Annotated in this window: 107 protein-coding genes, 1 tRNA gene, 2 pseudogenes and 1 riboswitch (1 of these 111 cut by a window edge); of the genes and pseudogenes, 50 read left to right on the top strand and 60 right to left on the bottom strand. The window is 70.6% G+C overall.

Annotated elements, in window-relative coordinates; translation table 11 throughout:
• Positions 1–845, top strand: the 3' portion of a protein-coding gene (locus ACIBVN_RS39295; protein ID WP_397145373.1) for an alpha/beta hydrolase. 16 nt of this gene lie to the left of the window's left edge; 845 of the gene's 861 nt are visible here — the last part of the coding sequence; its start codon lies beyond the left edge, outside the window; it ends in the stop codon at positions 843–845.
• A 115-nt stretch (positions 846–960) separates the two neighbouring features.
• On the opposite strand, the gene ACIBVN_RS39290 is transcribed toward ACIBVN_RS39295, so the two are convergent.
• A complete protein-coding gene (locus tag ACIBVN_RS39290; protein ID WP_397145372.1) occupies positions 961–1,674 on the bottom strand; it encodes a PaaI family thioesterase in 714 nt (237 codons plus the stop codon).
• A 480-nt stretch (positions 1,675–2,154) separates the two neighbouring features.
• Between ACIBVN_RS39290 and ACIBVN_RS39285 the strand changes: the two genes are divergently transcribed.
• Positions 2,155–2,724: an AAA family ATPase gene (locus ACIBVN_RS39285; RefSeq protein WP_397145371.1), complete on the top strand. Its 570-nt coding sequence runs from the start codon at positions 2,155–2,157 to the stop codon at positions 2,722–2,724.
• Here the strand turns inward: ACIBVN_RS39285 and glnA are convergent.
• On the bottom strand, positions 2,706–4,067 hold the full coding sequence (glnA, locus tag ACIBVN_RS39280; RefSeq protein ID WP_397145370.1) for a type I glutamate--ammonia ligase: 1,362 nt from the start codon (positions 4,065–4,067) through the stop codon (positions 2,706–2,708). The genes ACIBVN_RS39285 and glnA overlap by 19 nt on opposite strands.
• Before the next feature lie 153 nt (positions 4,068–4,220).
• On the opposite strand from glnA, the gene ACIBVN_RS39275 reads away from it, so the two are divergent.
• Together ACIBVN_RS39275 and ACIBVN_RS39270 are read left to right on the top strand one after the other, a co-directional pair.
• A complete protein-coding gene (locus tag ACIBVN_RS39275; RefSeq protein WP_397145369.1) occupies positions 4,221–4,766 on the top strand; it encodes an EF-hand domain-containing protein in 546 nt (181 codons plus the stop codon).
• Between the two features lie 32 nt (positions 4,767–4,798).
• The gene (locus ACIBVN_RS39270; protein WP_397145368.1) at positions 4,799–5,821 is read left to right on the top strand and encodes a terpene synthase family protein; all 1,023 of its coding nucleotides are present in this window, start codon (positions 4,799–4,801) and stop codon (positions 5,819–5,821) included.
• Here ACIBVN_RS39270 and ACIBVN_RS39265 read toward each other — a convergent pair.
• Positions 5,812–6,774: a DUF5937 family protein gene (locus ACIBVN_RS39265; protein WP_397145367.1), complete on the bottom strand. Its 963-nt coding sequence runs from the start codon at positions 6,772–6,774 to the stop codon at positions 5,812–5,814. The two genes, ACIBVN_RS39270 and ACIBVN_RS39265, sit on opposite strands and share 10 nt — an antisense overlap.
• Positions 6,775–6,834: 60 nt before the next feature.
• Between ACIBVN_RS39265 and ACIBVN_RS39260 the strand changes: the two genes are divergently transcribed.
• The 4 genes from ACIBVN_RS39260 (at position 6,835) to ACIBVN_RS39245 (ending at position 12,544) form a co-directional block, all read left to right on the top strand.
• Positions 6,835–8,028 (top strand): MDR family MFS transporter, encoded by a 1,194-nt coding sequence (locus tag ACIBVN_RS39260; RefSeq protein WP_397145366.1) that lies wholly within the window; start codon positions 6,835–6,837, stop codon positions 8,026–8,028.
• A 72-nt stretch (positions 8,029–8,100) separates the two neighbouring features.
• Positions 8,101–9,624, top strand: a complete 1,524-nt coding sequence (locus ACIBVN_RS39255) for a BTAD domain-containing putative transcriptional regulator (RefSeq protein ID WP_397145365.1) — start codon at positions 8,101–8,103, stop codon at positions 9,622–9,624.
• Positions 9,625–9,657: 33 nt separating this feature from the next.
• Positions 9,658–11,436 (top strand): NAD+ synthase, encoded by a 1,779-nt coding sequence (locus ACIBVN_RS39250; protein ID WP_397145364.1) that lies wholly within the window; start codon positions 9,658–9,660, stop codon positions 11,434–11,436.
• 37 nt (positions 11,437–11,473) lie between these two features.
• On the top strand, positions 11,474–12,544 hold the full coding sequence (locus tag ACIBVN_RS39245; protein WP_397145363.1) for a DNA alkylation repair protein: 1,071 nt from the start codon (positions 11,474–11,476) through the stop codon (positions 12,542–12,544).
• Between the two features lie 293 nt (positions 12,545–12,837).
• Here the strand turns inward: ACIBVN_RS39245 and ACIBVN_RS39240 are convergent, their stop codons facing one another.
• On the bottom strand, positions 12,838–13,476 hold the full coding sequence (locus ACIBVN_RS39240; protein WP_397145362.1) for an SDR family NAD(P)-dependent oxidoreductase: 639 nt from the start codon (positions 13,474–13,476) through the stop codon (positions 12,838–12,840).
• Between the two features lie 84 nt (positions 13,477–13,560).
• Here ACIBVN_RS39240 and ACIBVN_RS39235 point away from each other — a divergent pair, with 84 nt between their 5' ends.
• Entirely contained in the window at positions 13,561–13,923 is a 363-nt protein-coding gene (locus ACIBVN_RS39235) for a MerR family transcriptional regulator (RefSeq protein WP_397145361.1), read from the top strand.
• 1 nt (position 13,924) lies between these two features.
• On the opposite strand, the gene ACIBVN_RS39230 is transcribed toward ACIBVN_RS39235, so the two are convergent.
• Together ACIBVN_RS39230 and ACIBVN_RS39225 are read right to left on the bottom strand one after the other, a co-directional pair.
• Entirely contained in the window at positions 13,925–14,221 is a 297-nt protein-coding gene (locus ACIBVN_RS39230; RefSeq protein WP_397145360.1) for a YybH family protein, read from the bottom strand.
• Positions 14,222–14,444: 223 nt separating this feature from the next.
• Positions 14,445–15,122, bottom strand: a complete 678-nt coding sequence (locus ACIBVN_RS39225) for a TetR/AcrR family transcriptional regulator (RefSeq protein ID WP_397145359.1) — start codon at positions 15,120–15,122, stop codon at positions 14,445–14,447.
• 55 nt (positions 15,123–15,177) lie between these two features.
• Between ACIBVN_RS39225 and ACIBVN_RS39220 the strand changes: the two genes are divergently transcribed.
• The gene (locus tag ACIBVN_RS39220) at positions 15,178–16,371 is read left to right on the top strand and encodes a hypothetical protein (protein ID WP_397145358.1); all 1,194 of its coding nucleotides are present in this window, start codon (positions 15,178–15,180) and stop codon (positions 16,369–16,371) included.
• Here the strand turns inward: ACIBVN_RS39220 and ACIBVN_RS39215 are convergent.
• From ACIBVN_RS39215 to ACIBVN_RS39205, 3 genes are all read right to left on the bottom strand, one after another.
• Positions 16,368–16,970 carry a TetR/AcrR family transcriptional regulator gene (locus ACIBVN_RS39215; protein ID WP_397145357.1) on the bottom strand — a complete coding sequence of 201 codons (603 nt, stop codon included), beginning with the start codon at positions 16,968–16,970 and terminating at the stop codon, positions 16,368–16,370. The genes ACIBVN_RS39220 and ACIBVN_RS39215 overlap by 4 nt on opposite strands.
• An 8-nt stretch (positions 16,971–16,978) precedes the next feature.
• Entirely contained in the window at positions 16,979–18,544 is a 1,566-nt protein-coding gene (locus ACIBVN_RS39210; RefSeq protein WP_397145356.1) for an MFS transporter, read from the bottom strand.
• 107 nt (positions 18,545–18,651) lie between these two features.
• Positions 18,652–19,893, bottom strand: a complete 1,242-nt coding sequence (locus ACIBVN_RS39205) for an MFS transporter (RefSeq protein WP_397145355.1) — start codon at positions 19,891–19,893, stop codon at positions 18,652–18,654.
• Between the two features lie 149 nt (positions 19,894–20,042).
• Between ACIBVN_RS39205 and panB the strand changes: the two genes are divergently transcribed.
• Positions 20,043–20,873 carry a 3-methyl-2-oxobutanoate hydroxymethyltransferase gene (panB, locus tag ACIBVN_RS39200; protein WP_397145354.1) on the top strand — a complete coding sequence of 277 codons (831 nt, stop codon included), beginning with the start codon at positions 20,043–20,045 and terminating at the stop codon, positions 20,871–20,873.
• A gap of 37 nt (positions 20,874–20,910) precedes the next feature.
• On the opposite strand, the gene ACIBVN_RS39195 is transcribed toward panB, so the two are convergent.
• The gene (locus ACIBVN_RS39195; RefSeq protein WP_397145353.1) at positions 20,911–21,900 is read right to left on the bottom strand and encodes a pyridoxal-phosphate dependent enzyme; all 990 of its coding nucleotides are present in this window, start codon (positions 21,898–21,900) and stop codon (positions 20,911–20,913) included.
• An 8-nt stretch (positions 21,901–21,908) separates the two neighbouring features.
• Complete coding sequence (locus ACIBVN_RS39190) at positions 21,909–23,096, bottom strand: trans-sulfuration enzyme family protein (protein WP_397145352.1); 1,188 nt, start codon at positions 23,094–23,096, stop codon at positions 21,909–21,911.
• A 59-nt stretch (positions 23,097–23,155) separates the two neighbouring features.
• On the opposite strand from ACIBVN_RS39190, the gene ACIBVN_RS39185 reads away from it, so the two are divergent.
• The 6 genes from ACIBVN_RS39185 to ACIBVN_RS39160 all read left to right on the top strand — a co-directional run bounded on the left by ACIBVN_RS39185 (position 23,156) and on the right by ACIBVN_RS39160 (position 28,725).
• Entirely contained in the window at positions 23,156–24,574 is a 1,419-nt protein-coding gene (locus tag ACIBVN_RS39185) for a PLP-dependent aminotransferase family protein (RefSeq protein ID WP_397145351.1), read from the top strand.
• Positions 24,575–24,587: 13 nt separating this feature from the next.
• On the top strand, positions 24,588–25,274 hold the full coding sequence (locus tag ACIBVN_RS39180; RefSeq protein WP_349448199.1) for an alpha/beta hydrolase: 687 nt from the start codon (positions 24,588–24,590) through the stop codon (positions 25,272–25,274).
• Between the two features lie 45 nt (positions 25,275–25,319).
• Complete coding sequence (locus tag ACIBVN_RS39175; protein ID WP_397145350.1) at positions 25,320–26,207, top strand: ABC transporter ATP-binding protein; 888 nt, start codon at positions 25,320–25,322, stop codon at positions 26,205–26,207.
• Positions 26,204–26,917 carry an ABC transporter permease gene (locus ACIBVN_RS39170; RefSeq protein WP_397145349.1) on the top strand — a complete coding sequence of 238 codons (714 nt, stop codon included), beginning with the start codon at positions 26,204–26,206 and terminating at the stop codon, positions 26,915–26,917. Before ACIBVN_RS39175 ends, ACIBVN_RS39170 begins: the two co-directional genes overlap by 4 nt.
• A 120-nt stretch (positions 26,918–27,037) precedes the next feature.
• Entirely contained in the window at positions 27,038–28,123 is a 1,086-nt protein-coding gene (locus tag ACIBVN_RS39165; protein ID WP_397145348.1) for a sensor histidine kinase, read from the top strand.
• A complete protein-coding gene (locus ACIBVN_RS39160) occupies positions 28,120–28,725 on the top strand; it encodes a DNA-binding response regulator (protein WP_397145347.1) in 606 nt (201 codons plus the stop codon). Before ACIBVN_RS39165 ends, ACIBVN_RS39160 begins: the two co-directional genes overlap by 4 nt.
• 67 nt (positions 28,726–28,792) lie before the next feature.
• Here the strand turns inward: ACIBVN_RS39160 and npdG are convergent, their stop codons facing one another.
• The gene (gene npdG, locus ACIBVN_RS39155) at positions 28,793–29,446 is read right to left on the bottom strand and encodes an NADPH-dependent F420 reductase (RefSeq protein WP_397145346.1); all 654 of its coding nucleotides are present in this window, start codon (positions 29,444–29,446) and stop codon (positions 28,793–28,795) included.
• 208 nt (positions 29,447–29,654) lie between these two features.
• On the bottom strand, positions 29,655–30,797 hold the full coding sequence (locus ACIBVN_RS39150; protein ID WP_397145345.1) for a lipase family protein: 1,143 nt from the start codon (positions 30,795–30,797) through the stop codon (positions 29,655–29,657).
• A gap of 174 nt (positions 30,798–30,971) precedes the next feature.
• Here ACIBVN_RS39150 and ACIBVN_RS39145 point away from each other — a divergent pair, with 174 nt between their 5' ends.
• Entirely contained in the window at positions 30,972–31,550 is a 579-nt protein-coding gene (locus tag ACIBVN_RS39145) for a hypothetical protein (RefSeq protein WP_397145344.1), read from the top strand.
• On the opposite strand, the gene ACIBVN_RS39140 is transcribed toward ACIBVN_RS39145, so the two are convergent.
• Positions 31,525–32,532: a LysR family transcriptional regulator gene (locus ACIBVN_RS39140; RefSeq protein WP_397145343.1), complete on the bottom strand. Its 1,008-nt coding sequence runs from the start codon at positions 32,530–32,532 to the stop codon at positions 31,525–31,527. The genes ACIBVN_RS39145 and ACIBVN_RS39140 overlap by 26 nt on opposite strands.
• Positions 32,533–32,605: 73 nt before the next feature.
• Here ACIBVN_RS39140 and ACIBVN_RS39135 point away from each other — a divergent pair, with 73 nt between their 5' ends.
• Both ACIBVN_RS39135 and ACIBVN_RS39130 read left to right on the top strand, forming a co-directional pair.
• Positions 32,606–32,857, top strand: a complete 252-nt coding sequence (locus tag ACIBVN_RS39135) for a hypothetical protein (protein ID WP_397145342.1) — start codon at positions 32,606–32,608, stop codon at positions 32,855–32,857.
• A pseudogene (locus tag ACIBVN_RS39130) lies at positions 32,854–33,303 on the top strand (cyclase family protein); the annotation flags it as partial. The gene ACIBVN_RS39135 and the pseudogene ACIBVN_RS39130, both read left to right, overlap by 4 nt.
• Before the next feature lie 187 nt (positions 33,304–33,490).
• Here the strand turns inward: ACIBVN_RS39130 and ACIBVN_RS39125 are convergent.
• Complete coding sequence (locus ACIBVN_RS39125; protein WP_397145341.1) at positions 33,491–33,691, bottom strand: hypothetical protein; 201 nt, start codon at positions 33,689–33,691, stop codon at positions 33,491–33,493.
• A 5-nt stretch (positions 33,692–33,696) separates the two neighbouring features.
• Between ACIBVN_RS39125 and map the strand changes: the two genes are divergently transcribed.
• Positions 33,697–34,545, top strand: a complete 849-nt coding sequence (gene map / locus ACIBVN_RS39120; RefSeq protein WP_397145340.1) for a type I methionyl aminopeptidase — start codon at positions 33,697–33,699, stop codon at positions 34,543–34,545.
• 13 nt (positions 34,546–34,558) lie between these two features.
• Here the strand turns inward: map and ACIBVN_RS39115 are convergent, their stop codons facing one another.
• From ACIBVN_RS39115 to ACIBVN_RS39100, 4 genes are all read right to left on the bottom strand, one after another.
• Positions 34,559–34,966 (bottom strand): sensor histidine kinase, encoded by a 408-nt coding sequence (locus ACIBVN_RS39115; RefSeq protein WP_397145339.1) that lies wholly within the window; start codon positions 34,964–34,966, stop codon positions 34,559–34,561.
• Positions 34,967–35,184: 218 nt separating this feature from the next.
• A complete protein-coding gene (locus ACIBVN_RS39110) occupies positions 35,185–37,161 on the bottom strand; it encodes a cytochrome c oxidase assembly protein (protein ID WP_397145338.1) in 1,977 nt (658 codons plus the stop codon).
• On the bottom strand, positions 37,158–37,742 hold the full coding sequence (locus ACIBVN_RS39105; RefSeq protein WP_397145337.1) for a copper resistance protein CopC: 585 nt from the start codon (positions 37,740–37,742) through the stop codon (positions 37,158–37,160). Before ACIBVN_RS39105 ends, ACIBVN_RS39110 begins: the two co-directional genes overlap by 4 nt.
• Positions 37,743–37,786: 44 nt before the next feature.
• Positions 37,787–39,070 carry a helix-turn-helix domain-containing protein gene (locus tag ACIBVN_RS39100; RefSeq protein ID WP_397145336.1) on the bottom strand — a complete coding sequence of 428 codons (1,284 nt, stop codon included), beginning with the start codon at positions 39,068–39,070 and terminating at the stop codon, positions 37,787–37,789.
• Between the two features lie 799 nt (positions 39,071–39,869).
• Here ACIBVN_RS39100 and ACIBVN_RS39095 point away from each other — a divergent pair.
• Positions 39,870–42,695: a BTAD domain-containing putative transcriptional regulator gene (locus ACIBVN_RS39095; protein ID WP_397145335.1), complete on the top strand. Its 2,826-nt coding sequence runs from the start codon at positions 39,870–39,872 to the stop codon at positions 42,693–42,695.
• A gap of 660 nt (positions 42,696–43,355) precedes the next feature.
• On the opposite strand, the gene ACIBVN_RS39090 is transcribed toward ACIBVN_RS39095, so the two are convergent.
• Positions 43,356–43,895: an ATP-binding protein gene (locus ACIBVN_RS39090; RefSeq protein ID WP_397145334.1), complete on the bottom strand. Its 540-nt coding sequence runs from the start codon at positions 43,893–43,895 to the stop codon at positions 43,356–43,358.
• Positions 43,896–44,077: 182 nt separating this feature from the next.
• Between ACIBVN_RS39090 and ACIBVN_RS39085 the strand changes: the two genes are divergently transcribed.
• Both ACIBVN_RS39085 and ACIBVN_RS39080 read left to right on the top strand, forming a co-directional pair.
• Positions 44,078–44,935 carry a helix-turn-helix domain-containing protein gene (locus tag ACIBVN_RS39085; protein WP_397145333.1) on the top strand — a complete coding sequence of 286 codons (858 nt, stop codon included), beginning with the start codon at positions 44,078–44,080 and terminating at the stop codon, positions 44,933–44,935.
• 18 nt (positions 44,936–44,953) lie between these two features.
• The gene (locus ACIBVN_RS39080; protein ID WP_397145332.1) at positions 44,954–45,163 is read left to right on the top strand and encodes a DUF397 domain-containing protein; all 210 of its coding nucleotides are present in this window, start codon (positions 44,954–44,956) and stop codon (positions 45,161–45,163) included.
• A 762-nt stretch (positions 45,164–45,925) separates the two neighbouring features.
• Here ACIBVN_RS39080 and ACIBVN_RS39075 read toward each other — a convergent pair.
• Both ACIBVN_RS39075 and ACIBVN_RS39070 read right to left on the bottom strand, forming a co-directional pair.
• Positions 45,926–49,639: a LamG-like jellyroll fold domain-containing protein gene (locus ACIBVN_RS39075; protein WP_397145331.1), complete on the bottom strand. Its 3,714-nt coding sequence runs from the start codon at positions 49,637–49,639 to the stop codon at positions 45,926–45,928.
• Positions 49,615–50,787 (bottom strand): hypothetical protein, encoded by a 1,173-nt coding sequence (locus tag ACIBVN_RS39070; protein WP_397145330.1) that lies wholly within the window; start codon positions 50,785–50,787, stop codon positions 49,615–49,617. The genes ACIBVN_RS39075 and ACIBVN_RS39070 overlap by 25 nt, the downstream gene beginning before the upstream one ends.
• Positions 50,788–51,261: 474 nt before the next feature.
• On the opposite strand from ACIBVN_RS39070, the gene ACIBVN_RS39065 reads away from it, so the two are divergent.
• Positions 51,262–51,474 carry a hypothetical protein gene (locus ACIBVN_RS39065; RefSeq protein WP_397145394.1) on the top strand — a complete coding sequence of 71 codons (213 nt, stop codon included), beginning with the start codon at positions 51,262–51,264 and terminating at the stop codon, positions 51,472–51,474.
• Here ACIBVN_RS39065 and ACIBVN_RS39060 read toward each other — a convergent pair.
• The 3 genes from ACIBVN_RS39060 to ACIBVN_RS39050 all read right to left on the bottom strand — a co-directional run bounded on the left by ACIBVN_RS39060 (position 51,409) and on the right by ACIBVN_RS39050 (position 54,332).
• Positions 51,409–51,681, bottom strand: coding sequence for a helix-turn-helix domain-containing protein (locus tag ACIBVN_RS39060; RefSeq protein ID WP_397145329.1), 273 nt, complete (start codon positions 51,679–51,681; stop codon positions 51,409–51,411). The two genes, ACIBVN_RS39065 and ACIBVN_RS39060, sit on opposite strands and share 66 nt — an antisense overlap.
• A gap of 150 nt (positions 51,682–51,831) precedes the next feature.
• Positions 51,832–52,779 carry a hypothetical protein gene (locus tag ACIBVN_RS39055; protein ID WP_397145328.1) on the bottom strand — a complete coding sequence of 316 codons (948 nt, stop codon included), beginning with the start codon at positions 52,777–52,779 and terminating at the stop codon, positions 51,832–51,834.
• 59 nt (positions 52,780–52,838) lie between these two features.
• Positions 52,839–54,332 (bottom strand): PucR family transcriptional regulator, encoded by a 1,494-nt coding sequence (locus tag ACIBVN_RS39050; RefSeq protein WP_397145327.1) that lies wholly within the window; start codon positions 54,330–54,332, stop codon positions 52,839–52,841.
• A gap of 95 nt (positions 54,333–54,427) precedes the next feature.
• Here ACIBVN_RS39050 and ACIBVN_RS39045 point away from each other — a divergent pair, with 95 nt between their 5' ends.
• The 3 genes from ACIBVN_RS39045 to ACIBVN_RS39035 all read left to right on the top strand — a co-directional run bounded on the left by ACIBVN_RS39045 (position 54,428) and on the right by ACIBVN_RS39035 (position 58,303).
• Complete coding sequence (locus tag ACIBVN_RS39045) at positions 54,428–56,638, top strand: xanthine dehydrogenase family protein molybdopterin-binding subunit (protein ID WP_397145326.1); 2,211 nt, start codon at positions 54,428–54,430, stop codon at positions 56,636–56,638.
• Entirely contained in the window at positions 56,622–56,855 is a 234-nt protein-coding gene (locus tag ACIBVN_RS39040) for an EF-hand domain-containing protein (RefSeq protein WP_397145325.1), read from the top strand. Before ACIBVN_RS39045 ends, ACIBVN_RS39040 begins: the two co-directional genes overlap by 17 nt.
• Positions 56,856–56,917: 62 nt before the next feature.
• Positions 56,918–58,303 carry an NCS2 family permease gene (locus ACIBVN_RS39035; protein ID WP_397145324.1) on the top strand — a complete coding sequence of 462 codons (1,386 nt, stop codon included), beginning with the start codon at positions 56,918–56,920 and terminating at the stop codon, positions 58,301–58,303.
• A gap of 24 nt (positions 58,304–58,327) precedes the next feature.
• On the opposite strand, the gene ACIBVN_RS39030 is transcribed toward ACIBVN_RS39035, so the two are convergent.
• Positions 58,328–59,308, bottom strand: coding sequence for an excalibur calcium-binding domain-containing protein (locus ACIBVN_RS39030; protein WP_397145323.1), 981 nt, complete (start codon positions 59,306–59,308; stop codon positions 58,328–58,330).
• A gap of 148 nt (positions 59,309–59,456) precedes the next feature.
• On the opposite strand from ACIBVN_RS39030, the gene ald reads away from it, so the two are divergent.
• The gene (ald, locus tag ACIBVN_RS39025; protein WP_397145322.1) at positions 59,457–60,575 is read left to right on the top strand and encodes an alanine dehydrogenase; all 1,119 of its coding nucleotides are present in this window, start codon (positions 59,457–59,459) and stop codon (positions 60,573–60,575) included.
• A gap of 74 nt (positions 60,576–60,649) precedes the next feature.
• Here the strand turns inward: ald and ACIBVN_RS39020 are convergent, their stop codons facing one another.
• Positions 60,650–61,360 carry a DUF3105 domain-containing protein gene (locus tag ACIBVN_RS39020; RefSeq protein WP_397145321.1) on the bottom strand — a complete coding sequence of 237 codons (711 nt, stop codon included), beginning with the start codon at positions 61,358–61,360 and terminating at the stop codon, positions 60,650–60,652.
• 120 nt (positions 61,361–61,480) lie between these two features.
• On the opposite strand from ACIBVN_RS39020, the gene ACIBVN_RS39015 reads away from it, so the two are divergent.
• Together ACIBVN_RS39015 and ACIBVN_RS39010 are read left to right on the top strand one after the other, a co-directional pair.
• Positions 61,481–62,128, top strand: coding sequence for a DUF305 domain-containing protein (locus tag ACIBVN_RS39015; protein WP_397145320.1), 648 nt, complete (start codon positions 61,481–61,483; stop codon positions 62,126–62,128).
• 7 nt (positions 62,129–62,135) lie between these two features.
• Positions 62,136–63,548 (top strand): phytoene desaturase family protein, encoded by a 1,413-nt coding sequence (locus tag ACIBVN_RS39010; protein WP_397145319.1) that lies wholly within the window; start codon positions 62,136–62,138, stop codon positions 63,546–63,548.
• 22 nt (positions 63,549–63,570) lie between these two features.
• On the opposite strand, the gene ACIBVN_RS39005 is transcribed toward ACIBVN_RS39010, so the two are convergent.
• The 6 genes from ACIBVN_RS39005 to ACIBVN_RS38980 all read right to left on the bottom strand — a co-directional run bounded on the left by ACIBVN_RS39005 (position 63,571) and on the right by ACIBVN_RS38980 (position 71,337).
• Positions 63,571–64,629 carry a threonine aldolase family protein gene (locus tag ACIBVN_RS39005; RefSeq protein WP_397145318.1) on the bottom strand — a complete coding sequence of 353 codons (1,059 nt, stop codon included), beginning with the start codon at positions 64,627–64,629 and terminating at the stop codon, positions 63,571–63,573.
• Positions 64,626–65,255 carry an SDR family NAD(P)-dependent oxidoreductase gene (locus ACIBVN_RS39000; protein ID WP_397145317.1) on the bottom strand — a complete coding sequence of 210 codons (630 nt, stop codon included), beginning with the start codon at positions 65,253–65,255 and terminating at the stop codon, positions 64,626–64,628. The genes ACIBVN_RS39005 and ACIBVN_RS39000 overlap by 4 nt, the downstream gene beginning before the upstream one ends.
• Positions 65,252–67,315, bottom strand: coding sequence for a DUF6421 family protein (locus tag ACIBVN_RS38995; RefSeq protein WP_397145316.1), 2,064 nt, complete (start codon positions 67,313–67,315; stop codon positions 65,252–65,254). The genes ACIBVN_RS39000 and ACIBVN_RS38995 overlap by 4 nt, the downstream gene beginning before the upstream one ends.
• Before the next feature lie 62 nt (positions 67,316–67,377).
• Positions 67,378–68,040, bottom strand: coding sequence for a response regulator (locus ACIBVN_RS38990; RefSeq protein WP_397145315.1), 663 nt, complete (start codon positions 68,038–68,040; stop codon positions 67,378–67,380).
• Between the two features lie 70 nt (positions 68,041–68,110).
• Positions 68,111–69,862, bottom strand: coding sequence for a serine/threonine protein kinase (locus ACIBVN_RS38985; protein ID WP_397145314.1), 1,752 nt, complete (start codon positions 69,860–69,862; stop codon positions 68,111–68,113).
• Positions 69,862–71,337 (bottom strand): hypothetical protein, encoded by a 1,476-nt coding sequence (locus tag ACIBVN_RS38980; RefSeq protein WP_397145313.1) that lies wholly within the window; start codon positions 71,335–71,337, stop codon positions 69,862–69,864. Before ACIBVN_RS38980 ends, ACIBVN_RS38985 begins: the two co-directional genes overlap by 1 nt.
• Positions 71,338–71,441: 104 nt before the next feature.
• Between ACIBVN_RS38980 and ACIBVN_RS38975 the strand changes: the two genes are divergently transcribed.
• Positions 71,442–73,463, top strand: coding sequence for a hydantoinase/oxoprolinase family protein (locus ACIBVN_RS38975; RefSeq protein WP_397145312.1), 2,022 nt, complete (start codon positions 71,442–71,444; stop codon positions 73,461–73,463).
• The gene (locus tag ACIBVN_RS38970) at positions 73,448–75,142 is read left to right on the top strand and encodes a hydantoinase B/oxoprolinase family protein (RefSeq protein ID WP_397145311.1); all 1,695 of its coding nucleotides are present in this window, start codon (positions 73,448–73,450) and stop codon (positions 75,140–75,142) included. The genes ACIBVN_RS38975 and ACIBVN_RS38970 overlap by 16 nt, the downstream gene beginning before the upstream one ends.
• Here the strand turns inward: ACIBVN_RS38970 and ACIBVN_RS38965 are convergent.
• The 10 genes from ACIBVN_RS38965 to ACIBVN_RS38920 form a co-directional block, all read right to left on the bottom strand.
• Complete coding sequence (locus ACIBVN_RS38965) at positions 75,100–75,675, bottom strand: Uma2 family endonuclease (RefSeq protein ID WP_397145310.1); 576 nt, start codon at positions 75,673–75,675, stop codon at positions 75,100–75,102. The genes ACIBVN_RS38970 and ACIBVN_RS38965 overlap by 43 nt on opposite strands.
• A gap of 63 nt (positions 75,676–75,738) precedes the next feature.
• Positions 75,739–76,377, bottom strand: a complete 639-nt coding sequence (locus tag ACIBVN_RS38960) for an adenosylcobinamide amidohydrolase (protein WP_397145309.1) — start codon at positions 76,375–76,377, stop codon at positions 75,739–75,741.
• On the bottom strand, positions 76,374–77,147 hold the full coding sequence (locus ACIBVN_RS38955) for an ABC transporter ATP-binding protein (protein ID WP_397145308.1): 774 nt from the start codon (positions 77,145–77,147) through the stop codon (positions 76,374–76,376). The genes ACIBVN_RS38960 and ACIBVN_RS38955 overlap by 4 nt, the downstream gene beginning before the upstream one ends.
• Positions 77,144–78,178: a FecCD family ABC transporter permease gene (locus tag ACIBVN_RS38950; RefSeq protein ID WP_397145307.1), complete on the bottom strand. Its 1,035-nt coding sequence runs from the start codon at positions 78,176–78,178 to the stop codon at positions 77,144–77,146. Before ACIBVN_RS38950 ends, ACIBVN_RS38955 begins: the two co-directional genes overlap by 4 nt.
• A 2-nt stretch (positions 78,179–78,180) precedes the next feature.
• Positions 78,181–79,134 carry an ABC transporter substrate-binding protein gene (locus ACIBVN_RS38945; RefSeq protein ID WP_397145306.1) on the bottom strand — a complete coding sequence of 318 codons (954 nt, stop codon included), beginning with the start codon at positions 79,132–79,134 and terminating at the stop codon, positions 78,181–78,183.
• A gap of 71 nt (positions 79,135–79,205) precedes the next feature.
• Positions 79,206–79,326, bottom strand: a riboswitch (cobalamin riboswitch).
• 7 nt (positions 79,327–79,333) lie between these two features.
• Positions 79,334–80,191, bottom strand: a complete 858-nt coding sequence (locus ACIBVN_RS38940) for a Gfo/Idh/MocA family protein (protein WP_397145305.1) — start codon at positions 80,189–80,191, stop codon at positions 79,334–79,336.
• 101 nt (positions 80,192–80,292) lie between these two features.
• Positions 80,293–81,108, bottom strand: coding sequence for an SDR family NAD(P)-dependent oxidoreductase (locus ACIBVN_RS38935; RefSeq protein WP_397145304.1), 816 nt, complete (start codon positions 81,106–81,108; stop codon positions 80,293–80,295).
• Positions 81,105–82,298: a cytochrome P450 gene (locus ACIBVN_RS38930; protein ID WP_397145302.1), complete on the bottom strand. Its 1,194-nt coding sequence runs from the start codon at positions 82,296–82,298 to the stop codon at positions 81,105–81,107. The genes ACIBVN_RS38935 and ACIBVN_RS38930 overlap by 4 nt, the downstream gene beginning before the upstream one ends.
• Positions 82,295–83,251 (bottom strand): phosphotriesterase, encoded by a 957-nt coding sequence (locus tag ACIBVN_RS38925; protein ID WP_397145300.1) that lies wholly within the window; start codon positions 83,249–83,251, stop codon positions 82,295–82,297. Before ACIBVN_RS38925 ends, ACIBVN_RS38930 begins: the two co-directional genes overlap by 4 nt.
• On the bottom strand, positions 83,236–84,003 hold the full coding sequence (locus tag ACIBVN_RS38920) for a phytanoyl-CoA dioxygenase family protein (protein WP_397145298.1): 768 nt from the start codon (positions 84,001–84,003) through the stop codon (positions 83,236–83,238). Before ACIBVN_RS38920 ends, ACIBVN_RS38925 begins: the two co-directional genes overlap by 16 nt.
• Before the next feature lie 97 nt (positions 84,004–84,100).
• Between ACIBVN_RS38920 and ACIBVN_RS38915 the strand changes: the two genes are divergently transcribed.
• Both ACIBVN_RS38915 and ACIBVN_RS38910 read left to right on the top strand, forming a co-directional pair.
• Complete coding sequence (locus ACIBVN_RS38915) at positions 84,101–85,009, top strand: TIGR03621 family F420-dependent LLM class oxidoreductase (RefSeq protein ID WP_397145296.1); 909 nt, start codon at positions 84,101–84,103, stop codon at positions 85,007–85,009.
• Between the two features lie 38 nt (positions 85,010–85,047).
• Positions 85,048–85,632, top strand: coding sequence for a histidine phosphatase family protein (locus tag ACIBVN_RS38910; RefSeq protein WP_397145294.1), 585 nt, complete (start codon positions 85,048–85,050; stop codon positions 85,630–85,632).
• A gap of 25 nt (positions 85,633–85,657) precedes the next feature.
• Here the strand turns inward: ACIBVN_RS38910 and ACIBVN_RS38905 are convergent, their stop codons facing one another.
• The 6 genes from ACIBVN_RS38905 to ACIBVN_RS38880 form a co-directional block, all read right to left on the bottom strand.
• Positions 85,658–85,924, bottom strand: a complete 267-nt coding sequence (locus ACIBVN_RS38905; protein WP_397145292.1) for an RNA polymerase sigma factor — start codon at positions 85,922–85,924, stop codon at positions 85,658–85,660.
• A 106-nt stretch (positions 85,925–86,030) separates the two neighbouring features.
• Positions 86,031–86,912 (bottom strand): maleylpyruvate isomerase family mycothiol-dependent enzyme, encoded by an 882-nt coding sequence (locus ACIBVN_RS38900; protein ID WP_397145290.1) that lies wholly within the window; start codon positions 86,910–86,912, stop codon positions 86,031–86,033.
• Positions 86,913–86,932: 20 nt separating this feature from the next.
• Positions 86,933–87,691, bottom strand: a complete 759-nt coding sequence (locus tag ACIBVN_RS38895; protein ID WP_349453418.1) for a hypothetical protein — start codon at positions 87,689–87,691, stop codon at positions 86,933–86,935.
• 43 nt (positions 87,692–87,734) lie between these two features.
• A complete protein-coding gene (locus ACIBVN_RS38890; RefSeq protein ID WP_349453419.1) occupies positions 87,735–87,992 on the bottom strand; it encodes a hypothetical protein in 258 nt (85 codons plus the stop codon).
• 87 nt (positions 87,993–88,079) lie between these two features.
• Positions 88,080–88,316, bottom strand: a complete 237-nt coding sequence (locus ACIBVN_RS38885; protein WP_043632079.1) for a DUF397 domain-containing protein — start codon at positions 88,314–88,316, stop codon at positions 88,080–88,082.
• Complete coding sequence (locus tag ACIBVN_RS38880) at positions 88,317–89,138, bottom strand: helix-turn-helix domain-containing protein (RefSeq protein ID WP_397145393.1); 822 nt, start codon at positions 89,136–89,138, stop codon at positions 88,317–88,319.
• Between the two features lie 275 nt (positions 89,139–89,413).
• Between ACIBVN_RS38880 and ACIBVN_RS38875 the strand changes: the two genes are divergently transcribed.
• Entirely contained in the window at positions 89,414–89,917 is a 504-nt protein-coding gene (locus ACIBVN_RS38875) for an ATP-binding protein (RefSeq protein ID WP_397145288.1), read from the top strand.
• Between the two features lie 78 nt (positions 89,918–89,995).
• Complete coding sequence (locus ACIBVN_RS38870) at positions 89,996–92,416, top strand: helicase-associated domain-containing protein (RefSeq protein ID WP_397145286.1); 2,421 nt, start codon at positions 89,996–89,998, stop codon at positions 92,414–92,416.
• Here ACIBVN_RS38870 and ACIBVN_RS38865 read toward each other — a convergent pair.
• Positions 92,400–93,419, bottom strand: a complete 1,020-nt coding sequence (locus tag ACIBVN_RS38865) for an ABC transporter substrate-binding protein (RefSeq protein ID WP_397145284.1) — start codon at positions 93,417–93,419, stop codon at positions 92,400–92,402. The two genes, ACIBVN_RS38870 and ACIBVN_RS38865, sit on opposite strands and share 17 nt — an antisense overlap.
• An 85-nt stretch (positions 93,420–93,504) precedes the next feature.
• On the opposite strand from ACIBVN_RS38865, the gene ACIBVN_RS38860 reads away from it, so the two are divergent.
• From ACIBVN_RS38860 to ACIBVN_RS38850, 3 genes are read left to right on the top strand one after another with little or no spacing between them, the layout of a single operon-like run.
• Positions 93,505–94,584, top strand: a complete 1,080-nt coding sequence (locus ACIBVN_RS38860) for a FecCD family ABC transporter permease (protein ID WP_397145282.1) — start codon at positions 93,505–93,507, stop codon at positions 94,582–94,584.
• Positions 94,581–95,588, top strand: coding sequence for a FecCD family ABC transporter permease (locus ACIBVN_RS38855; protein ID WP_397145280.1), 1,008 nt, complete (start codon positions 94,581–94,583; stop codon positions 95,586–95,588). The genes ACIBVN_RS38860 and ACIBVN_RS38855 overlap by 4 nt, the downstream gene beginning before the upstream one ends.
• A gap of 40 nt (positions 95,589–95,628) precedes the next feature.
• Positions 95,629–96,432 (top strand): ABC transporter ATP-binding protein, encoded by an 804-nt coding sequence (locus ACIBVN_RS38850; protein WP_397145278.1) that lies wholly within the window; start codon positions 95,629–95,631, stop codon positions 96,430–96,432.
• A 25-nt stretch (positions 96,433–96,457) separates the two neighbouring features.
• On the opposite strand, the gene ACIBVN_RS38845 is transcribed toward ACIBVN_RS38850, so the two are convergent.
• Together ACIBVN_RS38845 and ACIBVN_RS38840 are read right to left on the bottom strand one after the other, a co-directional pair.
• Positions 96,458–97,057, bottom strand: coding sequence for a TetR/AcrR family transcriptional regulator (locus ACIBVN_RS38845; RefSeq protein WP_397145276.1), 600 nt, complete (start codon positions 97,055–97,057; stop codon positions 96,458–96,460).
• A gap of 22 nt (positions 97,058–97,079) precedes the next feature.
• Positions 97,080–98,333, bottom strand: a complete 1,254-nt coding sequence (locus tag ACIBVN_RS38840; RefSeq protein WP_397145274.1) for an ArgE/DapE family deacylase — start codon at positions 98,331–98,333, stop codon at positions 97,080–97,082.
• Between the two features lie 50 nt (positions 98,334–98,383).
• On the opposite strand from ACIBVN_RS38840, the gene ACIBVN_RS38835 reads away from it, so the two are divergent.
• Together ACIBVN_RS38835 and ACIBVN_RS38830 are read left to right on the top strand one after the other, a co-directional pair.
• A complete protein-coding gene (locus ACIBVN_RS38835) occupies positions 98,384–99,316 on the top strand; it encodes an endonuclease/exonuclease/phosphatase family protein (protein WP_397145272.1) in 933 nt (310 codons plus the stop codon).
• Between the two features lie 49 nt (positions 99,317–99,365).
• Positions 99,366–99,686, top strand: a complete 321-nt coding sequence (locus tag ACIBVN_RS38830; RefSeq protein WP_139632895.1) for a co-chaperone GroES — start codon at positions 99,366–99,368, stop codon at positions 99,684–99,686.
• Here ACIBVN_RS38830 and ACIBVN_RS38825 read toward each other — a convergent pair.
• Together ACIBVN_RS38825 and ACIBVN_RS38820 are read right to left on the bottom strand one after the other, a co-directional pair.
• Positions 99,681–100,628 (bottom strand): hypothetical protein, encoded by a 948-nt coding sequence (locus ACIBVN_RS38825; RefSeq protein ID WP_397145270.1) that lies wholly within the window; start codon positions 100,626–100,628, stop codon positions 99,681–99,683. The genes ACIBVN_RS38830 and ACIBVN_RS38825 overlap by 6 nt on opposite strands.
• A gap of 53 nt (positions 100,629–100,681) precedes the next feature.
• The gene (locus tag ACIBVN_RS38820; RefSeq protein ID WP_397145268.1) at positions 100,682–101,137 is read right to left on the bottom strand and encodes a TIGR02611 family protein; all 456 of its coding nucleotides are present in this window, start codon (positions 101,135–101,137) and stop codon (positions 100,682–100,684) included.
• A gap of 149 nt (positions 101,138–101,286) precedes the next feature.
• Here ACIBVN_RS38820 and ACIBVN_RS38815 point away from each other — a divergent pair, with 149 nt between their 5' ends.
• The 4 genes from ACIBVN_RS38815 (at position 101,287) to ACIBVN_RS38800 (ending at position 104,696) form a co-directional block, all read left to right on the top strand.
• Complete coding sequence (locus ACIBVN_RS38815) at positions 101,287–102,195, top strand: phosphotriesterase (protein ID WP_397145266.1); 909 nt, start codon at positions 101,287–101,289, stop codon at positions 102,193–102,195.
• A gap of 34 nt (positions 102,196–102,229) precedes the next feature.
• Entirely contained in the window at positions 102,230–102,619 is a 390-nt protein-coding gene (locus ACIBVN_RS38810; protein WP_397145264.1) for a PPOX class F420-dependent oxidoreductase, read from the top strand.
• 47 nt (positions 102,620–102,666) lie between these two features.
• Complete coding sequence (locus ACIBVN_RS38805; protein WP_397145262.1) at positions 102,667–103,869, top strand: sensor histidine kinase; 1,203 nt, start codon at positions 102,667–102,669, stop codon at positions 103,867–103,869.
• Positions 103,870–104,045: 176 nt separating this feature from the next.
• Entirely contained in the window at positions 104,046–104,696 is a 651-nt protein-coding gene (locus tag ACIBVN_RS38800; RefSeq protein ID WP_397145392.1) for a response regulator, read from the top strand.
• A gap of 73 nt (positions 104,697–104,769) precedes the next feature.
• Here ACIBVN_RS38800 and secY read toward each other — a convergent pair whose 3' ends face one another.
• Complete coding sequence (secY, locus tag ACIBVN_RS38795; RefSeq protein WP_397145391.1) at positions 104,770–106,059, bottom strand: preprotein translocase subunit SecY; 1,290 nt, start codon at positions 106,057–106,059, stop codon at positions 104,770–104,772.
• Positions 106,060–106,162: 103 nt separating this feature from the next.
• The gene (locus ACIBVN_RS38790; RefSeq protein ID WP_397145260.1) at positions 106,163–106,939 is read right to left on the bottom strand and encodes a putative hydro-lyase; all 777 of its coding nucleotides are present in this window, start codon (positions 106,937–106,939) and stop codon (positions 106,163–106,165) included.
• 175 nt (positions 106,940–107,114) lie between these two features.
• Between ACIBVN_RS38790 and ACIBVN_RS38785 the strand changes: the two genes are divergently transcribed.
• Both ACIBVN_RS38785 and ACIBVN_RS38780 read left to right on the top strand, forming a co-directional pair.
• Positions 107,115–108,746, top strand: coding sequence for a sodium:solute symporter family protein (locus ACIBVN_RS38785; RefSeq protein WP_397145258.1), 1,632 nt, complete (start codon positions 107,115–107,117; stop codon positions 108,744–108,746).
• Positions 108,743–108,904 (top strand): hypothetical protein, encoded by a 162-nt coding sequence (locus ACIBVN_RS38780; protein WP_397145256.1) that lies wholly within the window; start codon positions 108,743–108,745, stop codon positions 108,902–108,904. The genes ACIBVN_RS38785 and ACIBVN_RS38780 overlap by 4 nt, the downstream gene beginning before the upstream one ends.
• A gap of 35 nt (positions 108,905–108,939) precedes the next feature.
• On the opposite strand, the gene ACIBVN_RS38775 is transcribed toward ACIBVN_RS38780, so the two are convergent.
• Together ACIBVN_RS38775 and ACIBVN_RS38770 are read right to left on the bottom strand one after the other, a co-directional pair.
• Positions 108,940–109,176, bottom strand: coding sequence for a hypothetical protein (locus tag ACIBVN_RS38775; RefSeq protein WP_397145254.1), 237 nt, complete (start codon positions 109,174–109,176; stop codon positions 108,940–108,942).
• Positions 109,173–109,400 carry a DUF6158 family protein gene (locus tag ACIBVN_RS38770; protein WP_397145252.1) on the bottom strand — a complete coding sequence of 76 codons (228 nt, stop codon included), beginning with the start codon at positions 109,398–109,400 and terminating at the stop codon, positions 109,173–109,175. Before ACIBVN_RS38770 ends, ACIBVN_RS38775 begins: the two co-directional genes overlap by 4 nt.
• Before the next feature lie 94 nt (positions 109,401–109,494).
• On the opposite strand from ACIBVN_RS38770, the gene ACIBVN_RS38765 reads away from it, so the two are divergent.
• Positions 109,495–110,430 (top strand): LysR family transcriptional regulator, encoded by a 936-nt coding sequence (locus tag ACIBVN_RS38765; RefSeq protein WP_349453438.1) that lies wholly within the window; start codon positions 109,495–109,497, stop codon positions 110,428–110,430.
• A 36-nt stretch (positions 110,431–110,466) separates the two neighbouring features.
• Here ACIBVN_RS38765 and ACIBVN_RS38760 read toward each other — a convergent pair whose 3' ends face one another.
• A complete protein-coding gene (locus ACIBVN_RS38760; protein ID WP_397145250.1) occupies positions 110,467–111,030 on the bottom strand; it encodes a histidine phosphatase family protein in 564 nt (187 codons plus the stop codon).
• Positions 111,031–111,258: 228 nt separating this feature from the next.
• Here ACIBVN_RS38760 and ACIBVN_RS38755 point away from each other — a divergent pair.
• Positions 111,259–111,332: transfer RNA gene (locus tag ACIBVN_RS38755), tRNA-Ile, on the top strand.
• 200 nt (positions 111,333–111,532) lie between these two features.
• Here the strand turns inward: ACIBVN_RS38755 and ACIBVN_RS38750 are convergent.
• Positions 111,533–111,772: pseudogene (locus ACIBVN_RS38750) on the bottom strand (integrase core domain-containing protein); the annotation flags it as partial.
• Positions 111,773–111,877 lie beyond the last annotated feature (105 nt).

Genomic DNA, 111,877 nt, shown 5'->3' with positions numbered 1-111,877 from the left:
ACGAAGTCGCCGGTCAGCGCATCGCAACGTTCGGAACGGGCCCGCGCACGATCATCGCGGTGCACGGGATCACGGCCTCGCTGATGGCGTGGGGCGCGGTGGGGCGGCGGCTGCCCGAGGGATGGCGCCTGGTCGCGATGGACCTGCGCGGTCGCGGGCACAGCGCCGCAATGCCCGGCCCGTACGGGCTGCCGAGGCACGCCGAGGACGTCCTGCGCGTCGCCGACCACGTCGGGGCGGGTCCTGACGCGGTGCTGACCGGGCACTCGATGGGCGCGTACGTCGCCGCCCTGGCCGCCGCGGAGCGCGACTTCGCACGGGTGGTGCTGGTGGACGGCGGCCTCCCGCTGCCGCCGCTGCCGCAGGACGCGGATGTCGACGAGGTCATGGAGGCCACGCTCGGACCCGCGATCGCCCGGCTGCGCCAGACGTTCCCCACCGCCGACGCTTACGTCGACTTCTTCAAGGCACATCCGGCCTTCGCCGGCCACTGGAACGCCGACGTGGAGGCGTACGTCCGCTACGACCTGACGGGCCCCGACGGGGCGCTGCGGTCGCGGGCGGTCGAGGAGGCGGTGCTGCAGGACGGGCGCTGGTTGCGGCTGGAGCCGGAGGCCATCGCGGCCGCACTCGAATCCGTCCGGTCACCGCTCTCCCTGCTCAGAGCGCCCCGCGGACTGCTCAACCAGGACGCCGGCTTCCTCCCCGACGATCTGGCCCGCCCTTGGTCCGCCCGCCTCCCGGGGCTGCGGGACGAGGTGATCCCGGACTGCAACCACTACACGATCCTGTTCGACGACCGCTGCGCGTCGGCCGTCGTCACCCACCTCACCTCACCGGCCTGACCCCCGCCATCTCCGAGCGCGGGCGCATGGGCGGGCGTCCCGGTGCCGCGGCCTGAGCGCGGAACGGCCCCTGAGCTGCTTGTCAGCTGCTCAGGGGCCGTTTCGTTGTCGCAGGTCAGCGTGGAGCGATCCAGGTCGCGCGGGCGGCGGCGACGAGCGTGCCGTCCATCTCGTAGATGGCGCTCTGGCCGTACATCTTGCGCCCGTCGCGGCCGGTCGGGCGGGCCACCACGGAGTAGCGGCCGCCGGGGTTGACCGGGCGGTGGATCTGCACTGCGAGCCGCCCGAGCAGCGCGGACTCGCCGGGGCCGAAGTGGGCCCAGCCGGTGATGCAGTCGAGCACCGCGCCCACGATCGACGCGGGCACCCCGTCCTCGCCCGTCACCGTGAACGGCACCCGCCAGCCGGCCGCCACCAGGTCCGTGCCCTCCACCGGGCCGGGGAAGATGCGCAGGCCGTCACCGGGCTCGCGCAGGCCGCAGGCGAAGCACTCGGCGAACGGGTGCGCCTTCAGGCCCACGAACCCCGCCTCGGCGCGGGCGGCGTCGTTGAACGGCACGAACCCGGGGCCCTCCAGGTCCTCGGCCACGGGGATGGCCTCGACCAGCAGCTTGTCGCCGTCCGAGAGGGCCACGGAGTTTGCGACGTGCTCCAGGCGCAGCTCGGTCTCCAGGGGCGTGGGCGCGTGCAAGGTGACCTCGACGGCTGATCGACCACCGTTCAGCGCCTCCGCCATGGTGCCCGCTATCCAGCCGCCGTTGGCGACTCCCGCGGGGCCCCGGAAACGCTCCGGAACGGTCAACACGGTCTGCAGGGCAGCCGTCGTCATGCCACATCCTCCAATATCGCCACATATGGCGAGAAGTCCGGAAATGCCAAAAGGAGTAGGCCGATTTTACTGGACTCCCGGTTTCGCCAGATCTCGGGGGTCCTGAGGCTGATCGGCACCACTACATAACGCCTCGACGGGGCCCGAAACTTCCCCACCCATCCCGACCGGCCTGCCACCAGGTGTATCGAGACGCTATGCGCCGCACATCGCCGGGATGTGACTCGGGGGTCAGAAGCAACGAAAATCGGCCTCACTCCGGACTTGCACCTAGAGTGAGGCCGATCAAGGCGTTGGGAGTACCTTATCCCGGCTTCCCCTCGCCCCGCGACCAATCCGCCGATACGGCCGGTGCCCGATGGGGTGCGCATCTTCGGCCGGCCTCGGGGAGGCTGTAGGGGCACGGCAATACGAGAGAAAGCGGGGGGTGGGCCTGTGCAGGGGGCGCGGTTGCGGTATCCGTCAGGATCCCTGGTCATCTTGACGGGGCTTCCGGGTGCGGGCAAGACCACCCTGTTGCGACGCCTGTACGGGTTGCACGGCGCCGAGCGCCGGCCCGTCACCATGGGCACGGTCGCGGTGATCGACTCGTTCCAGTCCAAACGGCACTGGTACGGGCGGCTCGGCTGGGCCCCCCACCCGCTGCGCCGTGCCGTGGTCTTCGTCACCCACCTGAGGCGCATCCGCCAGGCTCTGACCCGCGGCCAGTCGGTCATCGCGCACAACCGGGGCTGCGGCCCGTACGTGCTGCGGGGCTTCGCCTGGCTGGCCCGAAGGCACCGCGCGAGCTTCCACCTGCTCCTGCTGGACGCGCCGCCGGAGGTGGCGCTGGCAGGACAGCGGGCCAGGGGCCGGGTGGTGGCGCCGAAGACGTTCGCCCGCCATCAGCGCAGGTGGGAGAGCCTGGTGAGCAGGGTGAAGAGCGGCGACCCCGCACCCGCCATCGGCGCGCACATCATGGACCGGGCGGGGGCGGACCTGCTCCAGGAGATCGTGTTCGACGAGACGCGCGCGAGCGAGCAGCGGGACGCTCAGAGCACCGGCAGGTAGCGCCCCAGCTCGAACTCGGTGACGTGGCGCCGGTATTCGCGCCACTCCGACCGCTTGTTGCGCAGGAAGAAGTCGAAGACGTGCTCCCCCAGCGTCTCGGCCACCAGCTCGCTCTGCTCCATGACCGCGATCGCGTCGTTGAGCGAGCCGGGCAGCGGCTGGATGCCGAGGGCCCGGCGCTCGGCGCTGGTCAGCGTCCACACGTTGTCCTCGGCCGCGGCGGGCAGCTCGTAGCCCTCCTCGATGCCCTTCAGCCCGGCCGCCAGGATCAGCGCGAAGGCGAGGTAGGGGTTGCACGCCGAGTCGAGCGACCTGAACTCGATGCGGGTCGAGCCGCCCTTGTGCGGCTTGTACATCGGCACCCTGACCAGGGCGGAGCGGTTGTTGTGGCCCCAGCACACGTAGGAAGGCGCCTCGCCGCCCTGGCCCGCGATGGCCTCGGCGCCGCCCCAGAGCCGCTTGTAGGAGTTGACCCACTGGTTGGTGATGGCGGTGATCTCGGCGGCGTGCTTGAGCAGCCCGGCGATGAACGACCGGCCGATCTTGGAGAGCTGGTATTCGGCCCCGGCCTCGTAGAAGGCGTTCCTGTCGCCCTCGAACAGCGACATGTGCGTGTGCATGCCGGAGCCCGGGTGCTCGGTGAACGGCTTGGGCATGAACGAGGCCCAGATGCCCTGCTCGAGCGCGACCTCCTTCATGACCAGGCGGAAGGTCATGATGTTGTCGGCCGTCGTGAGCGCGTCGGCGTAACGCAGGTCGATCTCCTGCTGCCCGGGCGCGCCCTCGTGGTGGCTGAACTCGACGGAGATGCCCATCGACTCCAGCATCATGATCGCCTGTCGGCGGAAGTCGTGGCCCGCGCTGTGGGGCGTGTGGTCGAAGTAGCCGCCGGAGTCGATCGGCTCGGGCCGCTCGCCGGGCTCGGGCCGGCTCTTCAGCAGGAAGAACTCGATCTCCGGGTGGGTGTAGAACGTGAAGCCCATGTCGGCGCACTTGGCCAGCGTGCGCTTGAGCACCCAGCGCGGGTCGGCGTGGGACGGCGAGCCGTCCGGCATGAGGATGTCGCAGAAGATGCGCGCCGCGCCCGGCGTCTCGCTGCGCCAGGGCAGGATCTGGAACGTCGCCGGGTCGGGCTTGGCGAGCATGTCCGACTCGTAGACGCGGGCGAAGCCCTCGATGGCCGAGCCGTCGAACCCGATGCCCTCCGCGAACGCGCCCTCCAGCTCGGCCGGGGCGATCGCGACTGACTTGAGGAAGCCGAGCACGTCAGTGAACCACAGCCGGATGAACCGGATGTCGCGTTCCTCGAGCGTGCGGAGCACGAACTCCTGCTGGCGGTCCACGGCGTCCCCTCTATCTGACAGTACGGGTCTAACTACCAGCATGCCGTGTCCGTGTTTCACACACGTTACGGGGGGTGCCGGTGCGAGCCTCACTGACAAAGCCCCCCGCCCCGACTTAATGTGATCACGCAGTCAGTCTCGGGGGAGGCATTGGTGGCCATCGACCTGCTCAATCACAAGCTCGATCGGGCATTCGACCACATCGACGCGGGCGGCAACGGCGTCGTCGAGCGTGAGGACTTGCTTGGGCTGGGCGCCCGCATCCTGGTGGGCTTCGGGGAGTCCCCCACCTCGCTCACCGGGGCCAGCCTGGTCGACAGCTTCGACGGGATCTGGTCCACGCTGTCGCAGACGCTCGAGCGCGACCCCGACTTCGCCATCGCGCGCCCGGACTTCCGTACCGGGATGATCGCGGCGTTCGTCACGGGCGACCGGTATGACGCGGTGTTCCGGCCGGCCACGGTGGCGGTGGCGGAGCTGTGCGACGCCGACCGGGACGGGGAGATCGGCCCCGGCGAGTTCCGCACGATGCTGAGCGCGTTCGGCGTCGCCTACGACGACGTGGACGAGGCGTTCGACCGGCTCGACCGGACGGGCAGGGGCGTGCTCACCGTGGACGAGCTGGTCCTGGCCGCCTCCGACTACTACCTCAGCGACGACCCCAACGCCGCGGGCAACTGGCTTTTCGGCCCCCTGTGAAGAGCCCCGTGAAGACGTCCGAGAAAACCTCCGTGAAGACCTCTGTGAAGACCTCCGTGAACACCACCACGAGCACCACCGTGTTCGCCACCATGTTCGCCAGCGCGCGCACCGCGCTGCGTTCGGCCCTGACCTCGATGCTGCCGCTGCCGCGCAGGGGCGGCTCGGCGGCGCTGGCGCTGCTGCCGCTCACCGAGCGGGTGCCCGCGATGGCGGCCCCGTGCAGGATGCACCCGGCCGTGTACGCGATCGAGGCCGCGGTCATCGACTGGGCCAGGAGGACCGGGCTGCGAGCCGCGCCCGGCGTCGGCTACCACCGGATGGCGGGCCGGGCGTTCGCCGAGTTCGACGCGGCCGCGGCGGCGCTGTTCGCGCAGTGGCTGACGTGGCTGTTCCACCTGGACGACGAGCTGGACGAGGGGTCGTGCCCGCTGGACATCTTCGACGGCATGCTCAGGGGCGCGGCGCGGCATCCGCTCGAGGCGGCGTTCGCGGACCTGTGGCGGGTGACGAGCGCGCGGATGAGCGACCGGTGGCGGGCCAGGTTCGCGGTCGGGCTGCAGCGCCAGCACGACGCCTGCCGTACCGAGGCCGACAACAGGGCGGCTGGCCGGATGCCGACGCTGGAGGAGTACCCGGCGCTGCGCAGGGGCACGGTGGGGCCGTACCTCTATGACCTGGTCGAGCCGTGCCTGCGGGTGGAGGTGCCGGCGTGGGTGCATGAGGGCGAGCCGTGGCAGCAGCTCGTGAGCGCGTGCAGCGACGTCACGGCGTGGTGCAACGACGTGGCCTCGCGGCCGAAGGAGCGCGGCGACGTGCACAACTTCGTCGTGCTCGCGATGCGCCAGCTCGGGCTGGGCGAGCGGGAGGCGACCGCCTGGGTGCTCGACCGGATCGCCGCGCGCTGCCAGGACATGCACAAGGCGGCCAGGCGGCTGCCGCTGGAGGACCTGGAGCCGAAGCAGGCGCGGGACGTCAGCAAGGTCGCCTGCGCGTACCTGGCGGCGCCGCGCGCCCACCTCGACTGGCTCCTGGAGTCCAAGCGCTACGCCTGACCCGCCAGGGTGTCGCCCGTGGGGGTGCGGCGGTAGACGACCTGCTTGCCGACCCGCATCCCCACCGCGAGACCGCCGCCGCTGAGCACGCCGAGGTGCTGGCTGACCGCGCCGGGCGTGAGCGCCATGCGCGCGGCCAGGGCGGAGGTGGTGGCGGGCTCGGCCAGCGCGAGCAGGATCTGCGCCCTGCTCTTGCCGATCAGCGCGGCGAGCGCGCCGGGCGCGGGCGGCGGCCCCTGCTCCCACAGCGTGCCCACGCCGAGCACGGGATAGACCAGCATCGACTGGTACGGCGCCGTCATCACCGCCACGGCGGGCGCCCAGAACGCGCTGGGCACCAGCACCAGCCCGTCGCCGTGCAGGCCGCCCGCCTCGCACCACGGCCGGTCGATGATCAGCCGCTCCCCCGTCCACACCACGGCCGGATCGAGCGCGGCGAACAACTCGTGCGCCCCGCCCTGGGCGAGCTGCCGCGAGCGGCGCAGCACGTCCCGCTCCAGCACCCCGTAGACGCGCGGCCAGAACTCCGCGAAGCCCCTCTCCCAGTACGCCTCCAGCGTGCCGGCCACCCTGGCCACGCCCGCCTCCGGGTCGGCCATGAACCGCTCGAGCAGCGCCCGGTCGGTGCCCACGATCTTCGCCGCCTCCTGGCGGGCCAGCTCGGGCGGCGTGCGCCTGACCCGGTCGAGCTCGGCGGCGAACTCCGGCATCGGCGTGTCGGGGGGCGGCGTGATGAAGTCGGCGATGTAGCCGGTCAGGGGCACGAGCGCGAACAGCTCGGCCAGGTCGAGCCCCGCCAGGCGGGGGCGCACGGCCTTGAGCCAGGGCAGGTGGATCGAGTGCCGGGCCGGCTTCTGGAGCGTGCGCAGGCTGGCGACCAGCTCCCACATCGGCGAGAACGCGAACCGGATCCGGGCCACGTCCTCCGGCTTCATCACCCACGAGACGGACATGCTTTTAGCGTGCACTAAATCGTTCGCCGCAGACAAACCCGGAACATCAAGCTTTGTCGCGTGACAAGCGCAACTGTTGACCGTGCATCCTTCCTCCGTTCCAAGCTCGGCGGGCTGCCCCGCCCGTTCTGGGCTCTGTGGGGCGGCACGCTGGTGAACCGGCTGGGCACCATGGTCATGCCCTTCACCGGCGTCTACCTGACGCAGAGCCGCGGCCTGTCGGTGACGGCGGCCGGCCTGGTGATGGGCTTGTTCGGAGCGGGCTCGCTGCTGTCGCAGTTACTCGCGGGGGTGCTCACGGACCGGATCGGGCGCCGGGCCACGTTGTCGGGCGGCATGCTGGCCACGGCCGTGACCATGCTGGCGCTCGGCTACAGCACCTCGCTGCCCGCCATCCTGGCCTCGATGTTCGTGCTCGGGCTGGTGATCGACATCTACCGGCCCGCCTCGAACGCCCTGGTGGCGGACCTGGTCTCGCCCGAGGAGCGGCCCCGGGCGTACGGGCTGCTGTTCTGGGCGATCAACCTCGGCTACGCGGTCGGCATGACGGCTGGGGGCTGGCTCGCGGGGCTCGGGTTCGTCTGGCTGTTCTGGATCGACGCCCTGTCGAGCGTGGCCTTCGCCGTGCTGGTGTGGCGGGCCGTCCCGGAGACCAGGCCGTCGGCCGAGAAGTCCGCCGGCGGGTTCGGCGTGGTGCTGCGGGACCGGGTGATGGTGAGCTTCACGCTGGTGACGATGGCCATGGCGCTGGTCTACTCGCAGACGATGACCATGCTGCCGGTGGCGATGACGGAGGTCGTGGGACTGTCGCCGGGCCAGTACGGGCTGGCCATGGCGCTGAACGGGGTGCTGATCGTCGTCGTCCAGCCGCTGGTGTCGGGGTGGCTGGGACGCAGGGACGCCTCACGCACCTTCGCGCTGGGGGTCGCGGTGATGGCGCTCGGGTTCGCCATGACCGCGTTCGTCCACGACACCTTCGGGCTGGCGGTGACGATCGCGGTGTGGACGATAGGCGAGATCATCCAGGCGGGCATCGCCGGCACGATCGTGGCCGCGCTCGCCCCGGCCGAGCTGCGGGGGCGGTATTCGGGCCTGTTCGGGTTCGCCTGGTCGCTGGCGGCGGTGCTGGCGCCGCTGATCGGCGGGCCGCTGCTGGAGATCGGGACGTGGGCGCTGTGGTTCACGATCGGCGGGGTGGGGATGGTGTCGGCGGCGGGCATGCTCCTGCTCGGGCCGGCCATCAGACGCCGCTGACCAGAGTCAGCCGGATATTGGGAGAATTCGCCATATACCCACACACCTTCTCCCTCTACAGTTACGCCTGACATGCTGACAATCACCGCGCTCGGACCGTTCCAGGCCTGGTCCGGCGGCACCCTTCTCGACCTCGGCGGCCAGCGGCAACGGGCGGTGCTCGCGCGCCTGCTCGTGGCCGGCGGCCGCGCCGTGCCCGTGGGCACCCTCATCGACGAGCTCTGGCCGGGCGAGCCGCCGGCGCAGGCCCTGTCCACGATCCAGGGGTACGTCTCGCGCCTGCGCCGGGCGCTCGAGCCCGATCGCGCACCCCGCGAGGAGGCCCGCGTGCTGATCTCCGCGCCGCCCGGTTACGCCCTCCGGGCCGGGACGGAGCAGGTGGACATGTGGCGGTTCGAGAGCCTGGTGAAGTCGGACGGGACTCCGGCGCAGGTGTGGGCGGCCATGGACACCGCGCTGGGGCTGTGGCGGGGGCCCGCGCTGGCCGAGTTCGGGGAGCTGGGCTGGGCCACGACGGAGGCGGGCAGGCTGGAGGAGCTGCGGCTGATCGCCGTCGAGCGCCGGGCCGACGCCGGTCTCGCGCTGGGCAGGGCGACGTCGCTGGTGGCCGACCTGGAGGCGCACGCGTCGGCGTACCCGCTGCGCGAGGAGGCGTGGCGGCTGCTGGCGGTGGCGCTGTACCGGCTGGGACGCCAGGGCGACGCGCTGTCGGCGTTGCGCAGGGCGCGCGCGGCGTGGCGCGACGAGCTGGGCCTGGACCTGTCGGACGGGCTGAAACGCCTGGAGGCCGACATGCTCGCCCAGCGCCTGGAGGTCCCGCGCAGCGCGCAGACCGCCGGCGAACCCGCGGCGGCGTCCGCGCGCCTGGAGGTCCCGGGCAGCGCGCAGACCGCCGGCGAGCCCGCGGCGACGTCGGCCACCGCGCCGCTGCGCGTGCTGGTGGCCGACGACCAGGCGCTCGTGCGGACCGGGGTGCGGGCGATGCTGGCCGGCGAGCCCGGGGTGACGCTGGCCGGCGAGGCGGCCGACGGCGAGGAGGCGATCGCGCGGGTGGCCGAGACCCGCCCGGACGTGGTCCTGCTGGACATCCAGATGCCGCGGCTCGACGGGCTGGCCGCCGCCCGCAGGATCCTCGCGGAGGACCGGCCGCCGAAGGTGATCATGATGACCACGTTCGGCAGCGACGAGAACCTGCATGCGGCGTTGCGCGCGGGAGTGAGCGGATTCCTGCTGAAGACGTCGGCTCCCGAGCAGTTCCTGGCCGCGATCAGGGCGGCGGCGGCAGGGGACGCGCTCATCGACCCGACGATCACCACCCGGCTGATCGCGTCGTTCGCCGGGCGCAGCGACCCGGCCGCTCCCCCGGCGCTGGCCGGGCTCGCCGATTCCCAGCTCGACGTGCTGAAACTCGTCGCGCGCGGCCTGACGAACCACCAGATCGGACAGGCGCTCTCCTGGCCCGAGCAGGAGGTGGCCGTCATGGTCAAGTCGCTCTTGGAACACCTCGGGCTGTTCGACCGGGCGCAGCTGGTCATGGCGGCGTACGAGTCAGGTTTAGTGACACCCGGGGAAAAGCCTTACTTTTCGTCGCTTTGACGATAAAAATCCCACCGTACTAGGCTTGGCGACGTGGCCCAACTCCGTATTGCCCTGGCACAGACGAATCCGACCGTCGGCGACCTTGACACGAACGCCGACCGGCTGATCACGTGGACGCGTGACGCCGCCGAGCGCGGGGCTCATCTCGTGGTCTTCACCGAGATGTTCCTCACCGGTTATCCCGTGGAGGACCTCGTACTGCGTACGTCCTTCGTGGACGCCAGCATCCGGGCGCTGGAGGAGGTGGCGCGGAGGCTGGAGCGGGAGGGCCTGGGAGACCTGCCCGTGGTCGTCGGCTACGTCGACCGCGCGGGGCTGGCGCCCCGGGCGGGCCAGCCGAAGGGCGCCCCGCTGGACGCGGCGGCGCTGCTCCACAAGGGCGAGGTGGTCACCAGGACGGCCAAGCACCACCTGCCCAACTACGGGGTGTTCGACGAATACCGCTATTTCGTGCGCGGCGACCGGATGCCGATCTTCCGGCTGCACGGGGTGGACGTGGCGATCGCGGTGTGCGAGGACCTCTGGCAGGAGGGCGGTCCCGTGTCCGTCGTGGGCGAGGCGGGCGCCGGGCTGCTGATCGCGCCGAACGCGTCGCCGTACGAGAAGGAGAAGGACGACGTACGCCTGGAGCTGTGCGCGCGGCGGGCGCGTGAGGCGGGATGCGCGCTCGTCTACGTGAACCAGGTCGGCGGGCAGGACGAGCTGGTCTTCGACGGCGACTCGATCGTGGTGGACGCCTCGGGCTCGCTCGTGGCGCGGGCGGGGCAGTTCACGGAGGAGCTGCTGGTCGTGGACCTGGAGCTGCCGGTCTCGGAGGCGGAGACAGGTTCGTTCCCGTACGACGCGGGCGACGGCACGACCATCACGGTGGACCGCATGGTGCTGTCCGCCACCCCCGTGGAGCCCTACGAGCCCGCCCCCGCGACGATCTCGGAGCGCCTGGACCTGCCCGCCGAGGTCTACTCGGCCCTAGTCCTCGCCGTGCGGGACTATGTGGCCAAGAACGGCTTCGAGTCGGTCATCCTCGGCCTGTCCGGCGGCATCGACTCGGCGCTGACGGCCACCATCGCCTCCGACGCCATCGGCCCGTCGCGCGTCAATGTGGTGCTCATGCCGTCCCGCTACTCCTCGGACCACTCGCTGGCCGACGCGGAAGAGCTGGTCCGCAGGCAGGGCGTGACCGCGCAGACCGTCCCGATCGCCGACATCGTCAGCGCCTTCGAGAAGGAGATCGACCTGTCGGGACTGGCCGCGGAGAACCTCCAGGCGAGGGTACGCGGCATGATCCTCATGGGCCTGTCGAACGAGCACGGCCACCTGGTGCTGACCACGGGCAACAAGAGCGAGCTCGCGACCGGCTATTCGACGTTGTACGGCGACTCGGCCGGCGGCTTCGCCCCCATCAAGGACGTGCCGAAGACCATGGTGTGGGACCTGGCGAGGTGGCGCAACGCCAACTCGCTGCCCCAGTTCCTGCTCGAGGCGAAGACCCCCATCCCGGAGAACTCCGTCACCAAGGAGCCCAGCGCCGAGCTCCGCCCCGACCAGCGGGACACGGACTCGCTCCCGCCGTACGAGATCCTCGACCGCCTGCTGGACGACTACGTGGAGAAGGACATGGGCTCGCAGGAGCTCATCGCGGCGGGCCACGACCCGGCGCTGGTCACGAGGATCATCAGGCTGGTGGACCTGGCCGAGTACAAGCGGCGCCAGTATCCGCCAGGCCCCAAGATCACGCCGAAGAACTTCGGCCGCGACCGCCGCCTCCCCATCACCAACAGGTGGCGCGAGACCACCGGCCAGGCCTGACAGGGAACTGTCGGTGGCGGCTGGCAGAGTGGCCGCCGTGGCTCAACCCCTGAAAGACCTGATCAACGCCGGATCCATCGCCGTGCTGGCCGACGGGCTCGCCGCCGCGTGGGCGCCGTTCCCGCGGGCCCGCTTCACCGAGCGGGCCCTGGCCGGGCTCGCCGGGCTGGAGCTGAAGGACCGGGTCAGGCACGTGGCCGCGGCCCTCCACGACGCGCTGCCGCTGCCCTACCCGCAGGCCGCCGAGGTGGTCCGCGAGTGCGCCTCGCGGGCGGCGCTCGACATGTGGAGCGGCTGGCCCGCCACCGACCACACGGCCACCCAGGGGGTCGGCCATCTGGAGGCGGGGATGGCCACGCTGGCCGTGCTCACGCCGTTCGCGACGGGTGAGTTCGCCGTACGGCCCTACCTGGAGCGGCACCGGGAGGACGCACTCAAGATCATGTACGACTGGGCCGAGTCCCCCGACGAGCACCTGCGCCGCCTGGCCTCGGAGGGGTCGCGCCCGCGGCTGCCGTGGGGCTCGCAGGTGCGCTGGCTGATGGCGCCGGGGCCGACCCTGCCCCTGCTCGACCGGCTGCGCGACGACCCGAGCGAATACGTCCGCCGCTCGGTCGCCAACCACGTCAACGACCTGGCCAAGGACCATCCGGAGGCGGCGCTCGACCTGCTGGCCCGGTGGCGCTCCGACGGCGGGTCGCATGTGGAGAAGGTGCTGCGCCACGCGGTCCGCGGGCTGCTGCGCGCCGGCCATCCGAGGGCGCTGGCCCTGGTGGGAGCCACTCCGGGCAGCGGCGCGGTCGACGTGCTGGCACTGGAGTCCGACACGGTGACCGTCGGCGGGAGGCTGGCCTTCGCCGTCACGGTCACGGCGGGGGCGCCAGGGCCGGTGCTGCTGAAGTACGCGATCCGGCGGGCGGGCTCGCGGCGGGTGTTCCATCTGGCCCAGCGCGAGGCGGCGGAGGCGGGGGCGACGTTCACCGCGCGCAAGAGCCACTCCTTCCGCCCGGTCACCACCCGCGACGAGCCGCCGGGCGCGAGGGAGCTCGAAGTGATCGTCAACGGCCGGGTCGCGGCGAGCGCGGCATTCACGCTGGTGGCGTCGTGAGCGTGGGCCTTCTCCGCAAAGTCGCGGCATTCACAGCGGAGGCGCCGTGATGGACACTCCGCGAATAGGACGCGCTCCTCGGCGGCCGTGAGGGGGCGCCGTGGGCGATGATCGTTGAGGACGGGCAGGTCGCCGCCGTCTGCCACAGCGCCCGCCTGACGGCCGCCACCACCGCCGTGTGGGCCGGCCTCCTGCCGGACATCCCCCTCTTCTACAGCACCGGCGCCGACACCACTCCTCCCAGCGGGTGGCCGGACGGCTCGGGCTCCCCACCGTCGGCTGGCTCTGGAAGCTCACGCCCTGACGCCACCGCCGGCGTGGAGGACCTCCCGCTCCCATCCGTCGCGGGGCTGGGTGTGCAGGCGCCAGTAGTGCTCGGCGATGTCGTTCGGGTCGAAGTCCGTGCCCGGCGCGACCGGCCCGGCCACGGTGACGCTCGCCACGTGCACTCCGGACGGCCCGTACTCCTGGTCGAGCAGCTCCACCAGCGTCCGCACGCCCGCCTTGCCGAGCGACAGGCTGACGTACCCGGCCTTGGGCTCGGGCATGCCGCCGGTGATGAGGAACGACCCGCTGCCGCGCCGGGCCATCGCGGGCGCCACGTGCGCGGCCGCGACCAGCGCGCCCACCACGTTCACCGCCCAGGCCTCCAGCTGGGGCCGCGCGCTCGCCTCGCCGGGCGTGTCGGGCCGGATGATCGCGGCGTTGTAGACCACGACGTCCGGCGTGCCCAGGTCGGCGGAGGCCGCGTCGAGGGCCTCGCGGAGCCGGTCCTCGTCGGCGACGTCGACCTTGTACGTGAGCACCCCGTCCAGATCGAGTGCCGTGCCGGTACGCGAGACGAGGGCGACGGGCAGCCCCTCCCGCGCGAACCGGCGGGCGACGGACCGGCCGATCCCCGGCCCCGCTCCGATGATCACAGCTCCAGGCATTATCGGCTCCTTTCCGTTGTTGTGATCAGAAGCTGTTGCGATCAGAAGCTAAGGCGTCACATCGATGTGAGGGTCAAGGAGCACATGAGGATCGGAGACCTCGCCCACCGGACCGGGGTGAGCAGGCGGTTGCTGCGTTACTACGAGGAACAGGGGCTGCTGCGGCCGGTGCGGATGCCCAACGGCTACCGCGAGTACGGCGAGCCGGACGTCGCCGCGGTCCGCCACATCCGCACGATGCTCGCCGCCGGTCTGCCCACGGCGGTCATCGCCCGCCTGCTGGACTGCGTCCACGACGACGGCGACCGGATGGTGCCGACGGCCTGCCCGGGCATGGTGAGCAACCTGCGCAGGGAGCGGGAGCGCATCAGCGCCACGATCGAGCAGCTCCAGACGTCCCAGCGCGCCCTCGACACCATGCTCGCCTCGGTCCGGCCGGACCCCTGACTCAGGGGCGCAGGTCGGTCCGGGCCTCACCCGTGTGCAGATCGTACGGATAGGAGACGTGCTGGTGGATCATCACCCATGCCCCGTTCCGCCGCTCGAACACCCTGGTCCCGCGTGACCAGCTCTCGGCGGTCCCGCCCACGCGGACCCGGTTGAGCCCCCACGCGACCGCGAGGTCCTCCCTGGCCACAATCTTCAGGTCGGGAACGTCGAAGCGGACGTCCGGCCCCTCGTCCAGGCCGCGCGCGCAGCTCGTCCCGCAACGGGCCGACCAGCCGCCCGAACGACTCCTGGTCACCCTCCCGCGCCGCGGCCAGCAACTCCGCCGCCGCCTCGCCGCTGTCCGCCATCGCCCCACGCTACAACGGGTGGTCGCCGCGCCGGACGACTCCGTTCTCGTACGCCACGACCTGCATGCGGCCGCGCAGGCCGAGCTTGGCGAGGATGCGTCCGATACGGCTCTTGACGGTCGCCAAGGACGGCTCGTGTATGGCGGTGACGCCGCCGTACCGCCTCGGGGCTCAGCCCTGCGCCGGAAGCCGGGCCTGGATGCCGTCGAGGATCATGTCGAGCCCGAGCAGGAAGCTGCTGTCGAAGTCGCCGTTGTCCACCTGGGTGAGCGAGGCCAGCTCGGCCACGTGGTCGTTCAGGTGCTGGACCACTCGCGCGCGGATCTCGGCGTCGGCCGCGGGGGTGCGGACGGTGGCCCACCAGGTGTTCTCGCTGGCGACGTACCCGTTCACGTACGACGTCAGCGCGCCGACGGCTGCCGTGAGGGCGGGGCCGCTGAGCCCGGCGCGGGCCAGGGCGGAGAAGAGGAGGCGGGAGCGGGCCAGCGCGTTCGGGCCGAGCAGGGGCCGGGTGCTCATGAGCGCGGTCAGCCAGGGATGGCGCCGCATCACGTCGCGGCTCTGCGTGAGCTGGCCCACCAAGACCTCCCGCCACGAGCCCTCCTCCACCGGCTCGATCTCGCCGATCACCTCGTCCAGGGCCAGGTCCAGCACGTCCTCCTTGCTCTGGACGTACTCGTAGAGCGACATGGTGCCCGCCCGCAGCCGCGCGGCCAGCGCCCGCATGGAGAACCCGGCCACGCCCTCGGCGTCGAGCAGGGCGACCGCGGCCTCGACGATGCGTTCGCGGGACAGCCGTGGCTTGCGCTCGGGCGCGCCGCCGCCCGCCTCACGGAACCAGATGGACATGCCTCACCCCTTGGCCGTGCACTGTACGGAAAACCGTACAGCTAGCTTGACGCGCATGACGGAGTGGCACAAGGACTACGAAATGCTGGCCTTGGGGATCAACCGCCTCGGGGGTGGCGTGCTGATCTACCGCGGGAGCGTGCGGGCCGACACCCCCTCGACGGCCGGGGAGCTGGCCGAGCAGGCCGACCGGCTGCTGGAGAGCGCCCCCTCCCCCTACCTGGCCGCCCAGGTACGCGCGATGCGCGCCGTCGCCCGGCGGCTGGACGGCGAGCGGCTGCCGCTGGCCGAGTACGCGCGGGAATGCCTGGGCCTGGAGCCGCGGTGGCTGCCGGAGTCGGTGTTCGAGGAGGCGCACGCGGAGCTGGACGCGGCGCTGCCGAGGACCTCCGGATCGCTGGCCGACCGGCTGCAGGCGTGGCAGGCGGCGCACACCCTGCAGCCGATCGAGCGGCTACCCGATCTGGTGGCCAGGGCGGTGGCCGAGACTCGGGCGCGTACCGGCGCCATCATCCCGCTGCCCGACGAGGTCGTGGAGTGCCGGCTCGTGGAGGGCGTGCCGTTCCATGCGGCGGGCGACTACGAGGGCGGCCTGAAGTCCACGATCCACATCAACAAGGCGATCCCGTTCAACCTGGCTGACCTGCTGTACGTGGTCGCCCATGAGGGTCATCCCAGGCACATCGTCGAATCGTTGTTCAAGGAGGATCTGCGGGTGCGGTTCATGCCGTCGCCGCCGTTCGTGCTCAGCGAAGGGCTGGGGCTGCTGGCCGAGGAGATCCTCTTTCCCGGCGACGAGGCCCAGGTGTGGCTGAACCGGCACATCTTTCCCGAGTTCGGCATCCGGCCCGACGGGAGCGATTTCGCCGCGATCCACCACGCCAAGAACGTGTTGTGGGGTGTCTGGGGCAACGCGGCGTTCCTGGCGGACGAGGGCGCGGGCGATGTGGAGCTGGCCGGGTACCTGATGCGGTGGGCGCTCTACAGCGAGGAGGAGGCCGCGCTGGCGCTCGGCGGCATCCTCAGCCCGTCACCGATGCGCCCGTACATATTCGGATATTTCCACGGATGGGACCTTTTGCGGCCCTGGGTCACCGGCCCCGACCGGGTCCGCCGCCTGCTCACCGAGCAACTCCTACCCGCCGACGTGGCCATGCCCGCAGCCTCGCAAACCTCGGGGGGCGTGAAGGCCGTGAGCGGGCCATGCCCCACGGCCCCGCAAACCTCGAGGGCCGTGAAGCGCCGTTAGGGGGCCATGCCCGCGAGTGCCGCGTCCACGACACGTTCGGCGAGATCCGGGGCGAGGTCTCCGGCCGGGGCCCACTTGGTGTGCCACATCATGGCGCCGGTGAGAATGGCCATGCCCATGGAGACATCCAGGTCGGCGCGGAGTTCGCCGTTCGCGATGCCGCGCTCGATCACGGCGCGCATCGCCTCCCTGCGGGGCTCGACGGCGCGCTTCATGAAGCGCGCCTTCAACTGCGGGTAACGGTCGGACTCGTTCATCGCGATGTTCATCACGCAGCGGCTGCGGGTGTCGCCCGACTCCCGGCGCATGAGGTCGAGCAGGGAGATCAGGTCGTCACGCACCGACGTGCCGGCGAGCGGCGGCAGCGGCGCCTTGAGCGTGGCGAGAGCGTCGACGACCAGGTCCTCCTTGTTGGACCAGCGCCGGTAGATGGTCGTCTTGCCGACGCCCGCCCTCGACGCGATGGCCTCGATGGACAGCTCGGAGATGCCCATGCCCTCGCCGATCAGATCGAGGGTGGCCTCGATGATCGCCTTTTCGGCCTTCTCGCTACGTGGACGCCCCGCCGGGCGGGCAGTCCCCGATTCCTGGATCGTCATCGCGGGCCTCACACTACCGCTGGCTTTTTCTGCTCCGCCTGCTGCACCGGGCGTGCCTTGCCCGGCATCCACTTCGCCACGACCGCGACGCCGACCAACGCGATCACTGCCGACACTAGCGCCGTGACGTGCATGCCGTCGATGAACGCGGTGTACGCCGGCTTGATCAGCGCCTGCCCCCTGTCACCGAGCCCCTGGATGACGCCCATCGTCTGGACGAGCGACTCGCCCGCGGTGTGCTGGACGTCAGCGGGCAGCCCGGCCAGCGAGGGGCTGATCTCGCTGCGGTAGTTGGACGACAGGACCGAGCCCAGCACGGCCACGCCGAGCGCGCCGGCCACCTGGCGGACGGTGTTGCTCATGGCCGAGCCGACACCGGCCTTCTCCCTGGGCAGCGACTCCATGATGGCGGTGGTGGCGGGCGGCATGATGTTGGCCATCGCGGCGCCCTGGACGAAGAAGACGAGCTCGATCAGCACGATCGGCGTGTCCTGGTCCATGAGCGCGTAGCTGGCCAGGGCGGCGGTCACCACGATCATGCTCACGGTGGCCGACAGCTTGGCGCCGAACCGCTCGTTCACGCGCTGGCTGAGCGGCGCGAAGATGAGCTGCGCGGCGGCGAAGGGGATCATCAGCGCCCCCGCCTGCACCGGCGAGAACCCCAGCACGATCTGCAGGTAGAAGGTCAGGAAGAACATCCCGCCCATCATCGCGAAGAAGACCATGCCCATCATGCCGATGGCCGAGCTGAAGCGGACGTTGCCGAAGTTGCGCACGTCGAAGATGGGGTGGTCGATACGCCGTTCCCACCACACGAACACGCCCAGCACCACCAGGCCGATCAGCGTGGGCACCAGCACCTCGGCGCTCGCCACGGTGCCCAGGTAGCCGCCGCGGATGATGCCGTAGACCACGGCCACCAGCCCGATGATGGACAGCACCACGCCGACCGGGTCGAGCTTGGACGGCTTCGGGTCACGCGACTCGGGCACGAAGGTGGCGATGAGGATCATGGCGATGATCACGATCGGCACGTTGATCAGGAAGACCGAGCCCCACCAGAAGTGCTCGATCAGCAGGCCGCCCGTGATCGGTCCGATCGCCACCGCGAGGCCCACGCCACCGGCCCAGATGCCGATCGCCTTGCCCCGCTCGCCGGGCGGGAAGATGTTGGAGATGATCGCCAGCGTCGCAGGCATGATCGCCGCGCCGCCGATGCCCATCGCCGCCCTCGCCAGGATCAGCTGCATCGGATCCTGGGAGTAGGCGCTGGCAAGTGAGGCCAGCCCGAACAGCGCCATGCCGATGAACAACATCCGCTTTCGCCCTGTTCGGTCGCCGATCACGCCGAACGTGAACAACAAACCGGCGAACACGAGCGTGTAGGAGTTGATCGCCCACTCCAGCTCGCTCTGCGTCGCCCCCAAACCGACCGTCTTGTCGGCGATGGTCTTCATCGCCACGTTGAGGATGGTGTTGTCCAGCACGACGGCCAGCAGGCTGAACACCAGCACACCGAGGATCCCCCAGCGGCGTGGATGGCCCGTCCTCGGGTCCACGACTGTGTCGTTCATGGCAGCATTCCTTAATTTCGATACGCCTGAGTTTCGCAACGACACCGTATCGCAAGCTATTCCGATACGCAACGGTCCCGTTTCGTAAACCCTGGGTAAACTCCGCCTCACCTCCCGGAGGAGGAAGTCGTCGCCGATAGGCCCGACGCCGCCTCTTCCTCCGCAAGCGGCGGCGTGGGCTTCTCAGGAGGGCGGCGGGACCAGAACGGGACGGCGGCGAGCACCATGGCCACACCCACCACGCCCGCCACCACGAACCCCCACGCCGGTCCGCTCCCGTCGATCACCGCGCCCACGATGGGGGCCGCGGCCGCGCCGCCGATCAGCAGGGCCGTGGCGTGCAAGCCCATCGCCTCGCCTCGCGCCCCGGTGGGCACCCACCGCGAGAGCAGGTCGACCGTGGCCGACAGCGACGGCGCGCAGAGCAACCCGGCCGGGACGAGCGCCAGGACCAGCCACTGCCAGCCGCCGCTCACCAGCCCCACCGGGATGGTGAGCAGGCCCATGGAGGCGATGAGCGTCAGGGGCGAGAAGCCACGTGACAGGCCGCCGTACACGAAGCCGCCGACGAGGGAGTAAACACACCAGACCGCCACGGCGAGGCCCACCCACTCGGTCTGGCCTGCCTGGTTCATGGTCGCGACCAGCGACAGCTCGGTCGCCATGAGCACGAACGTGGCCGCCGCGGTGGTGCCGAGCAGCGCCGCGAACCCGGGCGTGATCCACTGCCGCCTGGGCACCTTCACCGCCTGCTCCGCCAGCTCGTCGGCCGATCGGGTGGGCGGGTTGAGCACGATGAGGCCCAGGCCGGCGGCCGTCGTGCCGACCCCGATGACGATCATCGTGACCCCGCTGCCGAACGCCGTCAGCCCGGCCACCGCGAGGGCGGGACCCGCCATGTAAGACAGCTCGACCAGCATCGAGTCGAGCGCGAACGCGCTGCGCCGCTGGGGCACCGGCACCAGCGCGGCCAGGCACTGCCGGGTCACGCTGAAGACCGGCAGCGCCAGCAGCCCGGCCAGCGCCGCCGCCCCGATCAGGACGGGGTAGGGCAGCGCCCACGCGCACGCCCAGAACGCCGCCTGCGCCACGGTCGCGACGATGAGCACGGGACGCAGGCCGTGCTTGTCGACGAACCTTCCCGACAGCGGTGACCCGATCGCCATGCCGATCGTGTTGGCCATGGTGATCAGACCGGCCTTGCCGTATCCCAGGTCGAGCGCCACGGCGACGTGCAGGGTCAGCGTCATGCCCATCGCCGTGGACGGAATCCGCGCCAGCAGCCCCACCAGCAGTAACGCGGGGACGCCCGGGAGCTTGAGCAGTCGTCGGTAAGGGTCGAGAGCCATGTTGTTTGAAACCTCCTCGCCGATTCTGGCAACAGGCACCGACAGTTTCGCCACAGGTTTTCGGCCGCGTGAGGCCGCGTGACATCATCGGAAGAAGTCCGGGGACGCCGCTGGGGCGCCTCGAGACGTTTCTGGAGGGTTCAACACTCATGTCCTCTTCAACCACGCTGTACGGGGGCGCCTCCGGGCGCCGGGTCACCGTTCGCGACCTCACCGCCGCCAAGGAGCGCGGAGAGCGGTGGCCCATGGTCACCGCCTACGACGCGATGACGGCCAGGGTGTTCGACGACGCGGGCATCCCCGTCCTGCTGGTGGGCGACTCGGCGGCCATGGTCGTCTACGGGTACGACTCCACGCTCCCCGTGACGGTCGACGACCTGCTGCCCCTCACGGCGGCCGTCGTGCGCGGCTCGTCACGTGCCCTCGTGGTCGCGGACCTGCCGTTCGGGTCCTACCAGTCCTCGCCGCAGCAGGCGCTGGAGTCGGCGGCGCGCTTCATGAAGGAGGCGGGCGCCCACGCGGTCAAGCTGGAGGGCGGCCGTCGCGTCCTGCCCCAGGTGGAGGCGCTGGTCTCGGCCGGGGTCCCGGTCATGGCCCACCTCGGGCTCACCCCGCAGTCGGTGAACGTCCTGGGCGGCTACCGCGTCCAGGGCCGCGGGCAGTCGGGCGACGAGCTCATGGCGGACGCGAAGGACCTGGAACGGGCGGGGGCGTTCTCCGTGGTGCTGGAGTGCGTGCCGGCCGACCTGGCGCAGCGGGTGACGGCGTCGCTGGCGATCCCGACCATCGGCATCGGGGCGGGCGCGGGGACGGACGCGCAGGTCCTGGTGTGGCAGGACATGATGGGGCTCACGCCGCGACCGGCCCGCTTCGTCAAGCGCTATGCGGACCTGGCCGAGGAGATGGACCGCGCCGTCCGCGCCTTCGCCACCGACGTGGCCTCGGGCGCCTTCCCCGCACCGGAGCACACGTACAGCTGACCCGGGCGCGGGACGTCACCCCGGAACGAGGGGCGGGTCAGGCGGTGAGCGTGGCGGGGTCGGTGTTGGAACCGCACAGCACCACTGCCACCCGCTCCCCCGGCGCCGGGGTGTAGACGCCCGACAGCAGGGCGGCGTACGCGGTCGCGCCCGCGGGCTCGGCCGCCACCCGGTGCCGCGCCCAGAGCGTACGCCGGGCCTGCAGGATCGCCTCGTCGCTCACCAGCACGCTCCGCACGCGGGGCGACGAAAGGATCCCGAACGGGATGGCGCCGAGCTTGGTGGCGCCCAACGCGTCGGCCGCCACCCCGCCGACCTCGACCGGCACCGGCTCCCCTGCCCGCAGTGCCTCGTGCAGGGTCGGGATCCGCTCGGGCTCCACCGCGACGATCCGCGGCCCGGCCACCGCCCCGGGCTCAGAAGCGGACCTGGGCGAGCCTCCCGGCCCGCCACCGGACGCGGACCCGGGCGAAGACGCGCCGCCGGAGGTGCCCAGGGTGGTCCCCGCGGCGAGGCCGCCCCCGCCGACGGCGACCACCACCGTGTCGACGCCACCCGTCTGCTCCACGATCTCCAGCCCCGTGGTCCCCTGCCCCGCCACCACCTCGGCCTGGTCGTACGCGTGCACCACCAGCGCCCCCGTCTCCGCGGCGCGCTTGGCAGCGGCCTCGGCGGCGTCGGAGTAGATGGCACCGGTCTGCGTGATGTGCGCCCCCAGCGCCGCGAGCCCCGCCACCTTCACCGGGCTGGTCACCTCGGGCACGAAGATCTCCGCCCGCACCCCCAGGGCCCGCGCCGCGTAGGCCACCGCCAGCCCGTGGTTGCCGCCGCTGGCGGCGATCACCCCGCTGGGCGGCAGCTCGCCGGCCGACAGCATGCGGTTGAACGCCCCCCGCACCTTGAACGACCCCGAGTGCTGCAGCAGCTCCAGCTTGAAGAAGAGCCCGGGCGAGATCTCGAGGACCGGCGTGCGGAGCACGTGCCCGTCGATGCGATGGGCCGCGGTCAGCACATCCGAATAATCCACAATGGCCACTATGCCAGGGCCTGGGATACGTCGGCCCACAGGTCCTCGGGGTGCTCGATGCCCACCGCGATGCGTACGGTGCCCTCGCCGATCCCGCTCCTGGCCAGCTCCTCGGCGCTCAGCGCACGATGCGACGTCGTGGCGGGGTGCAGGACGAGCGTCTCCACACCCCCGAGCGAAGGAGCGAGCAGCGCCAGGCGTACGGAGCTCATGAACTTCTCCCCGGCCGCCCGCCCGCCGGCGAGATCGAACGAGAGGACACCGCCGAAGTCGGACAGCAGCTTCCCGGCCAGTTCGTACGAGGGATGCGAGGAGAGCCCCGGCCAGTGCACGGCGGTGACGGCGGGGTGCTCGGCGAGGCGGGTGGCGAGGAGACGCGCGTTGGAGCAGTGGCGCTCCATCCGCAACCCCAGCGTCTGCAGCCCCCGCAGCGACAGCCAGGCCGCGAACGGATCCGCCGAGGCCCCGAGCTCGATCGCGAAGTGCCACACCTTCTCGTGGAGCGAGGAGGAGGCGAACACGGCGATCCCGCCCACCACGTCGGTGTGCCCGGACAGGTATTTGGTGGTGGAGTGTACGACGATGTCCGCCCCGTGCTCGATGGGCCGGCAGAGCAGGGCCGTGGCGAAGGTGTTGTCCACCACGGACAGGATCCCCAGCTCACGGGCCGCCGCGAACATCCCGGGCAGGTCGGCGACCAGCGTCATCGGGTTGCTGATCGTCTCCAGGTAGACCAGCCTGGTCTCCGGCCGGACGGCGGCGCGCAGGGCGGCGGGGTCGTTCTCGGGCACGTACGTGACCGTGATCCCGAACCTGCCGACCAGGTCGTTGATCATGGCGGCGGTCCCGCCGTACAGGGACTTCTGGGCGATGAGGTGGTCGCCGGGCTTGAGCAGGCCGAGCAGGACGGTGTTGATCGCGCCCATGCCCGAGCCGGTGGCGATGGCCGCGGCACCGCCCTCCAGGTCGGCGACGGCCAGCTCCAGCGCGCGCACGGTGGGGTTGGTGTAGCGCCCGTACACGAACGGCCCGTCGGCCCGCCCCATCGCGTCGGCCATCACGGCGGGGTCGTCGAAGGTGAACCCGGAGGTCTGGTAGATCGGCATGGTGATCGGGCGGCTGCCCTCGACGGAAGGTTGCGGCAGGTGAACGGCGCGGGTTTCCGGACGGAGCATCTCAGGACGGGGTTCGGTCATAGAGCAAGGATCGCCGCAAGAAGGGGCCAATGTGAGAGCCAATACGACAGAATTGGTCCATGAATGGGGCCAATCTTGATGATCTCATCGATCTGCTGGGCCGCTGGGCGTCGGGCCGCGGCCCGCTGTACCTGCTGCTCGCGGCCAGGCTGCGGGCCCTGATCGACGACGGCGTGCTGCCGCCGGACCAGCCGCTCCCGCCCGACCGGGTGCTCGCCAAGCGGCTGGCGGTGGGCCGGGGCACCGTGGTGGCCGCGTACGACCTGCTGCATCAGGAGGGCCGCGTGGTGCGCCGCCAGGGCAGCGGCACCCGGGTGGCCGCGCTCGACCTGCCCTCGACGAGGACCGCCGACGGCGTGGTGGCCAACCCGCTGCTGCAGCACATCCTGCACCCGCCGGACGGCGTTCAGCTCCTGACCTGCGCCGCGCCGCACGACATGCCGGTCGCGATGTTCGAGGCGTACGAGGAGGCGGGCGCGCGGCTGGCCGGGACGCGCGACCTGGGCTACCAGCCTGCCGGCCACCCGGCCCTGCGCGCGGCGCTGGCCGCCTACTACAGCGGCCGCGGCGTGCCCACGACGGCCGAGCAGATCATGGTGACGACGGGCGCGCAGCAGGCGCTCACGCTGCTGACCGGGCTGCTGGTGGCGCCCGGTGACACCGTGCTGGCCGAGACGCCGACGTACCCGGGCGCGCTGGAGGTGTTCCGGCACGCCGCCGCCGTCATCCGGCCGGGGACGGCGGAGGACCTGCGCGAACGCCCCGTCATGGCCTACTTCGTGCCCACCGCCCGCAACCCGGACGGCTCGATCATGGACCGCCCGGCCCGCAGGCGGCTGGCCACGCTGGCCGCCGAGCACGACGTGCCGCTGATCGACGACGAGGTCTGCGCCGAGCTCTGCTTCACCGGCGAGACTCCTCCGCCGCTGGCCTCGTTCAAGGACGGAGAGCACCAGATCTCCGTCGGCTCGCTGAGCAAGCTCGTCTGGGGCGGGCTACGGGTCGGGTGGATCCGCGCGGCGGCGCCGCTGGTCTCACGGCTGGCCAGGCTGCGGGCCGTGCACGACCTGGGCGGCGAGGTCTTCAGCCAGCTCGCCGCCGTCGCCCTGCTGCGCCGCCTGGACGAGGTACGCGCGGCGCGCGTGCGCACGCTGCGCGAGCGCCACGACCACCTGTGCGCCGAGCTGCGCGCACACCTGCCGTCGTGGTCCTTCGAGTCGGCGCTCGGCGGCCAGACCATCTGGGTGCGGATCCCGCGCGGCGATGTCGACTCGTTCGCCCAGCTCGCGCTCAGGCACGGCGTCGCGGTGCCGCCGGGAAGGTCGTTCGACCCGCTCGGCGGGCACGCGGACCGCATGCGCCTGCACTTCCTCTTCCCGGAGGATGAGCTTTCGCGAGCAGTGAACAACCTGGCCGCGGCCTGGGCGTTCTACGACGGAGCGGGCCGATCGGTCTCCCGCCACCCCCTGGTCGTCTGACAGTGTGGACCCCATGGAGACGACGTTCGTACTCGTGCACAGCCCCTCCGTCGGGCCCTCGACGTGGGCGCCCGTGGCCGAGTCCCTGGAGCGCCGCGGGCACGCGGCCGTGGTGCCCGACCTGACCGGCGTGGCGGCGGGCGGCGCGCCCTACTGGCCGCGGGTGGTGGAGGCGGTGCGCGCGGCCACCCCGGACACGCCCGTCGTGCTGGCCGTGCACAGCAACGCGGGCTTCTTCCTGCCGCTGATCAAGGAGGGCCTGGGCGAGCGGGTGGTGGCGTGCGTGTTCGCCGACGCGCACATCCCGCCGCGTGAGGGCCTGATCAAGATCGCGGACGAGAGCTTCCTGCCGTTCCTGCATGACCTGGCGGGCCCCGACGGCGTGCTGCCGCGCTGGACCGACTGGTGGGACGAGGAGGACGTGGTGGCCATGCTGCCCGATCCCGCCGTGCGCATCCGGGTGGCGGCCGAGCAGCCGCGGCTGCCGCTCGACTACTACACCCAGCTCGTCCCCGTGCCCGCCGGGTGGGACGACGTCAGGTGCTCGTGCCTGTGGTTCGGCCCGCCATACGAGAACGTCGCCGAGGAGGCGGGACGGCGGGGCTGGCCCGTGACCCGCGTGCCCGGCATGCACCTGCACCAGCTCGTCGACCCTGAGGGCGTCACGGACGCGCTGCTCAAGCTCTCACGGAAGTCGTGAATTCTTCACTGTCGCCCCGCGACCGGCCCCGAAACACTCGAACGCATGACAGCGATCGAAGTGAACGGGCTCAGGAAGAGCCACCAGGGGTTCGAGGCGGTGAAGGGCATCTCGTTCGAGGTGGCCGAAGGCCAGATCTTCGCCCTGCTGGGCAGGAACGGCGCGGGCAAGACCACCACGATCGAGGTGCTCGCCGGCTTCCAGCGGGCCGACGGCGGGACCGTGCGGGTGCTCGGCCTCGACCCGTACGCCGACCGCGCGGCCGTCAGGCAGCGCACCGGGATCATGTTGCAGGAGGCCGGGTTCTTCCCTGACCTGACGGTGGCCCAGACCCTTGCCACCTGGCGCGACTTCACCGCCGCGCCCCGCCCGCGCGACGAGGCGCTGGAGCTGGCGGGGCTGACGGGCAAGCAGGCCACCAAGGTCCGCCAGCTCTCGGGCGGCGAGAAGCGCCGGCTCGATCTGGCGCTGGCCTTGCTGGGCCGTCCTGACGTGCTGTTCCTCGACGAGCCGACCACCGGCATGGACCCCGAGGCACGCAGGAGCACCTGGGACGTCATCCGCGATCTGGCCGGGCAGGGCACCACGATCCTGCTCACCACGCACTACCTGGACGAGGCACAGCGCCTGGCCTCCGCCATGGCGATCATGGATGAGGGCGAGGTGGTCGCGTCGGGCGACATGGCGGAGACCCTCGCCGCCAGGTCGGGGCGGGTGGCGTTCCGGCTGCCCGCGCACGTCGACCCGGCCGACCTGCCGCTGCCGGTCACCGTGGAGGGCGACAGCGCCGTCTGCCGCGCCGAGGACCCGGACCTGGCCGCGCAGACGCTCCTGACCTGGGCGGCGGGGCGCGGCCTGCGCCTGGCGGGCCTGGAGGTCCGCACGGCCACCCTCGAAGACCTCTTCCTGGACCTCGCAAGGAGCGCCCGATGAGCCTGACCGCGACCTACCGCCTCGGCACGCGCCTGTTCTGGCGGGACAAGACCATGCTGTTCGCCTCGGTGCTCACCCCGGTGGGGCTGGCCGTCGGGATGCCGCTGCTCATGAAGCAGGTGCTGGGCGCCCCGTCAGCCGTCTCGATCTTCCAGAGCACGATCTCGATCCTGCTGGCGATCACCGCGTTCATGAACATCGCCGTCGCCCTGGCCACCCGCCGCGACCAGCTCGTGCTCAAGCGGCTGCGGTCCGGCCGGCTGACGGACGGGCAGATCCTGCTCGGCCAGATCGCCAGCACGGCCACACAGACCATGGCCATGATCGTGCTGTGCACGGTGGCCGTGTGGCTCCTGGCCGATGTCCCGCTGCCCGGCGACCCCCTGTCCTTCGCCGCGATCACGGTCGCGGGGTCGGCCGTGCTGTCCCTGCTCGGCGCCGCGTACACGGCCGCGATCCCCCGCGCCGAGCTGGCCGCGGCCTTCACCACACCCGTCTTCCTGCTGGCCGGGGTCTCGGCGGGCGCGATGGGCCCCATCCCGCTGCCCTCGTGGCTGCGGCCCGTCCTGGACCTGCTGCCCACCACCGCCGTCGTGAACGCCGTCAAGACCGGCGAGCCGGCCGTGCCCGCCCTGGTCCTGGCCGCCTGGACGGTCGTCGGGCTCGTCGCGATCCGGCTGTGGTTCCGCTGGGAACCCCGCCGGTCATAGGTGCACAACCCGCTACCTGTGGCGAGCCGCTGGACGCGACTCACCATAGGTGCACAACCCGATACCTGTGGCGAGCCGCTGGACGCGGCTCACCATAACGGCTCCGACATAATCGTCGGCGTGATCTCCCAATCGGCGAGGCGGCTCGCGAGCGGCCTCATCGCCGCCGTCTCGGTCGCCTACACGGTGATCGCGCTGCTGTACTTCCTGCAGGGCCCGGTCTTCGGCACGACGGCCGGCCTCGCGATAGCCGCCGTGATCTCCACGCACTACCTGAACATGCGGGCCGGCCTGCGCGGCGAGCGCCCGCCCGCCTTCCCGCTCACACTCGTGCTCCAGGCGGTCGCCACGTACCTGCCTGACGTCCTGCTGCCCGGCGGCATGTCGGCGGTGGCCGCGCCCATGCTGGCCGGCTCGCTGCTGGTGCTGCTGCCGCTGGGCTGGGGCGGCGCGCTGGTGGTGCTGATGATGCTGTACGAGGGCGCCGCGATGTGGGTGAACGCGGACCTCTTGGTGGTCACCCTCTTCTACGTGGTCACCGTGCCCACCACGGGTGCAATGATCTACGCGCTCGTCCGGTTCGCGCGCGTGACGGCGGACCTGGAGCAGGCCAGGGCCGAGCTGGCGGACGCCGCGGTGCTCAAGGAGCGCCTGCGCATCTCCCGCGACCTGCACGACGGCCTCGGACGCAGCCTCACCGCGATCGCGCTCAAGGGCGACCTGGCCTCCCGGCTCGTGGAGCGCGACCCGGCCGCCGCCCGTACGGAGGTGGGCGAGCTGGTGCAGGTCGCCAGGGAGGCGGCCCAGGACGTACGCCAGGTGGCCAGGGGCTACCGCGCGATGTCGCTGGCGGGCGAGGTGGACCGGGCGGTGGCGCTGCTGGAGTCGTCGGGCATAGGCGCCCAGGCGCACCTGGCGGACGTGGCGGTGCCGAGCCGCTCGGAGGAGGCGCTGGCCTGGGCCGTACGCGAGGCGGTCACCAACGTGCTGCGCCACAGCAGGGCCATGACCTGCACGATCACCACGTCCGTGAACGGCGGCAGGCTCCGGCTCGAGGTGGCCAACGACGGCGTCCCCGGCTCTCCTGGCCCCGCCGGAGGCGGCCTCACGGGACTACAGGAGCGGGCGGCCCAGGCAGGCGGCTCCTGCACCGCCGCCCCGACCGGAGCCGGCGGCTTCCTCCTGGCCATGGAGGTCGCGGCGTGATCAGGGTGCTGATGGCCGAGGACATGCACATGATCCGCGCCGCGCTCACCGCCCTGCTCCGCCTGGAGCCGGACATCGAGGTGGTCGCGGAGGTGATCAGGGGCGACGAGATCGTGCCCGAGGCCCTCCGGGTCCGGCCCGACGTCGCCGTCGTGGACATCGACCTGCCGGTGCTCGACGGCATCACGGCGGCCGCCACGCTCCTGGAGCGCCTTCCGTCGTGCCGCGTCCTGGTGCTCACGGCCATGGGCCAGCCGGGCCACGTACGCAGGGCGCTGGCCGCGGGCATCGAGGCGTTCCTGGTCAAGGACGCCCCCGGCGACCGCCTGGCGGACGCGATCAGGCGCACCGCGTCCGGACTGCGCGTGCTGGACGCCGAGCTGGTGTCCTCGGCCATGCAGTACGGCGAAAGCCCCCTGACGCCGCGCGAGTCCACGGTGCTCAAGGAGGCCGCCAGGGGCGCCTCGGCCGAGGAGATCGCCTCCCGCCTCCACCTGTCCCCCGGCACCGTACGCAACTACCTGACCGGGGCGATCGCGAAGACGGGAGCCCGCAACAAGATCGACGCCATCCGCATCGCCGAGGACGCGGGCTGGTTATGACACCCGCCCGCCGGCCGTGCGGCATGGCGCCACGGTGACGCGCTGCCCGCCGCCGCGCCGACGCCGGTCAGATGTCGGTGATGCGCAGCCCGGCGTGCGCCTTGTAGCGGCGGTTCACGGAAATGATGTTGGCGGTGAGCGCCTCGATCTGGTGAGAGTTGCGCAACCGCCCCCCGTAGACGCCGCGCACCCCCGGGATGACCTCGGCCAGCGCCTGCACCGTGTCGGTGGCCTCGCGGTCGTCGCCGAGCACCAGGACGTCGAGGTCCACCTTCTCCACCGCCGGATCCATCAGCAGGACCGCCGACACGTGGTGGAAGGCCGCCACCACCCGGCTCTCGGCCAGCACCGCGGCCGCCTGCTGCGCCGCGCTCCCCTCCTCCACCGGCAGCGCGTAGGCGCCCTGCTTGTCGAACCGGAGCGGGTTGACGCAGTCGACCACGATCTTCCCGGCCAGCTCGGCGCGCAGGGACTCCAGCAACGCCTTGTGCCCCTCGTACGGCACCGCCACGATCACGATGTCGGCCTGGGCGGCGACGGCGGCGTTCTCGGCGCCGGTCGCGCCCGCCCCGATGTCGGCGGCCGCGTCCTGGGCGCGCTGCGCGCTGCGCGACCCGATCAGCACCTGATGCCCCGCCAGCGCGAACCGCCGCGCCAGCCCCTTCCCCTGGTCGCCGGTGCCGCCAAGGATGCCGATGGAAAGTCCGCTCACATCTGTCATAGGCCAGATCATGCCACCCCGCTGAACGGCACCCGACTCGGCCACCCCCACGCCCGGCTCACCACGCCGCTTTTCTCACTGCTCCGCTTCCGCGCGCTGGGCGGGAGCACACCGTCGAAGCGGAGGACGGATGAGACACGGCGTGGGACAGGATGAACCCGGCACGGGGCGGCCGGGCTCGGATCGTCGAGCCCGGCCGCGGAATCAGTCAGCAGTTGCCGATGGCAGGCAGCCCGAGGATCCGCAGGGCCAGCCATTCGATGGCCAGCGGCCCTCCTTCGACGGCCCCCGTGACATGGTCGGGCGCGGGCAGCGCGGCCCACCGCACGTTCACGCCGGCCCGGCAGTACTCGGAGCGCAGCGTGGACCCGACGGCGAGCGGGATGATCTCGTCGCCCTGCGCGTGATACAGGAACATGGGCACCCGTGGAGCCGTGGCGCCCAGGCGGTTCTGCCCGAGCCGGGCCAGCCACTTCGGCTGGTTGAGCAGATCGACCGGGCTCAGGTCGGAGAAGCGCAGCCCGGCCAGCTTGCCGAGGTCGCCCACGCAGTCGTCGGCGGCGTCGGCGAGCAGGGCGCGGCCCCGGTCGTTGAGGTCGGCTTCGAGGTCCAGCTCGGGATAGGCCGCGTCGAGCCCGACCCCGGCCGCCGCCCCCAGCCCGAAGTTCGGCCCGCCGTCCAGGTGGTCCGCGACCGCGTGCAGGTCAGCGGGCACGCCACCGGCCGCGACACCCTTGAGCCGCAGCTCGGGCGCGTACGACGGCTGCAGTTGCGCCGCCCACCCGGCCGACGAGCCGCCCTGGGAGTAGCCCATGACGGCGACCGGCGCCTTGCTCGACAGCCCGGCCCCGGACACGCGGGTGGCGGCCCTGATCGAGTCGAGCACGGCGTGCCCCTGCGAGATCCCGGCCATGTACGTGTGCGGCCCGGGCGTGCCGAGCCCCTCGTAGTCGGTCATGGCCACCGCGAACCCCTTGAGCAGGAACAGGCTCACCAGCGCGAGCTCGGCCTCCTTGCCCTGGCTCATGCTGACCGAGGGGGCGCACTGGTCGCCGAGCCCGTGGGTGCCCACCGCGTACCCGATGATGGGGCGCGCGCCGAGCGGATAGCTGCTCTTGGGCACGAGCAGCGTTCCCGACACGGTGTTGAGCGAGCCGGTGGCGGAGGTGGAGTTGTAGCGGAGGTGCCAGGCGTTGACCGGGACCTCCAGCAGCTTGCCCGGCAGCAGGTAGACGGTGGTGGGCTGGGCGGAGACCACGTCCCCCGGAGCCGCGGCGCGGGCCGGGGTCGTGGTGAGGGACATGATCAATAACAGGATCATGGACATGCTGACGCGGACACGTAAGGTCATGTGCCGCCCCTCTCCGTGAGGACCACATACTTGGGACGGCGGCGCCGCGAGCCGATCGTTACCCGGGAGTAACCCCGTGTCAAGGCCTGAAATGACGCGGAAACAGACGTTGTGTCAACACATCACTCGCGAATCAGCCACCCCGCGCGTGCCTGGTCGTGCACCATGGTTGACATGGACTCAGGATCGGTGGCCCTGCTACGCGAGCTCCTCGCCGAGACCGGCTGGCTCGAACGCGCCCGCGAGCTGGGCGTCGCCCTGCGCGCCACCCGCTCGCCCGGCGGCCTGCTCCTGGTCGGCACGCCCGACGAGGAGCCCTGGCACCTGACCGCGCACCTCGCCGACGAGGCCAGGTTCTCGGGGTTGTCGCAGCTCACGCCCACGCTGGTGCGCTGGGCGCCGCCCCTCGACGCGCCCGCCCACCTGCGTGTCGGCCTCGAACGCCTGGAGCAGGCGGCCAGGGGCGAGACGCTGTTCGTGCTGTCCGAGCAGCAGGCGCCGGTCCCGCTGCTCGAGCGCGTGAACGACGCGCGGCGCACCGGGGCGACCATCCTGGCCATCGAGGGCGGCGACCGCGAGCTGGCCGGGCTGGCTCACGACGCCATCCAGGTGCCGCACGACGGGCTGGTGACGTTCGACGGGGCGCAGCATCTGGTGAGCGCGGCGGCCGGCGAGCCGGAGCGCCGCCCCGGTCTGCGCGAGCGGCTGGCCCGCCTGCTCGAGAAGGTCAGCGGTCCCCAGCTGGCGGACTAGCCAGGCGGCCCCCGGCCGGCGGATCGTCCAGGTGGTCCTCAGCCGGTTGAGCTGCCAGGCGTCCGCTCAGCGACGTGCCCAGCGCCGCCGTGGCGTCCTCGATCGCGCCGATCACCACGGCCTGCACGGGGTCGGGCTCCCCCGACCTGGTACGGCTCACCCGCGTGACGGCGTCCAGCCTGCGCGCCCCCACGTCGCGGATCTCGCTCACCCGCACCTCGCCCTCGGGCACGTCCAGCAGGGCCAGCGCGGGCACGATCGCCACCCCGTGCCCGGCCGCCACCAGCGCGAGCGTGGGCCCGAACTCCGTGATGACGTGCACCTTGCGCGGCTCCAGCCCGTGCAGCCCCGCCAGCCGTTCCAGCGCCTGACCGCACGCCTGGTTCGGCTCGCTGGCCACCCACGGCTTCTCCATCAGGTCGGCGACCGTGAGCGGGTCGGGCCAGTCGGGCGGCAGCACGATGCGGTACTCGTCCACGTAGAGCAGCCGGGTGCGCAGCGACGGCTGTGACAGCGCGGGCAGGCTCATGTCCTGCTCGGTGATGAGCACGTCCACGGCTCCCATCCGCAGCTCCTGCAGCGCGGGCTGGCCGTAGATCTCGTGGATGATCGGAGTGATCTTGGGGTGGCGGGCGGCCAGGGCACGCATGGCGGGCACCAGCACATGTGTGATGACCGTGGGGAAGGCGGCGATGCGCACGGGCCCGGCCAGGCGTTCGGTGAAGCGGGTGAGCTCCCGCTTGGCCTCCAGCAGCTCCTCCTCCACGCGCTCGGCGTAACCGGCGAGCACCCGCCCGGCCGGGGTGAGCGAGACGCTGCGCTGGGAGCGGTCGATGAGGGCCAGCCCGACCTCGCGTTCGAGCTGCGCGAGCTGCTGGGAGACGGCGGAGGGGGTGAGGTAGAGCGCCTCGGCGGCCCGCATCACGCCGCCGCGACGGGCGACCTCGTGGAGGATACGCAGCCGCCGTGGATCAATATCCATGCAGGTCAGCTTACGCGCACCTTTAGGTTTCTTTATTTGTGCTTCAGGACGATTAATCCGGACAATGGCCGCCATGGAGTTCGTCCTCACCGCCGTCGGCTGGGCCGGCGCCGCGCTGCTGCTGGCCGGGTACGCCCTGGTCACGTCGTCCCGGCTGGCGGGGGACGGCGTGACCTACCAGATCGTCAACCTCGCCGGCTCGGTCGGCCTGATGATCAACAGTGCTTACAACGCCGCCTGGCCGTCGGCCGGACTCAACCTCATCTGGGCGGGCATCGGCGCCGTGGCCCTCGGCAAACTCACGCGACTTGGAGTCTCCAAATGATCGTCGAACTCAGCCACCGCATCGTCGACGGGATGGTCACCTATCCCGGCATCCCCGGCCCGAAGCTGGGGGTGCACCTGAGCTGGGAGGACTCGCGCGAGGTGTACGCACCGGGCACGGAGTTCCACATCGGCATGATCACGCTGGCCGCCAACACCGGGACCTACGTGGACACCCCGTACCACCGCTATGCCGACGGTCCCGACCTGTCACAGGTGCCGCTGAGCAAGCTGGCAGACCTCCCCGGCCTGCTCGTCCGTGCCGGCCAGGACCGGGAGGTGGTGATCGACAAGAGCCTGGACGTACGCGGGCGGGCCGTGCTGATCCACACCGGCTGGGACCGCCACTTCGGCACCGACGCGTACCTGCACGGCCACCCCTACCTCGCGCCCGAGTCGGCGCAGTGGCTGGCCGACCAGGGGGCGGCGCTGGTGGGGATCGACTCGCTGAACATCGACGACACCCCGCCGCGCGGCGAGCGCCCCGCCCACTCGATCCTGCTGAAGGCGGGGATCCCGCTGGTGGAGCACCTGACGGGCCTGGCCGGGCTGCCCGCGGAGGGCTTCCGTTTCCATGCCGCGCCCCCGATGGTCGCGGGCATGGGGACGTTTCCAGGGCGTACGCGGTCGTCGCCTAGTCTTCTTCCTCGGCCTCGTCCCAGGCCTTGTTGCGGTCGGCGGCGCGCTGCAGCGCCCCGGCCGCCTCCTGCTCGGACTCGTAGGGACCCATCCGGTCCTTGTTGGGGCAGCCCTGCTCGGGCTCGACCCGCATGTGCTTGAGACAGAACCACCACTGGCCTTCGCTCACGAGGTCAATTCTGCCCCGTAGACTCATGTTTCATGACGACACTGCTCCAGCCCGGGCGAGTTTCGCCCATGCGAAAGGTTCCCGCCCACATCGAGCGGCCGGAGTACGTCGGTAAGCAGCGCCCCAGGACCGGCGAGTCCGACGTGAAGAGCCCTGAGATCATCGAGCGCATGCGGGTGGCCGGCCGGATCGCCGCCCAGGCGCTCGAAGAGGTCGCCAAGCACATCCAGCCGGGCGTGACGACCGACGAGCTCGACCGGATCGGCCACGAGTTCCTCATCGACCACGGCGCCTACCCGAGCACGCTCGGTTACAAGGGCTATCCCAAGTCGCTGTGCACGTCGATCAACGAGGTGATCTGCCACGGCATCCCCGACGACACCGTGCTCCGGGACGGCGACATCGTCAACGTCGACATCACCGCCTACATCGGCGGCGTCCACGGCGACACCGACGCCACCTACCTCGTGGGCGAGGTGGACGAGGAGTCGCGGCTGCTGGTGGAGCGCACGCGCGAGGCTATGACGCGCGCCATCAAGGCGGTCGCGCCGGGGCGGCAGCTCAACGTGGTCGGGCGGGTCATCGAGGCGTACGCCAAGCGCTTCGGCTACGGCGTCGTGCGGGACTTCACCGGTCACGGGATCGGCACCAGCTTCCACTCCGGGCTGATGGTGCCCCATTACGACGACCCGTCGCTGCGGGTCGAGCTGGTGCCGGGGATGACGTTCACGATCGAGCCGATGCTCACGCTGGGGACGATCGAGTACGACATCTGGCCCGACAAGTGGACGGCGGTGACGAAGGACCGCAAGCGCACGGCCCAGTTCGAGCACACGATCGTGGTGACCGAGACCGGCAGCGAGATCCTCACGCTCCCCTGAGCGCGGCGGCGCGTCACCGGCGCCTGGGCACCACCCCTGTCACCGTCGTGCCCTCACCCGGCACGCTGTTGACCGACAGGCTTCCGCCCAGGTCCGCGAACGCCGCCCGCATCCTCGCGATCCCGCTCCCCGCCCCCGTGAGGGGAAAGCCCTGGCCGTTGTCGCTGACCGTCATGCGCAGCGCGCTCCTGCCGACCGTCACGGCGATGGACACTATCCGGGCCCGGCTGTGCAGCTCGACGTTGGACAGGGCATCGTCGAGGGCGGCCATGACGCCACGAGAGACCTGCGACGGCACATCGGTGGCGGGTAACGCCCAGGTCTCCACGACGATCCCCGTGCGCTCGGCCCACTCGGCCAGGTAGCTCTCGAGCGCCTCTGCCAGTCTCTGCCCCCCGCGCATCCGTGTCTCTTCCGACATGGTTTCGCCTTCCTCGGCACGCCGGGCTCGCGCCGGTCCCCACTCCGGCGCTCCCACCTGGCGGTGCGCATCCCCCCTCAAGGCCTACGCACGCTGACTGATGCGGTTATGCCCGTCTCCCCTGCGAGACAGGCTACCGGCCGGTCCAGAGACGTGTAGTCGGAAGATAGAAGGCCATGGCCGAACCGCTACGCGAGCCTGAGGCCGCGGAAGAACGGCTACTCGCCCTTGTCGGCGCGGTTGAGGCGGGCGAGGTAGGCGTTGTAGGAGTCGAGGTCGGGATCCCCCGCACCCGAGCGGTCGGCCCGCCTGTCGGCGCGCCGCGCCTGCCTCTCGTCGTCCCTGTACCACTGCGTGGCGATGGCCAGCAGCACGATCAGCGTCGGGATCTCGCCGAACCCCCAGGCGATGGCCCCGCCGTCGCGCTGCGTCTGGATCAGCGTCTCGCCCCACGTGCGGCCGAGCTGCTCGTACCAGTCGGAGGCGATCACCGTGCCCGTCATCATCAACGCGATCCCGAAGAACGCGTGGAACGGCATGGTGACGAAGAGCATCAGCAGCCGCCCAACGTACGGGAGCCGGTTGGGCCCGGGATCGACCCCGACGATGACCCAGAAGAACAGGCACCCGCTGAGCAGGAAGTGAAGGGTCATCCAGATATGCCCGAGATGCTCCTGCATGGCCGACTCGAAGAGCGGCGTGAAGTACAGCGCGTACGTCGAGGCCACGAAGATGAACGTGGCGACGCCGGGATGCGTGATGACCTTGGTGAACCGGCTGTGCAGGATCGTCGTGATCCACTCCCGCGGCCCCCGGTCGCCCTTGCGGGTGGCGGGCTTGAGCGCGCGCAGGGCCAGCGTGACGGGCCCGCCGAGGACGAGGAAGATCGGCACGACCATGGAGAGCGTCATGTGCTCGATCATGTGCATGTCGAACATGACCTTGGCGTAGCGGGCCAGACCGCTCTGCGTGGCGAAGACGAGCAGCGCCACCCCGATGTACCAGGAGGCCGTACGGCCCCATGGCCACTTGTCGCCGCGCCGCAGCAGCCTGGACACGCCGAGCCCGTAGAGCCCGCCGAGCACGGCGGCGACCGCGGCGAAGAACAGGTCGAACCACCACAGGGAGAACACGTTGCCGAGCGTGATCTCGGCGGGAAGGGGGAAGCCGAGCAGCTCGTAAGCCCGGTCGGCGGGCACGCTGAACTCGGGCGGCTGCGTGCGCGACAGCGCCACGGCCACGCCGACGGTGGCGAGCATGAGCAGCAGCTCGCCGGCGGCCAGCCGGGTGAACGCGCGGGGCTTGCCCTTGCGCAGGTCGGCCACCGTGCGCTGCCTGTGCCAGTAGCCCACGTAACCGAGCAGCACGAACGCCACGATCTTGACCACGGCGAGTATGCCGTACGGGGTGGTCCACAGGTCGGACAGCGCGCCCAGCCGGGCGACCAGGCTGAACACCCCGGAGATGCCGACCCCGGCGTAGCACCAGAGGGCCATCTCGGAGAACCGGGCGGCGGCCACCTCGAGCTGCGGCTGCTTGCGCAAAGCGTGCAGGGCCAGCACGGCCAGCCCGCCCACCCACAGCGCGAGCGCGAGCAGGTGCAGCGACACCGCCGACGTGGCCAGGTCGTGGTTGGGCGAGGACGAGGTGTGGCCGGTCAGCGGCGCGGGCAACAGCGTCACCAGCGCGAACACCAGCAGCCCCGCCGCCGCCCCGGCGGTGATGGCGCCGCGCGAGAACAGCGCGATCGCCACCCCGAACAGCACCACCAGCGTGAGCGCCACGCCCTGCGTGGTCTGGGTGGCGTAGCTGGTGAGAAAGGCTCCGTCGAGGATCTCCGGCACGGTCCTGCCGATGGACTCGGCGGTGCCGAACAGGATGGCGGCGAAGGCCGACCCGGCCCAGGCCAGCGCCGCCCACGAGGCGGCCTTGACGTATTCGACGCCGCTCCTGCCGAGCACGCCCTTGTCGTTGGGCAGCAGCACGGCGGCCATCAGCAGCAGGCCGACGGTGGCCACGCCCGACACGTCCATGGCCAGCTTCGACAGCGGCAGCCCCCACCGGACGACGGCTCCGGAGTCGGGCAGCCCCGGGATGATCCTCGGGAACGCCCGTCCGCCGGCGATCATGCCGAGCACCAGCGCGACGACCGCGGCAGCCGCCCCGGCGAGCGCGAGCCGCGCCGCCTTGCTCATGGCTTCTTTCTCCGCGCGCTGAGCAGGAAGCCGATGCCGATGCCGACGAGCGCGCCGATCACGATGATCAGCCAGACCGGGAACGTCACCTCTTGCGCGGCCGACGCCTGGTCAGTGGCCGGCCCCGCCTCACTGGCCGGGGCCTGGGCCTGGGTGGGCGGGGCGGAACTCGCCGACGCCGCGCTCTCGGAGGCGGAAGGGCTGGCAGACGGCGTCTCCGCCCCCTCCACCTTGAAGGGGATCTCGCCCTCGATGGGATGCCCGTCGGACGACACGACCCGATAGGCGATCGTGTATTTCCCGTCGGGCAGCGGCCCCTCGACCGCCTGCGTCACCACCTTGCCGTCGACCTCCGGCTTGCCGCGCTGATGCTCGGCGTCGCCGGGGCCGCGCACGATCACGTACGGCAGGCGCACGCCGGCGGTGAACTCGAGGCGCACCTCCTCGAGGGCCTTGACCTTGGCGCCCTTGGCCGGCGAGCTGCTCTTGAGCGCGTCGTGCGCGAGCGCGGGCGCGGCGGTGACGAGCACGAACAGGGCGGCGGCGACAGTGGCGAGTGCCGCGAGCGGGGATCTCTTCATGACATCCTCAAGGCTACCGACGCCACCGCCCGGTCCGGACCCCGCTACAGCCCCGCGCAGGCCAGCGCCCGCTGGTAGGCCTCTACAGCCCCGTCAGTGTCCCCCAGCATCTCCATGCTCTCGGCCGCGGCGTACCAGGTGCTGGCCACCTTCCGCGAGTCGGGCAGCGGCGCGAGCCAGTCGCGTACGGCATGCGCGTGGGCCTCGGCCTCCGCCAGGTTCCCCAAGGCCCCGTGGGTCCGGCTGAGCAGCAGATCGGCCTCCGCGCCGAGGGCGCGGGCGTTGCCCGGCAGCACAGCCTGCCCGGCCTGGATGTGGCCGAGGGCATCGGCGGCCGAGCCGAGGATGAAGTCGGCCCTGGCCAGCTCGGTCTTGGTTCGGCCCAGGTCGACCGCGCTCGCCGAGGTCTGCGTCAGCTCCCCCGCGGCCCGCGCCAGGATGTCGCGGGCAACCTTCGCCTGATCGGGGCGCACCCTCATCAGCAGCGAGCCGAAGAAGGATCGCATGCGAGCGAGATTGCGCGGGAGGCCGTTCTCCGACTGGACCGCCAGTGCGCGCTCGGCGAAACTGAGCGCCTCCTCACCGTGCCCGGTGCTCTGCGCCACGAGCGAGGCGTTCCAGCAGGCGGCGACGATCGATCGGGGTGTGCCCAGCAGGTCGGCGGCGTTGAGCAGCTCGGCAGCGAACTGGGTGGCGCGGAGCAAGTCGCCGCGGTAGAGGTACGCCGACAGGAGCGTGGAGCCCAGCTCGACGAGGAGATCCGTCCAGACCGGACGGGTGTGCGCCCCCAGGATCTGCTCCCCGACCTCGACCGCCTCGGTGAGCCTGTCGCGGTCGCGATAGACCCGGCAGAGGGCGATGGCGAGCTCGATCGCGCGCTCCTCCGTGGCCTCCTCGCTCCGCAGCCGGGTGAGGATGGAGATCGCCTCGTCGAGGTCGCCGGCTGCCTCCGTGGCCAACGCCAACCCGAATTCCGTATCTTGACGAAGCTTGGTGAGACCTGTCAGGTTGTTGTCCGTCAGTAGCTCAGCGAAGCGGGTCCGAGCCTCGGAGACCTCACCGTTCTCCAGGGCGAGCCGCGCGTAGCCAAGTGCCAGCTCGATGTCCTCCATCTGCTCGGCCGTGACACCGTTGACCAGATAGGAGAGGGAACAGTCGAGCTTCTGAGCCAGCAGCTCAAGCACCGCCGGAGTCGGGGTGCGCTTGCCGCTCTCGATCAGAGAGACGTAGCTGTCCGACAGCTCCGGGTGTGCGAGCTGCGCCTGGGACAGGCCTCGTTGACGCCTGACTGTCTTGATACGGAGTCCGACCATGTCAGATGTGGTCACCGCTGCCGCTCCCTGAGATTATTACGTCCGAGCCCCACACGTAGGCAAGGGAGAGACCCCCATGCGCATCCGTGCCGCCCTGTCCGTACTTGTTGCCGTGATTACGGCCGTTGTGGCCGTTGGAGGTAATGCTACGACCGCGAGTGCCGAATCGTCTCTAGCTATACAGGCCGATGGCGTCCCATGTTGCTGACCTGTTGCCGAGCAACAGACGACGACATCGCGATCTGGAGCCTACTTGGGCGGCCTCGCGTCCCTGAGCGCAAGGAAAAAGTCGACCCGGTCCGCCATGCTTGACAGGCTCCTCCCGGTGAACTCTTCCTCTCACCGAACCCGGTAGCGAACCCGTGTTCACGTGCACGTGGAGGTGTTCGGCGCAGGCATTCCACGAGCTGGCGCAGACGAGGAAAATGCCGAGCGCAGGCGCCAGCTCCGGCCGGTGCCTGCGCTCGTAGTCGAGCAGCGGCGACAGCAGCCAAGTCGCGAAGGACCGGCGCACATTCCCCGGTACAGTAGCCAATAGTAGCGGATCCTTCTCTCCACGTGACGGCTGGTATTCCTGATTTCTGCTGAGCCTTATGGGGCCAAATAGGCGCATTGATCTGCCGCAAGAGGCCGGCCCTGGGCTGTCCGGACGAGTTTCGAAGTTATGGACTGGGTTGTGCTCACCAGACGGGCATCTCGGCACACTGACTGATCTTGACTTTGGCGGTGCCGCCAACAAACCTCTCCTTATGCCACGGCGATCCTTACTACGCTGCCTGCTTGACCGAATTCAGGGGCAAGTCGAGGAGATCGCGTGAGAGAAGGGATTTTCATCCGCCTTCTCGGAGAGGTGACTGCCGCGTTTCGCTGCCGAGACTCCGAAGAACCCATCGCCCTCGGACCGGCCAGGCAGCGGGCCACCCTCTCGATCCTGGCCGCGGCGGCACCCCGTCCCATCCCGATGGGCCAGCTGGTCGCCGGCATCTGGGGCGAGGATGCCCCGCGCAATGCTGAGCAGAGCATTTACACGTACATCGCCGGCCTGCGCCGCGCCTTGGAGCCCAATCGCGGGCGGCGCGAGCAGTCGCAGGTGTTAGCGGGAACGCCGGCCGGCTACGTCTTGCGAGTGGAACCGACCCAGGTGGACGCGCTGCTGGTCGCCGAGTGGATCGAGGAGGCCAGGCGAGCCCAGCGTACCGGCGACGACAGCCAGGCCGTGCGTCACCTCGACGAGGCCCTGGCGATGTGGCGCGGCACCGCGCTGAGCGGGCTGTCCGGTCCGTTCGCGGAGACCGAGCGCGATCGCCTGGAGCAACTCCGGCTCGCCGCACTGGAATTGCGTGCTGAGAGCCTGCTCCACCTGGGCCGCCACCGGGACATCACCGAGGAACTGCGGCACCTCACCCGCCAGAACCCCCTGCGCGAGCGGGTCCGCGAGCTCCTCATGACCGCCCTGTTCCGGTCGGGTCGGCCGGCGGAGGCGCTGCAGGTCTATGAGGAAGGCAGGCTCCTGCTCGCCGAGGAGCTCGGACTGTCGCCCGGCGAGGGGTTGCGCCGATGCTACGAGATGGTGCTACACGCCGATGCCGCACCCGCCCCGAGCGCACCGGCACCGCGCCAGACGCCCCACCAATTGCCCCGCCCGCTGGCAGAGTTCGTGGGCAGGTCCGCGGAGATCTTGCGTCTGAAGGAGCGGCTTGCACCCTGGGATGAGACCTCGCCGAGCCCCTTGGTGATCATTACTGGACCGCCGGGCGTCGGCAAGTCAGCGCTTGCCGCCCACGTCGCCCACCTAGCTGAGGACCGCTTCCCTGACGGGCAGCTCTACGTCAACTGTCGGGGCGCCACGCCCGAGCTATCTCCGATCACCCCGCTCAACGTGCTCGGGCGGTTCCTGCGCGCCCTCGGCGTGCCGCCCAGCGACGTACCCGCCGACGTGGATGAGGCGGCAGCTGCATGGCGCAGCCGCCTGCACGACCGGCGGGTGCTGGTCTTGCTGGACGACGCCGCCGATCTCGCGCAGATCCGACCGCTGCTGTCGGCCTCGCTCGGCAACACGTTGCTCGTGACCAGTCGGGAGACCATGAGCTGGGGCGATGACGCCTTCCAGCTGGAGCTCGCCAGAATGTCCCAGGCGGAGTCGGCCACGATGCTGGCCAAGCTCGTCGGCGGGGACCGGATCGCAGCCGACGCAGGCGAGACCGCCAGACTCGTGCGCCTGTGCGACGGCCTCCCGCTCGCCCTGCGCATCGCCGGGGCGCGCCTGGCCGGTCGCCCTGACTGGAGCGTGTCCGCGCTGGCGTCCCGGCTGAGCGACGAGCGGACCCGGCTGCACGAACTCGGGGCCGGCGACCTGGCGGTCCGCACCAGCCTGACCGCCAGCCACACCGCTCTCGAACGCGGCTCGCGCCCCGTGGACCGGCTGGCCGCGCGCACGCTGTCGCTGCTGGGCCTCCTACACGTGCCCGAGGTGACCGCGGAGGCGGCGGGCGCACTGCTCGGCGTCACACCGGGTGAGGCGGAAGCGGCCCTGGAGCGGCTGGTGGACGCCTACCTGCTCGATCGCGTCAGCCCCGGCCGCTACCAGTTGCACGACCTCGTCCGCCTTTTCGCCAGTGAGCTGCGCCCCAGCGACTGGCGCGAGCCGCTGATCCGCGCACTGTCGTACTACGCCGCCTCGACACGCCTGGCCAGCCACGTCAGCGACCCGCACCGCATGCAACTGGCCGCCCCAGTCGACGCCGTACCGCACGAGGTCCGTACTTCGGAGGAGGCGAAGGCTTGGCTGCGTGAGGAAGAGGCCGTCCTGTCGGCCGCGGCCGTACAGGCCCTGCACTCCCCCGACGACATGATTGCCCGGCTCGGCGTCAACCTCGCGTTCGGCCTCCTCTGGCCCCAGGAGCGGGCGTACCACATGACGGAAATGAAGGAGCTGAACATGCTGGCGTTGCGGGTCAGCGAGCGCCTCGGGGACGAGGCCAGCGCCCTGCACGCGCACGACAACATCGCCAACGCCCTGCGTATGACGGGACGCGCGGACGAGGCCGTCACTCACCTGCGGTCCGCACTGGAGCTCGCCCAGCGGCTCGGCGATGCCTTCAGCGAGATCCGTACGCTGGGCAACCTGGCCAGCGCTTACAACTCGGGGGAACGCTACGACGAGTCGCTGCCCTGGGCGGAACTCCAGCTCGCGCTGGCCAGGAGCATCGGCGCGAGCGTGGGAGTCCGGTACGCGCTGCTGTGCATGGGGTACTCCCACCTGGGCGCGGGACGTCCGGAGAAGGCGCGTGAGGTGCTGCATGAGGCGCTGGCCAACGCCGAGGAGGCGGGAGACTCCAGCCAGGAGGGGCAAATCCGGCTCGTGCTCGGGGAGGCCCACCTCGACTTGGACGACCCGAAGCAGGCTCTGCCACACCTTCTCCGGGCTCGTGAGCTGATCTCAGCGAGTGGTCACCGGATCGGGAAGGTACGTTGCCTGATCGGGCTCTCGCGCGCGTACCGGATGCTGGAGGATCCCGACCGGGCCCTGTCTTACGTCGATGAGGCCGCCGCCTGCGGTGGCGGGCTCGGCCACTCCCGCTGGGAGCAGCGGTTGAGGGAGGAGCGGGCGGCCGTGGCCGAGGCGCGGGCGGCTACCTGAGCAGCCCCGCGCCCCTGAGCGGCAGCAAGAAATCGGCCCGGTCCCCCATCGTGGACAGGATGATGTGAGAAGCGCCGCTCCGACCTGGCATGATCTGGATTTCTTAGATCAAGTCCATGTAAGGGAACGGCGCTTCGGGGGTGAAGCGTACGACGTCCTCCGGGTTGCAGAGGAAGATCAAGCGTGTTAGGGCCGAGCGGCGTCACCGCAAGCTGGAGCGACGTGCTGTTGCCGCAATAGTCGAAGGCGGGCGGCCTCGGCCGATCGCTAGCTTGGGTGATCGTGACGCCTCTATTGCCGGGCGACCCGGCACAGCTGGGCGAGTACTGTACGACGCGTACGACGACGCCAAGCCATGGCTCGCTCGTACCCACCAGTCAGAACTACCCGGCAAGCCCTTCCAGGAGAAGGCCCCAGAGCCGCTTCGTACGGGCGCATGTGAGCCATGCGGTTTCATGCGTCTCGTCGCCGGCCTCCGAGCGGACGACGCGCCGGATGAACATGAGCCCACCGGCCTGGCAGAGCTCGTAGATCACGGCCATGCACTCACACGTGTGGCCGCGCACCCGTACGCCCTGCGTTCGAGGGGTTGACGGCCACCAAGCGAGACGCTCGTGTCCATCCCGGAGGGGTGCTGCGTGAAAACCGTGCCAGCTGTAGTCACCCACGACGGACTTCACCTCCTGCGAGGACCGCAGGAGAAACCGTTCGGGACTGCTGGCTGTTCAAGCCCCAGCAGCGTACGCAGGCCATCTCCAGCAGCGGAACCTCCTCCCGCGACACCGGGCCAACGGCATCGGCCCCAGCGCCGTCACTACCACAGGACAGGTCAGCCCACACAACTCGCCCGCCCTCATCTCCCGCGACACCCAGCCGGATGCAGAGTGCGGCCACGATGGCGAGCCCTCGCCCGCCTTCAGACAGCTGTCCTTGATGACCTTCGTGTAGGACGGGCTCGTTCGATCCCCCGGCGTCCTTCACCGCGACCCGGGCGGTGGTCCCGAGCAACCAGATCCCAACCGTGAAGACACCGCCTGCCGACTTTGTGTGCAAGATCGCGTTGCTGGCCAGCTCCACCACACACGAGATCGCATCGTCGCGGACGGGGCAGTCTCCCAGCAGCGCGGTGGCGAGCCGACGCACGGTAGGCAACTGCACTCGTTCGCCGGGGAAATCACAGCGCCAAGCCATACCGTTCATCGCCCCACCTTCCCTTACGTCGGTGGCGCCACTCGCCACCATCCGAACAACGTCCGAGGTCACGCTGCGCAGCCGCCCCGATACTGACATGCACTATGCAAACTTGCACAGGGAAATCTTGAACTTCTCCGAAGTGCATCATGCAGGTGTAGCCTTCGAGACAGCCGATCAAGAGGGTGAGCATGAGCGGGAAGCGTGGCGTGACGCTCCGAGCCCAATGGCTCGGCAAACACCTACGAGAGTTGCGCGAAAGCGCCGGCCTCACACTGAAGGAGGCCGGCGAATACCTTCAGCGCGACGGCTCCACGGTCAGCCGCTTCGAGGCCGGCCTCTACCCTGCCCGCACCCCTGACGTCATCGCCCTCCTCGACCTGTACGGCGTTACGGCGCTACACGAGCGTGAAGGCATGATCCGCCTGAGTCGCGACGTATGGCAGAACGGCTGGTGGGATGACTACTCGGGCGACGTGTCGCTCGGCATCGTGGACTACGCCTGGCTGGAGGCCCGCGCCGAAAAGATCAGTTCCTTCGACGCGTTCGTGATCCCCGGTCTTCTCCAGACGCGGGACTACATGGAAGCCGTCATCCGAGCGGAGGACGCGGACGCGTCGGACGAGCAGGTCAGCCGCTGGATCGAGTTCCGCCGCACTAGGCAGCAAATCCTGGCCGACGACGGGCCCCGCTTCTCCGCGGTCCTGGACGAGTACGTTCTACGCCGCCCCATCGGTGGGCCCGAGATCATGCATGGTCAGCTGGGCCAGCTCACAAAATACGCCTCCACACCCCATGTCGAGATCCGGGTTCTCCCACTCACCGCCGGGGCACATGCCAGCCCCGACGGCGCCTTCCGCATCTTCCAGCTCCCCCAGCCTTATCCGGCCGTTGCGTACGTCCCGACTCCGGCGGGCTCGATCTACGTTGAAGGTGAGGCGGCTAACAGGCTTAAGCTGAAATATGACCGTATTCGCCGCGACTCGCTCAGCGCCAAGGACTCGCTGGAGCTGATCGCGGCGGTCGCGAAGAGCCTCTCTGACACCTAGGGATGGAGCCATTCGACCATGACGAGCCCCGAAATCGCCTGGCACGTCAGTAGCTTCAGTGCCGACGGCGGCGGGAACTGCGTAGAGGCCGGCCCGCTCAATGATGGATCCGGCCGTGTAGCCGTTCGACACAGCAAGCTTCAGGGCGGGATGATCATCTATACCAAGGCCGAGTGGCAGGCTTTCCTGGCCGGAGTACATGCTGGAGAGTTCGACTTTTTCGACTGATTCCCTCGTGCCCACCCGGCTGCTGCAAGACCGTGTACCGGTCGGGCACGTCGGCGACCAGTCCCCACCTTGGGTGCTACGACTTCTTGGTTAAGCGGGCTGCAATGCTAGCAAGATCATCAAGGATACTCCGCTGATCAGGTGCGTCGTGTCGCGCAGGCGAGCGTGCCTGGACATGGCTAGCCGAAGACCTGCATCGTCCATTTTGCTCCGGCGGGCGCGTTCACCTCCACGTGGTGCGGCCCCATCTCTCCGTCCGGCGTACGGCTGAATCTGGTTTTCGTAGGCCCCTTAGAGCACTCGTGCCCGAAACGGGAGGAGTCCACTTTAATGGACACGTTCCCGAATGCTCCGGTGCAATCGAAAGCGATCGTGTATGAATCCTTCGCCTGGAACTCTCCTTCCCATTGAGTTGTCCTTTGGCCGATGCGCTGAAACACAAGGCGGCCCTTGATTCTAGCCGTCAGCTCTTTCAGGGATAGAGAGGGTGAGACTGTTGGGCGACCTTGCGCATGCTTCACCTCCGAGCCACTGGGTGCTGAGCAGCCGCTGGCCGCCAGGATCAACGTGGCTACCAGAATCCATCGATGCATGTCATCCGTCCGAAAGTCCTGCGCCTGGCCCACTTACTCAGAGTACTCCAACGGCTGACTCTCTTCCTGTCGGGGACGCTGCGAGGCCGTGCCGCTCCTTTGGATTTCCCGCAGGGGCAGCCCGATCTCGCAGCGGTAAGCCGAGTCAGGAGGGTGTCAGCTCTCTCTCCTACCAGCCCTTGTAGTCACTCCAGAATGTAGGGGGGCCAGTGAGCTTATTGCTCGAATCTCCGTCCTTTCGCGCGTAGTGGAAGATCCCCTGGGTCTTTTGGGTGTACTTGGTGATGCTGCAGACGCTCCCCGATGTCTGCCAGCAGTCTGCGTCAGCAGCGTTCGGGCTGTTCCATATGGCGGTGCGAAGGCCCACCCGGCTGTAGGGAGGACTGTACTTCTTACGGACTGAACCTGGAGCGAGCAATTCGCTTCCGCAGTCCTTTCCGCCCGCCTGGGTAACCGCTACGCTAGTCGATCCTGAATATTCGACACCGTCCTTACTGAAGCCGCCGCCGACCGAGAAACCGTACTCGGCGCTGGCGGACTTCACGACAAAGCACGGCTGAGACTTGATGTCAACCGTCGAGTTGAGCATCACGCTCCGGTGCTGCTTCTGGGTCTTGGTGTCGATCCTCCAGCGGCCGTTCTGGTCCTTGGTGCTCGGGTTGATGAACCAGGGGCTGGTGTACAGCGTGGAAACAGCGCCAATCTTCTGGACTGTCCAAGCGGTGTTGTCCCGGGGCTTGCACCTTCTCCAGATCGCCTTGTGAAGCACCTCGAACAGTAACCCCTTGGCGGGCCGGAGAGTGGCCTTTCCTGGCCCTCCGAGTGAGGTCCACGGGGCGACGCTGGGGCTGCAAGGGTCAGCCTGCGCTGACTGCGGCGACAGGCTCATACCGCCCAGCTTCGCCGTGATGTAGGCATCCCCGTCGGTCTGCACCAGGTCCGAATCGTCCTCGTTGACCTCGACCGGGACCTCAATGATCGTAATGTTGCCGCAGCGGTCGAACGCGAAGACCGAAACCGTGAACTCGCTGGGTTCGACCTGTCCCGCCTCCTTCGTCGCGGCGATCCCAGCGCCTGCACCTGCACCCGCACCCGCACCCGCGGCGGAATCCTGCTCCGTCCAGGTGCGCTTGACGTTGACCGTAACGTGGACGCTTCCGTCTGGCATCGTCTGGATCGCCGGGTCGGACAGTTCGACAGTCGATCCTGTTCGGGTGGTTCCTCCTTGCGCGATGGCTTCGCGCTGCTCGACAAGCGGCGTATTGAGAAGTGAGAGTTTCGCCGTGCTGGGGGCGCTTGCGGTGACGCCTGGAGCGTCCCAGATGGTGTCGGCTAGCCCTTCCAAGACGGCGTCCTGCGCCTGGAAGTAGTCCTTGATCCGGTCGAGGTAGTCCTGCGCACCCGATTCGCTGGTGGCCTTCACGGTAGGCGGCTGCTGCCCGTCGAGGAACGGGATGCAGGGCTCGGACGGGTCAGGCGGAGGCGGCGCGGCCTTGGTCGTGGCGGTCGCAGACTGCCAGCCGCTGGTGCCAAACGAGGTCTTGGCGCGGACCTTCACGGTATAGGTCTGGTCGTTCACAAGACCGCTGATGGACGCCCACGGATCCGTCACTTCAAGTGTCTTGACCGTGCTGCCTCCACCGTCGGCGACCTCAACGTCATAGCCGCTGAGAATGGCGGTGCTGCCGTTACTCGCGGGGAGGCCCCAGCTGGTGACGATGCTGGCGTCACCGCCGGATGCGTTGAGATTGATCACCTCACTGGGAGGGCCGGCCGGCACATAGGTGAGATTGATGGACGGTTGCTCGGTTGCTGCCGGGTCGGCGAAGGTGATGACCTCATCCTTGTTGGAGGTGAGCAGCAGCCACTGGTACTCAGTACCGGCGATGTCGGCGTGGGGTCCCGTGAGGGGCAAGGTGAACGGCCCGATGGAGGCATCTGCGTCAGCTTGAAGCTCCGACCCCTTCGACTCGCTCGTGACAGGGCTCTTCAGTGGAGTAGCGGTGACCGCCGCATCCGCAGGGCACGTGCCTGCCGGACAAACCGCCGTGCCGAGCTTGAGTACGGCTTCCGACACCGCAGAGCCGTTCGGCAGCTCGTTCAGCTTGAACCCGACCACGGCAGCCATCTTGTCGGCCCCGGTGCCACCGATCCGCATCACCGTGTCGTCGGTTACCTTGCACGGCGCGCCGTCGCAGGCAGCAGGGTCGGTCTTGGCCGTCTTGATGACGAAGCTGTCCTTGCTGAGCGCCAGGGTCAAGATCCCCTCGTCGGAGCCGGGCTCTGGTGGGGTGCCTGGGGTAGTGAAGGACATTGAGGCGGTCTTGGGGGTGCACACTTCGCCCGTTCCGTCGCTAGCGCTCGCACACGCCACCATCTGCCACTTGTACGTCGTACCTGGCTGCACGGTGTTGGCAGCAACCTGCAATGTCGCCCGTTGGCCGCCGCTCACGGTGACCGTTCCCAGTGGCGCTGCGCCAACCGGAGTGCCCTTGTCGTCATACAGGTAAAACTTGGCAAGGACCGGCCCACCGGATGGACGGTTGACCATGCCGGACAGGATCGGCAGGGTCGGGTCTTCCATACCGGTCTGCGTATCGGACGGCAGCACCGGCGCGTCGGAGGTGATCCGGTAGGCCGGGCTCTCGTTGCAGGAGGGCGGGGTGACGCCGGTGCGGCATGCCTTGACGACGAATTTGAAGCTGGCCGGGTTGTCCAAGGTGAATACCTTGTCCAGGGTCTGGCCGGAGGGGATGTTGTTGTGGGTGGTGGTGCCGGGCACGCCGACCAGGGCGCGGATCTCATCGCCGGTCAGTACACGCTGGTAGGCGTGGACGTCGTCGATGGCACCGTCGAAGGTCGCGTTCTCGGCGAAGACCTTGCCGCGGCCGATCTCGAAGGCTCCGCCGGCGTTCCAGGTGACGGTGTGGTCGCGTTCGGCGGCCAGTACCCCGTCCACGTACAGGCGTATCTTGTGGGTGCTGGCGTCGTATTGCGCCGCGAGATGCTGCCATTGGCCGGGTTTGGCCAGGGTCTTGGGTTGGATGGGGACCGGTCGGATGGTGGTGGCGCTGTCGACGTCCATCAGGGTGAGGGTCCAGCGCTGATCCAGTTCGGCCGCTTCCGAGGTGAGGTAGCCCAGGCTGAAGGCGGGCGTGTTGGTGCCCTTCTGTGACAGGATGGCTTGGTCGGCGGCGGTGGAGTCGAGCCGGACCCAGGCGGTCACCGTGTAGCTTTGGTTGGTGGTCAGGACCGGTTTGCCGGTGCTGATAAGGCCGCCGGGTGACAGCTTGACTGCCTGTCCGAGTTGGCCTGGGGTGCGGCTGTAGGTGCCGGTGAGTGTGGCGGGAAAGCCGTTGCCGGAGGAGTCGGCGGCGCTGGCGCCGGAGGTCTCATCCAGCTTCCACAGGGCTGCTTCACCCGTGGGGAGTTGGGCGGCCGGGGGTGCCATGGTGGAGTCGTTGACTGTGACGGTGTAGTCCAGTTTCGCGGCTTCCGGGACGCTGGACTTGTAGGTGACCTTGACGTTGGTGCTGCGCGCGATCGCGTCGTTGCCGGTCATGGAGTCGATGGACTCGGCGGTGACCGTGGGGATCTCCGGTGGCAGCACCCAGTCCACGCTCAGCTTGGGAACCCGGGCTCCGCCCCACAGTTGGGCCCAGAACGAATAGTCCTCGCCGAAGTCCTTGGGCACCGGAAATTCGTTACCTAGGCGAAGCTGCAGGCCGTGGTTGGCGGTGCCGGAGGCCCAGGCGCTGGTTATCGCGGTGAGGTCCCAGCTCCAGATAGCCCCGTCCGTCCTGACCTGGGCGCAGGGATCGAGTGAGGAACGTCCCTCGGCGGTGGCAGCCGGCTGGTTCAACCAGAAGGTGTCGTCGGCCACCCACGGTTCAGTGATCCGGTACGCAGTGACCGCTGCAGGGTGCCACACGTGGTGGCGTTGCCGCTCAAGGACAGTTGCATGGTGGCCTTGACCACGTGGCGTCCGGTGATGGGGGCGGTGTCGAAGGCCAGCAGTGCGCGGGTCGCCTGCTCGTTGGGGTAGGTGCAGGTCCCGCCCGATGGGCAGTTCTTGTAGTTGGACCGGGAGACGAAGCCGGGCCCCATCGCCCGGTTAGGGGACTTGACCGTTGTCTCCTGCGTCACCCCGAGTGTGGTGGTGGGGTCCACCGTCACCGGGTACTGCGTCGCCGGATCGGCCAGCCATTTGGAATCCGGCTTCAGCACCAGCACGGTGCCGCCGTTCTCCGTCTTCACCTCCGTGGCGACCTTGGCCTCGCGGCCCGGCTGCTGGGCATCGGCCTTGGCCGCCGCCGCGTCCCACATGCGTGGGGCGGGTGCGGTGGCCACCTTCTTGCCCTTGGCGGCCGACAGGGTGAGCATGCCGGATTTCGTCTCACGCAGCGTGAGCCCCGGTGCTTGCACCGGAATGCGGTACTCCACCGGCCCGGTCGGCCGTTCGCGAAGCACCACGTCATGCTGGAATCCGGTGGGTAAAGCGGTGACTACCAGGTCCGCGCCCTTGCCCGCAGCATCGACGTACCGGGCGACGTTGCCGTTGATTTCGGGACGCGGCAGTTCGGTGGGCCAGGACAGGGCGAACTTCTGTCCCTTGCGGGGTTCCATGGACACGAACGGCTTGTCGCCGCCGAGCGAGAACTGCACGTTTGCTTTTGCCAGCTTGGGCTTGAGCACTCCGTCTTGCTCGACGAGCGTGGAGTCCAGCCATGCCCATGAACCGTCGGCCTGCTTCATCTGAGCGGGACCGCCATAGGACTGGGTCGCAAAATGCCCGTCCGGATACGCCCAGACCCGTGACGTCTCGGTGAACGCCGCTTCGACCGGCACCGGCTTGTTCTGCTTTTTGGCTTCCTCGCTCGCTGCCCGTAATGGCGCGTCGGGGTCTTCCGGTCGCGGGAAGGTGGTTACGGTAGGAGTGGCCGGGGTCTCGGCTGGCTTCGGGTCGGCCTGGGCGGTGTCTGCTACACCTGCTACCAGCAGCGATGCTGCCACCGTGAGCACCGTCGCCATCGCGAGGTGTCGACGAGACGGGAAGCCCCGCCTCGTCGTGCTGACTAACTTGTTCACTAACACCCTCAATCCGTTGTGCGTTGAAATGACAAGTAACCTCTACCTTGGCCAAATCGTTAAGCACGGCCGTAATCCGCATACGAATGGCCGTAAAGCGAAATCGGTGAGCGATCTGCCCCCGTCTACGGCACCACAGAGCCACGCGTACTCGACTCAGGCGTATCGGCTTCGCGCTGTAGGGCCTGGTCGTACTCGTGCCGGCCGTGCAGTAAGTGCAGTGTGGTCCGCCGTCCGATGCATTGATGCGTTCGGTTGTGAGGCGGGATCTGTTTAGCTGACGTGTTGATTCCTTCCTTCCTCCGGGATCTCCAGGCGGAAGGATAGGCAGACGCCTCTAGATTCCTTCTACATTGCGGCTCTGCTAAAGGTGACTAAAGGCAACGCCGAGCACCTGAAGGCCGACAAGAGGACCTCATGGCAAAGCTGCCGCGAACACTGAACCTTTCATCCCTCTACGGGCTGCACGAGGTGGTCGAGTTCGATGAGCAGCGACTCGAGGAGGACGGGCTGCGGTGCGGCCCGAGGCTCGCGGTCCCGCTGTCATGCGCGGGGCCTGACTCGTCACCGGGCCAGCGCGGCATCCCTGAGCGCAAGGAAAAAGTCGACCCGGTCGGCCATCGTGGCTAGATTCCTTCCGGTCAGCTCCTCGATCCTGCGGATTCGGTAGCGGACCGGGTTCACGTGCACGTGCAGCTGCTGGGCGGAAGCGTTCCGCGAGCCGGCGCCGTAGAGGGAAGGCGTCGAACATGCGCACCAGCTCGGACTGGTGCCTGCGGTCGTAGCGCACGTCCCCCGGCACCGTGGCCAGCAGCAGCGCGTGCGTGTAGATCTCATCGCTGGTCACCACTCCCCCGCCGCGCGCCTCGGCCAGACGCCTGGCGTGACCGGCCTCCTCGACGCCGCCATTGAGACGCGCCCCAGGAGATCACCAGCGGGTCAACCTCGGAAAGACCGGGCCGGGATGACCCACTTAACACCACGTACCTAGGACCGGGGTTCCGGCCCCGGACCGTCGTCAAAGAGGTCGTCGATGTGCGTGGCTTCGAGAGCGCGCCGCAGCCAGACCTCCAGGAGGGCCAGGTCGGTGCAGGCCGTGATCTGCGTATGCCGGTCGGGGGGAATGTCGATGCCGCGGAAGCGCACGACGGTGAGGACGGAGGCCGCCTTTTCCATGGCGCGGCCTCGTGCGTCGCCCTCTTTCTGGCCCTCTTTCCAGCCTTTCTCCCAGCCTTCTTCTCGACCTGCTTCCTCACCCTTGCGGTACAAGCTCTGGGCCCAGGGGCTGTGCTCGGGGATGTAGATTGTCACGGTTTCCTCCAGAAGCCGGCGCGCCTGCGGCGGGGCCATGTCGATAGTGTAACCAAACAGAGACGCGGCGTCATCGTCTGGCAAATCCTCGAGGAGCTTGACGAATGCCTCGGCGACCTTCGGCAGGTGGCCGTGCGCCATCACCGACAGCGCCGCCGTCAGCAGGTCCGCGGCCATTTTCTGCGGGTCGGTCAGGACGGGGATTCGGTCGGGCCCGACGATCACCGGCTGCATGGTGATGGTCAGGCAGCCACTGCGGATCTCCACCTGCGAGGTGAAGCGCGCCGCGCAGGGATCGGGCGTGATGAAGATGACGTAGACCGGTTTGCGGGTCTCCAGCCGGAGCATTTCGGCTGCTTCGACGGTCTGCCGCAGCTTCTGCTCAGACATTTCGGTCTCGACCTCGACGATGGCGGAAAACCATCGGTCCTGGGGCGGGCCGCCGAACACGACGGTGTCGGCATGCATCTCCCTGGAGATGCGGTCCCGCAGGTCTCCCGGACCCGCCCATAACGGGCCGTCGGTCGGCAGTTCGATCCCACCGACCTCCCACAGCAGCCGTATCGGCAGGTCGAGATGGTCGCGGACAAGTCGAAGGAGGGCGTCGTGCCGGGAGGAGGGCATGCACGGAACGTTATCGCTCGATCACGCATCCGCATGTCTTTCGCCGAACTGTAGTGCGGTTACCGCGGCGGGCCCGTGTCCCGGAGGGCCAGGAAGAAGTCCACGCGGTCCGCCATGGTGGACAGGTTTCTGCCGGTCAGCTCCTCGATCCGGCGGATCCGGTAGCGCACGGTGTTCACGTGTACGTGCAGGTGCTCCGCGCAGGCGTTCCACGATCCGGCGCAGTCCAGGAAGACCCCCAGCGTCCGCACCAGCTCCGACTGGTGCCTGCGGTCGTAGTCCAGCAGCGGCGACAGCAACCGGGCCGCGAAGGAGCGGCGCACGTCCCCCGGCACCGTGGCCAGCAGCAGCGCGTGCGTGTAGATCTCGTCGCTGGTCACCACTCCCCCGCCGCGCGCCTCAGCCAGGCGCCTGGCGTGACCGGCCTCCTCGACGCCGCCTTTGATCGCGGCGGCACCGGTCAGGGCGCCGCTCAGCCCCACGCAGAGGCGGGTGTCGGGCAGGGCGGCCAGCACCTCGGCGCCGGCGCGCAGCCGGTCGGCCAGCTCGGCGGGGGTGCGCTCACGCAGCGGCACGACGGCGACCGCGCCGTCCGCGCCCGCCGCCGCGACGACCTCGCGGCCCAGCAACTCCTCCACGATCTGGCCGCCGAGCGTGGCGGGGTCGGGCCCATGGGTGGCGCCGGGTCTCGGCGCGGTGGCGTTCACGATCGTGTACGGCTCCGCCGCGCCGATCCCGCACGTCCGCAGCCTGGCGTTGAGCTCGGCCACGTCCGACTCGCCCAGCGCGGCCACGACGAGCTGCTCGGTCAGGCGGCGCTCGACCCTGCGGCCCTCCTCCATGCGGCTGCGTTCGAGGCCCACGCAGGCCGCCAGCTCGTAGCCCAGGTCGGCCTGGCCGATCAGGTCGCCGTCGCAGGCCAGTGCCCAGCCGGCGGCCCGGTGGCCGCGCCCGACCGCGAAGATCGTGTGGTTGCCGACGTGCGCGGGCAGCCGCGGCGCCGTGAGGTACGCCTTCGCCAGCCGTACCGGATCCTCGGCCGCGCCCACGATCACCTCGCCCGACGCGGACAGGACGGCGCCGGTGACGCCCAGCTCGGCGGCGGTCAGCTGGAACAGCTCGCGCAGGTCGGCGCCCTCGGCGATGGCCGCGACCAGCCTGCGGTGGCGGCCGAGCGCGTCGCGCACGTCGCCGGACAACCGGGGCACGACCAGCTCCGCCAGCGTGCGGAACGACACCTCCGTCGGCACCTCGACCAGCGGCAGTCCGGCGGCCTCGCACGCGGCCACCAGGTCGGCCGGGACGTGGCCGAGCCACGCCTGACCGGCGCCGAGCGCGGCGACCCCCGACTCGACCAGGGCCGACACGAACCTGACCGAGTCCTCCGGCGCGTGCCACCACATCAGCCCGGACAGCACCAGCTCGCCGCCGGCCAGGTAGCGCCCCGGCTCGGGCAGGTCCGTGATGTGCACGGTGTGGAACTCGCGTGCGGGGTCGCCGGCGAGCAGGGTCAGGCGCAGGTCCTCGATGGCCAGCAGGTCAGAGATGCGCACTTGGAGGAATATACAAGGCCGTGGGGCGAACCGCTGACCGGGATTTCACCCCGCGCGCATAGGAGGCGGCAAGGCCGCGGTGCTCTACTCGAAGGATGACGGAGACGGCGTACACCACCCTGCACGGCGCCGAACAAGGGGTCGGCGCGAGCGCGCGGCGGCCCGACGCGACGCTGAAGGTGACCGGCGAGTTCGCCTACGCCTCCGACCTGTGGCTGGACGGCATGGTGTGGGGCGCGACGCTGCGCAGCCCGCATCCGTCGGCGTGGATCCGCTCGATCGACGTGGGTCCCGCGCTGAAGATCCCGGGCGTGCTGACCGTGCTGACGCACGAGGACGTGCCGGGCGCGAAGTTCTACGGTCTGGAGCACAAGGACCAGCCGGTGCTGGCCATCGACCAGGTCCGCTACCAGGGCGAGCCGGTGGCGCTGGTGGCCGCGGACCATCCGGAGACGGCCCGCAGGGCGGCCGAGGTGATCGTGGTCGAGTACGAGGTCCGCGAGGCCGTCACCGACCCCCGCGAGTCCGAGGAGATCGTCCGCCACCAGCCGGTGCGCAGGGGCGACACGTTCGAGGCCGAGGTCGTCGTCACCGGCGAGTACGAGGTCGGCATGCAGGACCAGGCCTTCCTCGGCCCGGAGTCGGGCCTGGCGGTCCCGGCTGAGGACGGCGGCGTCGACCTCTACATCGCCACCCAGTGGCTGCACGTGGACCGCGACCAGCTCGCCCCCTGCCTCGGGCTGCCCGCGGACAAGGTGCGGCTGACTCTGTCGGGCGTCGGCGGCGCGTTCGGCGCCCGCGAGGACCTGTCGATGCAGGTGCACGCCTGCATGCTGGCGCTGCGGCTGAACCGGCCCGTCAAGATCGTGTACGGCCGTGAGGAGTCGTTCTTCGGCCACGTGCACCGCCACCCCGCCTGGATGCGCTACGAGCACGGCGCGACCCGCGACGGCAAGCTGGTCTACGTCAAGGCCGACATCCTGCTGGACGGCGGCGCGTACTGCTCCTCCTCCCTCGCCGTGGTCGGCAACGCCGCCTCGCTCGGCGTGGGCCCGTACGAGGTGGAGAACGTGCGGGTGGACGCCACCGGCGTCTACACCAACAACCCGCCGTGCGGCGCGATGCGCGGCTTCGGCGCGGTGCAGGCGTGCTTCGCGTACGAGTCGCAGATGGACAAGCTGGCCGAGGCGTGCGGCCTGTCACCGGTCGAGGTCCGGGTGCGCAACGCCGTCTCCCAGGGCTCACACCTCATCACCGGCCAGGTGATCGACTCTCCCGCCCCGCTCGCGGAGATGCTGCGCGAGCTGGAGGCGATGCCGCTGCCGCCCGCGGCGCCCGCGGATCTGCGGTCCATGCCGGGCGGCGTCTCGCAGACCACGCACGGCGAGTCCGTGCGCCGCGGCGTCGGCTACGGCGTCGGCATCAAGAACATCTGCTTCTCCGAGGGCTTCGACGACTACTCCACGGCCAGGGTGCGCGCCGAGCTGATCGGCGGCGAGCCGCACGTCACCGTGCACACGGCGGCGGCCGAGGTCGGCCAGGGCCTGGTGACGATCCAGGCCCAGATCGCGCGTACCGAGCTGGGCATCGCGAACGTGACCGTGGCCACGGCCGACACCTCGGTCGGCTCGGCCGGCTCCTCGTCGGCCTCGCGCCAGTCGTACGTGACCGGCGGCGCGGTGAAGGCCGCCTGCGAGGCCGTACGGGAACGCTTCAACGGACTGTCTCCGGAGGAGGCGCTGGAGAAGTTCGGGCCGATCGAGGAGACGCGCGAGTACCGGCACCGCCCGACCTACCCGATGGACCCGCGCACCGGCCAGGGCGACTCGCACACGCAGCTCGCCCTGTGCGTGCACCGGGCCGTCGTGGACGTGGACGTGGAGCTGGGCCTGGTCAAGGTGGTCGAGCTGGCGGCCGTCCAGGACGTGGGCCGGATCCTGAACCCGCAGGCCCTGGAGGGCCAGATCCAGGGCGGCTCGGCGCAGGGGCTCGGCCTCGCGCTCATGGAGGAGATCCAGATCCGCGACGGCCGGGTGCTGAACCCGTCGTTCACCGACTACCTCATCCCCACCATCCTCGACATGCCGCCGATGCGGATGAAGATCCTGGAAAACGCGGATCCGGCGGCGCCGTACGGGCTGCGCGGCGCGGGCGAGCCGCCGACCCTCTCCTCCACCCCCGCCATCGCCGCCGCGGTACGCGCGGCGACCGGGCTGCGGTTGACTCGCGTTCCGATTAGGCCGGAAGATATCGCGTTGTTCAACGGAGGTTCGACAATGGGGGTATCCGATGGCAGACGCGCGTGAAGCGGCCGAGGCCGAGTTCAGGCGGTTCGACACCGACGGCGACGGCCTGCTGACCGCCGCCGAGATCCGCCAGGCGAACGAGGCGCTGGGCGGGCTGGGCGCCTCCGAGAGCGAGATCGAGGCGTTCATCAAGTCCGCCGACAGCGACGGCGACGGGACGATCGGGCTCGAGGAGTTCGTCGGCCTGGTGGGCCACGGGCGCCACGAGAGGGCGTGATCTCACCCCCCGCCGGGTAGCTAGCCAGCAGTCCCCCTGATCTTCATGAAGGGGGACGGCGGGTGCTCGACCGATTCTTCGAGCTCACCGGGCGGGGGACCACCGTCGGCCGCGAGGTGCGTGGCGGGCTGACCACGTTCGTGGCCATGGCCTACATCATCCTGCTCAACCCGATCATCCTGGCCGGCGCGAGGGACGTCACGGGCGCCCGGCTCTCCATCGCCCAGCTGACCACCTCCACCGCGCTGGCCGCGGCCATCTCGACCCTGCTGATGGCCTTCATCGGCAACGCCCCGTTCGGCCTGGCCGCCGGGCTCGGGCTCAACGCGGTCGTCGCCTACCAGGCCGCGCCCTACATGACCTGGGCCCAGGCCATGGGCCTGGTGGTGCTCGAGGGCTTCGTCATCATCGTGCTGGCCGTGACCGGGCTGCGCACGCTCATCATGAACGCGATCCCGCTGGCGCTCAAACACGCCATCAGCGTGGGGATCGGGCTGTTCATCGCGCTGATCGGCCTGGTGGACGCCGGGTTCGTGGCGCGGGGCACGGGCACGCCCGTGCAACTCGGCGCCACGGGCCACCTCACGGGCTGGCCGGTCGTGGTGTTCTCCTTCGGCCTGCTCCTGATGATCGTCCTGTACGTGCGCAGGACCCCGGCCGCCATCCTGATCAGCATCGTCGTGACGGCCGCCCTGGCGATCCTGGTCAACTCGCTGGCCAGGGTCCCGCGCGGGTCGTGGGGCGTGGTGACGCCCCGCGTGCCTGAGCGCCTGATCTCGGCGCCGGACTTCGGGCTCGTCGGCGCGTTCGACCTGTTCGGCGGGTTCGGCAGGGCGGGGGCGCTGACGGCGACCGTGGTGCTGTTCACGCTGGTGCTGTCGGGGTTCTTCGACGCGATGGGCACGATCATCGGCGTGAGCGACGAGGCCGGGCTCGTGGACGAGCGGGGGCAGGTGCCCCGGCTGGGCCGGGTCCTGACCGTGGACGGCGTGGCGGGCATGGTGGGCGGCTCGATGAGCTCCTCGGCGAACACCGTCTTCGTCGAGTCGGCCGCCGGCGTCGGCGAGGGCGCGCGCACCGGCCTGGCCAGCGTGGTGACCGGGGCGCTGCTGGGGCTGACGCTGCTGTTCACGCCGCTGGCCGCGGTGGTGCCCGCCGCCGCTGCCGCGCCCGCGCTGGTGCTGGTCGGGGCGCTGATGATGATGCAGAGCAAGAACGTGCCCTGGGGCGACCTGGACCTGGCCGTGCCGGCGTTCCTGACGATCGCGCTGATGCCGTTCACGTACTCGATCACGAACGGGGTGGGCGCGGGCGTGATCGCCTACACCCTCGTCAAGGCGGCCAGGGGGCGCTTCTCCGAGATCCCGTGGCTGCTCTGGATCGTCTCGCTGATCTTCCTGGCCTACTTCGCGATCGACTGGCTGGAGCAGCTTTTCGGCGGCGGTTAGCGAAGAGCAGCTGTTCGGCGGCCGTCAGCGGAGGTCGCCGCTGTTGCAGGCCACGCCGTTGCGGTCGACGTCGGCGTACCAGGAGTACTCCTCGTGCGTGCCCTTGGTGTAGGGGCCGTCTCCGGCGGCCACGGCCTCCTTGCAGCTCGCGTACCGCTTGTCGGGGGTGCGCCTGGCGCCCGACGCCGGGTTGGTGGCGGTGGGGTTGCTGCCGACGGGGTTCGTGGCGCCCGGGTTGGTGGTGCCCGGGTTCGTGGTGCCGGGGTTCGTGGTGCCGGGGTTCGTGGTGCCGGGGTTGGTGCTCTGCGGGTTGCCGGTCTGCGGCGGGGTGGTGCCGGACGGCTGGGAGGGCGCTCCCGTGGAGGCGGGTCCGGTCGGCGCCGGGCTCGTCGGGGCGGCGTCCTGGCCCGGCTGGGTGCCCTGCAGACGGGCCACCAGGGCGTCGGCCTCCTCCTTCTCGAACCCCGCGATGCTCATGCTGTCGCCGTCCATGTACTGGGTGACGATGGGCGCGGCCAGCACGACCTTGGGCGCGTCCGGCTGCGTGGGCGCCAGCACGATGGCGACCTGCCGCTGATCGGGCACCAGCTCGTCGATGAGTTGCACAAGCCGCTCTTTGTACTTCGGGGCGACCGCGATGCGCACGGAGTATTGACCGTCCTTCTCGCGCACCGGCTCGATCCGCTGCACGAGGTCGACCGTGACGCCGTCCTCCAGGAGGTAGCAGGTGGTCTGCTGCTCGTCGAGCACGGCCTTCTCGTTGGGGCACGGCGCGGCCTTGGCCTGCCGGACGGGGGCGAAGTGGATGGGCACGGCCAGCTGCTGCGCCGGCGCGTTGCCTAAGAGGGGCGTGTCGGGATTTCTGGTCATCAGAACGGCGATCGTGCCGAGCACGCCCGCGACCAGCACGACGAGGACGAGCGAGACGATCAACACGATGGTGGTGAGTCTGCTGGCCCTCGGCTCCCCCGGCTCCGCGGTCGGCGGCTCTTCCGGCTTGTCCATCGATGACGATCCCATCCTGACGTTCGGACTGCCGGTGAGCCTATCGAGGTCCGGCGGCACCGGGGTAATCAGCCGAATAATCCTCACCTATCCGTGAGATGGAGGAAGAATGGAGGTGTACTAACACCTCGCCGAGAAGAGTTCGCTCATGAAGGTCGGTGTTCCGCAAGAGCTCAAGAACAACGAATATCGGGTGGCGCTCACCCCGGCCGGAGCGCACGAGTTCGTGCGCCACGGCCACCAGGTTTTCGTGGAGCAGGGCGCGGGTCTCGGCTCCTCGATCCCCGACGCCGACTTCGCCGCGGTGGGGGCCGTCATGGTCCCGGACGCCGACGAGGTCTGGGGGGCCGGCGACCTGGTCATGAAGGTGAAGGAGCCGGTGCCGGAGGAGTACCACCGGCTGCGCAAGGGGCAGGTGCTGTTCACGTACCTGCATCTGGCCGCCTCCCGGACGTGCACACAGGCGCTGCTCGACTCGGGCTGCACCTCGATCGCCTACGAGACCGTCCAGACGCCGAACCGCGCGCTGCCGCTGCTCGCGCCCATGTCCGAGGTGGCGGGGCGGCTGGCGCCGCAGGTGGGCGCGTACCACCTGATGCGCTCGCAGGGCGGCAGGGGCGTGCTCATGGGCGGCGTGTCCGGCGTGCGCGCGGCCAACGTCGTGGTCATCGGGGCCGGCGTGTCCGGCATGAACGCCGCCGCCATCGCCCTCGGCATGCAGGCTGAAGTGCTGCTGCTCGACAACAACATCGACAAGCTGCGCCAGGCCGACATGATCTACCAGGGCCACTGCCAGACCGTCGCCTCCAACACGCTGGAGATCGAGCGCGCGGTGCTGGAGGCCGACCTGGTCATCGGCGCGGTCCTGGTGCCCGGCGCCAAGGCGCCCGAGCTGGTGAGCAACGAGCTGGTGAGCCGGATGAAGCCGGGCTCGGTGCTGGTGGACATCTCGATCGACCAGGGCGGCTGCTTCGAGGACTCCCGCCCGACCACGCACGCCGAGCCGACGTACCAGGTGCACGACTCGATCTTCTACTGCGTGGCCAACATGCCCGGCGCCGTGCCGCACACCTCGACGTTCGCCCTGACGAACGTGACGCTCCCGTACGCGCTGGCCATCGCCGACCTCGGCTGGCAGCGGGCCCTGCGCGAGGACCGGGCGCTCGCGCTCGGCCTGAGCACCCACGAGGGCCGCCTGACCAGCCGCCCGGTGGCCGAGGCGCACGGGCTGGAGTGGACGCCGCCGGAGCGCGTCCTCTCCCCCTGAGGGGGACGGGGGTGTGAGCTCGCCGCTCACCACCCCCTCCCCTGAGAACCCCAGCCGAAGTACGGAGGGGGTTACTACTTCTGCGACTGGGTGGGCGACGGCGAGATGGTCTCCACCGGCGCCTGCTGGTTGCCCTTCGGCTCCGGCGGCAGCGGCGCCTGGTCGGCCGTCGTGGTGACGGCGTCGTCGCCGCCGCACGTGGCGCCGAGCTCCGGCGTGTCAGGCCCGTTCTGGAACTTCTTGATGAACGCGGGCAGCTTGGGGTCGGCCGCATCGTTCAGCTTGAGCTGGTGCCCCCATGATGACACGACCACCGGCGACGGCAGGCCGGGGTACGGGCTGACCAGCATGTAGTCCTGCTGCCCCGTGGACGTGGCCACTTCCTTCAGCTTGTCGACCTGCGCCTTGGGCAGGTCGGGCCGGTAGGTGATCCAGACCGCGCCGTGCTCGAGCGAGTGCACCGCGTGCTCGCTGTGGATGGGCTTGTCGTAGATCGAGCACATCTGCCAGAAGTTGTTGTGCTCGCCACCGGCCGGCGGCGTCTCCTTGTACTTGACCGCGGTCCACACGTGCTGGCCGCCCTCGTACTTGTAGTTGGCCACGGCGTCCAGCGAGGTCTCGCGGGCCTGCTTGATCAGGTAGAAGCCCACCACGCCGACGAGCAACACGATGATCAGGCCGCCGGCTCCCCACATGAGCAGCGCGGCGCGGCGTTGTTTGCGCTTCTGCTCGGCCCGCATCTTGGCCAGATGCTCGCGCCTCGCCTGCGCCTTCTCCTTTGTCATCGTTCCTCCATCGGCGTCCCAACTCCGGTCACCCTATTGCCTTCCGGGGTATGCCGAGAATAAGAGCCTTATAAGCGTCTGATCACGGCGCCTTCCGCCTGTGGGTACGCTGGACAGGTCATGGAAAAGCCCGCAAGTAACCCCATCCTGATCGTGTGCGGCGTGCTCGTGCTCGCCGTGGCCGCGTTCCTGTTGTTCGGCCGCGACGGCACGCCCGGCGACACCTCGCCCGAGGCGGGGTTCGCCCGCGACATGGCCACGCATCACGCGCAGGCCGTCGACATGGCCTTCACGATCAGGGACAAGGGCCCGGCCAAGGAGATCAGAAACCTGGCCTTCGACATCATCTACACCCAGGCTAACCAGCGCGGCATGTTCCTGGGTTGGTTGCAGCAGTGGGAGCTGAGCCAGGCGAGCGACCAGAAGCCGATGGCCTGGATGAGCGGCCACGGCCACGGCGGCGACGCGACGGCCACCAACGGGGCGACGCCCGGCGTCATGCCCGGGATGGCCACGCCCCAGGAGCTGACCCAGCTCAAGCAGGCGCAGGGCAAGCAGGCCGAGGTGCTGTTCCTGCAGCTGATGATCCGTCATCACGAGGGCGGCGTGCAGATGGCCGAGGGGCTGCTCAAGCTGTCCACCCGTCCCGAGGTGGTCAGCATGGCGCAGAAGATCGTCACGGGGCAGAGCGGGGAGATCAAGCTCATGACGGAGCTGCTGAAGCAGCGCGGCGCGCAGCCGTACCCGTCGATACTCAAACCCCAATAGAGGGACGATGGACGCCGACGCGATCGTGGTGGGGTCCGGGCCCAACGGGCTCGTCGCCGCCGTCACGCTCGCGCGCGCCGGGCGCAGGGTGCTGCTGCTGGAGGCCGCCGACGGCTTCGGCGGCGGGCTGCGCTCCCGTGAGCTGACGTTGCCCGGGCGGGTGCACGACGTGGGCGCGACCGTGATGGCGATGGCGCTGGCGTCTCCGGCCATCCGTGGGCTGGAGCTCAAGGGCGTGGAGTTCGTTCATCCCCCGGTGGCCGCGGCGCATCCGCTCGACGACCGTCCCGCCGTGCTCGTGCACCGTGACGCCCGGCGCACGGCCGAGGGTCTCGGACGGGACGCGTGGGCCTGGCTGGCGACCGCCGGGGCGGCGGCGCGGGCGGGGTTCCCGCTGGTGGAGCTGCTCCTCAAGCCGCTGGGCCCGTGGGAAGCCGGTCTGCGGACGTTCGTGGCGGGGGCCAGGTTCGGGCTGGCGGCGGCGTTGCCCGCCACGACGTTCGCCCGGCGGGCGTTCAGGACCGTGGAGGCGCGGGCGCTGATCGCGGGCATGGCCGCGCATTCGGTGCGCGACCTGCGCGCGCCGATCACCGCCGGGTACGGGCTGATGCTGGCGTCCCTGGCCCACCTGGTGGGCTGGCCGCTGGCGCGGGGCGGGTCGCAGGTGCTGGCCGACGCGCTGGTGGCCGAGCTCAGGTCGCTGGGCGGGGAGGCGGTCACCGGTCACCGCGTGCGCCATCTGGCCGAGCTGTCCGCGCCGATCGTGGTGCTGGACGTGTCGCCCCGGCAACTGCTCACCATGGCGGACCTTCCTGCGGGCTACCGCAGGCGGCTCTCGCGCTTCCGGTACAGTCCCGGCGTCTTCAAGATGGACTGGGCGCTGGACGGGCCGGTGCCGTGGCGGGACCCCGCGGTGGCGGGCGCGGGCACGGTGCACCTCGGCGGGACGCTGGAGGAGATCGCGCTGAGCGAGGCGGAGATGGCCGCGGGCCGGCACTCGCCCCGGCCGTACGTGCTGGCGGTCCAGCCGTACGCGGCGGATCCGACGCGGGGCGGCCACACGCTGTGGGCCTACTGCCACGTGCCCAACGGCTCGACCGTGGACATGACGGACGCCATCGAGACCCAGATCGAGCGGTTCGCGCCGGGCTTCCGCGACCGGGTGCTGGCCCGGCACGTGATGTCCCCCGCAGACCTGGAGGCCGCCAACCCCAACCTGGTCGGCGGCGACATCACCGGGGGCCTCACCAGCCTGGTCCAGTTCCTGCGCCGCCCCGTCTGGTCGCCCGCCCCTTGGCGCACCCCGGTGCCGGGGGTGTTCCTGTGCTCGGCCTCCACTCCCCCCGGCCCTTCCGTGCACGGGATGGGTGGCTGGCAGGCGGCCCGCCTCGCCCTCCGCACGTCGTCCCCCAAGCGGTGACCGTGCGGAGGGCGGGCCGGGGTCAGGCGTGGGTAGTGCCCATTTCCTCGGCGAGGGCGGCGGCGAACGCGTCCACGTCCGCCTCCGTCGTGTCGAACGCGCACATCCACCGCACCTCCCCCGTGGCCTCGTTCCACGTGTAGAAGCGGAACCGCTTCGCGAGCCGCTCGGTCACGTCCCTGGGCAGCACCGCGAAGACGGCGTTCGCCTCCGCCGGCCGCGACAGCGAGACTCCCGGGACGGCGCTGACCGCCTCGGCCAGCCGCCGCCCCATGGCGTTGGCCTGGCGGGCGTTGCGCAGCCAGAGATCACCCGACAGCAGCGCCTCGAACTGCGCCGACACGAACCGCATCTTCGACGACAGCTGCATGAACGTCTTGCGGATGTAGTCGACGCCCCTGGCCGCGGCGGGGTTGAGGACGACGACCGCCTCGCCGTACAGCATCCCGATCTTGGTGCCGCCGAACGAGAGCACGTCCACCCCCACATCCGTGCTGAGGGCACGCAGCGGCACGTCCAGGGCGGCGGCGGCGTTGGTGAGGCGGGAGCCGTCGAGGTGAACGAGGAGCCCCAGGTCGTGGGCGTGGGAGCAGATCGCCGCGAGCTCGTCGGCCGTGTAGAGGGTGCCCCACTCGGTGGTGTTGGAGACGGACACCACGCGCGGCTGCGCCCGGTGCACGTCGCCGAACCCCCACGCCTGCCGGTCGATCAGCTCCGGTGTGAGCTTGCCGTCGGGCGTGGGGACGGTGAGCAGCTTGATGCCGCCCGCCACCTCGGGCGCCCCGCCCTCGTCGGTGTTGATGTGGGCGCTCTCCGCGCAGATGACCGCCTCCCAGTGGGCGGTCATCGAACGCAGCGAGACGACGTTCGCGGCGGTGCCGTTGAAGACCGGCCACGCCTCCGCCTGCTCGCCGAAGTGCTTCTTGAAGACGTCCCGCATCGCCTCGGTGTAGACGTCCTCGCCGTAGGCGATCTGATGGCCGCCGTTGGCCGCGGCTATGGCCTGGAGGATCTCGGGGTGCACCCCGGCGTAGTTGTCGCTGGCGAACGCCTTGAGCCGGGGGTCGTGCCGGTGAGTCACGTAGTGAGGTCCAATCGGGTGCCGTTGATCTCGGTGGCGGGTCGGTCGTAGAGTGCGCCGATGGCCGCCGCCAGGTCGTGTACGTCGGTGAAGCCGGAGAACTTCGCCTCGGGCTTGGCGGCCCGCATGGCGTCGTTCACCAGGGCCTTCACGACCAGGACGACCGCCGCGCTGCCGGTGCCGGACAGGGCGTCGGCCAGCGAGAGCGTCCATGCCTCCGCCGCCGCCTTGGCCGCGCCGTAGGCGGCGCCGCCGGCGGAGGGCCGCTCGGCCGCCTTGGCCGAGACGATCACGAAGCGGCCGTTGTCGCTGCGCCGCAGCAGCGGCTCGAAGGCCAGCGACACGTGCTGGAGCGTGCGGATCAGCAGGTCGTGCAGGAGGTCCCAGTCGTCGAGGCTGGTCTCGGCGAACGAGCCGGACCCGCGCCACCCGCCGACCAGGTGCACCACGCCGTCCACGCGGCCGTGCTCGCGCCCGATCCGGTCGGCCAGGTCCTGTACGGCGGCGCGGTCGAGCAGGTCGACGTCCGCCTTGTCGACACCGATCACAGTGTCACCGTTTTTCCGGAAATATCCGCAAACGGCCTCGCCCGTCGGCCCACCAGCACCGGTCACCAGAATGATCATGCGCGCAGTCCCTTAGTCGATTCGACCACTTCCGTCAGCTTACGGCGCAGCGCTTCGTAGAACATGCTGAGCGGGAACTCGTCCGGCAGCACCGCATCCACCTTGGCCTTCTGCTCCTCCGGCAGCGCCTCGACCCCCTTGGCCCAGGTCGAGCCGGGGTGCGGCGCCACGTACGCGCTCACCAGCTCGTACGCCGCCAGCCAGTGCGCCAGCTTGGGCCGGTCGATGCTGTCGCGATAGAGCTTCTCGACCTCGCCGCGCAGATCGGCGACGCCGTCCGCGACCCGCTCCCAGTCGATCGTGAGCCGGTTGTCCGTCCACCGCACGATGTCGTTGCGGTGCAGGTAGGCGAAGAGCAGCTGCCCGCCGAGCCCGTCGTAGTTCCGCACCCGCTCCCCGGTGATCGGGAACCTGAACAGCCGGTCGAACAGGATCGCCACCTGCACGTACCGCGCGTGCGGCACGCCGCGCCGCTCCAGCTTCACCGCCTCCCCGAACGCGGTCAGGTCGCAGCGCAGCTCCTCAAGCGAGTACAGCCAGTACGGCATCCGCTGCTTGATCATGAACGGGTCGAACGGCAGGTCGCCGTGGCTGTGGGTGCGGTCGTGGACCAGGTCCCAGAGCACGAACGTGTCCTGCGCGAGCCGCTGCGAGGCCAGCAGCCTGGCGGCGTCCGGCGGCAGGTCCAGCTTGAGCGTGTCGGCGGCCGCCTGCGACACCCGCCGGAACCTGGCGGCCTCGCGGTCGGCGAAGATCCCGCCCCAGGTGAAGCGGGCCGGCGCCTGCCGCACCGCGACCGTCTCCGGGAACAGCACGGCGGAGTGGGTGTCGTAGCCCGAGGTGAAGTCCTCGAACGCGATCGGCACGAACATCGGGTTGTCGTAGCCGCCCGCCTCGAGCTCGGCCAGCCAGTCCGGCCAGATCGTACGGATCCACACGGCTTCGAGGTTGCGGTTGGGGTTGCCGTTCTGGGTGTACATGGGGAACACCACGACGTGCTCCAGGCCGTCCTCGCGCTGGGTGTCGGGGTGGAAGAGGTCGAGCGAGCCGAGGAAGTCGGGCACGCCGAGGTCCTGCGCGGCCCACTTCGCCAGGTCGTCCTGAACGGCCTGGAGGTACGCGGCGTCATGCGGGAAATATGGCGAGATTTCGCCTACCCGCGCCCCGATCTCGGCCACCAGCGCCTTGGCCCGCTCCTTCTCCTCCGGCACGGAGCCGTCCTTGACCTGGAGCGGCCTGAGCTCCTCGACGGCCGCCTTGAGCCGGGCGAACAGGGCCGCCTTGGCCTCGTCGCGGCCCCCGGCGGCGCCGGCGGCGTCAGGGACGCGGGCGGCCCAGGTGACCACGTTGCCCCAGAGGCGGCGGTGGTCGTAGTCCTCGATGGAGTCGTCACCGAAGAGGTCGGAGTCGGCGAACGCGACCACGCGCCCCCGCCCGTGCCGGACCGCGACGGCCAGCGGCGCGCCCGCGGGGTCCGCGGTCGGCGAGGAGGCGAACAGCACCTCCGCCTCACCCGTGACGGTGAGGACGCCGGTGCGGTAGAAGCAGGCCGAGCGGACGCCGGCGAGCAGGCCAGAGGTGGTGGCGGGCTCGGCGAGCACCCAGGCGGCCACGTCCCGGTGCGCGTGCTTCGGGTCGCGCACGGTCGCGTGCTCCACGCCCACGCCGAAGCGGGCGAGCAGCTCGCGCAGGTTGTTGCCGTACTTGTCCTGCTCCTCCTCGGCCAGCACCACCAGCCCGCCGCCCTCGGAGACGAAGGACTCGATCGCGTCCAGCTCGGCGGCGGTGAAGACGGGGCTGCCCTGGCCGATGGTGCGTTCCCAGCGCTCTCCCGACGGGTGCGCGATCACCAGGACGTCCTGCTCCGCAAGGACCTCGGGCGTGAGCGCGCCGGACGTGCGGGCGGTGACCGTGTGCCCCAAGTGCCGCAGCAGCCCGGCCGCGCGCGCGTAACTGTTGTCGTCAGGGTGGGCGGGGTTGATGGCCTCCGCCACCTCTCGGCGGACGGTCCACGACTCGCTGTGGGCCTCGTCGAACAGCACCCGAGGGAACGCTTGCATGAAAATCTCCTGTATCTACCGCCTTATGCAGAAAAATATACACATAACCAGGGGTGCCCCCGTCAATCCCTCGCGGTTCCCGGCTGGACGACGCCGGTCTCGTACGCGAACACCACGGCCTGCGCCCGGTCGCGCAGGGAGAGCTTCATCAGCACCCGCGCCACGTGCGTCTTGACCGTGGCCTCCCCCACGTACAGCTCCCTGGCGATCTCCGCGTTGGTGCGGCCGCGGGCCAGCAGGCGCAGCACCTCCAGCTCGCGCGGCGTCAGCTCGGCCAGCCGGGGCGAGGGCGTCGGCTCCGCCCGGCCGGCGAACGTGGCGATCACCCGGCTCGTCACCGCCGGGTCGAGCAGGGCGTCACCGGAGTGCACCACCCTGATCGCCTCCAGGAGCTGCTCCGGCGGCGACACCTTCAGCAGGAACCCGCTGGTGCCGGCGCGCAGGGCGGCGTAGAGGTTCTCGTCGGTGTCGAACGTGGTCAGCGTGATGACCTTGGGCGGCGACGGGGTGTCGAGCAGCTCCCTGGCCGCGGCCAGCCCGTCGAGCCTCGGCATCGAGATGTCCATGAGGACGATGTCCGGCCGCGTGCGCCGGGCCACCTCGACCGCCTCGCGCCCGTCGGATGCCTCGCCGACCACTTCCATGCCGGGGTCGCTGTCGACGACCATGCGCAGCCCGGCTCTGACCATCGCCTGGTCGTCGGCGATGACTATGCGAATGCCCACACGCCGGAGCGTAGACGCCGGGTGCCCGCCCTGGACACCCGCACCAAGCCGCACACAAGTGAGTCACAAGTCATGAAACCTGGACACTCTGCCTGATGCGCGCCTGGGTGGGGTCGTCGCAGGTGGTCTTGGCGCAGAAGTACATCACGAGCATGGTCTTGGGCTGCCGGTCGATCACGTAGCTCACGAAGCCCAGCCTGGTGCCGCTCCGGGGGTCGTGCAGGGCGCCGTCGAAGCGGGTGGCAGGGCTGGTGCCCGCCTGGTCCTGCACGGGCTTGCCGACGTCGACCTGGCCGGGCAGCAGGGCCTCCATCTTGGCCTTCATCTGGTCGGATGTGCCGCCGGCGTCGAGGGTGTCGGAGACCTGGACGTACACGCCCGAGGCGCTGTCGGGGTCGTCCTCCGCGATCTGGGCGACCGCCGTCCAGTCGGCGCCCGGGCCGGCCACGAACAGGGACTCGAACTCCTGTGCGTGCGGCGAGGCCACCGCGAACAGGTCCTGGTGGGTGCGTACGGTCCAGTCGCCCGGATACTCGAACGTGAGCGGCGCGGCGGCGCTGGTCTTGTAGCGGGACCAGGTGTCGCCGCGGTGGCTCATGATGATCATGATGACCAGGGCGAGCGCCGCGACGGCGGCGACCAGCGTGGCGGCCACGATCGGGACCCGGCCGGGGCGCCTCTTGGCCGCCGACGGCTGCGTGGGCGGCGCGAGCTGGGCGGCGAACCCCGGCGCCACATGAGGCCCCGACGTCGGCGCCACATGAGGCCCGGACGTCGGCACCGCATGCGGCCCGGACGTCGGAGACACGTGGGATCCGGACGTCGGCGACACGTGCGGTCCGGACGTTGGCGCCGGAAGGGGGCCGGGCGAGGGGCCCGGGTGCGGGCCTGAGGGCGGCGGTCCGGAGCCCGGCACGGGATAGGGCCCCGAAGGCAGGCCCTGGCGCGGCACGAAGTGGGCGCCTCCGAGCGGGTCGGGGTGGAGCCCGCCGATCGCCTCACGCAGCGCGGTAACGAACTCCGCGCAGGTCGCATAGCGCTGCTCGGGCGACTTTGCCAGCGCCCGCATCATCACGGCGTCGACCTGCGCCGGCAGCTCGGGCCGCAGGTGCGACAGCGGCGTCGGCTGCTCGGCAAGGTGGGCCCAGAGCAGTGCGATGTCGTTCTCGCGCTGGAACGGCAGCCGCCCCGACAGCCCCTCGTAGATCACGCAGGCCAGCGCGTACTGGTCGCAGCGGCCGTCGATGTGCTCCTTGTTGATCTGCTCGGGCGACATGTAGCGGGGCGTGCCGATGAACTGGTCGGTCTGGGTCAGCCCGGAGATCGACGAGCGGTGCTTGGTGATGCCGAAGTCGGTGAGGTAGACGTGGTCGCCGGCCAGCAGGATGTTGGCCGGCTTGACGTCGCGGTGGATCAGGTCGTGCGCGTGCGCGGCGTCGAGCGCGGCGGCGACCTGGGTGAAGATCTGGTTCGCCTGGCCGATCGGCAGCGGGCCGCGGTCGTAGATGAGGCGGCGCAGGTCGAGGCCGTCGACGTAGCGCATGGCGATGTAGAGCACGCCGTCGGCGTCGGCGTTGGCCTCGTAGATGGGGATGATGTTGGGGTGCTCGATGCTGGCGACCGTCCTGGACTCCAGGATGAACCGCTGCCTGAACCGGTCGTCGACGCTGAGCACCGGGTTGAGGATCTTCAGCGCCACCCGGCGGCTCAACCTGGGGTCGAGCGCGAGGTAGACGACGGCCATGCCGCCTTTGCCGACGATGTCCTCGATGTAGTACCCGGCCACCTCCTGGCCGATGAGCGATCTTTCGTTCAATGGCATCACGTCTCGATGGGGTGGCCGCAGTAGCCGCAGAAGCGGTGCGCGGGCCCGAGTCGCATACCGCACGACGTGCAGTACATGATCGCCGGATCCGGCGCGGTCATCACCTGCTGTTGCTGCGGGACCACTTGGAACGACTGCGAGCGCCGTACGACGACGGTCTGGTCGGCGCGGTCGTCGAGCGGCGGGCCGACCGCCAGCGGCTCTGGCAGCTCTGCCGGTCTTTCAGGAGCGCGGCGGCGCCACAGCAGATACGCTCCGCCCCCGGCGGCCAGGAAAAGTATCCCGGCCGCCAGGATGAACGGCCACAGCGGCGTGGACCTGGCGGGCGTGGCCGCCGCCTGCTTCGTGCCCTTGTCCTCGGGCCCGCCCCGCTTGGCCAGCGAGGTCTTGAGCAGCTGGGCGGCCACCACGTTGCCCGGATAGAGCTCCAGGACGCGCTGGAAGCCGGGCGCGGCCTCCGTGTAGTACTTGGTGTGGTAGCGGGTCAGCGCCGCCTCGAACGCGGTGTCGATCGCGCCCCTGCGCGGCACCACCTTGGCCGCGGCGAGGATGCCGGTGATCTCCCTGACGCCGATCATCCTGCCTTCCTTGCCGCCGCCGACCAGCAGGCCGATGACGTGGCCGTCCTTGTCGCCGATCACCGGCGCGCCGACCAGCCCCTTGTCGGCGAGCGCGCCGAGCTTGGCCGGCTCGTCCGCCTTCTTCGCCGGGTCCTTCTCCGGGTCGGCGAACGGCCTGCCGTTCTCGCCCGCCGCGCCGCCCTTGGCCAGGTGGGCGATCTCGACCGTGGCCTGCACCTTCGGACCCGGCCTGCCGAGGAAGCCCGCCACGCTGGTGGGCGAGCCCTCCTGCTCGGGCACCTTGTCGGCGAGCGGCGCGGTGGGCATGCCGACGCCTCCTGCCGCAGGGGTCACCGGCACGAGCACGGCGGGGCTGTCGGGCGTCGGACCGGCCTTGATGCACTTGACCTTGAAGCCGTCCTGGCTGGGCGGCGAGACGTTGGGGTAGGCCGTGATCTCGGTGGTCACGTTGACGATGCAGGTCGCCGTGTCGGACTTCGGCGGGTAGCACTCCTGCAGGTGGCGATCGAGCAGGTCGTCGGAGAGCTTGTGCTTGTTGTAGTCGGCCGGGATCTTCACCTTGTGGTGCTCGGCGAAGATCTTGTTCGCCGCGTAGACGGCGACGTCGTCGGGGTTCACCGCCAGGCGCCTGAGCGCGACGATCGTGCCGTCGGGGTTGACGACGGTCCCCGTGCCCGCGCCGAACGGGATGTCGTAGGACCGCTCCACGTGTTTGAGCTCGCCGATGTGGTCCAACAGCGTGATCTCCACGTGGGACACGGCTTCCAGCCGCACCACGGCGGGGGTCACCAGGTCGGTGATCCCGCTGGGGTGCTCGTGAGCCGCGACCGGCATCGCGATCAGCACCAGTGCCGCCGCGACACCACCGGCAAGAGCTGTGAGGCGCGCCATCTCCGCTCCAAACGCAGGCCCTAGAACCAGGTTCCCAATCACGTGCTGTAAGTCAATAGATCGCTACGTAGACAAGCGCTTGTTTGGTGTCATAACGTACGTGAATGGGCTACACGATCGGCGTCGATGTCGGTGGCACCTTCACCGATGTGGTCCTTCGTGGCACGCACGGCGCGATAACCGTGGCCAAATGTTTGAGCACCCACTACGACCCCATCGCGGGCATCGTCACCGGCGTTACGCGCGCGCTCGCTGACCGCGACCCCGCCCAGGTCACGCGGGTGGTGCACGCCACGACGCTGGCCACCAACGCGGTGCTCGAGCGCAAGGGGGTCCGCGTCGCCTTTGTCACGACTCAGGGCTTTCGCGCCGCCATCCCGCTCGGCCGCTACGCCCGGGTCGAGGAGGACCGCTACGACCTGCGGTTCTCGCCCCCTCCCCCGCCGGTGGCGGCGGGCGACTGCTTCGAGGTGGTGGAGCGCGTCTCGGCGCGCGGCGCCGTGCTGACGCCCCTTGATCCGGAGTCGGTACGTCGCGTCGCCACGGAGATCGCGGCGCGCGGGATCACGTCGGCGGCCGTGTGCCTGCTGCACTCGTACGCCAACCCGTCCCATGAGCGGGAGGTCGCCGCGATCCTCCGCGAATCGATCCCGGACGTGGTGACCTCGTCGGAGATCTGGCCGGAGATCCGCGAGTACGAGCGTGCCACCACCACCATCATGTCCGCATATATAGGCCCATTGATGGCGTCTTACCTTTCGCGGCTCCGGGAGCGGTTGGCCGAGATCGGGATTCGCGCGCCCATCCACGTCATGGAGTCGAGCGGCGGCGTGATCTCCGCCGAGCTGGCGGCCCGGCGGGCGGTGGCCACGATCGAGTCGGGCCCGGCCGCGGGGGTGCTGGCGGCGGCGGGCACCGGGTTCGCGAATGTGATCTCGTTCGACATGGGCGGCACCACCGCCAAGACGTGCGTGGTGCGCGGAGGGCGTCCGGAGATCACGCACGAGTTCCACGTGGGCGGCAAGGGCAGCTTCGGCGGGCGGCGCGCGGGCACGGGCGTGCCGATCAAGACGCCGGCCATCGACCTGGCGGAGGTGGGGGCGGGCGGGGGCAGCGTGGCCTGGCTCGACCCGGCGGGCGCGCTGCGCGTCGGCCCGCACTCCGCGGGCTCGTCACCCGGGCCGGCCTGTTATGGCCTGGGCGGCTCTGAGCCGACCGTCACGGACGCGAACCTCGTCCTCGGCTACCTCTCCTCGGCCTCGCTCCCCCTGTCGCCTGCCCTGGCCCGCAAGGCCCTTGACCGGCTGGCGTCGCCGTCGGGCGTGTCCCGGGAGGAGGCCGCGTACGCCGTGCACGAGATCGTGAGCGCCTCGATGGCGTCGGCGGTGCACGTGGTGACGGTGCAGCGTGGCATCGACCCGCGCGGCTTCGCCCTGGTGGCCTTCGGCGGCGCGGGGCCCATGCACGCGGCGCGGGTGGCGGAGCGCTTCGGGATCGGGACGGTGGTGGTGCCCGCGTACAGCGGCGTGGCCTCGGCGGCGGGTCTCCTGTCGGGCGCCCTGTCCACGGACCGCGTCCTGTCCCGCCTGGACGCTCCCGACCCCGCGGCCGTCTTCGCGTCCCTCGCCGCGGACGCCGCCGGCGACCTGGGCGTCTCGCCTTCGGACCCCGGGGTGCTGGTGTCGCGGTCGGTGGACGTCCGCTTCAAGGGCCAGTCCCATGACCTGACCGTGGAGTGGACGCCCGAGCGCGAGGTGCTGGCCTCCCGCTTCTCCGAACGGTACGAGGCGGTGTACGGCATCGCGCAACGGGGCGAGATCGAGCTCGTCAGCTACCGCGTCCGCGTCACCGTCCCCACCGCCCCGGACGCCGCCGCCACCCAACCTCCGCCGGCCGGGGTGGCGCACGCCGGACCGGGCACCAGGCGGGCGTACTTCCCGGAGGCGGGCGGCTACACCGACGTCCCCGTGCACACCAGGGACACCATGGGCGCCGGTCCCCTCAACGGCCCGGCGATCGTCGAGGACGCCGAGTCCACGATCGTCGTCCCGCCCGGCTGGAGCGCCGCCCTGGCCGGGACCCGCGCCGTACACCTCACCAGGAGCGCGACATGCCGGACGCCCTGACCGCCGAGGTGCTCAGGAACGCGCTGGTCGTGGTGGCCGAGGAGGCCAGCATCGTGGTGGTGCGCTCCGCGTACTCGACGTTCATCGTCGAGGGCTCCGACGCCTCGGCCGCCGTCCTCGACGCCGGGGGCCGCCTGATCGCCCACTCCATGGCCACCACGCTCATGAACAGCATGGCGCTCAAGGTGGCGCTCCCCGAGCTGCTCAAGGACATCCCCCCGGACACGATGAGCCCCGGCGACGCGTACGTGCTCAACGACGCCTACCGGGGCGGCGTGCACACCAACGACCTGCTCGTCTACCGCCCGGTCTTCGTCCGGGGCGCCCCGGCGTACTTCACCGCCACCATGATCCACGTCTCCGACCTGGGCGGCCTCTCGGCGGGCGGGATGGCCCCGCTGGCCACGGACATCTTCCTGGAGGGCCTCCAGCTCCCCCCGGTACGCCTGGCCACCAGGGAGGGCCTCGACCCGGCCGTCGAGGCCGTGCTCAGGGCCAACAGCCGCACCCCCGACAAGGTCATGGGCGACGTACGGGCGCTGGTCGCCGGGACGGCGGTGGCCGCCGCCCGCCTGGAGAGCCTGGCCGGCGAGTACGGCGCGGACGGCCTGAGCGCGGGCATCGACGACTACCTGGACCACACCGAGGCCAGGACCCGGGCGGCGCTGGCCGAACTGCCGGAGGGCCGGTTCGAGGCGGCGTACCCGATCGACGACGACGGCATACATCCGGAGCGACCCCACCACATCCGCGTCGCCGTCACCCTCGGCGACGACCAGGCCGTGCTGGACTTCGCCGGCACGGACCCGCAGGTCCCGGCGGCGATCAACGCCTCGGCCTCGCAGTCCCTCGCCGCCGCCGTCTTCGCCGTCCGCTGCTTCCTGGACCCCACGATCCCCATGAACGACGGCTGCCTGCGCGCCATCGAGGTGCGCCTGCCCGAGGGCTCCCTGCTCAACGCCCGCTCCCCCTACCCGTGCGGCGGCCGGTACGTCCCGATCTACGCCGCCATGGAGGCCGTCTTCCAGGCCATGTCCGACGCCGTCCCCGACCAGGCCATCGCCGCCAGCGGCATCCTGCAGCCGTTCTCGATCGCCGCGGTGGGGGCGCCGTACTGGATCCACCTCTCCTACGACTTCGGCGGCGTCGGCGCCCGCCCCGGCCTGGACGGCCCGGACGCGACCGGCGTGCACTTCGGCATCGGCCGCAACTCTGTGCCGCAGGCGGAGCCGGTGGAGAGCCGCTGCCCGCTGATCGTCGAGTCCGTCGAGACCATCCCGGACTCGGGCGGCCCCGGCCGCTTCCGCGGCGGCCTGGGCTCGCGCACGGTCTACCGCTTCCTGGCCGACTGTCACGTCACGACCCGCGGCGACCGCCTCCGCCTCGCACCCCCTGGCCGCGACGGGGGGTCACCGGGCCGCGTCGGGGGCTTCTTCAAGCGCCACCTGGACGGGACGGTGGAACGCCTGGCGTCCAAGGTCAACAATGTGCGGTTCGCGGCCGGGGAGGCGTTCATCGTGGAGACGACGGGCGGCGGGGGCCTGGGCGCGCCCGGCGAACGATCCTCGGAGGCGGTATCGGCCGACCTCGAGGCGGGCCGCGTCACGCCCTGGGGAGCGGCCGAGGACTACGGGGTTCAGTCGTCGACCAGATCGGCGGGGTCGAAGCTTACGGAGTAGGGCGACGACAGGCTGACGATGGTCCCTGCTTTGTGGGCAGTGGGCTCTTTGTAGGAATCACCGTCGAGCTCATAGACGTAAAGTGTGGGTCCTTCGAAGGGTTCGATGCGCCAGTAAAGGGGAATGCCGGCTGCTGCATATGCCACCGCCTTGGTCCCCCTGTCATGCATCTTGGTGCTCGGGCTGACCACCTCCACAGCCAGCAGGACGTCGCTAGGTGCGAGCATCACCTTCGTTGACTTGACGTTGGCCCTCGACACAACGACGAGGTCGGGGATGTAGAGGTCCTCGTCGGACGGGCGCACGTTGACGGTCGAATACACCTTCACGTGCGAGGGGGCCGCCTGGTGCAGGATCGTCTGTAGAAAGAAGATCACATCCTGGTGCAGGAGGCTGGGGGCAGGGCTCACTACTAGGCTCCCGTTGAAGAGCTCGTAACGATTCCCGTCGTCCGGGAACTTGAGCAGGTCGTCGACGGTGTACGGCGCACTGGGAAAAGCTGCGCGCCCCGCAGTCGGTTCGATCGTCGCCATTGCGGTCACCCACTCAGTATCGAGAGTCTCGCCCTCGCCCACATGCTACTTGCCCGAATTCCGTCACTTGAAGTCACGAGGCCGCCACGCCTCGGCGCCTCTGCGCACGGCCGTGTGCACGGCCCGGGCCAGCCGCGCCCCCCACTCCGACCGCGGCCCCCCGAACAGCTCCACCGGCCCCTCCACCGGCACCGCCACGCACACCGCGTCCGACGCCGTCCCCGTGCACGGGAACCCGGCCTCGATCAGCGCCTGGGACTTCGCCTCCGTGACCGTCATCACCGCGTTGACCAGGGCGGCGTCCGTCATGGCCACCGGCAGCACGGCCACGATGTTGACGGTGCCCGCCCGGATGGGCGCCAGCTCCGGGTCCTGGGCGCCCTCGGGGGCGGCGGCCCAGGTGGGGACGCGGAGGCCGACGGTCGCGTACGCCTCCACGCCGCCGTCCGAAGCCTGGATGTACCGGTCGACGGAGGCCGCGGTCAGCATGCCGACGCCGTCACCGCCGGGGCCTAACGACACCAGGTGGTCCACCGGGTCCATCCGCGAATAGCCAGCCACCACCTGCGCGTTCAGCACCCATTCACGGACCCCGATGCCGCCGCCGAGCAGCGCGGAGGAGATCATCCGCCACCCCGGTCCGAACTCCCACAGCAGCGCCCCCAGCCGCGCCCCGTCCTCCACCCGATACGTGAGCTTCACGGCCCTCCCCTGACCAGGTGCACGACGGGCCGGCCGTCCGGCCCTGGCTCGATCTTGACATGGGCGTCGAAGTGCCGCCCCACCAACGATTCTGTGAGCACCTGGGCGGGTTTGCCGGAGGCCACCGCGCGCCCGCCGGCCAGCAGGAGGAGGGCGTCGGCGTAGAGGCCGGCGACGGTCAGGTCGTGCAGGGTGGTGACGACGGTGAGGCCGTCGGCCCGGCGCAGCCGGTCCACCAGTTCCAGCACCTGCTGCTGGTGGCCGAGGTCCAGCGCCGTCGTGGGCTCGTCAAGCAGCAGCACGGGCGCCTGCTGGGCGAGCGCCCTGGCCAGCACCACTCGCTGGCGCTCGCCGCCGGACAGCTCCCCGACGTGGCGCATGGCGAGCGCGGTCAGGTCGAGCCGGTCGAGCACCGACGCCGTCACCTCCCGGTCGTGCGCGCTCTCCCGGCCCAGATAGGGGATGTACGGCGTACGCCCGAGCAGTGCGTAGTCGAAGACCGTCATGTCGGGCGGCAGTGCGGGGGCCTGCGGGGCGTAGGCGAGCAGGCGGGCCCGTTCGCGGGGCTTGAGCCGGGCGGACGGCCGGGAGTCCAGCGAGACCTCGCCGCGGTGTGCGACCAGGCCCATGACGGCCTTGAGCAGGGTGGACTTGCCGGCCCCGTTGGGCCCGATGACGGCCAGCCACTCGCCGCCGCGCACCTCGAGGTCCACCTCGGAGACGACCTCGCGCTCGCCGAGCCGTACGGACAGTCCCTGGGTCCTGATCACGTGGCCGCCCGCCTGGTCATGCGCAGGACCCCGACGAAGAACGGCGCGCCCACGAACATGGTCACCACCCCGATCGGCAGCTCGGCGGGCGCGATCACCGTGCGCGCGATGAGGTCGGCCAGCACCAGGAACGCCCCGCCGCCGATCAGCGAGAGCGGCAGCACGATCCGGTACGAGCCGCCCGCCAGCCGCCGCACGATGTGCGGGATGACGATGCCCACGAACCCGATCAGCCCGCTCACCGCCACGGCCGCCGCAGTGGCCAGGGAGGCGGCCAGCAGCACGGTGAGCCGCACCCTGGCCGCCCGCACGCCGAGGCTCGCGGCCTCCTCGTCGCCCACGGACAGCACGTCCAGCATCCGCCCGTGCAGCAGGAGCAGCACGGCCGAGACGGCGGCGTACGGCAGGACCAGCCAGAACTGGTCCCACCCTCCGCCGACGTCGCCGAGGATCCACGCGTAGATGCGCTGCAGCTCCTCGACGTCGAGCTGCTGGATGAACGTCTGGATCGCGGTCAGGAACGACGTGACCGCCACCCCCGCCAGCACGAGCGTCGCGGTGCCGCCGGCGCGCCCGGCGGTGTTGCCGAGCGTGTACGCCAGGAACACGCCGCCCACGGCCCCGAGGAAGGCCGCGACCGGGATGCTCCCGGCCGACACCGGCAGCAGCACGACGGCCACGGTCGTCGCCAGCCCGGCTCCGGCCGCCGCGCCCAGCAGGTACGGGTCCGCGAGCGGATTGCGGAACACGCCCTGGTACCCCGCTCCCGCCATGGCGAGCAGCCCCCCGACCACGGCGGCCACCAGCACCCGGGGCAGCCGCAGCTCGAACAGCAGTCCCTGCTCGACCGGCGCGAGGCCGGAGTCCAAGTGCACGAACGGCAGCCAGTCGAGCGTCTGGAGCACCACCTGCCAGGGCGAGATGTCGGCGGCCCCGCCGATCAGACCGGCGATCATGCAGACGGCCAGCACGCCCAGGGCGCACGCCACCCAGAGGGGTCTGGCCCTGGACGGGCCGGCCTGCCGTGCCATGGTCAGCTCTTGGCCCCGGCCTTGGTCACCGCTGCGCCGATGGCCTCGGCGAGCTGGACGACGCGCGGCCCCCAGCGGGAGGCGAGGTCGTCGTCGAGCTGGATCACCTGGTCGTTCTTGATGGCGGACAGGCCCTTCCACCCCGGCCGCTTGGCCAGGGTGTCCTTGCTCTGCCCGCAGCACTTGACGTCGCCGAGGAAGATCAGGTCGGGGTCGGCCTGCGCCACGAACTCGGCCGACAGCTTGGGATAGCCGCCCGCCTGGTCGGGGGCCTTGTCGGCGATGTTCGTGAGGCCGAACATGGCGTAGACCTGCCCGATGAACGTCTGGGACGTCGCCGCGTACGGCGTCTGGTCGAGCTCGTGGTAGTACGTGAGCTTCTTGTCCTTGGGCGCCTCGGCGGCCAGCTTCTCGATGGCCGTCTTCATGCCGGAGACGACCTCGTCCGCCTTGGCCTTGTTGCCGGTGGCCGCGCCGATCTCGGCGATCTCCTCGTACGCCTCGTCCAGCTTGGCGGCGGCGGGTTCGAGGAGGACGGGCACGTTCAGCTTGCCCAGCTCGGCGACGATGTGGTCGATGTCGTTGGAGACGATGACGAGGTCGGGCTTCTTGGCGACGATGGCCTCGACGTTCGGCTTGAAGCCGGACAGGTCGCTCTTGGGGGCCTCGGGCGGGTAGTTCGACTGGTCGTCGGCGGCGACGACCTGAGGTCCGGCGCCGATGGCGAACAGCGTCTCGGTGTGGGTGGCCGAGAGGGAGACGATCCGCTCGGGCTTCTTGGCGAGGGTGACCTTGCCGTTGCCCGCCTCGATCGTGACGGGGAAACCGGCGGAGGAGGCGGCGGTGGGGGCGGTGGTGGTGGGGGCCGCGGAGGGCGTGGGGGCGGTCTGGCCGCACCCGGCCAGGACCAGCGTTCCCAGCAGCGCGCCCGCGAAGGCCGTGCGTACGGGCCTCACGAGTAGTCCTTTCACACTGTCGGAACCGAGAGACCCGCGTTGAGCGACGGATCACCCTTTTCCACGAGGGTTGATGACGTCAGCGCGGAGGCAGGCGACCTGGCTATGACAGTTGCGGGACAGCGCCGGAATCGCACCGGACTTCGCTGCAACTCTGCGCGTCGGACAAACGCTATCAATCCTCCGAACGGCCGTGGCGTCAAGGGGCGAGTTGGGCCTCCGCTTCGGCGATGATCCCCTGGAGCCTCAGCCCGTGAGCCGCGTCGAGGGGGTGGCCGCCGCCGTTCCGCACGGTCTCGGCGAACTCCGCCACGAGCGTGACCATGGGGTCGTCGTCGATGGGCTGGAGCACGGCGCTGCCGGTGCGGCCGTACACGGCGAACGTGGACGGCGGCGGGTCTCCGGCGGCGGCCATGCACAGCGACGCCTCGCTGACCGCGCCGCCCTCGTGCTCCAGCAGGAGGCCCGTCCAGCCCAGCGGGTCGCCGTGCGCGCGCACCCCGGTCACCCGGCCCAGTGCGGCGTCGAGCAGGTCGATCACGTGCGGGCCGACGTCGAGCAGCGCGCCCTTCTTGAGCCGCCACGGAGTGGCGAAGGGGTGATCGCCGAGAAGGACGCCGGAGATGTTCGCGGCGTGACCGCCGAACGCCTGGATCTCCCGGCACCGGGCCAGGAACGCGCGGGTCTGGGCGGCGTACCGCAGGGTGAGGATCATCTGGGAGGCCACGCCCGCCTCCGCGACGGCCTCGGCGAGGCGCCGGGCGCCGTCCAGTGAGTCCGCGAGGGGCTTCTCCAGCAGCAGCGCCTTGCCCGCGCGGGCGGCGCGGACGCCCAGCTCGGCCTGTACGGCGGGCGGCACGCAGAACGCCACGGCCTCGCAGGCGTCGAACAGCTCCTCGATCCGCTCGAACACCGGCGCCCCGAGCCGGGCGGCGGCCTCAGGACGGCGGGCCCACACCCCCGCCAGCCGCGTGTGCGGCCCGCTGGACAACATCGGCGCGTGCGCCATCTCGGCCCACGGCCCCGCTCCGACCAACCCCACCGCCACCGGCTCCATGCACCCTCCCCGACGCACCGCACTTTTGGGGAGGATCTTCCCACATCGCGATAAACGATCTTTGTAGCGGCGTGAACCCGCGCGGCGCCCGCCCATCGGCGTCACTGGGCGGCACGCCACTGGTGGATGGCGTGCTGCGGGCGGTGGGCGAGCGTGCCGGAGTCGATGGCGACGGTCTGGCCCGTGACGCAGCGGGCCTCGTCGGAGGCCAGGAAGCACACCAGGTTCGCGACGTCCTCGGTGGTGCAGGCCCACGGCAGGAGGCGCTCGGCGGCCTTGTCGGAGAGCTGGCCCTGCGTCATGGCCCGCCGGGCGGTCTCGGTGAGGACGAGTGCGGGGGCGACGGCGTTGCAGCGGATGCCGCGGCGGCCGTACATCGTCGCCACGTAGCGCGTGAAGCCGATCAGGGCCGCCTTCGAGGCCCCGTACGCGGCGTGGACCGCGTCCGCCACCAGGGCGGACACCGACGACATGAGGACGACGGCGCCGCCGTCCGGCATCGCGGGCACCGCGTGCTTGACCGTGAGCATCGCGCCGCGCAGGTTGACCTCCATCGTGCGGTCCCAGACCGCGGCCTCGAGCGAGTCGAGGTCGCGGTCCCGGCCATAGACGTCGGCGTCGAGCGCGGCGGCGTTGGCATGCACGACGTCCACCCGGCCGAACGACGCGACCAGGGCCGCGACGGCCTCCTCCACCTGCTTCTCGTCGGAGACGTCGCAGGTCAGCGCCATGGCCGTGCCGCCCCGGGCGCGGATGGCGGCGGCGGTGGCCCTGGCCGTCGCCGTGCGCAGGTCGAGCACGCCGACGCAGGCGCCCTCGGCGGCCAGGCGCGCCGCGCAGGCCGCGCCGATGCCCGAGCCCGCGCCCGTCACCAGCGCGACGCGGCCGTCGAACCGGCCCGGGGAGCGGCCGCTCACCACTCCACCGCCAGGGCGGCCAGCCCGCGGCCGACCAGCGACTTGCGGTAGGCGATCGGCTCGCCGGGGACGAGCCTGAGGTGCGGCAGGCGGCGGCCGAGCACGTCGAGGGCGGTACGCAGTTGCAGCCGGCCGAGCGCGGCGCCGACGCAGAAGTGGATGCCGTAGCCGAAGACCATGTGCTCGGCGGCGTTGGGCCGGTCGATCAGGAAGCGCTCCGGGTCCGGGAAGACGCTCTCGTCGTGGGCGGCGGAGTCCGTGGAGAGCAGGACGAGGGCGCCTGCCGGGATCGTCACGCCGTGCAGGGTGACGTCGCTCAGGGCATGGCGGAACGAGCCCAGCGACGCGCCGTCGATGCGCATGCACTCCTCGACGGCGTTCGGGACCAGTTCGGGCGGCACCGGCCAGGCGCACTCGCGCAGTAGTCGCAGGACGGTGTTGCCGAGCTGGTTCGGGACGGTGTCGTTGCCGCCGAGCAGGATCGTGGAGATCAGCTCGACGACCTCGCGATGGGTCAGCTCGTCGCCGATCAGGGACGTCATCAGGGACGTGAAGTCGTCCTGCGGGTCCTTGGCCCTGGCGGCGACCAGGCGATCCACGTAATCCAGATATGTCAGGAAACTGTCGGCGAGTTCGAGCTGGCGGTCCGGGGGCTGCGGCGACAGGAAGAGCTGGAACCAGTCCTTCACGTGCGCCTGGACGAACGCCTCGTCGGCCTCGGGCACGCCGATGAAGCGGGCGGTCAGCTTGACCGACGGCTCGTGGCCGATCTCGGAGACGAAGTCGGCCCCTTTCCGCGGTGCCAGGCGGTCGAGCAGGTCCTCGTTGAGCCGCCGGAAAGAGTCCTCCATGGCCGCGACCGCCCGGGGCGTGAACGCCCTCGACACCGACCGGCGCAGGCGGGTGTGGTCGGGCGGGTCCACGTTCGCCACGAAGCTGGACAGGAACGAGCCGTGCTCGCCCAGCTTCTCCTTGGTCTCGCGGGTCAGGCTGCGGGAGATCGTGAGCGAGCCCTTGGAGGAGAAGCGCCGCGGGTCACCGTAGGCCGCCCGCACGTCGGCGTAGCGGGTCAGCACGTACGCGCCGAGGTGCTCGCTGCGGAACACCGGCCGTTCGCTCCTGAGCCTCCGGAGGAAGTCGTACGGCGCGGCGACGTGCCAGTCCGAGCCGGCGTCGAAGTCCTCGATCATGTGAAGATCCTCCGCGGGTTGTCGACGAGCATCTGGTGGAGCTGGTCGTCCGTGACGCCTCTTTTGCGGAGCTCGGGCAGGACGTCGCGGGAAATGTGGAGGAGGTGGTAGTTGGGGTGGCGCTGCCGTACGACGTCGGGGTCGAAGCGGTCGTTAAAACAATACGAGTCGTGACTTAACACCATTTTTCCGGCGTGGCCGCGCTCGCACATTTTCGCCACTATTTCCACGCGGTCCTCGAACGGACTGATCGTCTCGATGCCGAAGCGGTCCATGCCGAGGTAGGAGCCGTTCGCGACGAGCTCCTCCAGGTAGGCCACGTCGGTGGAGTCCCCGGCGTGCCCGATGACCACCCGGCTCAGGTCCACGCCCAGCCCGCCCAGCAGGCGCTGCTGCTCGAGACCGCCCCTGGAGGCGCTGTGGGAGTGCGTGGTGATCGGCGCGCCGGTCTCCAGGTGCGCCTCGGCGACCGCCCTGAACACCCGCTCGCACCCCTTGGTCATCCCGAGGTGGTCGGAGGCGCACTTCAGCATGGCCGCCTTGACGCCGGTCCTGCCGACGCCCTCGGCGATGTCCCGTACGAAGAACTCCGACAGCCGGTCCGGTCCCCCGAACAACGATCCTGGACCGCGGTTGGCGAAGTACGGCGGCAGCGCGTCGTAGGTGTAGAGGCCGGTGGCGACCACGATGTTCACGCTGGTCAGCTCGGCCACCCGCTGCACCGCGGGGACGTACCTGCCGAGCCCCACCACGGTCAGGTCCACGATCGTGTCGATGCCCTCGGACTTCAGCGCGTCGAGCTTGGCCGCCGCCTCGCGCGCCCGCGTCTCGAGATCCCAGCCCTCCGGGATGTCCGGCCAGTTCCACAGGATCTCGGGGCTCAGCCCGAAGACGTGCTCGTGCATGAGCGTGGCGCCGAGGTCCGCCACCGGCCCCCTCACGGTCTCAGGCATGGGAACCTCTCGTGCTCGAACGGCCGGTTGACCTCGAGCCCGAGCCCGTCCGTCTGCCGGTACGGCAGCCCGGTGTAGAGGGCGTCGGCGTCGAAGTACGTGACGGTGAACGACAGGCGCGGGGTGTCGCGGCGGTTGGCGGGGGCGCCGTGCACGGTCAGGGCGTGGTGCACGGTCGCGTCCCCCGCCCGCAGGTCGAGCGGCGGCGACAGCTCCAGTTCCTTGAGCCACGGGTGCTGGCTGAGCTGGTCGTCCCCCGGCTTGGTGAAGCTCCGCCCGAGCAGCCCGTACCGGTGGGAGCCGTCGTAGAAGCGCAGCGACCCCATGTCGGCGGGCACGTCGGCGAGGGCCAGCCACACGGTCAGCATGGCCGAGCGGTCCATCGGCATCCACGGGAAGTCCTGGTGGAACTCGGTCGCGCCGTGCTCTCCCGCCTCCTTCACCAGGAGGTTGGTGACCTGCACGCGCACGGCCCGCACGCCGCGCAGCAGCCGTACGGCGTTGCGCCCCATCCCGGGGCTCAGAGCCAGCGCGCCGAACATCGCGTCGCTCGCCGCGATGTCCCTGGACTGACCGAACGCGTCGTCGACCGGCGACTGATGGCTCCTGGGACGCGCGCGCAGGAATCCGCCGGCGCGCTCGCGCAGCGCCGCCACGGTGCCCGGATCGATCAGCCGGCCGAGCCGTACCCAGCCGTGCTCGTCGAAGAACGCCACCTCGTCGTCCGTCACCTGGCGCACCTGGATCTCCATGGGCCCCAGTCTCGCACCTAAGCAAGCGCTTGGTAAGACCCGGGAAATCGCGCGTACAGTGGCGCCCAAGCGCTTGCTCAATACAGCGGGAGGCATCGTGCGGCGGTTCAGGTTCGGGGCGGTGGTGCGGGAGGCCGAGTCAGGGGAGGCGTGGGCCGAGAAGGCGCGGCGGCTCGAGGGGCAGGGGTACGACGTGCTCCTCGTGCCCGATCACCTCGTCGGGCCGAGGTTCGCGCCCATCGCCGCGCTGACGGCGGCCGCCTGCGCCACCACCAGGTTGCAGGTCGGGACGCTGGTGTTCGCCAACGACTTCCGGCATCCGGCCGTGCTGGCCAAGGAGGCGGCCACGCTCGATCTCCTGTCCGGCGGGCGGCTGGAGGTCGGGATCGGGACCGGGTGGATGGCGGGCGACTACGCGGGCGCCGGGCTGGTGCTGGAGCCGCCCGGAGTGCGGGTGGAGCGGCTGCGGGAGGCCGTCGCCGTGCTCAAGGGGCTCTGGGGGGAGGGTCCGTTCAGCTTCCAGGGCAAGCACTATCGCATCGACGGGCTCGACCAGCGGCCCAAGCCCGTACGCGAGCCGCGTCCGCCGATCGTGCTCGGCGGCGGCGGGGCACGGATGTTGCGACTGGCGGCCGAAGAGGCGGATGTCGTGAACATCGGGATGAGGGTGCGGCCGGACGGGAGCGGGCCGGACGACAAGGACGGCGGGCTGATGGCGTTCCTGGACAAGCTCGAGGTGGTGCGGGAGGCCGCCGGGGCGCGGTACGCGGGGCTGGAGCTCGGGACGAGCGTGCTACAGGTGGGCGAGCGCAAGGCGGAGGAGGCGTGGAGCGCCGCCGACAGCTCCTCGCTCGGCGGGACGCCCCAGGTCCTGCTCGGGACCCGCGCCGACATCATCGACAAGCTCCGCTATTGGCGGGATGAGCACGATATTTCGTACTTCGTGGTGCATCACGAGCGCGACCTGGACACCTTCGCCCCCATCGTCGAGGCGCTCGCCACCTGACGCGCGGCGGAAACCGGCCGTGCCCGATGATGGACTCCATGAACGAGATGCTGCTGCTCCGGCACGGAGAGACCGAATGGAGCAAGGCGGGCAAGCACACCGGCCGCACCGACCTGCCTTTGACGGAGCACGGCGAGGACCAGGCCAGGGCGCTGGCGTCGCTGGTGAAGGGACAGGCGTTCGACCTGGTGCTGGTCTCCCCCGCCCAGCGCGCCCGGCGCACGGCGGAGCTGGCCGGCCTGAACGGCTACCAGGTGGACCCCGACATGTGGGAGTGGGACTACGGCGGCTACGAGGGGATCACCACACCGGAGATCCGCAGGACCCGCCCCGGCTGGTACCTGTGGCGCGACGGCGTGATCCCCGGCGACGCCGAACATCCGGGCGAAAGCGCCGCGGAGGTGGCGGCCCGTGCCGACCGGGTGATCGGGCGGGCCAGGGCGGTCGAGGGCCGGGTGGCGCTGGTGGCGCACGGCCATTTCCTGCGCGTGCTGGCTGCCCGCTGGCTGGGCCTGGGGCCCGAGGAGGGCAGGCTGCTGAAGCTCGACACAGGCACGTACTCGCGGCTCGGCTTCGAGCACGCCGAGCCGGTCCTGATGACCTGGAACGCGCCGATCGGCTGAGCGGGCTCCCGGAGGGGCGGGCCGGTCAGCCGACCTTCGCGCGCAGGGCCGACTCGTGCAAGGCCCTGCCGACCAGCCAGGCGCGCAACGGCCCGAGCGCCGGGTCGTAGGAGAGCGGGTCCTGCCACAGGGCGACGAACACGTTCTGGGTGATCTCCTCGGCGTGCGCCCGGCTGCCGGTGACCTTGACCGCGACCCCGTACACGTACGGGCCGTGCTGGTCGTAGGCGTGGGCCAGCGCGTCGAGGTCGCCGGCCATCAGCAGCGCACACAGCTCCATGTCACCAGTCATTTGGCCTCACTCCGTGAGGCGGGCTCGGTCGCCATATGCCGTCGCCTTCCTCCGCTCTGGTCGCTTCGCTCCCGCCGCTCCTCCAGGCGACGGCACTCCCTCGCCGTCAATCGCATCCCAGTGTCGCGGCGGCGCTGATCACGTCGCGGGCGAGGACGGGATCGCCCTCGGCGGCGTACGGGAAGGAGTCGGGAGGCCACCTGCCGGCCAGCAGCCGGCAGAAGTCCACCGCGTCCGCCGACAGCAGCACGCCGACGTGGTCGGAGGCAGGCGACAGCGGGATCGTCCAGGTGCCGCCGCCCGGCCCGGTCAGCACGACGGTGGCGGAGACGTGGCGGCGCGGCCCCTTCATGGCGCGCGGCAGCAGCGCGAGGCCGAACTCGGCGATCATGTGCACGTGCTCGGGGCGCGGCGGCGCCTGGGAGCGGTGGGTGGCCGCCCTGATGTCGTCGGCGTGCGTCCACGTCTCGAACGTGCGCTGGACCAGCGCCTGGCGCAGCGGCGCGCGGGCCGGCCGCGCCCCCGCCAGCGCCACCTCGACGCCGAGCAGCACCTCGCTGCTGCCGGAGACCCGCTCGAGCAGGGACCCGGCCTGTTCGCGCCAGCGCCGGTGCACCGGCATCCCGCTCTTGCCCGGCACGCCCATGAAGCCCGCCACGGTGGCGTCGTTGGCGGCCAGGTGCTCCACCAGCCCCCTGACCGTGCCGTGCTTGGCGATCGGGGCCTCCCACTGCGGCGCGCTCAGCTCCGCGAGCAGGTCGTCCATGAGCGCCACCTGCTCGGCGTACGGGACCGCGACGGACGCCACTCCCATGACGGCCGGGCTGCGGCGGCGGCGCGCCATGGACAGGACCGCCTCGCGCAGCGTGGGCGGCGGCTCGACGGCCGCGCCCGGCTGGTCGAGCAGCGCGATGGCCGCGCCGCAGTCGGGGCACGCGGCGACGTGGTCGTCGGGGCTCTGCCCGTTGTAGAGGTACGACTCCGTCATGGCCACCTCCGCAGCCGACGCTAACCCGGCGGGCCCTCCGGCGCCAGGCGGCAACCGGGGAACGGTGCCAGAAGCGTCTCACGCCACGGGCCTTCAAGGTAGTCGCGGGCTCGCTTACCCCAGTCCAGCAGCCGGGAATCCGGCGCCACCTCGTCGTCGAGGCCCAGCGCGGCGTCGCGGGCGCGCTGGGTGGCCAGGTGGTCGTCGAGCGAGACGGCCCAGACGGTGACCGCCTCGGTGTCGCAGAACAGCACCTCGTACAGGCCGACCAGGGTGTGGCCGTGCTCGGCGAGCAGCGGCGCGCGCTCGGTGCGCACCGCGTGGAGGTAGTCGAGTGCGGCTCCCGGGCGTACGCGGGCGCTCTCGAAGAGGTAGAGCTCGGCGGCGGGCGCCTCGGAGAGCGGCGGGCAGCCGGGCGCTGCGCCGAGCGGCCGGGAGAAGGCGGAGAAGCGCAGGTCGTCGATGTCGGACAGGAACAACCGCTCGTCGACGCCCTGATAGATCTCCATCATCTGGCGCCAGCCGCCGTCCCACCCGCCGTGGCAGTCCCACAACGTGACCGCCTTGAACTGCGGATGGCCGGTGATGCCGACCGCGTAGAAAGCACCCACGAGGTCGATCTCGCGGGACCTGATCGACATGCCGGAGGTGAGCGAGGGAGCGGCGCGGGTCTCGTCCTCGCGCTTGTAACGGGTCAGCCAGGTGAGGTACTCCAGTGGCCGCCTGGAGTTCATCGGCCGGAAGTCGACCTCCTCGAGCAGGTGGATCGCGCGCCGCACCACGCCTCCTCTACCAAGCGGTTGCTTGGCATGAGGATAGCGATCAGGCCACCGCTTGGGAAGGTTGCGGTCCTCGCCCCGTGAGCCACTCCAGGACCTTGCGGTGTCCCGAGGCGGCGTCCTCGAAGTGGCCCCAGTTCCAGTAGCGCGGCTGGTCCCGGATGCCGGTCACCCAGGTGCGGTAGGAGACGGAGGCTCCCGTGGTGGCGGGCGCCACGCCATACGTGCGGATCACGACCTTGCCGCCCGGCGCGAACAGCACGTCGTCGGCGATCGGATACAGGGTCATCTGGTCGAGCATGACCTGATCCTGCCGGTAGGACGAGGCCGGGCGGTTACGCCTCCGGCGCGCCTCCGTTAAGCAGGCGCGCCGGAGGTAACAAGGCTGTTAAACGAGCAGGCCGTCGAACTCTCCGTCCTTCACCCCGAGCACCAGGGCCCGGATCTCGTCGCGGGTATAGATGAGGGCAGGGCCGTCGGGGAAGCGTGAGTTGCGCACCGCGATGCCCCCGTCGGGAAGCTCCGCGAGCTCCACGCAGTTGCCCTGCGAGTTGCTGTAGCGGCTCTTGCGCCACGCGACCTGCGTGAGGTCCGCCGCGGGCATGCCGTTGTAGGTCTGGTTCATCTACATCTTTCTGAGAAGACCGCCGATGAGCTCGACGGTGCCCCCTGGCGTGGTGCTCTCCACGCACAGCTGCTCCATAGCCGTGAGGTACGGATCGATGTCCTCACGTTTGTCTAGGTAAAGGGCACCCCAGAGCTGCTCAACGTAGACAACGTCCGACAAGTCGGACTCGGGAAACCGCAAGATGCTGAACGCGCCCCCTTCAGCGGCGTGCTTGCCGAACCTGAAGGGCATCACCTGGATGGTGATGTTGGGAAGGGCGGCGACTTCCAGCAGATGCTGGAGCTGCTCGGACATGACCTCCCGCCCGCCGATGGTCCGTTTGAGCGCCGCCTCGTCGATGACGGCCCAAAGGCGGGGGCCGTCCTTCTGGCTGAAGCGCTCCTGACGCTGCATGCGCATATGCACGCGGCGTTCGATTTTCTCCGGACTCAGACCGGGGTTGCCAAGCTGGAATACCGATCGCGCATACGAGGCGGTCTGCAACAAACCGGGCACGAACTGAACCTCGTAGGTACGGATCAGCTCGGCGGCCTCCTCCAGGCCCACATAGGTGGTGAACCACGAAGGCAGCTCGGCCGAGTACTTGTGCCACCACCCGGGGGTGTTGGCCTCTCGAACCATCTCCAGCAGGGCACGGCGCTCGGCATCGTCGACGACGCCGTACAGGGTGAGCAGGTCTTCCACGTCACGTGTCTTGAAGCCGACTCGCCCGAGCTCCATGCGACTGATCTTGGACTCGGACGCCCGGATGTGGAATCCGGCCTGTCCACGGTCGAGCCCACTGGCCTCACGCAGGCGCCTGAGACTCGCCCCCAGCATGATGCGCCGAACGGTCGAACCCGATCCGGGCGGATCAATGGACACGTGCTGCTCCTTGTTTGTTTCCTTGCGACACGGTGGGGCGCTTCAGGCGAACACCACCGCAGGTAGCGGAGTATGCACTCTCCAGTCTGTCACTTCACGGCCGAAAGATCATGGGCCGCGGACAAGATCCCCTTTCCCCCATATTGACCATCTTGAGGGCAACCGTAGCGTGTGCACGGGTTGTCTGCACGTGCATTCGCTCTTGCACCTGCACGAGAGTTTGTCGCAGAATGATCACCGTGCAATCCACCACGGTGCCCGGCCAGTGGACCACGTTCGATTGGTGGCCTCCGGTCGGCTGGTGGCCGGAGGCGGCCCGCGATCTGCTGGTCCCCGGCCCGCACTCGAGCGCCACGTTCGTGCTCCCGCCCAGCCCGGCCTCCGTCCATTCGGCCCGCAGCTTCACCGCCGGCGCGTTGTCGGGATGGAAGCTCGGCGAGCTGATCGAGAACATGGAGCTGGTGGTCTCCGAGCTCGCGACCAACGCCCTCCGCCACGGCCTGCGCCTCGACGAGCCCCACTGCAAGTGTTCCGTCCACATGTCCCTGGTGCGCCGGGGACCCCTCGTCACCTGCGCCTTCACCGATCCAGGCGCGTCGGTGCCGGTGCTGCGATACCCTGGCCCCCTTGACACCGGCGGCCTCGGACTCCACATCGTCGAATCCCTCAGCCTCCGCTGGGGCTGGTCCGCACTTGCACCTCACGGGAAGATCGTCTGGGCAGTCCTCTCCTGACCGGGGGTGATCTGCATTACCGTGGATGCTCATGGCTCACGGTGAGTCCCGCGCGCGACCCCATGAGAGTGCTGACAGATGGAAGATCACCTGCTCGGCTGGCTGCGAACACTGAACGAAGACCGACTTGGCCGCATCCTGGCCAACAGGCCCGACGCCATCGCCGCGCCCTGGCCGCGGCGGCTCGACACCCTTGCCCAGCGGCTGGGCAACGGCTTCGCCGTGATGGAGACGCTGCGCTGCCTGCCGCTGCCCTGCCTGCAGCTGGCCGAGGCGGCCCTGGCCATGACCCGCCCCACGGCCGAACGGCTGGCGCACTTCGTCGATGCGCCGCTCGAAGAGGTGACCCCCTGGCTGGAATACCTCTACGACCACGCGCTGGCCTGGCCGGGCGACGACGGCGTCATCCACCTCGCGGAGGGCGTCGCGCGCTGGTGGTCCGCCCCGCTCGGCCTGGGCGAGCCGCTCGACCACTACCTCAACAGCTGGTCGATCGGCAACGACGCGCTGCACGCGCTCGCCCGCAACCTCGGCCTGTCCTCCCAGGGCAACAAGCGCCGCGTCATCGCCCGCGTCACGCAGGCGCTGAGCGACCGTGAACGCGTCAACGCGCTGCTGCGCGGCGCACCCGACGGCACGATCCCGCTGCTCGACCGGTGCGCCTGGCAGGGGCCCGCGCTCAACGTCGACGGCGGCAGATTCGTCACACCCGGCACCGCGGAGAAGTGGTGCGCCGACCACGGCCTGCTCTTCCGTCCCAGCTGGCATGTCGCGGAGATCCCCCGCGAGGTGGCGATCTGCCTGCGCGGTCCCGGCTACCACCCGGCCTACCGGCCCGAGCCGCCCGAGGTGGCCACGATCCCGGTCGATCCCGAAGAGGTGGACCACCTGATGACCCTGGCCGCGCCGCACGTCGTCGAGCGGTGCGCGGCCCTGCTCGACAACACCGCCAAGACGCCGCTGCCGCTGCTCAAGACCGGCGGCGTGGGCGTGCGCGAGGTACGCAGGATCGCCAAGGAGACCGGCTGCGACGAGGACGAGACCCGGCTGCTGCTGGAGGTCTGCACGGTGGCCCGGCTGCTGGCCTGGGACGAGCCGTCGGGCGGCATGATCCCCACCGACCGGTTCGACCGGTGGCGCCTCGACGAAGGTTCGGCGCGGCTGCGGGTGCTGCTGGCGGCGTGGTGGCGCATGGAGCGCTCGTCGCTCCGCAAGGTCGACGGCAAGTACGGCACCGTGCTCGGCGACGACCCCTCGGGCAGCGCGGTCGCACAGGTCCGCAGGGCCGTGCTGTCGGGCCTCGCCGACCTGCCGGCGGGCACGGCGTTCGCCGACCGCGACAGCCTCGTGGCCAACGTCCACTGGCACACGCCGCTGCTCGACCTGGAGCTGCTGGTGGCGTGCGCGCCCGCGGTGCTCGACGAGGCCACGCTCCTGGGGCTGCTGGCCAACAACGCGATCACCGACCTGGGCAGGGCGCTGGCCGGGCTCACCGCCAAACCGGGCGACGAGAACGACGACGCCGTGCCCATGGTCGAGCACGACCCCGTGCTGGCCGAGGCCGCCACCAGGGCCCTGGCCAGCGTGCGCAGGAGCGCGCTGTTCGGGCCCGACCTGACCGCGGTCGTGACCGGGCCGCCGTCGGCGGAGCTGGCGGCGCTGCTCGACCGGACCGCCGACCGCGAGTCGCGGGGCGCGGCCTCGGTCTGGCGCTTCACGACCGAGAGCGTGCGCCGCGCGCTCGACCGCGGCTACGACGCCGACGACCTGCTCGACGAGCTGGCCGGCGTCGGCACGATCCCGCAGCCGCTGGAATACCTCGTACGCGACACCGCGCGCAGGCACGGCGAGGTCACGGTCACCACGGTCGGATGCGTCATCCAGGCCGGCGACCCCACACTGCTCGCCGAGATCGCCGCGCATCGGCGGCTGGGCAGGCTGGGCCTGCGGCTGCTCGCGCCCACGGTGCTGGTGAGCTCGGCCCCGGCCGAGCGCACGCTGGCCGCGCTGCGGGAGGTCGGCTACTCCCCCGTGCCCGTCTCCGAGACCGGCGAGATCACCATCCACCGGGCCAGGCACGAGGAGCCGCAGGGCGGCAAGCTGATCCTGCTGCCCGGGGGCCGGGTGGCCGAGCTGTCGGAGTTTCCCGGCCTCACGGAGCTGGAGCCGCCCCCCTACATGCTCGCCGAGCCGGCGCCCGACCCGTACGAGCACGCCCGCCGCCTGGTCGAAGCCGGCCGGTCCGAGGACGCGACGAGCGGCCGCACGTGGGCGATCATCGGCAGGATGGCCACCAGGCTGCCGACGGCGCAGCAGTCGTTGCTGGGGTTCGTGGTCGACCGGGGCGTGCGCGCCGGCATCACGCTGACCGACGGGCTGACCGCCACGATCAGCCACGGCGAGCTCAAGGGCGGCGCGCTGGACGCGTGGTGCGAGGAGGCAGGCGACTACCTGGAGTTCCCCCTCGCCGAGATCGTCGAGGTCAGGGGAGCTCTTTAGCTTTCTTCAGGTTGGCCACCAGGCCCTCGAGGAAGGCGGCGTAGCCCTGGTAGCTGTAGGGGGCCTCGGCGTTCCACGGGTAGAGCTGCCCGGCCTTGACCGCAGGAAGCTTCGCGAAGGTGGGCTTCTTCAGCATCTCCTCGGGCTTGAGCGACTGGGTGCGGGTGTCGTAGAGGATCACGTCGGCGTCGTACTCGTCGGCGTTCTCCCAGCTCAGCGTCTGGAAGAAGCCGCCCTCGTCCACCTTGGCGGGCTTGACGACGTCCAGGCCCGCGTCCATCAGGTGCACGATGTCCGGGTACTCCGGCGGGTTGACCACCCACATCGCGTCGGGACCGCCGGACATCATGAGGATCTTGAGGTTCTTGAACTGCGCGAGCTCCTTGGTGGCGGCCTCCATGCGGGCCTTGGCCTCATCCACGCCCTGCATGCTCGCGCCCAGCGACCTGGCCAGTTCCTCGTACTTGCCGATCACCTGGGTGGCGCTGCGGCCGGTGAGCATGATGCCCGCGGTCGGGGCGACCTGCTCGATGGTGTCCTTGGACTTCTCCGGCACGTACCAGAGGGTGCCCTTGATGTACATGCTGCTGACCAGGAGGTCGGGCTGGAGGGAGATGTACTTCTCGACGTTGAACTCGTCCCAGACGTTGCCCAGGCCCTCGACCTTGGTGATGTCCACGTTGCCGACCTGGGGGTCCTTGGTGCCGTCCTTGAGCTTGTGCGGGCCGAAGACGGCGATGGGGCGCACGCCGAAGTCCCACAGGGCGGCCGCCGCGCCGACCTGGGCGACGATCCTGGCGGGCGGCTTGGGCTGGTCGATCTTCTTGCCGCGGTCGTCGGTGAACGTCCAGCTCTGCGCGGCGGGCGCCGACGCGCTGGGGGCGGCGCCAGTGGATGAGCCCGTTGAGGCTGATTCGCCGCCGCACGCCGCCAGCGTCAGGGCCGCCGCGAGTCCTGCGGTGGAGGCCAGGAAGCGCCTGCGAGCCAGTACCGGTCCCGACATGAACATCTCCTAAGGTTAGGCTTGCCTTCATATTGGGGCATTAGATTAGCCTTACCTAAGTTTGACCGCTACGAGAGGGGGAGCCGTGACGGCGCGCGCGACGGAGCGCGACGACGCGACCGCGCGCGGGCACGATGGTGCGGCGGAGGGCGGGCGGCGTGGCACGGGGCGGGTCGTCGTGCTGGCGGGCGGGCTCGTCGTCGCGGTGGCGGTGCTGGCGCTGGTGGCGATGGCGAGCGTGGCGCTGGGTGCGCGGTCCATGTCGTTCTCGACGGTGATCGACGCCTTCCTCGCCCCTGACGGCTCCAGCGACCACACGGTCATCCGCGAGCTGCGCATCCCGCGCACGTTCCTCGGGCTCGGCGTGGGTGCCACGCTAGGGCTGGCGGGCGCGCTCATGCAGAGCCTCACCCGCAACCCCATGGCCGACCCCGGCCTGCTGGGCATCAACCAGGGCGCGGCGCTGGGCGTCACGCTGGCGCTCGGCCTGTTCGGGCTGTCCGACCCCGCGATCTACGTGTGGTTCGCGTTCGGCGGCGCCGCGCTGGCCTCCGTCGTCGTGTACGCCCTGGCCTCCGCGGGCCGCTCGGGCTCCAGCCCGGTACGGCTCGCGCTCGCCGGCGTCGCCCTCGGCATGGTGTGCACGGCGGTGGCCTCGGCGATCCTGCGCATGGACACGCAGACGTTCGACCGGATGCGGTTCTGGCTGACCGGGTCGCTGGCCGGGCAGACGGCCGACACGCTGGTGCGGCTGGCGCCGTTCATGGTGGCGGGGCTGGTGCTCGGCCTGCTGCTGGCCAGGCCGCTCAACATGCTGGCCCTCGGCGACGACGCGGGCAAGTCGCTGGGCGTGGCCGTGAACCGTACCAGGATCCTCGCCGGGGTGGCCGTCACGCTGCTGTGCGGCGCCGCCACCGCGGCCGCGGGGCCGCTGTGGTTCGTGGGGCTGATCGTGCCGCACGCCGTTCGCGCGGTGGTGGGGCCCGACCAGCGGTGGGTGCTGCCGTACTCGGCGCTGGCCGCGCCGGTGCTGCTGCTGGGGGCAGACGTCGTGGGCCGCGTCATCGCCCGGCCAGGAGAGGTGCAGGTGGGGATCGTGTGGGCGGTGATCGGCGCGCCGATCTTCATCGCGCTGGCCCGGCGGAAGCGGGTGGCGGCGCTGTGACCATCCGCGTCGGCCCCTGGTCCGTACGGCTCGCGCCCCGCGCCCTGATCGTCGGCGCGGCCCTCGTCGCGGTCGCCTGCGCGGTGACCGTGGCGGCTATCTCGACGGGCGAGTTCACCGTCCCCGTGCCCGACATCGTCTCCGCGCTCTTCGGCCAGGGCACGCCGGTCGCCGAGCTGATCGTCAGCAAGCTCCGCGCCCCTCGCGTGGTGACGGGGCTGCTGGTCGGGGCGGCGTTCGGGGTGAGCGGCGCGATCTTCCAGAGCCTCACCAGGAACCCCCTGGGCAGCCCCGACTTCATCGGCTTCACCGCGGGCGCCTCCACGGGCGGCATCGTCGCCGTGGTCGCGGGCGGCTCGGCCATGACGATCGCCGGCGGCGCGCTGGCCGGATGCGTGGTGACGGCCGCGCTGGTGTACGCGATGGCGTTCCGCGGCGGCGTGCAGGGCTACCGGCTGGTCCTGGTCGGCATCGGGGCGAACGCGCTGCTGCTGGCCGTCAACTCGTACCTGCTGACCAGGGCCAACATCAACGACGCGGCCACCGCGGGCGCCTGGCTCACCGGGAGCCTGAGCGGGCGCGGGTGGGACCACGCGATCCCCGTGGCGCTGGCGCTGGCCGTGCTGCTGCCGGTGTGCGCGTTCGTGGCGCGGCCGATGCGGATGATCGAGATGGGCGACGACGCGGCCAAGGCCATGGGGATCAGGGTCGAGGTCGTGCGCGCGGTGGCGATCACGGCCGGCGTGCTGCTGTCCGGGGTGGCCACGGCCGCCGCGGGGCCGGTCGTCTTCGTCGCGCTCGCCGCACCTCAGCTCGCCCGGCGGCTCACCCGTTCCGCCGGGGTGACGATGGGGGCGTCGGCGCTGATGGGGGCCGTCCTGCTGACCGCCGCCGACCTGGCCGCGCAGCGCGTGCTCACCCCCACCCAGCTGCCCGTCGGCGTGCTGACCGCCGCGATCGGCGGCACGTACCTCGCCCTGCTGCTGCGAAAGGACCGCCACTGATGCCCTTGGAAGAACCGTCGCCAGGAAAGGATCGGCGCTGATGGCCGACGCCCGACTGTCAGGCACCAGCCTCACTCTCGCCTACGACCAGCGGGTGGTGGCGACCGACCTGAGCGTGGCGATCCCCGACGAGTCCTTCACCGTGATCATCGGCCCGAACGCCTGCGGCAAGTCCACCCTGCTGCGCGCCCTGGCCAGGATGCTCAAGCCCAGGGCGGGCGCCGTGCACCTGGACGGGAGCGTGATCACGTCGCTGCCCTCGAAGGAGGTGGCGCGGCGGCTGGGCCTGCTCCCGCAGAGCTCGATCGTGCCCGACGGGATCACCGTGGCCGACCTGGTGGCCCGGGGCCGCTACCCGCACCAGCGGCTCATGCGGCAGTGGTCGCGCGCGGACGAGGCGGCGGTGGCCGAGGCCATGCGCGCCACCGACGTGGCGGAGCTGGCCGACCGCATCGTGGACGAGCTGTCGGGCGGGCAGCGGCAGCGGGTGTGGCTGGCCATGGCGCTGGCCCAGGAGACGCCGATCCTGCTGCTGGACGAGCCGACCACGTTCCTGGACATCTCCCACCAGATCGAGGTGCTGGACCTCTGCGCCGACCTGCACGAGGCCGGGCGCACGATAGTGGCCGTCCTGCACGACCTCAACCAGGCCTGCCGGTACGCGACCCACCTGATCGTGATGCGGGCCGGCGAGATCGTCGCGGAGGGCGACCCGGCGGAGATCGTCACGCCTGAGCTGGTGCACCGGGTGTTCGACCTGCGCTGCGAGATCATCCCTGACCCGCAGTCGGGCACCCCGCTCATCGTCCCGGAGTCCCGCCGCCGCATCCCCACGACCGCCTGACTCCACCCCGGGGCACGGGGTGTGGTCAGCGGCCGGTGGCGAGGCCGGTGGCCAGGGTGGTGACGGCCTCGATCGCCCGGGTCGAGCCGTACTCGTCCTTCAGGACACCCGCCGCCTCCGCTCCCAGCGCGGCGAGCAGGGTGTGGGACAGGGCGTCGGCGTCGCAGCCCGGCCGGGCCTCGGCCAGGAGGATGGCCACGTGCCGGTGCCAGAAGCGGTAGGCCCCGATCCGGTAGCGGGCCCCCGGGCTGGCGGTCTCCGACATGCGGACCAGGTCCAGATGCGCGAAGAGGTAGTCCAGGTAGGCGGCCACGAAGGCGGACAGGCGCTCGGGAGCGGGCGCCCCTGGCCCGAGTGGCGGCGGGCCGGACAGGATGCGCTGCTGGAGGTCGCGCTCGCGGGAGTCCAGGAGCGCCACGGCGAGCCCCGACTTGTCGCCGAACCGGCGGAAAAGGGTGCCCTTGCCCACCTCCGCCTCCGCCGCGATGGCGTCCATCGAGACCGCCGCCACGCCCCTCTCGGCGAACAGGCGGGCCGCCGCCGCCAGCACCTTCTCCCTGTTGCGTGCCGCGTCCGCGCGCTCCCGCACGGGCTTGCCGATGAGCAGCTCCAATGACTCCGACATGATCCGGACTATAGTCCGCCCGTCACACAGCTCCGCAACGGCGCACGGCGAGCAGTGCCAGGGCCCGGGTGACCTCGCGCAGCTCGCGCAGGTCCACCTGCTCCCTGGGCGCGTGGGCGAACCGCACGTCCCCGGGCCCATAGTGCAGCGTCGGGATCCCGCCGGCCGCGTAGAGCCGCAGGTCGCTCCCGTACGGCGCCGCCGTCTCGGCAGGCGGCCGGCCGGTCACGTCCGCGACCGCCGACGTGACCTCGGACAGCAGCGCGTGCCCCGCGGGCAGCCGACCGCTGGCGAACTGCCCGCCCGGCCACGTCACCACCGGCGGGTGGTCGCGCAGCCACGGATGGGCCACGCCCGAGACGGCCTCCTCGAACGCCGCGCGTGCCGCCGCCGGGTCCTCCTCCAGCCGCACCCCGAGCCGCCCCTCGGCCACCAGCAGGTCGGGCACCGTGCTGGCCCAGTCGCCCGCGCGCACGGTCCCGATCTCGATCGGGTACGGCATCACGTTGCCCTGGAAGATGCCGGGAACATCCTGGTTACGTGCGGCCTCCAGCCGCCTGATCGCCTCGAACACCGGCCAGAACGCCTCGACCGCGTTGACCCCTTCGTACCGCGTGGCCCCGTGGGCGGCCCGCCCGGCGATCTCCAGCCGGAACGTCAGCGCGCCCGCGTTGGCCGTGATGACCGCGCCGCTGGTGGGCTCGGTGATGACCGCGGCCTCCGCCGTGTGCCCCCTGGCCAGGGTGGCGAACGCGCCGAGCCCGCCGTCCTCCTCGCTGACCACGCAGTGCACGGCCAGGGGCCTGGCGAGCCTGACCCCGGCCTTCCTGATCGCCCGCGCCACGGCCAGGTTGGCGACGAGGCCCGCCTTCATGTCGCAGGCGCCCCTGCCGTGCAGCACGTCGCCGGTGATCCGGGCGGCGAACGGGTCACTGCCCTCCCATTTGGCCAGGTCACCGGTGGGGACGACGTCCACGTGGCCCTGGAGCGCCAGCGCGGGCGGCCCCTCACCCTCCGTGACGGCCACGACGCCGTACCCCTCGGTCCTCGGCGCCTCGGTGCCGGGGAAGCCGGGACGGCCGGTCAAATCGGCGAGGTCGAGTTTCCAGACGTCCACGTCCATGCCCGCCTCGGTGAGCAGGCGGGCGAAGCGGTGCTGCAGCTCGGACTCGCCATCGGTGCCGGTGACGCTGGGGACCCTGACGGTCTCGGCCAGCAGGCTCACGGTCTCGGCCTCGTCGATGGCGTTCAGGACCCTGGCTTCCACGTCGCGCATGGCGCACAGCCTCTCATGAACCCGAACCGCTCTTTGTAGCGATACATGGCGTGCGGACATGGGTGAGCTGGATCGTGGTGGCGCCGTTCGCGGCGTGGGCGGTGGTGCGGCTGAGCGGGTTCGAGCCGGACTGGCCGTGGGTGCCGATGGTGGCGTACACGCCGTACGCGGTGCTCGCGACGGTGGTGGTCCTGGTGCTGGCCTGCCTGCTGAGGCGGTGGGCCGCCGGAACGGTCGCGCTGGTTTCCGTGCTGGCGCTGACGCCTGCCGTGCTCCCACGCGTGCTGGCCGACGGCAACCCCGAGGCCGGCGGGCCGGAGCTGCGGGTGCTCGCGGCGAACCTGCTGGTGGGGCGGGCGGACACGGAGGAGCTGATGGCGCTGGTCACCGGTCTGCGGCCGGACGTGCTGGCGTTGCAGGAGTTCACGCCGGAGGCCATGCGGCGGCTGGAGGAGGCGGGGGTGCGCAAGGCGCTGCCGTACGCCGTCACGCGACCGCTGGAGGGGGTCGGCGGGTCGGCGGTGTACGCCCGGCACCCGCTGAAGGCCGGTGAGACGATCAAGTACGGCGGGTTCGGGCAGGCCAGGGCCTGGCTCACGCATCCCGGCGGGGCGCGGGTGGAGATCGTGTCCGTGCACCCGTGCGCCCCGAAGCGGATCGGGCGGCAGCCGTGCTGGCAGGCGGGGCTCGCGGCACTGCCGCGCGCGGGCAAGGAGCTCCGGGTGCTGGCGGGCGACTTCAACGCCACCCTCGATCACCTGCCGATGCGCGAGCTGCTGGCGAGCGGCTACCGGGACGCCGCCGACGTCGTGGGGCGGGGATTCGTGCCGACCTGGCCGCAGGAGGGCTCGGACCAGAACCTGCCAGGCGTGCCGATCGACCACGTGCTGGCGGACTCGCGGATGGCGGTGCGGGACTTCGAGGTGCTGCGGCTGGGGCGCACCGACCACCGGCCCGTGTTCGCCGAGCTCAGGCTCCCTTGATCGCGACTTCCGGAGTTTCGCGGGTGTCGTGGCTCGTAAACTTGGGGCTGTGGTAGAGCCCAAGTTCGAGATTCAGATGCTGCACGACCGGGTCATGATCAAGCTGGAGCAGGAGGCCGAGGAGCGGCGCAGCGGCTCCGGGATCGTCATTCCGGCGACGGTCAAGATGGCCAACCGGCTGGCCTGGGGTGAGGTGTGCGGCGTCGGCACGAACGTGCGCTCGGTCAAGGTGGGCGACAAGGTGCTGTTCAACCCGGAGGAGCAGTTCGAGGTCGAGGTGCACGCGCAGGTCTATCTCGTGATGCGCGAGCGCGACCTGCACGCGGTGGCCACCCAGGAGACCGACCACGGCACCGGTCTCTACCTATGACACGCGGATGAAGGAGAGCCACAGGTCCGACGCCCACGCCGTGCGCGGCACGTCCGCCAGCACGCGCGTCGCCTTGCCGTTCAGATCGAGCACCGTCAGCCGGTAGGCGGTGCCGTGCGCCATGACGGCGATCACGTGAGTCTCGTCCCACCAGCCGAAAAGCGCCTCTGGCCGTACGTTCACGCGCTGGGCGATCTTGCCGGTGACCGGGTCCACCAGGCAGAGCTGCTCCTTGAAGCGCGACGGGCACCACGTGGTCAGCCGCTTGCCCGACGGTGAGAACGAGTCCTCGGGTCCGGTCGGCAGGCCCGCGTCCGCGTAGGTGCGTACGACCGCGCCATCCGTGGCCCGGTAGACGCGCAGGCCCGTGCCGTACATGGAGACGAGGTTGCCGTCGGGGCTCCACCAGAAGCCCGCGTTGCGGCCCAGCCCGGACACCCGCACCGTGCGCGCGGTCTTGGCCACCACGTCCACGACCGTGAAGCCGAGCACGCGCCACTTGTCGTCCACCTTCTGCTCGACGGTGAGCGCGATCCGCTTCCCGTCGCGGGACCAGGAGGCGTAGGAGGCGGTCAGGGGCTTCTTGACCGTGCGGATCCTGGTCGAGGCGCCGGTGGCGCGGTCGGTGACGATCAGGGCGTCGTAGCCGGACCGGTACGAGCCGGGCACGCCTGCCGTCAGGCGGTCGCCGGGCGAGACGGACACTTCGGAGAGGGCCTTCTCCCAGGCGAAGGCGTCGCCGGTCGCGGATCTGAGGTAGGTGCGCTTGGTGCCGAGGCCGTAGGCGGCCAGACGTACCGGATCACCCGCTTTTTCGCGATATTTCATACCGCCGGTGCCGGGCAGCACGAGGTCCGCCCTGGCCGCGGCGGGGAGCGTCACGGGCCCCGCGTAACCCGCGGAGAGCGTCATGGACAGCGCGATGGCGATTTTGGCGATCACGCCCGCAGAATAGACAGCGAAGTACGGAATTTCGGGCGCGATACCGACCGGGTCTAGATGTAACGCTGGGCGATCGCGATCAGGTCGATGCCGAGCGTACGCAGGCCGAAGTAGACGATCACCCCGGCGACGGCCACCGTCACGACGAGCACGACGACGCGTACGAGCCAGCCCTGCTGCTTGTACCACTCCATCCAGGCGTGCAACGTGCGCTTGCCGAAGTCCAGCACCTTGCGCGCCCAGTGGAACTCCACGGCCAGCACCGCCAGCCCCGCGAACACGACCGCCCACCCCGGACCGGGGAACGGCACCATGATCAGCCCGGCCACCACCATGACAGTCCCGATCACGCCGAACACGATCTTCAGCGTGAGCGCGCCCGTGCGGGTGGACCTGATGCCGTCAAGCCAGCCATGCAGGCCCGTACGGCGCGCGGGCATGCTGGAGCGGTCGGCGGCCTCGCCCTTGATCACGTCGGCGTCGCCGGTGTCGGAGTTCTGAACCTGCACAATTCCCCCCGGCAGTCGGTGTGCCACCCAGGATACGGCGCGCCAACCAGTGACTACTTGCAGCCGACTAGCAAAACAGCAAACCCGCCAGACGGTAAATTTTCCGGCCCGGACGGAATGCATCCCGCAAACATCGGTTAATGTCTGATATGCCCGAGGTTTTGCTCCGTACCGTCACCGGTCCCGTACGCGCCGCCGCCATCACCGGCGCCGTGCTCCCCCATGAGCATCTGCGTACCGACTTGCGCTGGGGGGTCAGCATCGACTCCGACCCGTACCGCTGGCTCGACGAGGAGCACGCCGTCACCGCCGAGCTCCGCGAGCTGCGCCAGTCCGGCGGGCTCGGCCTGCTGGTCGACCTGACCTGCATGGGCATGGGCCGCGACGCCGCCGCCCTGGCCCGCATGGCGGCGGGCAGCCGGGTGCCGGTGATCGCCTCGACCGGGCTCTTCGCTGAGCCGTTCACGGACGCCGGGGACGCGGACGTGGACTCGCTCACCAGCCGGCTGATGGACGAGATCCTCAGCGGCGCGGACGACATGGGCGTGTTCCCCGGCGTGATCGGCGAGGTCGGCTCCTGGGGCGCCGAGCCCACCCCGCGCGAGGAGCGCTGCCTGATCGCCGCCGCCCGCGCCTCCCTGAACTCGCGCCTCCCCGTCGCGACGCACGGCGCGAACGCCCCCGCTCTCCTGGAGATCCTGCTCGGGCAGGGCCTGCCGGGCTCCCGGGTGGCCGTCGGCTACGCGGGCGGCGACCTGGGGGCGGCCAGGAAGATCGCCGAAGCGGGCGCGTACGTGAGCCTGGGCGTGCTCGGCCTCGGCCCGGACCAGGCGGCCAGGATCACGCTCGGCCTCATCGAGGACGGCCACGCGGACCGCCTGCTGATCAGCACGGGGCTGAGCCGGGTCGCGCAGCTGCGCAAGTACGACGGACCCGGCTACGGCCACCTCTTCGACACCCTGCTGCCGCGCCTGCGCGAGTCGGGCGTCGGCGAGGACACGATCGGCCTCATCACCCACGACAACCCGCTGCGCTGGCTGACCGACGGACTGGGTTGACCTCAACCGATGTTGAGGTTGCAGACTCGGCCGCATGACTTTCACATCAGCGGAACTGGACTACCTGTCCTCGCAGCAGCTCGGCCGCCTGGCCACCGTGGCGCCTGACGGCCAGGTGCAGAACAACCCGGTCGGCTACTTCGTCGACGCCGGGACGGGCACGATCACCATCGGCGGGCACGCCATGGGCTCTTCCAAGAAGTTCGGGAACGTCCGCAAGGGGAGCACCGTCGCGCTCGTCGTGGACGACCTGGCCTCGATCGATCCGTGGCAGGTGCGCGGCATCGAGATCAGGGGCACGGCGGAGGCGCTGACGGACGCCGATCCGCCGGTGCCGTTCTTCTCGAGAGAGGTCATCAGGATCACTCCCCACAAGATCATCTCGTGGGGGCTGGCCGGTCCGCCCGAGACCCGGAACGTGTGAAAGCTCGCTAGGATCTGGGCTACACGAGCCTTGGCCGCCGGGTGGGGATGGTGACGGAACACACGCACAGGGAGGGCCGCCTGCGCCGGCCGCTGGCCGCTCTGTCGCGCCTGACCCGGCTCGGCGACGTCCCGGTCGTGGTCATGCTGGCGTGGGCGGGCTGGCTGGCCGTCCCGTGGTCGTTCAGCGGCCTCGCCCAGGCCCGCGCCGCAGCGGCCGCTGCCGCCGCCGAGGCTGAGCCGCCGCAGGTCAATCTCTCCGCCGAGTCGGTACGCGCGTGGGCCATCCCGGCGGCACCACCCCGCCCCCTCACGACGGTGCGCCCTACGCCCACGACCGGGGACGGCACCACACCGGCCTCGATGGGGCCGGCCTCGTTGCGGGCGGGCTCGGTGGCGGCGAGCTCGGTGGCGGCGAGCTCGGTGGCGGCGGGCTCGGTGGCGGCGGGCTCGGTGGCGGCGGGCTCGGTGGGGCCGGCCTCTGTGGAGCCGGCCTCGGTCGGGCTGAGCTCGACGGGGGCCGGCTCGGAGGGGCAGGGCGGAAACGCGTCGCCGGGCGTCGCGGTTGACGGCTCTGGGCCGGCACAAGCAGCACTGCGCCACAATGGGGCGGCTACCGGCACGCTGGACGTCGGCGGGGCCGTTTGGGGCGGGCCGGGCGCGGGCGGGCTGGACGTGGTGGCGGCTGAGCGGGCCAGGATCGCCGGTGAGGTGCACGATGCGGCCGGACACGGCCTCGCGGCCATCGCCATGCAGGCCGGGCTCGCGCTCGTCGCGCTCGACGACGACCCCGAGCAGGCGCGGGAGTCGTTGCGGGCGATCAGGGAGACCAGCACCACGGCACTCGCGCAGTTGCGGGCGGCGCTCGACGGCATCGACCCGCCAGGCGGCGATCTCGCCCGGCTCATCGATGGCGTCCGGGCGGCGGGCCTGCCGGTGGACGTCGAGCCTGCGGACTTCACCGTGCCCGTCCGCCTCCAGGGCACCGTCTACCGGGTGGTGCGCGAGTCGCTGACCAACGTCCTGCGCCACGCGGGCCCCACCAGGGCGCTCGTGCGGGTGGGCGGGCATCCGGGCGAGTTCCTGCTGGAGGTGGCCGACCGTGGCGCGGGCTGGACGGGCGCTCGTGAAGGGCGCGGGCTGGCCGGGATGCGCGCTCATGTCACCGAGGCGGGCGGCCACTTCGCCGTCGGACCGCGCGACGGCGGCGGCTTCCAGGTGATCGCCCGCTTCCCCCAGGTCTCGACGTGACCGCGCCGGAGCACATGCCCACGCCGGAACCCGCGCCCGCCCTCGATCCCACGACCGTCCGCGCACCCGACCCCGTGACCGCCCTCAGGCCCGAGACCGCCCCCATGACCGAGCCCGAGCCCGTCAGCGCACCCGAGCCCGTCAGCGGGCCGGACAGCGTCGGCGGGCCGGAGGGCGTGATCAGGGTGGCCGTGGCCGACGATCAGGCGGTCGTGCGCATGGGGCTGCGGGCCTTGCTGGAGCGTGCGCCCGGCATGGAGTGCGTGGGCGAGGCCGCCGACGGGAGCGCCGCGCTGGCGTTGATCCGCCGTGCCCGGCCGGACGTCCTGCTGCTCGACATCCGCATGCCGGGCATGGACGGCCTCGCCACGCTGCGGGCCATCGCCGAGGACCCCGAACTGCGCGGCACCAGGGTCGTCGTGGTGACGACCTTCGCCGTGGACGAGTACGTCTTCGCCGCGCTCCAGGCCGGGGCCAGCGGCTTCCTGCTCAAGGACAGCGCCCCGGAGGAGCTGGTCAACGCCGTACGCGTGGTGGCCGCGGGCGAGGCGTTGCTGTCACCGGCGATCACCAAGAAGGTCATCGGCATGTTCGGGCGGCACGGCGCCGGGCCGGTCGAAGGGCTGGAGACGCTGACGCCCCGGGAGCGGGAGCTGGTGGCCTGGGTGGCCACCGGCAGGTCGAACGAGGAGATCGCCAAGGAGCTGGTGATCAGCCCTGACACCGTCCGCACCCACGTCAGCCGCGCCATGCTCAAGCTGCGCGCGAGGGACCGCGCCCAGCTCGTGGTGTTCGCCATCCGAGCCGGGGTGAGCGTGCCCGAGTGAAAGAGCCCCCGTGCGAGCCCACGCGAGGGAGCCCACGCGAGAGGGCCCGTCGCCTGGAGGGGAGCGGCGGGAGCTACTTCAGGAAGCCTTCGTAGTTGCGCTGCTGGAGCTGGGCCTCGATCTGCTTCACGGTGTCCAGCCCGACCCCGACCATGATCAACACACTGGTGCCTCCGAACGGGAAGTTCTGCTGCGTACTCGGATCCTTGAGCACCGCGAACGCCACCACCGGCAGCAGCGCCAGCACCGCCAGGTAGACCGCCCCGGGCGCGGTCAGCCGCCCCAGCACGTACGCCAGGTACCGCGCCGTCGGCCCGCCGGGCCGGATCCCGGGAACGAACCCCCCATACCGCCGCATGTTGTCCGCCACCTCCACGGGATTGAAGGTGATCGACACGTAGAAGTAGGCGAACCCGACGATCAGGAGCACGTACACGCTCATGTAGAGCGGACCGGTCCCCGAGGCCAGGTTGCGCTCCACCCACGCCTGCCCCGCGTCCCCGAGCAGCGGCGCCGCCAGCGTCGGGAGGTACAGCAGCGACGAGGTGAAGATCACCGGCACGATCCCCGCCTGGTTGACCTTCAACGGGATGTACGTGCTGCTTCCCCCGTACATCCGCCGCCCCACCATCCGCTTGGCGTACTGCACCGGGATCCGCCGCTGCGCCTGCTCCACGAAGACCACGGCGGCCACCAGGCACAGCCCCGCCGCGGTCATCACCACGAAACTGATCGGGCTCATCACGAAGATCCTCGCCATGTACCCCGGGAAGACGGCCACGACCTGCGTGAACATCAGGAGCGACATCCCGTTCCCGATCCCCTGGTCCGTGATCAGCTCGCCGAGCCACATGACCACGCAGGCCCCCGCCACCATGGTCATCACGATCACGGTCACGGCCAGCAGTCCCTCGTCCCGCAGCAGCGACCGCGTGCACCCGGGCAGGAGTTGCCCGGCGCGGGCCAGCGCGACGACCGTCCCGGCGTTCAGCACGGCGAGCCCGACCGTCAGGTAGCGGGTGTACTGCGTGATCTTGGCCTGGCCGCGCTGCCCCTCCTTCCTGAGCGCGTCCAGCCGGGGCACGAGCACGGCGAAGAGCTGCATGATGATGCTGGCCGTGATGTACGGCATGACGCCCAGCGCGAACACCGACAGCTGCAGCATCGCGCCCCCGCTGAGCATCTGCACCATGTCGAAGAAGCCGCCCCTGGCCGCCCCCACGCACTCCCGCACGGCCACCACGTCCACCCCCGGCGAGGGCATGAGCTGCCCGAGGCGGAACAGGGCGATCAGGCCCAGCGTGAACAGCAGCTTCTTTCGCAGCTCGGGCACACGGAAGGCCCCGGTAAGTGTCCTGGTCAAGACGGTCAGCATGGTCAAGGAGTCTGACCGGGGCGACCTGTGGGGGTCGTCCGCCGAGACGAGGCACCCGCGTACGCAAATCCGCGTACGACCCGACGTCAGGTCAGACGCGGTAGTCGTCGTCGCGCGCGTCCAGGATGGCCATGTGCCCCGGCAGGTGGCCGATCGCGTACTCGACGCCGCTGGCCATGACCGCCGCCTGCGGCGTGACCCCGCACGCCCAGAACAGCGGCACCTCCCCCGCCCGCACCTCCACCGGGTCACCGAAGTCGGGCCGGGCCAGGTCACGGATCCCGATCGCCGCGGGGTCGCCGACGTGCACCGGCTCCCCGTGCACCATCGGGTAGTGCCCGCTCACCTCGACGGCGGTCTTCACCAGCGCCTCGGGCACCGGCCGCATCGACACGACCAGCGGTCCCGACAGGCTGCCCGCCGCCTCGCAGGGGACGTCGGTGACGTACATCGGCACGTTCGTCCCCAGCTCCAGGTGCCGCACCGGCACCCCGGCCGCGAGCAGCGCCGCCTCGAACGTGAAGCTGCACCCGATGAGGAACGGCACCAGGTCGTCCCGCCACTGCGCCACCACGTCGCCGAGGTCCGCGACCGGCTCGCCGTCGCGGTAGAGCCGGTATCCGGGCAGGTCGGTACGGAGGTCGCCGGGGAAGAGCGGCGTGGACCAGGCCCCCGGCTCCCCCACGTCGAGCACGGGGCACGCCTGCCGGTTCTGGTGGGCGAACAGCAGCAGGTCGTACCGCAGCGGCTTGGGCACGGCGATCAGGTTGGCCTGCGTCCAGCCCCGGCACCAGCCCGCCGTGGGCACCCGCTCGCCGGCGCGGAAACGCTCCCGCGCCTGCGCCGGACTCAGCTCGGCGACGTCCACCCTTTGACAGTATGGCGGGCCGCGTTCAGCGGTCCACCACAGGCAGCGGAGTCCGCGCCTATGGCGGGCCGCGTTCAGCGGTCCACCACGCCTGCGGGGTGCCCTTACCTGAGGGGCACTCATAACAAGCGGCGAAGTCGGTGATGTTGGTACTTTCCGGGGTAGCGGGAGCGCCGTGCGCCTCGACGTGAACCTCCTCGACTACGTCCTCATCGCGATCTACTTCGCCACCGTCCTCGCCATCGGTTTCGCCGCCCGCAGGCGGATCAGCTCCAGCCTCGACTTCTTCCTGGCCGGCCGCGGGTTACCGGCCTGGATCACCGGGCTCGCGTTCGTGTCCGCCAACCTCGGCGCGATCGAGATCCTCGGCATGGCCGCCAACGGCGTGCAGTACGGCGCCATGACCGTGCACTACTACTGGATCGGCGCGGTCCCCGCGATGGTGTTCCTCGGCATCGTGATGATGCCCTTCTACTACCGCTCGAAGGTCCGCAGCGTGCCCGAGTTCCTGCGCAGGCGCTTCAACGGCGCGACGCAGCTGCTGAACGCGATCACGTTCGCGGTCGCGCAGATCCTCATCGCGGGCGTGAACCTCTACGCGCTGGCCCTGGTCATGGAGGCGCTGCTGGGCTGGCCGCTGCCGGTCTCGGTGGTGGTCTCGGCGGTGATCGTCCTGGCGTACATCACGCTCGGCGGGCTCTCCTCGGCGATCTATAACGAGGTGCTGCAGTTCTTCGTGATCCTGGCCGGGCTGATCCCGCTGACCGTGCTGGGGCTGATCAAGGTGGGCGGGTTCTCGGGGCTGGCGGACAAGGTACGGCAGAGCGCGCTCGGCGAGGGCGGCCTGCACACGTGGGCAGGCACGGCGGGCGAGAACCCGATGCAGGCGCACTGGGTCGGCATCGTGTTCGGGCTCGGGTTCGTGCTGTCGTTCGGCTACTGGACGACGAACTTCGCCGAGGTGCAGCGGGCCCTGTCGGCCAGGAACACGAACGCGGCCAGGCTCACGCCGATCATCGCCGCGTACCCGAAGCTGTTCATCCCGCTGGTGACGGTGCTGCCGGGGATGATCGCGCTCGTGCTGTTCAGCGGGTGGGGCGAGGGCCAGGACTACAACAGCGCGATCCCGCTGCTCATGCGGGACCTGCTGCCGAACGGCGTGCTGGGGATCGCGGTGACCGGGCTGCTGGCCTCGTTCATGGCGGGGATGGCGGCGAACATCAGCGGCTTCAACACGGTCTTCACCAACGACATCTGGCAGGCGCATCTGCGCCCTGACCGCGACGACGGCCACTACCTGCGCGTGGGCCGGATCGCGACCGTGGCGGGCGTGGCGCTGGGCGTCGGCACGGCGTTCATCGCGGCCGGTTACTCCAACATCATGAACTATCTGCAGGCGCTGTTCTCGTTCTTCAACGCGCCGCTCTTCGCGACGTTCATCATTGGGCTCTTCTGGCGGCGGATGACGCCGTGGGCCGGGTTCTGGGGGCTGCTCGCCGGCACGGCGGCGGCCTTCGCGTCCTACATCGCGTACAAGGCCGGGGTCGTGGACTTCGGCACCGAACTGAACGCCAGCTTCTGGGGCGCGGGCCTGGCGTTCGCCGTGGACGTCGTCGTGTCCGTGGCGGTCACGCTGGTCACCACGGCGAAGCCGGCCGAGGAGCTGCGCGGGCTGGTGTACGGGCTCAGTGCCGTCGATCTGGAGGACGACGCGCTGGCGGGTGACGCACGGTGGTACCGCTCGCCCGTGCTGCTCGGCACGGGCGCCCTCATCCTCGCCGCGGCCATGTACGGAGTGATCGTATGAGTGACATCCGAATGGTGATCGGCGGGCTGTTCCTGCTGTACGGCGTGATCCTCGTCGTCGCCGGGGCGTTCGGGAGCGCGGTCAACCTGTGGACGGGCCTGGTCATGGCCGTGTTCGGCGGCACGTTCGTCGCGTGGGCCCGGCTCAGACGGCTCTGACCGTACGCCGGGCGCACGCGATCACGGGCCGGCCCTCAGTACTCGACCTCGAACGTGTGGGGCCCGAGGGCGTACCCGTCGCCTCTGGGCACCACGTACCCGTGCGCGATCAGGTGCGCGAGGCACTCGCGCACCTCCTCCTCGGTCAGTCCGGACGCCCGTACGACCCCTGCCGGACTCGCCACTCCATGCTCGACCGCCTGGAACGCCACCGCCTCGTACACGTGGATGTCGACGTCCGACAGAGCCTGCACATCATGGACCTCGATCATGAGCGCTGTCTCGCCCCCTCTCTCAACCGGTACGGATCGACCTCACGATCCGGGTTGCGACGGAGGTATTCGGCCTCCAGCTCGTTCATCCGTGACGTGTGCACCGCCAGAGCGTCGTCCGATCCGTGGAAGAACGTGTCGCTCCGGGTGACGTGCAGTTGCCGCAGTTCGCGGAGCAGATCCTCGTCGCTGAGCTGCGCCGGGTCTATTCCCATCGTCGTCATGGGCTTCCCCTACCCCAGTGCCCTCGACAATATCTGTCACATTTCCTGACATATGGGCATTGTTTGTAAGAGATCGTCGCCTTACTTTCCCCTTATGGACCTCGAGCTCAGGCACCTCAGGATCGTCCGCGCGGTCGCGGACGCAGGAAGTGTGAGCAAGGCCGCGTCTCTGCTCGGGCTGGCACAGCCGGCCCTGACCGCCCAGCTCAAGCGCATCGAAAGGGGGCTCGGCGGCACCCTTTTCGAGCGCGACCGGCATGGCGCCAGACCCACCAGGCTGGGCGAACTCGTGCTCTCCAGAGCACGGGTGCTGCTCCCCGCGGCCCAGGAGCTACAGGAGGAAGCCGTACGTTTCGCCGCCTCCCCCACCTCCCCCGGCTACCGCCTCGGCGCGACCAACGGCCCCATCCTGGGCGGCTTGGTCGACCGGCTGTCCAGGGAACGCGCGGTCAGCACGTACACCTCCTGGTCCGCGCACGAGCTGACCAGCATGGTCGAGCTCGGCCGCCTCGACTACGTGCTGACCGGCGCCTGCGGCGACTCCGGCACGCCCGCCGGCGCGCTCGTATGGGAGTCGATCGGCCTTGACCCCGTGTTCTGCCTGGTCGGCGAGGACCACCCCGCCGCCCAGGAGAAGGAGGTGGAGCTGGCCGGCCTCGCCGGCGAACACTGGGCGGTGACTCCAGGCGACGGCTGCTTCGCCGACTGCTTCGCGACGGCGTGCGCGCGTGCCGGGTTCACGCCCGGCACGATCTACGAGACCGACGTGCCCACCTGCACCCACCTCGCCCAGGTCGGCCGCGCGGTGGTGCTCTGCCAGGCCACCCACCAGCCCGCCCAGGGCCTCGTCATGGTGCCCCTGGCGGGGGCGCCGCTGCGCTGGCGGCAACTCCTCGGCCGCCACCCCACCGCACCCGACGCCGCGTGGGTGGTGTCGCAGGCCAAGCAGGTCCACAGGGACGCGGTACGCCGCAGCCCCGTCTACTCCGACTGGCTGGTACGGAACCCGGGCTACGGCACCGCCCCATAACCCCGAAGCCCACGCCAGGAATCGTCCGTACCAGCGTCACGGGGAGGGCGTGCCTCCTGCCCCCTCCCCCTCACACCAGGTCGTACTCCCACCCCGGCCGCCACTCGAAAGGGCGTCGACCAACTCCTCCAGGGAGGTCCCGTCCAGCAGATTCCGCAGCGCCCACCGATTGGCGGAGTGCGACACCACGAGCACCTGCCGCCCCTGCCACTCCTCCGTCACATCCCGCAGAAACCCCGCCATCTCCGCCACGACCTGCCGATAACTCTGCCCGCCCGGCCACGGCGTATCGATGTGCCTGCTCCGCAAGGCCGCCACCTCGCTGAGCGGCCGCCCGTTGTAGATCCCGTAGTCGCACTCCCTGAGCCGCCGATCGAGCCTGATCTCCTTGCCGGTCCCGGCAAAGGCGATCTCCGCCGTCTGCACGGCCCGCCGCAGGTCGGAGGCATACACGACGTCCACCTCCCGCCGCCGCACCCCCAGCTTCACGGCCTCCGCCCGCCCGCGCGCGGACAACTCCCCGGGTAACCATCCGGTGGCGATGCCCGTCTCGTTGTCCAGGGTGACGGAGTGCGTCTCGTAAACCAGCTTCACGGTCACGCCCAGACGCTACCCGCCCCACCTTCCGGCCCGAATATGATCGAGTCAGGCTCCAACAACGTTGCCAGGCATGGAATGATGTCGGCGGAGACCTGTCTCTCATTCGATGGGGACGAGTCTCCCGTTCGGCGGGGAACGACGACCGGATCCGATGCTCTAGCCTTAGCATGCACGGGGGCTTGGCACGATCCTTCGGACATCCCGCCGCACGCCACACAACTGAATCCAGGGGCGGTAGCTCAGCCGGTCAGAGCATCGGACTCATAATCCGTGGGTCGTGGGTTCAAGTCCCACCCGCCCTACTCACTCCACCAGGGGCGCAGCACCAGGCGCGGACTCCGAAGGTCGGACACCACCCTCAGCGGGGACCGAACGGGGACCGCGAGTCTCGGACGCGTCCCCCACGGCCGCGAGCCTCCGGGGCACCAAAGCCACCGACGCTTCCGCCTGTACTGCTCCAAAACTCGTAAACATGGTCTGAGCTGGTGTTTCGTCGGCTCTGTCAGGCGGCCCGATGGTACTCGTTGACGGCTCCGCTGAGTACCTTTCGGCACCGAATCCGTCTTTCCAGCGGAACCACGACGGGCTCCCGTTGATCGGGTGGGAGTTGTTGGCGGGACTGGTGCGGGCGATGCGCGTTGTAGTGTTCGGCGTACTCGTTCAGGGCTGATCGAAGGTGGCGGTCGTCGTAGATGAGCATGCGGTCGGCGCATTCGGCTCGGACAGTGCGTATCCAGCGTTCGGCGTAGCAGTTGGATTACGCCGTCGATTACACCCGATGGCGACGATCAGTACCGACGCGTTCGGGTGACCCACCCGTTTCATCCGCTGTCCGGGCGCGACTTCG

Origin of the sequence: Nonomuraea sp. NPDC049400, assembly GCF_044466425.1 — a bacterium.
GTDB lineage: Bacteria > Actinomycetota > Actinomycetes > Streptosporangiales > Streptosporangiaceae > Nonomuraea.
This window is presented reverse-complemented; position numbering and strand designations above follow the sequence as displayed.

Bases quoted from the DNA above. Each gene is read 5' to 3' on its own strand.
- ACIBVN_RS39290 (WP_397145372.1), bottom strand. From the start codon at position 1,674: ATGACGACGGCTGCCCTGCAGACCGTGTTGACCGTTCCGGAGCGTTTC.
- ACIBVN_RS39265 (WP_397145367.1), bottom strand. From the start codon at position 6,774: ATGTCCGTCTCGTGGGTGATGAAGCCGGAGGACGTGGCCCGGATCCGG.
- ACIBVN_RS39255 (WP_397145365.1), top strand. From the start codon at position 8,101: ATGCTGACAATCACCGCGCTCGGACCGTTCCAGGCCTGGTCCGGCGGC.
- ACIBVN_RS39240 (WP_397145362.1), bottom strand. From the start codon at position 13,476: ATGCCTGGAGCTGTGATCATCGGAGCGGGGCCGGGGATCGGCCGGTCC.
- ACIBVN_RS39235 (WP_397145361.1), top strand. From the start codon at position 13,561: ATGAGGATCGGAGACCTCGCCCACCGGACCGGGGTGAGCAGGCGGTTG.
- ACIBVN_RS39225 (WP_397145359.1), bottom strand. From the start codon at position 15,122: ATGTCCATCTGGTTCCGTGAGGCGGGCGGCGGCGCGCCCGAGCGCAAG.
- ACIBVN_RS39220 (WP_397145358.1), top strand. From the start codon at position 15,178: ATGACGGAGTGGCACAAGGACTACGAAATGCTGGCCTTGGGGATCAAC.
- ACIBVN_RS39215 (WP_397145357.1), bottom strand. From the start codon at position 16,970: ATGACGATCCAGGAATCGGGGACTGCCCGCCCGGCGGGGCGTCCACGT.
- ACIBVN_RS39210 (WP_397145356.1), bottom strand. From the start codon at position 18,544: ATGAACGACACAGTCGTGGACCCGAGGACGGGCCATCCACGCCGCTGG.
- ACIBVN_RS39205 (WP_397145355.1), bottom strand. From the start codon at position 19,893: ATGGCTCTCGACCCTTACCGACGACTGCTCAAGCTCCCGGGCGTCCCC.
- panB (WP_397145354.1), top strand. From the start codon at position 20,043: ATGTCCTCTTCAACCACGCTGTACGGGGGCGCCTCCGGGCGCCGGGTC.
- ACIBVN_RS39190 (WP_397145352.1), bottom strand. From the start codon at position 23,096: ATGACCGAACCCCGTCCTGAGATGCTCCGTCCGGAAACCCGCGCCGTT.
- ACIBVN_RS39185 (WP_397145351.1), top strand. From the start codon at position 23,156: ATGAATGGGGCCAATCTTGATGATCTCATCGATCTGCTGGGCCGCTGG.
- ACIBVN_RS39180 (WP_349448199.1), top strand. From the start codon at position 24,588: ATGGAGACGACGTTCGTACTCGTGCACAGCCCCTCCGTCGGGCCCTCG.
- ACIBVN_RS39175 (WP_397145350.1), top strand. From the start codon at position 25,320: ATGACAGCGATCGAAGTGAACGGGCTCAGGAAGAGCCACCAGGGGTTC.
- ACIBVN_RS39170 (WP_397145349.1), top strand. From the start codon at position 26,204: ATGAGCCTGACCGCGACCTACCGCCTCGGCACGCGCCTGTTCTGGCGG.
- npdG (WP_397145346.1), bottom strand. From the start codon at position 29,446: ATGACAGATGTGAGCGGACTTTCCATCGGCATCCTTGGCGGCACCGGC.
- ACIBVN_RS39150 (WP_397145345.1), bottom strand. From the start codon at position 30,797: ATGACCTTACGTGTCCGCGTCAGCATGTCCATGATCCTGTTATTGATC.
- ACIBVN_RS39145 (WP_397145344.1), top strand. From the start codon at position 30,972: ATGGACTCAGGATCGGTGGCCCTGCTACGCGAGCTCCTCGCCGAGACC.
- ACIBVN_RS39140 (WP_397145343.1), bottom strand. From the start codon at position 32,532: ATGGATATTGATCCACGGCGGCTGCGTATCCTCCACGAGGTCGCCCGT.
- ACIBVN_RS39135 (WP_397145342.1), top strand. From the start codon at position 32,606: ATGGAGTTCGTCCTCACCGCCGTCGGCTGGGCCGGCGCCGCGCTGCTG.
- ACIBVN_RS39125 (WP_397145341.1), bottom strand. From the start codon at position 33,691: ATGAGTCTACGGGGCAGAATTGACCTCGTGAGCGAAGGCCAGTGGTGG.
- map (WP_397145340.1), top strand. From the start codon at position 33,697: ATGACGACACTGCTCCAGCCCGGGCGAGTTTCGCCCATGCGAAAGGTT.
- ACIBVN_RS39115 (WP_397145339.1), bottom strand. From the start codon at position 34,966: ATGTCGGAAGAGACACGGATGCGCGGGGGGCAGAGACTGGCAGAGGCG.
- ACIBVN_RS39110 (WP_397145338.1), bottom strand. From the start codon at position 37,161: ATGAGCAAGGCGGCGCGGCTCGCGCTCGCCGGGGCGGCTGCCGCGGTC.
- ACIBVN_RS39105 (WP_397145337.1), bottom strand. From the start codon at position 37,742: ATGAAGAGATCCCCGCTCGCGGCACTCGCCACTGTCGCCGCCGCCCTG.
- ACIBVN_RS39090 (WP_397145334.1), bottom strand. From the start codon at position 43,895: ATGAACGGTATGGCTTGGCGCTGTGATTTCCCCGGCGAACGAGTGCAG.
- ACIBVN_RS39085 (WP_397145333.1), top strand. From the start codon at position 44,078: ATGAGCGGGAAGCGTGGCGTGACGCTCCGAGCCCAATGGCTCGGCAAA.
- ACIBVN_RS39080 (WP_397145332.1), top strand. From the start codon at position 44,954: ATGACGAGCCCCGAAATCGCCTGGCACGTCAGTAGCTTCAGTGCCGAC.
- ACIBVN_RS39070 (WP_397145330.1), bottom strand. From the start codon at position 50,787: ATGGCGACGGTGCTCACGGTGGCAGCATCGCTGCTGGTAGCAGGTGTA.
- ACIBVN_RS39065 (WP_397145394.1), top strand. From the start codon at position 51,262: ATGGCAAAGCTGCCGCGAACACTGAACCTTTCATCCCTCTACGGGCTG.
- ACIBVN_RS39060 (WP_397145329.1), bottom strand. From the start codon at position 51,681: ATGAGATCTACACGCACGCGCTGCTGCTGGCCACGGTGCCGGGGGACG.
- ACIBVN_RS39055 (WP_397145328.1), bottom strand. From the start codon at position 52,779: ATGCCCTCCTCCCGGCACGACGCCCTCCTTCGACTTGTCCGCGACCAT.
- ACIBVN_RS39045 (WP_397145326.1), top strand. From the start codon at position 54,428: ATGACGGAGACGGCGTACACCACCCTGCACGGCGCCGAACAAGGGGTC.
- ACIBVN_RS39040 (WP_397145325.1), top strand. From the start codon at position 56,622: ATGGCAGACGCGCGTGAAGCGGCCGAGGCCGAGTTCAGGCGGTTCGAC.
- ACIBVN_RS39030 (WP_397145323.1), bottom strand. From the start codon at position 59,308: ATGGACAAGCCGGAAGAGCCGCCGACCGCGGAGCCGGGGGAGCCGAGG.
- ald (WP_397145322.1), top strand. From the start codon at position 59,457: ATGAAGGTCGGTGTTCCGCAAGAGCTCAAGAACAACGAATATCGGGTG.
- ACIBVN_RS39020 (WP_397145321.1), bottom strand. From the start codon at position 61,360: ATGACAAAGGAGAAGGCGCAGGCGAGGCGCGAGCATCTGGCCAAGATG.
- ACIBVN_RS39015 (WP_397145320.1), top strand. From the start codon at position 61,481: ATGGAAAAGCCCGCAAGTAACCCCATCCTGATCGTGTGCGGCGTGCTC.
- ACIBVN_RS39010 (WP_397145319.1), top strand. From the start codon at position 62,136: ATGGACGCCGACGCGATCGTGGTGGGGTCCGGGCCCAACGGGCTCGTC.
- ACIBVN_RS39000 (WP_397145317.1), bottom strand. From the start codon at position 65,255: ATGATCATTCTGGTGACCGGTGCTGGTGGGCCGACGGGCGAGGCCGTT.
- ACIBVN_RS38995 (WP_397145316.1), bottom strand. From the start codon at position 67,315: ATGCAAGCGTTCCCTCGGGTGCTGTTCGACGAGGCCCACAGCGAGTCG.
- ACIBVN_RS38985 (WP_397145314.1), bottom strand. From the start codon at position 69,862: ATGCCATTGAACGAAAGATCGCTCATCGGCCAGGAGGTGGCCGGGTAC.
- ACIBVN_RS38980 (WP_397145313.1), bottom strand. From the start codon at position 71,337: ATGGCGCGCCTCACAGCTCTTGCCGGTGGTGTCGCGGCGGCACTGGTG.
- ACIBVN_RS38975 (WP_397145312.1), top strand. From the start codon at position 71,442: ATGGGCTACACGATCGGCGTCGATGTCGGTGGCACCTTCACCGATGTG.
- ACIBVN_RS38970 (WP_397145311.1), top strand. From the start codon at position 73,448: ATGCCGGACGCCCTGACCGCCGAGGTGCTCAGGAACGCGCTGGTCGTG.
- ACIBVN_RS38965 (WP_397145310.1), bottom strand. From the start codon at position 75,675: ATGGCGACGATCGAACCGACTGCGGGGCGCGCAGCTTTTCCCAGTGCG.
- ACIBVN_RS38950 (WP_397145307.1), bottom strand. From the start codon at position 78,178: ATGGCACGGCAGGCCGGCCCGTCCAGGGCCAGACCCCTCTGGGTGGCG.
- ACIBVN_RS38940 (WP_397145305.1), bottom strand. From the start codon at position 80,191: ATGGAGCCGGTGGCGGTGGGGTTGGTCGGAGCGGGGCCGTGGGCCGAG.
- ACIBVN_RS38930 (WP_397145302.1), bottom strand. From the start codon at position 82,298: ATGATCGAGGACTTCGACGCCGGCTCGGACTGGCACGTCGCCGCGCCG.
- ACIBVN_RS38925 (WP_397145300.1), bottom strand. From the start codon at position 83,251: ATGCCTGAGACCGTGAGGGGGCCGGTGGCGGACCTCGGCGCCACGCTC.
- ACIBVN_RS38920 (WP_397145298.1), bottom strand. From the start codon at position 84,003: ATGGAGATCCAGGTGCGCCAGGTGACGGACGACGAGGTGGCGTTCTTC.
- ACIBVN_RS38910 (WP_397145294.1), top strand. From the start codon at position 85,048: ATGAACGAGATGCTGCTGCTCCGGCACGGAGAGACCGAATGGAGCAAG.
- ACIBVN_RS38905 (WP_397145292.1), bottom strand. From the start codon at position 85,924: ATGACTGGTGACATGGAGCTGTGTGCGCTGCTGATGGCCGGCGACCTC.
- ACIBVN_RS38900 (WP_397145290.1), bottom strand. From the start codon at position 86,912: ATGACGGAGTCGTACCTCTACAACGGGCAGAGCCCCGACGACCACGTC.
- ACIBVN_RS38890 (WP_349453419.1), bottom strand. From the start codon at position 87,992: ATGCTCGACCAGATGACCCTGTATCCGATCGCCGACGACGTGCTGTTC.
- ACIBVN_RS38885 (WP_043632079.1), bottom strand. From the start codon at position 88,316: ATGAACCAGACCTACAACGGCATGCCCGCGGCGGACCTCACGCAGGTC.
- ACIBVN_RS38880 (WP_397145393.1), bottom strand. From the start codon at position 89,138: ATGCTGGGGGCGAGTCTCAGGCGCCTGCGTGAGGCCAGTGGGCTCGAC.
- ACIBVN_RS38875 (WP_397145288.1), top strand. From the start codon at position 89,414: ATGATCACCGTGCAATCCACCACGGTGCCCGGCCAGTGGACCACGTTC.
- ACIBVN_RS38870 (WP_397145286.1), top strand. From the start codon at position 89,996: ATGGAAGATCACCTGCTCGGCTGGCTGCGAACACTGAACGAAGACCGA.
- ACIBVN_RS38865 (WP_397145284.1), bottom strand. From the start codon at position 93,419: ATGTCGGGACCGGTACTGGCTCGCAGGCGCTTCCTGGCCTCCACCGCA.
- ACIBVN_RS38850 (WP_397145278.1), top strand. From the start codon at position 95,629: ATGGCCGACGCCCGACTGTCAGGCACCAGCCTCACTCTCGCCTACGAC.
- ACIBVN_RS38845 (WP_397145276.1), bottom strand. From the start codon at position 97,057: ATGTCGGAGTCATTGGAGCTGCTCATCGGCAAGCCCGTGCGGGAGCGC.
- ACIBVN_RS38840 (WP_397145274.1), bottom strand. From the start codon at position 98,333: ATGCGCGACGTGGAAGCCAGGGTCCTGAACGCCATCGACGAGGCCGAG.
- ACIBVN_RS38815 (WP_397145266.1), top strand. From the start codon at position 101,287: ATGCCCGAGGTTTTGCTCCGTACCGTCACCGGTCCCGTACGCGCCGCC.
- ACIBVN_RS38810 (WP_397145264.1), top strand. From the start codon at position 102,230: ATGACTTTCACATCAGCGGAACTGGACTACCTGTCCTCGCAGCAGCTC.
- ACIBVN_RS38805 (WP_397145262.1), top strand. From the start codon at position 102,667: ATGGTGACGGAACACACGCACAGGGAGGGCCGCCTGCGCCGGCCGCTG.
- ACIBVN_RS38780 (WP_397145256.1), top strand. From the start codon at position 108,743: ATGAGTGACATCCGAATGGTGATCGGCGGGCTGTTCCTGCTGTACGGC.
- ACIBVN_RS38775 (WP_397145254.1), bottom strand. From the start codon at position 109,176: ATGATCGAGGTCCATGATGTGCAGGCTCTGTCGGACGTCGACATCCAC.
- ACIBVN_RS38770 (WP_397145252.1), bottom strand. From the start codon at position 109,400: ATGACGACGATGGGAATAGACCCGGCGCAGCTCAGCGACGAGGATCTG.
- ACIBVN_RS38765 (WP_349453438.1), top strand. From the start codon at position 109,495: ATGGACCTCGAGCTCAGGCACCTCAGGATCGTCCGCGCGGTCGCGGAC.